Source organism: Paenibacillus sp. FSL E2-0201 (assembly GCF_037963325.1).
Taxonomy (GTDB): domain Bacteria; phylum Bacillota; class Bacilli; order Paenibacillales; family Paenibacillaceae; genus Paenibacillus_AQ.
On record NZ_CP150154.1, the window covers coordinates 2,940,856 to 3,056,198 of the forward strand.

A 115,343-nucleotide genomic window follows, 5' to 3' on the forward strand; every position below is an offset into this window, starting at 1 on the left:
TTTAAACGAATTAGTAAGCTAACCCTAAACCCATTGGAGTGATTAGAACATGCTGAAGATAGGTCTGCAATTGTACACACTTAGAGAAGAACTGGAACAGGATTTCGAAGGAACACTGCGCAAGGTAGCAGCCCTTGGATATAAAGGTGTAGAGTTTTTTCACTTTTTCGGTCGTACTGCAGCAGAAGTTAAACAATTGCTAAATGAGCTTGGATTGGTCGCGCTCGGCGCACATCGTCCTTATGACGCATTGTTGAATGATACAGAAGCAGAGATTTCTTACAATCTTGAGATTGGAAATCCTCATTTGATTGTTCCTTATCTGTCAGAAGAACAACGTAACTATGAAGAAGTTGCCGCGAACCTGAAGATTATTGGAGAAAAATGCAAAGCGGGCGGAGCGGTTCTTCTGTATCACAATCATGATTTCGAATTAACGGATAAATATGGGGATAGTGACCGAACTGCTTTTGATGGATTGTTTGAAGAGGTGCCGGCTGATCTGCTACAAGTGGAAATGGATACTTGCTGGGTACATCATGCGGGCTATGATGCGGTTGAATATATCAACAAGTACGCAGGTCGACTGCCGATCATCCATCTGAAGGATCTGAAGAAACACGAAGACGGTTCACCGGAAACGGTTGTACTAGGTGAAGGTGAAGTGAACCTTACTGCAATTTTAGATGCAGCTGTTCAGGCAAATGTGGAGTGGGCGGTAGTAGAACAGGATTTCTGCAGTCGTTCACCATTAGAAAGTGTAGAAGATAGTTTGAAATGGGTAAAAGCATACGCAAATCAAGGAGGAAAAGTTCATGTCTAATAAGTTGAGAATTGCTATTGTAGGTTGCGGTGGGATCGCAAATGGAAAACATATGCCAAGTTTGTCACGTCAAAAGGATGCTGAAATGGTAGCTTTCTGCGATATCGTTGAAGAACGTGCTCAGGAAGCAGCTAAGACCTATGGTGCTGAGGGTGCTGCTGTTTACACAGATTACACCGAGTTATTGAAAGTTGGCGGTTTTGATATTGTTCATGTTTGCACACCGAATGACAGTCACTCCGTGATTACTATTGCTGCATTGGAAGCAGGTAACCATGTAATGTGCGAGAAACCAATGGCTAAAACCACTGCCCAAGCACAAGAAATGTTGGACGCTGCGAAGCGTACGGGGATGAAGTTGTCTGTCGCTTACCAGAACCGTTATCGTTCGGATAGTGAATACCTTAAAGCACTCTGCGAAAACGGCGAACTAGGTGATATCTATTATGCAAAAGCAATTGCCCTTCGTCGTCGTGCGGTTCCTACTTGGGGCGTGTTCCTGGATGAAGAAAAGCAAGGCGGCGGCCCACTGATCGATATCGGTACGCATGCACTTGATCTTACTTTATGGATGATGGATAATTATAAACCACGCAGTGTTATGGGCTCGTCTTTCCATAAGCTGAGTAACCGAAAGAACGCTGGAAATGCCTTTGGTCCTTGGGATCCTGAGCAATTTAAGGTAGAAGATTCTGCTTTTGGATTTATTACCATGGAAAATGGTGCTACAATTGTACTTGAATCCAGCTGGGCACTAAATGTATCTGAGTATCGAGAAGCTCAAACGCTTCTTGCAGGTACAGAAGGTGGTGCAGATATGAAGGATGGTCTGCGCCTAAACGGTGACCGTGGTGGACGTCTGTATGAGACCAAAGTAGACTTGTCTGCTGGTGGAGTAGCGTTCTTTGATGGAGGACAGGAAAATGAATCTGATCGTGAAGCTCGCTTGTGGCTTGAGGCGGTTAGAGAAGACAAGGAACCTGTAGTTAAACCTGAGCAGGCCCTCGTTGTTACTCAAATCTTGGAAGCTATTTATGAATCTTCACGTACAGGTCGCGCTGTGTATTTTGACGGCACATCAGATAATTAATAGAGAATCAGGAGTGGAAGTCATGAGCTCAAACATACATTCCGTAGTCATCGTTGGCTTTGGAGGAATGGGGAAATATCACGCAGAATTAATTAAGGAGAATAATTCCTTAGAAGTGGTAGGAACATACGACTTGCTTGAAGCACGTCGTACGGACTCCATCAAAGCTGGCTACAAGGTATTTGAAAGTTATGAAGAAGTATTAGCAGATCCTTCAGTTGAGATCGTTCTTATTGCTACACCAAATGATGTGCACAAAGAAATTGCAGTACGTGCGCTCCAAGCCGGAAAACATGTTATTTGTGAGAAGCCGGTGGCTATGTCGAAGGAAGAGCTTCAAGAAATGCTGGCCGCTGCGGATGCAGCAGGACGTGTGTTCATGGTTCACCAGAATAGACGTTGGGATGAAGATTTCTTAACGATCAAGAAAATGTATGATCAAGAGACAATCGGCTCGTTGTTCCAGATTGAATCCCGTGTACATGGAGCGAATGGTATTCCTGGGGACTGGCGTCATGTCAAGGCACAAGGTGGAGGTATGCTGCTGGATTGGGGCGTTCATTTATTGGACCAGCTTTTATTTATGATCGACAGCAAAGTTACCAGTGTGAGCAGCAGCCTGAGCTTTATTCTAGGCAATGATGTAGATGATGGTTTTGAAGCCATCCTACAATTTGAAAATGGAATAAAAGCTATCGTTGAGGTTGGTACAACCAACTTCATCACATTGCCTAGATGGTATGTGAAGGGTATTGAAGGCACGGGCATTATCGAGGATTGGTCTTTAACAGGTCGTTTAGTCACTAGAAACACTGAAGGTGAAAAGATCGAACCTAAGCCTATTCGTGCAGGTGTTGGATTAACTAAAACGATGGCACCTCCTTCTGAAGGGGCTACCATTACAGAAGCTTTACCTCAACCAGCCGATATAGGTTCTAGCTTCTATGACAATTTCGCAGCCGTAATTGAGGGTACAGCCGAACCAATCGTTAAGAATGCCGAAGTAATGCGTGTTCAGAATTTGATTGAGGCTATTTTTGAATCTGCTGAGAAGAATCAAGTGCTGAAAGACTTCGATATGTATGGTGAAGGTAAGTAAACTATTTGCAAAAGAGGTGACTTACATTGAAACTTGGAGTATTTATGGTCTTGTTTGACGGTCGTAAGCTGGAGGATGCTCTTGATTATGTAGTGTCCAAAGGACTTAAGGCGGTAGAGATTGGTACAGGGGGTAATCCTGGTAACAGTCACTGCAATCCTAAGATGCTTCTCGAGAATGAGACAGCATTGAAAGAATTTAAACATGCTGTGGAATCCCGTGGATTGACGATCAGTGCACTGAGCTGTCACGGAAATCCGCTACACCCACAAAAAGAGCTTGCTCAGAAGGATCATGAGGACTTTGTGAACTCGGTCAAATTGGCGCAGAAACTAGGCATTCCAGTCGTTAATACGTTTTCTGGATGTCCAGGTGATCATGAGGGTGCCAAGTACCCGAACTGGCCGGTAGCTCCATGGCCAAATGATTATCAAGAGATTCTGGATTGGCAATGGGAGAATAAAGTGATTCCTTACTGGACCGAATGGGGAGCTTTTGCCGCAGAGCACGATGTGAAAGTCGGTCTTGAGCTCCATGGCGGATTCTCCGTCCACACACCGGGTACTCTTCTGCGCTTGAGAGAAGCTGCGGGTGAGGTTATCGGAGCTAACCTTGATCCGAGTCATATGTGGTGGCAAGGAATTGATCCGGTACAGGCGATTCATATTTTGGGCCGCCAAGGTGCGATCCATCATTTCCATGCTAAAGATACTGTTATTGATCCGGTTAATGTTAATATGCATGGCTTAACAGATATGCAATCCTATACCAAGATGCTTGACCGTGCATGGCAATTCCGTTCGGTCGGCTTTGGACATGATCTTAAGACTTGGGCTGACATTATAAGTGCTCTTCGTTTAGTCGGTTATGATTATGTAGTTAGTATTGAGCATGAAGATGGACTGATGTCTGTAGAAGAAGGCTTCTCCAAAGCTGTAAGTAATCTTCAACAAGTATTGATTGAGGAGCCACTAACAGAAATGTGGTGGGTTTAAAATCAATTGTATAGACATAAGAAATGACGTGCGCAAGCACGTCATTTTTCCTGTATTAATAATCTGAATTTTAAACCTAAAAATTGGAGGACGAGCATGCAGCCGATAAAAATACAGAGAGAACATAAACTTCAGATTACATCCAGTATTCAGGATTATTTTGATACCGAGCTATCTAGCGAAATTGGTCAATTAGCAAGTGAGAATCTTCTGGATTTTATGCTCAAAGAACTCTCACCTTATATTTACAACCAAGCACTGGCAGACGCCCGTAAAGTGATTGAGCAAAAGATGATTTCTGTAGAAGAAGAATTGTATGCACTTGAGCAACCATTAACACTTGGCAAAAGATAGTCCGAACAAGATGTTGTTTACCGCAGATTGGTAATCGTTACGTCTGGATCAGTCTCTGCTTCGTAATCTACACCTTCAGTCTCGAAACCAAATAACTGGAAGAACTCCTGTTTGTAGCTTTCTAGATCTGTTAATTCATAGATGTTGTCTGTACTGAGTTCATCCCAGATTTGACTCACTTGATGCTGTACAGCCGGAGACAGCTCCCAGTCGTCTATTCGGATACGGCCTTCTTCGTCCACAGGAGTTCCTTCGACTGCGTAGAGACGTTCTGTGAATAAGCGATAGGTTTGTTCAATACAACCTTCATGAAGCCCTTTTTCTTTCATGACTTTGTATAGCGCAGAAGTGTAGAGAGGGACGACAGGAATTGCCGAGCTAGACTGTGTGACAAGACCTTTCGTAACCGCTACATAGGCCCGACCGCCAATACTAGATAGTTCTTCGTTAAGCGTATGTGCTGTGGATTCGAGATGATCTTTTGCACGTCCAATCGTTCCTTTACGATAAACGGATTGGGTGATTTCTGGTCCGATATAAGAGAAAGCGATTGTGGTGGCATGATCGGCCAAAGCGCCGGCTTGCTGGAGTGCTTCAATCCAAAGCTGCCAATCGTCACCACCCATGACACGAATGGTATCATCGATTTCCTTCTCGGCTGCAGGCTCGATTGAAATTTGGCTGACCTCACCCGTATGAAAGTTTACGGTTTTATTCGTGTAGGTATCTCCTACAGGTTTAATTACGGAGTTATAAACATCACCTGTTACAGGATCTGTTCGGCGAGCTGAAGCAACGCTGTAGATGACGAGATCAACTTGTCCCAACTCACTGCGGATCAGTTGTATAGTTCTTTCCTTCGTCTCCTTGGAGAAGGCATCACCAGTTACACTGAAGGATTGAAGCCCGGCTTTCTCTGCAAGCTCTTCAAAAGCTGCTGAATTGTACCATCCAGCAGACGCTGTACGGGCTCCATTGCTGCTGCTCTGACGGTAGACGCCTATTGTGCTAGCTCCAGCCCCAAAGGCGGCTGTAATCCGTGAGGCGAGGCCGTATCCTGTAGAGGCACCAATGACAAGCACCTTGCGCGGCCCTTTAATCTCGGGATGTGTCTGAATATATTCGATTTGCCGCTCTACTTGACGAGCGCATCCTTGCGGATGTGCGGTAGTACAGATAAAGCCGCGTGTTCTAGGTTTGATAATCATGATAATGGTTTCCTCTCTTTCATGAAAAGCAGGCTAATGATACTCGGTAGTTCTAATTTTAACAATTTTCATTCAAATGGAGAAGGCTTGTTTATTGTGTGTAACTTATTTCTTAATGGTGGTGAGACCTTGGAAAGTTTTACTAAAACGAAAATATCAACAGAGCAACAGAATGATCTGGTCGGTGCCGCTTTTGGAAGTCATGTGAGCATTGATCGAAGTACCGAGCTGACGGGAGGTTATTTTAACGCAGCCTATGATCTTCTTTTATCAGACGGAAGAGCTATGATTCTTAAGATAGCGCCATCCGATGAAACAGACACCCTAAGTTATGAGCACGATATTATGGCTGTCGAGGTTGCGGCCATGCGATTGATGAAGTCAAAAGGAACAGTACCTGTGCCTGAGGTATACGCTTATGATAACAGCAAAAAATTGATTTCGAGTGAGTTTTTTTTCATGGAGAAAATAATTGGTCAGCCCTATAATGAGATTAAGGAAGAACTAAGTCCGCAGCAGAGAATAAGTATTGAGACAGAGTTAGGTCATTATTGTCAGTTAATTAATGAGATTCATGGTGAACGTTTCGGATTATATAGTGCGTCCACACCAGTAAAGGGAACTTCATGGCGGGAAACATTTCAGCTTTTGATAACGAACTTGCTTGAAGATGCACGTCGTTTAAAGGCAGAGATGCCCATTCCGATTGAAACCATTGAGGCAGAGATCATAAGCCGCTTACATGTTATGGATGTAGTCACTGAGCCTCGTCTTGTACACTGGGACTTATGGGATGGCAATGTATTCGTGCGAGAGGGCTGCATTGTTGCATTGATTGATTGGGAACGGGCACTTTGGGGCGATCCGCTTATGGAGTATTATTTTCGATATATAGAGAATTCAGAGCATTTTTGCAGAGGTTACGGAAATAGCTTCGACAACCCGAATGAATGTGCCCGCAAAAAACTCTACGATTTATATATCGACTTAATTTACTTTATCGAGTGTTATTCGCGTAACTACGATAGCCAAGGTCACTTTAAGTGGGCGCATGATAATTTGCTGGAGGGCTGGAAGAGATTCATGGCTTAACACAATTTTGACACATTTACAGCGTAGAAGAGAAGGAGGAAGAGCGGGAGGAGAGGGACGCTAGTGTTTGAATGGCTGAGTGTACATATTAATGAAGTGAGTTTGCTGTGGCTGCTGCCGATACTATTTATGTTTCACGATTTTGAAGAAATTTTAGTTATCGAAGCTTGGAGTGCCAAATATGGAACCAGAGTCGAAGCAGCTATACCACCATTTATGCGGAAAATGTATACCTCGATGATGCACATGACTACACGTAACTTTGCTTTGGATGTATTATTCGTGTATATTTTGATAGTGGCTGTAACCTGCATCGCAGTTTTCTTTTCATACTATTTATTGTATTTGGCTGTTCTTGCAGTGTTCTTCTTCCATGTATTTACTCATCTAGGACAGACTATTTATTTGAAAATGTATACACCTGGAGTTGTTACAGCAGTACTAGTAGTTCTTCCTTATTCTCTTTATGCGTATTATCGACTGTTGGATGACGGCGTGGTATCTATTGCAGATATCGGGCTGTCCTTGGTAGTTGTACTTCTTTTACTTCCACCTTTGATGTGGTTGCTTGTGAAGAATAGAACACGAAATAAACAGAACTAGTACTAAAGTCTGCTGCTAGACGTATTTTTTTCAGAAAAATCTTGACTAGAACCCTTAAAACTAGATAAAATAATACTTATTGCTTACAACATGCTGAGAATCATTATCATAATTGACGAGGAAATGAGAGGGTGACAAGATGGAGCGCCTTTTAGAGGTAAAAGACTTAGCGATATCATTCAAAACACACGGTGGAGAGGTACAAGCGATCCGTGGTGTTAGCTTCCATGTAGATAAAGGTGAAACTCTAGCGATTGTTGGGGAGTCAGGTTCCGGTAAAAGTGTAACCTCACAAGCGGTTATGAAGCTAGTTCCTACACCACCAGGAGAATATAAACGCGGACAGATTCTGTTTGATGGACAAGATTTGATTGGCAAGACTGAGAAGCAAATGCAGAAAATTCGTGGTAAAGAGATCGGTATGATTTTTCAGGATCCAATGACCTCATTGAATCCAATGATGAAGGTCGGCAGACAAATTACTGAAGTGCTTCTCAAACACGAGAACATCTCCAAGGCTGATGCGAATAAACGTGGGGTTGAGCTACTCAATCTTGTAGGTATTCCATCACCGGAACGCCGCTTTAATCAATATCCACATGAATTCAGTGGTGGTATGCGTCAACGTGTTGTTATTGCAATGGCACTTGCTGCGAACCCTAAGCTTCTGATTGCGGATGAGCCGACTACAGCGCTTGACGTAACGATTCAAGCACAAATCCTTGATTTGATGAAGGAATTGCAGAAGAAGATTGATACGGCTATTATTTTTATCACCCATGATCTTGGGGTTGTAGCAAGAATGGCAGATCGTGTAGCAGTAATGTATGCTGGACAAATTGTCGAAATGGGAACAGCGGAAGAGATCTTCTACGATCCAAGACACCCATACACTTGGGGCTTGCTGGCTTCCATGCCAAGTTTGGAGAGCAAAGGATCTTTGCTTACAGCAATTCCTGGTACTCCTCCAGATTTGATCAAACCGCCTAAGGGTGATGCTTTCGCACTACGTAGCACTTACGCTATGCAAATCGATATGGAGAAAGAGCCTCCAATGTATAAGGTTTCGGATACCCATATGGTGAAGTCTTGGCTAATGCATCCGATGGCTCCTAAGGTGGAACCGCCGGCAGTTGTTAAGAACAGACAACGTGTGCTTAAGAATGCTTATCCAGAGCCAGTTTTGGTACAAGAAGGCGCTAATTAAACAGATTATTTTACGAAAAATATAAAAGGAAACGTCAGGCCATTTCGATGGCTTGGCGTTTTTTTATGTCCAAAAGTTCACTATTATTTAAATAAATATGAATTAATACGTGTTTACTTAAATAAAAGGATTGACTATTGCACGTTTTCGTTTCAAAATGAAAAGGCATACATAGGGGGTATAACGATGAGAAAAGCCATTATGACTACAATGATTAGCGTTTCATTATTAGTAGTAACAGCGTGTAATGACAATTCAGCTAGTTCCAGCAATTCAAATCACTTAACTGACTCTGCCCAGCCTGTCTTTAAAAATGTATCTGTACATGATCCGTCGATCATTATGGCAGATAATAAATACTATGTGTTTGGTTCTCATTTAGCATCTGCTAAATCAAATGATCTGATGTCTTGGTCTCAGTTGTCCTCAGGAGTGGTAGCAGGAAATGTACTCATTCCTAATGTTAAAGAGGAGTTTGCTGAAGCATTAGAATGGGCACAGACGGATACCTTATGGGCACCGGATGTTATCCAATTGGCGGACGGTAAATATTATATGTATTACAATGCTTGTAAAGGGGATTCCCCGTTGTCTGCCCTCGGCATAGCCGTGTCGGATAATATTGAAGGACCCTATAAGAATAAGGGCGTCATTCTGAAGTCAGGTATGATGGGCATGGGTGATGATGGAGAAATATATGATGCCACTCAAAAGCCAAATGTAGTAGACCCGGATGTGTTCTTTGATAAAGAAGGGAAGCTGTGGATGGTCTACGGTTCTTATTCCGGTGGTATTTTCATTATGGAACTAGATGCTAATACAGGCTTCCCGCTGCCGGATCAAGGCTATGGCAAAAAGCTTCTGGGTGCGAATCATGCTCGGATAGAAGCCCCATATATGCTGTATAGTCCGGAAACGGATTACTACTATCTGTTCCTATCATATGGAGGGTTGGCAGCTGATGGTGGCTATAACATCCGTGTAGCTCGCTCAAAGGCGCCTGATGGACCATTCGAGGATTCTCAGGGTCAGGATATGATTCATGCACAAGGATCGCCTACGGTATTGTTCGATGATCCTGCATATGCGCCTTACGGAATGAAGCTAATGGGGAATTTCGAATTCCTGAATACGGATGATGAGCTGCCAGTGAGTGGAGAAGGATATGTATCACCAGGTCATAACTCTGCATTTTATGATGAAGAGAATGGCAAGTATTATCTGATCTTCCATACACGGTTACCAAATCGTGGTGAAAAGCATGAGGTGAGAGTTCATCAGATGTTTATGAATAGTGAGGGGTGGCCAGTTGTAGCCCCACACCGTTATGGAGGAGAGACCATTGAGAAATACACGAAAGAGCAAATTTCAGGTGAATACAAATATTTGAACCATAACAAAGAGATAACGGCTGATATCGTGCAGTCAGAACTGATTGAATTGACTAAGAGCGGAAAGATTAAAGGAGCGGTAAAAGGAAAGTGGAAGCTTATCGATGAGCATACGGCTGAACTTACCATTGACGGTGCTACTTATAATGGGGTGTTCCTGAGAGAGTGGAATGAAGCTACTGCCAGTAACGTTATGACGTTTACTGCAGTTTCCAAAGAGGGGATCTCTATTTGGGGGAGCCATGTATCAGCAATGGAATAATAGAATTTAATAAAAAATAGGAAGTGGAAACGGGGTTCCAACTAGTCCTAACGACTAAGCTGGAGCCCCGTTTTGTGGATGAATGGTCAGTCTTCAAACTTACGAATCACAATGACAGCATTATGCCCGCCGAAACCAAAGGAGTTAGACATGCCTATAGTAAGATCGGTTTTTCTAGCCATGTTCGGGACATAATCAAGATCACAAATGGAATCTTTGACCTCCTGATTAATGGTAGGGGGGATGATTCCTTCTTGAATGCTCTTAATTAGGGCTATGGCTTCTAGACCACCGGCCGCGCCTAAGGCATGTCCTGTCATGGACTTATTAGCGGTTACGGGGATCTGGTAGGCTTGATCGCCGAATAACTTCTTTATCGCAAAGGTCTCGGAGCGGTCACCTACTACTGTACTAGTGGCATGGGCGCTGATTACATCCACCTCCTCCGGCTGGAGATTTGCTTCATTCAGTGCCAATTTCATTGCTTGATAAGCACCGATTCCTTCTGGATGCGTGGCGACCATATGGTAAGCATCAGAGCTGGCTCCATAGCCGATAACTTCTCCGTGGATCTTGGCATTTCTACGCTTAGCGTGGGAGAGTGACTCTAGAATAACTATTCCACCGCCTTCACCGATAACAAATCCATCACGCTCCCCGTCAAAGGGGCGACTCGCCTTAACCGGCTCCTCATTTCGAGTGGATAAGGAGGTGGCATTGCCGAAACTGGCTAAGGATATTTCAGTAATGGCTGCTTCTGAACCACCAGCAATTACAATGTCGGCACCTCCGTAACGGATCAACCGGAAGGCTTCACCGATCGCCGTATTCCCAATAGAACACGCAGTTACTGGAGACATTGTAGGTCCCATGGCGCCTAATTTAATGCTGATCATCGCTGCAGCCATATTAGAGATCATCATGGGAATTAATGTGGGACTTACCCGATCCGGTCCACGACCTTTAAGCACGCTCCCTTGCTCCATCAAGGTCTGAATTCCACCAACGCCTGATCCTACGTAAACTCCGAGGCGCTCCTTGTCAATCTTATCAAGCTGTAGACCGGAATGTGTCCATGCATCTTCAGCGGCGGCGAGGGCGAACTGACTAAATCTATCCATTCTGCGTGCTTCTTTACGACCGAATCTGGCTTCTGCATCGAAGTCATGCACGATTCCCGCGATTTTGGTATTAAAGTTAGAAGTATCAAATGAAGTGATTGGGGATATACCCGACTCACCAGAAACTAGACGATCCCAGAATTGCTCTATTGTATTTCCAAGGGGCGAGATTAAGCCCATACCTGTAATAACTACGCGCTCCATAGTGAACCTCCTCAACTAGTGTATATAGGTATTTTTCCACTAATTTTATCCTATTACAAGTTATCGTTTATCCTAGTATAATTTGTACTATACTAATGATTGCAACAGAGAGGAGAGTAAGCGTATGGGTAATCAGACGAGATTACAGGCATTATCAGATTTCTTAAAAGCACGTCGTGCATCGATCTCACCCAGCTCTGCTGGATTGCCAGAAGGTACACGCAGGAGAACGCCTGGGCTTCGAAGGGAAGAAGTTGCACAGCTAGCGGGGGTAAGCAGTACCTGGTATACATGGCTAGAGCAGGGTAGGGATATTAAAGTATCTTCATCTGTTCTAGATTGTATCGCAACAGCTCTAAAGCTGACTCCTGATGAGCGGAAGTATCTTTTTGCACTGGCATTAGAGACTGGAACAGGAAACGTTCTATTTCAGCAAGAAGAATCCTCTGTAATCAGTCCTTCTCTACAGAAGATTTTACAGGAGCTTAAGACCTGTCCTACGATTATTTCAGACCGACGTTGCGGGATTGTAGGTTGGAATGAGGCGGCAGCACATGTGTTTCTTGATTTCTCCAAGCTGCCCATTGAGGAGAGAAACATGATTCGGTTGTTATTTGTTCGCAAGGAGTTCAGACGTTTAGCTGTAAATTGGGAACAGTTCGTAAGCGGTTATCTATCCATCTTCAGGGCTTATTACGGACAATATGTTGAGGATCGCTGGTACGATGAATTTATAGAGGAATTAAAGGGACTACACCCAGCGTTTAATGAAATGTGGGAACAAAGCCGTGTAAGCTCCGCTCCGGATGTCCTACTGGAGTTCAGACATGCCAAAGCTGGGAAAATGTTATTTCATTTAACCTCGCTACAGGTTCAAGGCAGCACAGATTTACGCTGTAGTATTTATACACCTGCCGCTGATTCGAATACTGAAATCAAGCTGAAGCAGCTTATGGAGCAGCATAAAGAATGACCAAGTTCCAGCCTGCAAGGTTTTCTTAAAGGCTAATACGCTTATTCATAGAAAACGAGAGTGTCCGCCAGCCATTTACGTGGCTATGGACACTCCCGTTTAAACATTGGAAGATTAATTAGTGGTTATATTCTTTTTATTGCCGGTTTTCTTTCCATAGATTCGGAACAATATTAATCCAAACAGCATGCCGATAAATGACATCACGGATATTGTTAAGTAAAGGGCCTTACCGCCGAAGGCTTCATATAAGGCTCCTCCAGCATAAGAAGCGAGAATGCCTGATACCCCGAAGAACAATAGCGCCAGTACTGTTTGACCCGTAGCCCGCCACTCCTCAGGCACAATACTATACAGATACTGAATAGCTGCGGAGTAGAATACTGGAAAGGTAAGGATTTGTAGTATCTGTAGATAAGCTAGCAAATGCGGATCAGTAATCCAAGCGGAAATAAAGAATCGAAGAAAATAAAAGGCTCCGGAAATCGAAATAATGATCAGCTCTTTTCCTTTGCGAAGCCACCAAAAGCTTAAAGCAAAGACAATAATCTCACTCATTGCGGCGATAAAGAACGATTGACCTACTAATTCAGGACTGCCACCAAGCTCACGGATATAAACACCAAGGAAGGTATCGTTCATTCGCGCAGGAACGGAGCTGATAAAGATAAGCACTAGAAACAACAGCGTTTCTTTGTTGCTTAGAAAATGCTTTAAGCTGTCAAGAGTAACCGGTTTACCCGTGACTGGAGCATCAGGCATGAACCAGCTGACGATGAAGCTTGTAAGGCTAATACCAACGAACAGCATGGCCATCCCATGAGAGCCGAAGTAACTCAGCACATAACCTGTGAGCAAGGCCATTACACCGTACCCTAAGGCACCGTATGTGCGTATCGACCCATAGCTAATTCCAGCTGCTTCGGAAACCCGGAAATTCAAGCTTTCAGCTAGCGGATCGATAGGCATCAAGAAGAAATATAGCAGCATAGCAAAAAGAATAAGTCCCACATAGCTATTGGAATCGAATAAAAAGTATCCCGTCACCGCAGAGCATAACAACAGAACTAAAAGTACCTTGCGGATCGTTCTTGTTTTGTCGCTGATCATCCCCCATAAGGGTTGAGCAATAATGGTAACAAAACCTCCAGTACCAATAATGAATCCAATTTGCGCCGGATTTAAACCTTGCTCTCCTAGATAGACTGGCAGAAAAGGAATGAACATCGCCAGCAATGCAAAATACAAAAAGTTAAATCCTCGTAATAGTGTTGGTGCCTTCATAAGTTTCTTTACCTCACGTATTAAATATTATTTAGATAGAGTCAATTTTGTTATTGTAACATGGATGGTGAATGATTAGGATATAAAACTATGATAAACTGAGAATAATTAAAGCAAAATGCAAGGAGAAAAGTCGATGATCAAGCTGGTATCATGGAATGTTAATGGCCTTCGGGCATGTGTCAAAAAAGGGTTTAATGACTATTTCAAAGAAGTAGATGCTGATATCTTTTGTGTTCAAGAGACAAAGCTTCAGGAAGGGCAAATTACACTGGAGCATGGTGAAGAATACGATCAATACTGGAATTACGCAGTGAAGAAGGGCTATTCCGGTACGGCTATATTTACTAAAATCAAGCCGATCTCTGCAAGATATGGAATGGAAGAAGATGAGGAAGCAGAAGGTCGTATCATAACATTAGAGTTTGAACATTTTTATCTGGTCAACGTCTATACGCCTAATGCCAAACGAGATCTGTCTCGATTGGATTACAGAATGGAATGGGAGGACCGTTTCCGAAAATATCTCTTAAATCTGGACAAGAGTAAACCGGTAGTTGTCTGTGGAGATCTAAACGTAGCCCATGAGGATATCGATATCAAGAATGCAAAGGCTAACCGTGGGAACTCTGGTTTTACAGATGAAGAGAGAGGCAAAATGAGTACGCTGCTAGAGTCGGGCTTCATTGATACTTTCAGATATCTCCACCCGGAGCTAGAGGGAGTATATTCATGGTGGTCTTATATGCCGAAGGTGAGAGAGCGGAATGTGGGTTGGCGGATTGATTATTTCTTAGCTTCTTCTAGACTTGCGCCTAATGTACTTGATGCTCAAATCGATTGTCAGATTATGGGCAGTGATCATTGTCCAGTCATTTTGAAGCTTGCAGATTTTTGAGACCAAAATAAAATGATTGAAGGCCGCTAAGTTCCTGTGTAAGGAAGAGCGGCCTTTATTTTACGGGTGTGAATACTAAATTCTGCCAATCATATCATCGAATTCAAGCGGACCCATGTTTACATTAATCTTCGATTTAAGCAATAACATGTTCTCTAATATTTTAATCTCAAGAGTGATATAGAAGGGCATTTCAACAAACAGCAAGGACAACTGAAGTTGATCTTCTGCTAACCAAGTAAAGCTGGACATAATCCGGTTCATGGAAGGCTCAAGGATTAGCGCAAAGCTTTCGAGCCATTGTCCTCGGCCTAATCGAATGACATTGCTCTCACCAAGCTTACTTATTAAAGTAACCTCAGCGTCTTCATTGTTGAAGGAGATCGAGAAGGTAGCTAGTGAGAATTGGTTGTTTTCGAGTGTATAGGTCATATCATTTATTTGATCTTCCAGAAAGGAGGACTGTTGCAATTGTGGAGGATTTATCGATAAATTCTTTAATTGGTCTACCAAGGCTGCAGATGAAGACTGATCTTCAGGAAGAGGTGCATCCTTCATATTGGGCAGTAGATGCTCCCACACTGCATTTAATATTCCTTCTGTGCTAGATGATGCGCTTGTAATAGCTATTACAGCGTCTTGGCCTGGTAGAACAATACAGAGTTGTCCGAATGCGCCATCTGCCCGGTAGGCTCCATGCTGGCATCTCCAAAATTGAAAACCATATCCGTGCGCCCAGTCATGATCGCCTTCGCCATTCGAGATGTGTTTGGAAGTGGCCTCATCTATCCACTCTTCAGGTAGAAGACGCTGATTATTCCAGATGCCTTTCTGTAAGAAGAGCTGGCCGAATTTAGCGATATCCTCTGTGGTTATGTTTAAACCGTATCCGCCAGTGTTAATTCCACGGGGACAGGATTCCCAAGTGGCACTACGGATACCAAGAGGCGTGAAGAGACGTGGTTCTAAGTATTCAAGCAGCGTTTGTCCGGTGACCTTTTGAATAATCGCAGATAGCATGTAAGTAGCGCCGGTATTATAGAGAAAATGCGTTCCAGGTTCTTTTTCTACAGGGACCGTGAAGAAGGCTTTCACCCAATTCCCGTCCGCACTTTGTTTAAGGGGATCCATCGTGTCCACGACTTGTCCTGTACCCATTATCAATAGATGCTTAATGCTCATTTTGGATAAATTTCTTGTAATCTCCTCAGGTGAATCCTCAGGAAAGAACGAAATAACCGAATCATCAAGAGTGATGAGTTTCTCTGTCACAGCAAAACCGATAGCAGTTGAAGTGAAGCTTTTGCTCAGGGAAAAAGGCATATGCGGAAGGTCGGGCTTATAAGGAGACCACCAGCCTTCCGAGATTACATATCCATGACGAAGGAGCATAAAGCTGTGCAGACCTAAGCTTTGCGCCTCTACTGCATCAATAAAGCTGGAAATTGCGGCTGATGAAATGCCCTGCTCTTCTGGAAGACTTCTAGACAACTGCAAGCTACTTGTAGTTTCCATTCATTCATCTCCTAAATTTTGAGAATCCGTACCTTCCTATTTTATAATAAATTCCATGGTATAAATACTAGATATAAGGGAGAATTTTTCAATTCTCTATAGAACTACTGATTGAGGCATCGGTATGCGGTCTTTTCTCTGGCCATGAAATCACATGCGAGGTTCGGCTTAATTTCTCATAGATTAGCTGGTCATCTTTTTTGAATACCTTAATGATTAAATGAATAAAGAAAGCTAAATCGACCAGTAGAACAAAGAGATAAGCTACCGTTCTCAATGGTGAAGATAGAAGCCCCGTCACATCAGAATCGATAACAATAGCGTGAAGTCCAAGGATTACCCAATATAACAGACCATATCGGATCATAAGCGCCCAGAAAGAAGCCCGATTACCTCTGTTCGTTACCCGAATCCGTACAATCCATTTGCCTAAGGTCCGCCCACCGGTGAAAGCTGGAATCAGGATGAAGTACATCCCTGTTACAATCCAGAAAGCACTTTTTATATCGAATCCATAAAGTACACCAAACCCAATGATCCACACCATACTATCGATGAAAAAAGCAATCCCTCTGCGGGTATAGGAGACTCTTTTGGCGGAACGATCGATATTCGTATCCAGTTGTTCTATGCGTGGCAGTAACCCGTTTATCCAGATAGCAATTCGGAATCCAAAGATCCCTCCCAGCGTGTTGGTAATAAGATCATCGACATCAAATAGACGGTAGGGATGATCAAAAAAGCCGTAGATGCCTGTAACCTGAGTGACCTCAAAAGATAACGAAAGCATGAAAGACAAGAGAATACACATTCCCCAGCGCGTTCGAAAATAGTAGCCCAGAAACAATCCAAACGGCACTGTCAGAGCGATGTTAAATATCACCTGTAAAAAAGCGGGCTCTCGTAGTAAAGACCAATACGTTGAAATCTGATCAGGTATGATCTTAGAGCCGTCTATAATATCTTGTATGAACTGAAGAGGGATGAGCTGCATGATACTCCCTGAAGGCGTCATATTATGTCTTGAGGAAGGCATCGGAAGCAATACGAGAAAATAAGCGTTCATCAGATAGAGCAAGAGTAAGTATAGGATTAAAGCTCTAAGCTTATGAATGTAGCCGTGTCTACGGTATTGAACGATTAGAAAAGGGAGCGTGAAGATCAATGCCGCTATAGGAAACATCATAAAGGCATAAGAAATTGGGAAAAAGTAAGAATGAAACATAAGTCACCTGCCGAATCATTGTTTTTGTGGAAGAAAGGAGTCTGCTGCAAACTAGCGTTCCCGGCTCATTATAAAATTTTATGATAGGGAACTCAACTTATTTATTTAGCGCTTCCGGCATACATATGTTTATAGAGGAGCGTGAAGTGATGGAGAAAAAGGTACAGCAGTATTATCGTCTGAAGCAAAAACAAAAGGAAATCGAAAAAGAACTGGGGGAGCTTCGCCAGGAAATTCTAAGCTATTGTAGTGAGCAGGGGGCAACTGAGACTGAAATTGGAAGCTACAAGGTGAAGCTAGTGATGCAGAACCGCAAAGAATATGATGATCTGAAGCTTTATGAAACCTTATCAGACCCTGAAGTGTGGCGTATGCTCTCTAAATCAGACCCAGCGAAGGTAGCAAGTTTGACCAAGCTTAACGTAATCTCTGAAGACAAGATTATGCATACCTATTCTTTAAAGACCGTAACTTTGCTGCAGGTGGATAAAAAATAAGGATTTTTACGTGAGCGGTTCCCTTCATGGGGGCCGCTTTCTTATAACGAATCGCAACTCTTAGCATTTTGCGTTAAAATAAGAAGTGAAGCTGACCGTCTGCTGTTAAGGAGCTCCGGTGCTTTGGTGCGACAGTAAAGCAACCATAGAGATGGAGGAAGAGAATTCATGAAAGATTTTGATGTCATGTTAGAGAAATATGCGAACCTGGTTGTAAAGGTTGGGGTAAATGTACAGCCTGGACAAGTCTTAATGGTGCATGCGCCTATTGAAACTGCTGAGCTTACTCGCTTGATTGTAGGTAAAGCCTATGAAGCAGGTGCTAAATATGTAATTGTTGAATGGGACGATGAAGCGACTACACGGATTCGTTATGAAAAAGCTCCGGAAGATTCCTTTGATTATTATCCACAGTGGCAAGCAGAAATGATGGAGAAGTTTGCGGAAGAGAACGGCGCCATCTTACATATTAAAGTACCTGATCCGGAATTGTTCAATGGTATTGATTCTTCCAAAGTATCAAGAGCAGTTAAAGCGGCAGCTGTTGCTCGCAAAAACTACTCCAAATATACCCGCAATAGCAAAATCAGCTGGTCTCTCGTTAAGGCTCCGACGCGTGCTTGGGCAAACAAAGTGTTTGCCGATCTCCCTGAGGAAGATCGAGTAGAAGCGATGTGGGAAGCCGTATTCCAGATGAATCGTGTAGGTAGCGAGGATCCTGTTGCCGCGTGGAGAGAACATATCGGTCATTTAAAAGAGAGTCAGGATAGAATGAACGCTAAGCGTTATAAAAGCCTGCATTACCGTGCACCGGGAACGGACCTGCATGTGGAGCTTCCGGAAGGTCATCTGTGGCGCGGAGGCGGTGGAGAGAATGATAAAGGTGTGTATTTCGTGGCAAATATGCCAACCGAAGAAATCTATTCGATGCCCCATCGTACAGGTGTGAATGGTACAGTTAGAAGTACACTCCCTTTGAATCTGAATGGACGTTTGGTAGAAGGTCTTTCATTCACCTTTAAAGATGGAAAAGTAGTAGCATATGAAGCTGAATCTGGACGTGAGCATCTGACTTCGCTGTTGGCAACGGATGAAGGTGCATCCTATTTAGGAGAAGTGGCTTTAGTGCAGCATGATTCTCCAATCTCTCGCTTGAACCGAATTTTCTACAATACAGGGATTGATGAGAATGCCTCCTGCCATTTCGCGTTGGGAAGTGCCTATCCTGTCAATATTGAAGGCGGCACAAAGCTTACGAATCAAGAGCTTGTCGCACGAGGTGCTAATGTCAGCTTAACACATGTCGATTTTATGATCGGTTCGGCAGAACTGGATATTGATGGAGAACTGGCGGATGGCACGATTGAACCGGTATTCCGTAAGGGAAATTGGGTGCTGTAAGTGGAAATAAGGCCGTAATGATCCCTTTGGAGGAGGGTTACGGCCTTTTCTTTTGAGAATATTTATAAATTTATTACAGCGTTTATTAAGCGCAAAGCGTCTTCCAGATCTTCGCCTCTTTCATTCATGCGGTTTGCTAGCTGCTTACAATCATCAAGTTGTTGCTTTGTTAGCGGTCCTGCAAAATGCAGCGCTTCAATATAGTAGTAAATGAAGTAATAATTCTCAATTTCAATGATCTCCAAATCAATTAAGGGATTTAAACGTTGGATGCATTCCTGAGCCAGTGCATTTCCAAGATGCTCCATTTGTATGAACACTTCTAGGTCAGACTTCCCGTAAATATATGGAATCGTGTCACTGTAGCTGCTAAGAACTGCGTCGGACCAATAATCTAAATATTCTGTGACTGAGAAATGTTGATTCTGCAACATCAGCTCTCGAAATTGTAAATCTTTTGCATGATCAAATGGGAAAATCTTTGCGAATAAAGCAGGTTCGATGGTTTTTGGCATCACAATACTGTAATCTAAGTCATTGTTCCCTGTGGAGGCAAAGGCAATAAAGCCTTCAGTTGTATTTAATGACTGAAGCTCACCCTCAGTGATCAAACGCTGCATTGCTTTTAGCGTCAGCAGATAATACCCCATTTTAATAATCCCTGCTTCAAAGGCGATGATAGGTTGATCCTCCGTGTTAAAGAGAAAATCTTCTTCTTGATAAGTTGTCAGATCTGCTAGTTGGGTAAAATAATTCACGATCTTATCATCTTCAAGCCATAAGTGGTACCGAAAATCCCCCTGATTATATTTCAACCAGTTTATTGAACGTTCATCTCGATCCTTTGGATTTCTCTCTAAAGCTCGCTGGAAACCTTCAAGGGTATTTAGATAAATGTTGATGTTATAAAACTCATCAGCTTGAAGATTAAAAACATAGACATCATTATTGTCAGGTCCACTCGCGAAAGAAGAAATGACTGCTTTACTGTTCTTAACGAGAGTATTTACAAAACTTTCAGCTGTAACAATTTCGATATGATTAGGTTTAGTGGGACTAAATTTTGCTCTGTTTCCATCATATAAAAGATAGTAACCATCTTGGTGGAACGGAGTTCTCTCTTCAAGCACACGTCCAAGCTGTGAATAAAATGTATTCATGTTCATTCTTCTTTCTACTATGATTTAAATGAATGATTCGACAATTTCTTCTTTTTTCCTCTAAGAGCCGCTGTCCAATGTGACGCTGGATCTAAAAAAACGCCGGAGCTCTCTCCAATAGAGAGTCCAGCGTTTTTTTATTGCCCATACGGATCAGATTTATTTTGAAAAATAATTAAGGCCCATGGCCTCGCGTACTTCGGACATCGTTTCTTGAGCAATGTTGCGGGCACGTTTAGTTCCGGATAATAAGATATCCTCAACAACCTTGGGTCTGGCTGCATAATAGGAGCGCCGCTCACGCATCGGTTCAATTAATTGGTCTAGAGCTGTCGTGATAAGCTGCTTACAGGCAGAACAACTTATACAGCCATTTTCGCAGCTCTCGTGAATTTCACTGGCGCCGTGGGAACGAAAAGCGCGATGATAAGCATAAATGGGACAAATATCTGGATGCCCAGGATCATTTTTATGAACACGGGCTGGATCAGTTGTGGCTTTGCGGATTTTGAAGGTGATCTCTTCCTTCGTGGAGTCCAGCTCGATGGCATTACCTAAGCTTTTGCTCATTTTTGCATTGCCGTCTGTTCCCACTAGTCTTGGGGTCTCGCTGATAAGCGCTCTCGGCTCCACAAGGATGGGGCTGTACAGCTCGTTGAATCTACGTACGATTTTGCGGGTCAACTCCAGATGGGGAAGCTGGTCTTCGCCTACAGGAATAATCGTCGCTTTACAAAAGGTTATATCGGCAGTCTGGCTTACTGGATACCCAAGAAAACCATAGTATAGTTCATCTAAGCTGGAATTTTTCGATTCGGCTTTAATGGTAGGATTGTGCCGCAACGAATTCACAGTGACGAACATGGAGAACAGAACAGTCAGTTCGGCAATCTCTGGAATCATAGATTGAATGAATATAGTGGCTTTATCTGGATCTATACCCGCTGATAAATAGTCGAGTGTGATTTCATTCAAGTTTTGACCCAGTAGTTGAGGCCGATCAAAGTGAGTCGTTAGGGCTTGAATATCTGCTAGAAACACAAAAGTATCATATTGCTCCTGTAGAGCCACTCGGTTCTGCAAGCTGCCCACGTAATGGCCAAGGTGCAGCTTTCCGGTCACTCGATCTCCAGTTAATACACGTTCTTTTATCATTTAAATTCCTCCTGTTTTGTCGCTTTTGATTAACATTGAATCGCCACCACCAGCCATCATCCATGGCCATCACCTCCTTAAATGACAAAAAACCTCATCCAATAAGGACGAAGTTGTCGTGGTACCACCTTAATTGATCGCGCCACCAAGTTTCGTTAGCATTACGATCTTCTCTTACCTGTACGGAGAGTGTTAAAACAATCTAGATACAGGTCCCTTGATAACGGCGGGAACCCCGGCTTCTCCTACAGCATCTAAGTAGATGGTTCGGAAGAGCAACTCTAAAGGCCATTCGATCAAACGCTGGACACCGGTTCGCAGCAACCACCGGCTCTCTGAAGTCCATGTTCATTTGTCTACTTACCCTTTTTCAACGTTGTTCATGATATTTGGGTAATTGTAATTCTGATAAGTGAGTTTGTCAATAGGTGGAAATTAGAGGATGATATTCGAAGTATCTAGGTTTTATAATCTAGTAAAAGTATAACTTAAATGTATATAATCATCAGGAATTAAGTCCAATCTATCATTGCGGATTCACAATATACTATTCTATAACCTTGAAATGGAGTGATTAAAAATGGCGACAATTATAAGTTATGGGTCACAGGCAAAAATCCCGTTAGACCCGTTTACTACTGCTATAACGGTTGCAGGGATTCCTGGAGCTGGGGCGGGTCTAGCCACAGCGCAAGTAAATATTAGTCCGGCTAATCCGGCCTCTTTCTCCAGCAGAGTCGAGTTAAATGGTAGTTTTAGTCTTACTGCACTTGCTAACAGCCAATTTCTTGTTTTAATCCGACGTGCTGGAGTCGATATTTATAGATCCTTTTTTCGTTTTACTACAACTACTGATATTCAATTAAATGTTCAGTGGGTTGATGGTCCTTATATTGGAATCCATAACTATGAATTGGTAATTCAAAATGATAGCAACTTGCCTATCAATCTATTTGGACCCATATCATTCACAGCAACTGCTATAGGAGGAGATGGCGTAATTTAAGTTACGGGACAGTTAAATCGATCTGATTTAGCTGTCCTTTTTTTCATGGGCGTATAATTAAAACCTCAACTTTTGCAGCATAAATATCAAGCAAACCCCAACCAATAAGGAAGGGGTTCTTAGAAGATTGAAGTTATGGTTTCTCTCGTTATTTATTTAAAATGTTATCCTCTAAAACAGCATATTTATCACCGTACTGCTTAATGATATGTTGTTCTCCCCAGTTACAGAGCGAAGTTAAAATGTCGCTTAGACTATTACCATATTCACTAAGTTCATATTCCACTTTTGGTGGAACCTGATTGTATACGATCCGGTTGATGATTCCATCGGCTTATCGTTTTTTTGGTTGCTCTATCTGCATCATTTTGGGTCACCAGCCTGACTGTTTTCTGTAGTCCGATGGAGTCATGTTTGTGATGCTTCGGAATGTTTTAACGAAATGCATATAGCTTTTGTAACCACACATCGTACAGACATCGGTCACTAGAAACTCTGGTTTTTTTAAGCATTCCTGCGCATATTCCATCCGAATTTCGGTTACAAATCGCATGTAGTTCTTATCAAGTTTTCGCTTAAATAATCGACTTAAATAAGACGGATTATAGAAGAATCGATCTGCTACCATCTGTAGAGTCACATCTTGATCAATATTCTCTTTTATGAAGGATTTAATATGCTCGAATATGATCACATCCTGTTGGTTGTTGTGGGTCAGCCCTTCGGAATAAACAGTTCCTAAATGAACCATCCATCTGCCAAGCCAGTCAAAAAGGTTCTCAATTGAATCAAATTCATCTACAAAGGTTAGATTCAGGAGCTTTTCGCTGTACACGCCTTCGATATGGATGTGGTTCTTATTAGCGAAGCGGAGAATGGTACTTATAATTTCCTGAAGAAATGCAAGCCAAAAATCTGGAGAAGAGACATCAGCTTTACTCAAAATATCTTGAGACAGCCGGTGCATCAGCTGGAGCGTCTCTATTTCGTTAGCACTTTCGATGCAGGAGATCATCCGTTTCTTATCATTTTCATCGAGTTGAATTAGGGATGGTTTAATAGAATTGGAGCCTTCTATCCATTGTGGCACGTAGATAAACCTACAATCTCTCTTGTAGAAGCGTTGATATAACATTCTATCGTTCTCATGCAGCAATGAATTTATTTGTGTAGGATTCTCCGTCGTCTTACCTATAACTAAATAGAGGCCTAGGTGATGTTCTAGCGTAAGCAGCTTCAGATATTGATCGATTCGTGTCTGAACTTTAGTCTGAAGAGGAAAATTATCAATAGAAGCTGGAGATCCCAATACAATAAGTCCAAAGAGCTTAGTTTTAGATGAATATGTAAAAACAGTGTGCGGTGTAGAGGCATGGAGATACTCGTCTACAGCATGATGAATGAACTTCTCCGCATATTCTCTCATCCAGAGCGTAGATTGAGCGCGCTTTCCTCTCATAGGAATTCCTGTCAAAACAAAGGGCAGATAAAGATAGTAGTTACTGTTGAAATTACATAGTTCACGGACAATAGAATCATCTATTACAGGTTGTTCTTCCTCCAGTAATAGCTTTACAAGCTGTGCCCCCTCCAAATTAGAACGTTTCAATCGATCTTGCCGCTTAAGATGAAGCTTGTTCATACATTCTTGTATCACAAGGAGACTTTCCTCGTATTCCAAAGGCTTGAGCAAAAACGCATGTACATTCCCTAGTTTTATAGCCTTCTGAGCATATTCGAAATCGTTGAATCCAGTCAAAATGATAAATAATGTATCAGGAAGCAGATTGCGAATCTGCTCAATCATTTGTAGACCATCCATTTGGGGCATCCGGATATCAGTGATCACCAAATCGGGCTTCTCACGCAGTGCAGTGGCCATTCCTTCTTTTCCATTCTCTGCTTCAATAATGTTGTGAACCCCAAGCTCTTCCCAAGCAAAGTAATGTTTTAAGCCCGTTCTTATTAATGGTTCATCCTCTACAATCATTAGTTTGTACATGAAATCCCTCCGGAAGACTAGAATTATAGTGGATCGTTCGTAAGGAAATACCATTAGATGTAAGATTAAAAGGGTTACATTAAGGCGGAAAAGTGAAGAAATATAAATTTAATTGTTAATAGGTGGAATATGTAATGTATTATAACATTGAAGAGGGGTGGATTGAAGGGATATGTCAGAAAAGAGCCCTAAAAGTAAAAGGAGTGGGATTCTCCTAAATTTACAATTGATTTATGATTAGCGCAAGGAATGAGAGCAGTACTTATTCCACAAAAAAATAATTGGGGGTAGCACATGAAAGCAATGAAAAAAGGGCTAATGAGTATTGTTGGTGTCGCACTTTTAGGTACACAGTTAGTTGCATGTGGAAATACGAACACGGCGAATTCAGCAGTTACACCAAGTAATAACGCTGACAAGACTGAGCCCGCAGCAACTGAGGCTGCTGCTAAGCCAGTAGAGATTACATGGTGGAATTTTCCGAGCTTTCAAGCTTTAGATGGTGAAGTTGGCAAATATGAAAAGGAAATCATTGCAGCTTTTAATGAGAAGAATCCTGAAATTAAAGTCAACCTTGAGATGATCACCTTTGAAGGCGGCCCTGAAAAACTGAATGTCGCAATAGCTTCTAATACTGCGCCTGATGTGATCTATGATGCACCTGGACGGATTATCGATTGGGGTAAAAAGGATTTGCTTGCACCGCTTAACGACATGGTGACTGATGAAGTGAAGAATGATATTTCAGAAGCTTTTTGGAAGCAGTCAAGTGTAGGCGACAACATCTTTATGTACCCGATCAATACAGCACCATTTATGATGGCGGTTAATAAGACTATTTTTGAAAAGATAGGCGCTCTAGATTTACTTCCTCTGGATAAGGAAGATAGAACTTGGACGTTTGAAGAATATAAAAAGGCATTGGAAGCTGTGAAAGAAAAGGCTCCGGATGTTATTCCAACAGGGTTCTTCGCGAAGAGCCAAGCCGGAGACCAAGGAACTCGCGCTTATCTTGCTAACTTAGGCGTATCCAGATTCCTAAATGAAGACAATTCCGCAGTCGCTATCAATACAGATAATGCAGCAAAAGCGCTGGATTGGATTGTCCAAGCTACGAAAGATAAACTCAGTGTCTCTGGTGCAGCATCGCTAGCTGCTGCTGATGTAAACGATTTGTTCTTGCAAGGAAAATTGGCCTTTACACTTAACTATTCCGCTGTGCTAAAAGCACAGAACGTATCCAAGAAGATGGTTCAATTCGAAGATATTCTTCTTCCATTCCCTACTTTAGATGGTTCGGAACCGAAGCTTGAACCTTATCTGGGCGGTATGGCTGTATTTAATAATGGTGATGAAGCTAAGATTGCAGCTTCCAAGAAGCTAATTGATTTCATTGCTAATGATCCAGTATGGGGTAAGAAAAACTTGATTCAAACAGGTGGTCTTTCGGTTCGTAATTCGATTACTGGACTATATGACGATCCAGAGTACAAATACGCCGAATATGCTCGTAAATTTACGACAGATGCACCAACAATTGCAGATGGATATGCAGATATTCGTACCTTCTGGTTCCCTGAATTACAACGTGCTTTAACTGGAGGCGCTACCGGCAAGGAAGCTTTGGATAGTTTTGCTACAAAGGCTAACGAAGCTATTACTAAAGCCAAAGCAGCTATGAAATAAAAAGTGAATGGCGTTCAAAAGAATAGAGTGCGGGAAGCACTCTATTCTTTTTAAAAAAATTCAAGCTACACACCTATAAATATCATAATTTTTCTCGCTTAAACGCTCACCGTCCTTATAAGGACGCCAAAGTCGTTTATGCTTGATCATCAGAGAAATGGGGAGAAGGTTGTGGGGACAACGGTACGCAAAATTAAAGGTTATGTGATACGTGACTGGATGATGAGTTATCTTTTCTTATTACCAGCGTTTGGATTCTTTCTTCTGTTTGTAGCCTACCCGATGGTAAAAGGAGTCTATATTAGTTTCTTTGATTACTCTTTGAGAGATTTTAGTTTTATTGGTCTCGATAATTATATTTCATTATTTAAAGACGATAATTTTATAAAGTCCATGGGAAATACTTTATTGCTTGTTGTGATCACCGTACCGATCGTGATTATCTTTTCACTGTTTGTTTCAATGAATATCTATAAGAAAAAAGAGTTTGCTAGATCATTTTTCCGCGGTGTGTTCTACTTGCCAGCCGTATCATCGGTTGTAAGTATCACGGTCGTGTGGGGCTGGATTTACCATCCCAACTACGGAATTCTGAATTATTTGACGGGTTTGTTTGGAATGGAGCCTGTTTCATGGCTAGGGGATACAAGAACAGCATTACTTGCAATTATCGTGGTTTTAATAACGACTTCTGTAGGTCAACCGATCATTTTATATGTGGCCTCCATTGGTAACATTCCTACCTCTTATATTGAAGCCGCAGAGATAGATCGAGCAACCCCTTGGCAAATTTTCCGGAAAATATTATGGCCGATGCTGATGCCAACGAACTTATATATTATCGTGATAACCACGATTAATACCTTTCAGTGTTTCGCACTGATTCAACTCCTTACCTCAGGCGGGCCTGTATATAGCACATCTACCGTTATGTATGGTGTTTATGAACAAGCCTTTATGTTAGGTCATTTCGGATATGCCTCAGCAATGGGCGTCATACTCGCAATAGTAATTGGGATTATTTCTATCATTCAATTCAAATACTTTGGCAGCGATGTTGAGTATTAAGGAGGGGACATCATGAATTCTACGAATCCATTACAACTGAAAGCACCTATAACCCAGTCTAAGAAAGTAAGCGCATGGAAAAAAGAATTAACGATTCCAAAAATAATAGCTACCATTCTATTGATCTTGGCTACATTATTTTTTATCTTTCCTTTTTATTGGGTAGTTTCGGGAGCCTTTAAGCTTCAAACTGTGGCAACGACCATCCCACCGGAGTGGTTTCCGCTAAAGCCGACGCTACAGAACTGGACAGAATTATTTAAGAATCCGGTAGAACGCTGGATGTTTAATAGCTTTATTATTGCTTTTGCAGAGATGGCAGCCATCTGTATTGTCTCCTCCTGTGCCGGTTATGTTCTTGCAAAGAAATCATTTCCCGGACGAGGAATTATCTTCACAATGTTTGTTGCCGCCATGGCATTGCCTAAGCAAGTTATTCTTGTACCGTTGTTTACGATGTTAGCTGACTTTGGTTGGGTCAATACGTATAAAGGGCTTATTTTACCGGCGATTGGCTGGCCTTTTGGAGTCTTTCTGATGAAACAGTTCGCGCAGACGATTCCGGGAGAGTTGATTGAAGCGGCGAAAATTGACGGTAGCTCAGAGATTCGATTGTTTGGAACGATCGTTTTACCGTTATTGAAACCAGCAGTGGGTGCACTGGCTATATTCACCTTCATAACTTCATGGAACGATTATTTCAGCCAGCTAATTATGACGCGATCCACTTCGATGATGACCTTGCCACTTGGGGTAGCGACACTACGCGGCGAATTCACAACCAACTATGGACTGCTTATGGCAGGTGCTGCGTTAGCTTCGATTCCTATGATTGCAATCTTCCTAATGTTTCAAAAGGCATTCACACAAGGGATCACTATGGGTGCTGTTAAAGGTTAAAAATTCATATAACAACGCAAATGAATATATTTGGCTTTAGCGATGGAGGCTATTATCTATGAAATCATATGATCTTGAAGCTTTTAAAGGCATTATTATCGCTTTGTACTCCAGTTATGATGCTGAGGGGAATATAGATAAAGAAGCGGCACAGAAATTAGCTCGTCATTATGCTTCTACTGGTGTGAAAGGTCTTTATGTTGGAGGAAGCTCAGGAGAAGGCATGCTGCAATCTGTAGAGGAACGCAAACAAATGCTCGAAGCCGTTATAGCGGAAGTAGGAGAGGAGCTAACGATCATTGCTCACGTTGGTGCTCCATCTACTCGGGATAGTGTTGAGCTTGCGGTACATGCTGAATTCGTAGGCGCACACGCGGTATCGGCTGTTCCAGCAATTTATTACCGTTTGTCTCCGGACAGTGTTGAAAGCCATTGGCAGGCGATCATTGATAGTACATCGCTTCCATTTATTATCTACCATATCCCGCAAACGACTGGTTTTCAATTATCAAAAAGCTTGTTAATTAAGATGGCTGCGCAGGATAAAGTGATTGGCGTGAAGATTTCAGCAGAAAGTACATTTGAGCTTCAGCAGTTTAAGGCAGCAGGTGGAAATGATTTTCTTGTATTGAATGGACCGGATGAGCAGTATTTGGCTGGCCGCAGTATCGGGGCTGATGGTGGGATTGGTGGAACCTATGGGGTTATGCCCGAGCTATTTTTAAAAGTAGAACAATGTTATGGGCAAGGTGATATGGCTGAGGCGCAGAAATGGCAGTTCATTATCAATGATCTCATTGTAGAATTATTATCCTTTCCATCATTATATGGTGCATGTAAAGCAATCCTGAGTCTGCGTGGATTTGAAACGGGTACACCAAGAATGCCACTTCTACCTATCAAAGACTCCGATCAGGATCGGGTGGAAGCTCTCAACAATAGAATATTAGATTATATTCTTGAAGCGAAGGGATAGGGTTAATGATGACTCGAATGAGCGATATCTTTCCGATGAAAGGTCTGATCGTATCATGTCAGGCACTTGAGCATGAGCCGCTTCATGGTGGGGATACAATGGCAAAAATGGCAAGAGCAGCGGTTCAATCAGGGGCAATAGGTATCCGGACGAATGGAGTTCCAGATATTGTAGCGATCAAAGAAGAGGTAAATGTACCGGTTATTGGACTAATTAAACGGGATATTCCCGGATCAGCCATATTTATTACGCCAACTCTTGAAGAAGTGAAAGCAATTATCTCCGCAAAAGCGGATATTGTTGCATTAGATGTTACGAATCGGGAAGGTCGCTTTGAGTCGGTTAAGCCTTTAATCGCATATGCCCACCAAATGGGTGTGCTTGTAATGGCAGATATATCGACTTTGGAGGAAGGATTGGCAGCGGAAGAACTAGGTGTAGATTTCATTGGCACAACACTTTCCGGCTATACACCTTACAGTACACAGCAAGAAGGACCAGATTTTATTTTACTTCAGCAATTATGCGAGTTCGTGAATATTCCCGTTGTTGCAGAAGGGCGGATATGGACACCGGAGGATGCGGCGAGAGCTAAGAAGGCTGGCGCAGCTTATGTTGTGGTAGGAAGTGCGATTACAAGGCCACAGTTAATCACTTCACGATATGTCAAAGCCGTGAGTGATTGCTGAGACTTAAGGAGGAGAGTCCGTGTCAGAAGGTTATGATCCTCATATGGAATATGTTGTTGGAGTAGATATCGGGGGAACGAAAATTAATGCTGGGCTCGTTACATCATATGGGTACGTAGTACATACTGTAAGTCTGAGCACAATGGCTGGGTTCACGAAGACCGTGGACCGAGCTATTCAGGCTATTCAAAAGTTAATGAATGAAGTTACAGCGATACATTCAGGGGTAAAGATTAAGGGGATTGGCGTAGGAACGGCAGGACAAGTCGCTTGGGAGGAAGGGAGTATTCGCTCGGCCTCAGAGCTTATTCCTGGGTATGCTGGGACAGCTTTGAAAGCGTTGCTTCAGACTCAGTTCCAGGTTCCAGTGATCGTTGATAACGACGTGAATGTACTAGCATTAAGCGAGAAATATTTAGGCGCTTGTATAGGTGTAGAAGACTTTATTTGTCTTGCACTTGGAACGGGTGTTGGTGGGGCAATTGTTGTAGAGGGTCACCTTGTCCATGGTTCTTGGGGTGGGGCCGGAGAGTTAGGCCATATGTCTGTAGATTTCAAAGGACCGGAATGCGTTTGTGGCGGGAGAGGTTGTTTAGAACATTATGCTTCGGGTACAAGCATTGCTCGTCGAATGCGGGAACAACTAACTTTAAACAATCTGCCACTGGATAACTTAGACTCGCGAGACGTGATCGCAAGATGGAGAGAAGGAGACCCTCTAGCTACAGAAGTAATGGAAGAAACAATCGCAGCACTTGGATCTGCTATCGCTTCTTTTATTCATATTTTTAACCCTAAAGTTATTGTTATTGGTGGTGGAGTGGCTGAAGCAGGGGAGATATTATTCGAAGGAATAAGAAGAGAAGTAGCAACGAGAACGATGCCCTCGATGTTGGAAGGTGTTCGAATTGAAGCAGCCTATCGTGGCAATTTCTGTGGAATGATCGGTGCGGCATTACAGATCTGGGAGTACGGGGGTCCACCCCTTCCTTCTGGAAATGAAGGCTTTATCTAAATCTCTTGATTAAATAGAATAATTTACCGATAATGTTAAAGGGGAAGAGAATGAAGGTCAAATCTTTCGGGAGTCCCTAATCCGTTTATAAGGAGTGATGATGTTTGAGTACGAACAACACCACAATGAAGTCCGAGAGAGGTCAGTATTCGTAAGGGAAGAACACCTCTCAATGACTACGGGAGGCACTATCGGAAATGATGACGTTAATGAACATGGTACGGGGAACAGAGAACGATCTACCTGCCAATGAAATGATCAAGTATTGGAATCATGAGCTTGGATCTATGAAGTTTGTAAGAGCTAGCAGCAATTTTATTTATACGTTTCAATCGAATAATAAGCATTATTATTTAAGGTTTACTAACGAAGAAGATAATACTGCTGAGAATATCCAGGCAGAACTAGATTTTATGATGTACTTATTGGACCAGGGCTATGATACTGTATCACCAGTACGCTCCAAGCAAGGGAATTGGATAGAGACTCTTTTAACTGAAAATGGTAGATATCACGGGGTTGTTTTTGAACAAGCCGCAGGGGATTATGTTCCGCTTGAAGAGATGTCGGAGCTGCAGTTCCAACATTGGGGTCAAACACTCGCGCGATTGCATCATTTATCCGAAACTTATGCTCCGAGCACGCCCTCGCGTAAAAGTTGGGTTGATTCACTTCAGTTTATTTTATCTGTATTAAAAAGACACCCTGAGGAGTTTAAAGCGCTTAAGGAATATGAGCGAATTGAAGCGTGGCTAAGTAAGCTCTCTTTTGGCGTAGGACATACGGGACTCATTCATTTTGACTTTGAGACAGACAATATTTTTTATATGAAAGAAAAATCACGTTTTAATGCGATTGACTTCGATGACTCTATGTATCACTGGTTTGCGATGGATATCTCATCAGCCTTGAGAGATTTATCCAAGCAGAATGATGAGGAGAGCAAGAGGAACATCGATTTTTTTGTTAGTGGTTATAGATCCGTAAAACATTTAGATGATGAATATGTCAAGTTATTACCAGAATTTCAAAAGTTCTCTGACTTATATGGATTCGCCAGGCTGCTTCGGAGTTTAGAGGCGTTTGACGTTTCTACTAGCCCTGAATGGGCACTACAGCTTAAATCTAAATTAGAAGCCGTCTGTGATCGTATTCGGGATGGTTTTCATCCTCATGTCGAGCTGAAGACAATCCATGAGACTAACTGGTATGCCTGTACTCAATTAGAGGTGTCCAATGAGCAAAAGACGGTTTTTCCTGTACCTGTTGTTTATTGGTTGGCAGAATCGGCTTATTGCGGAATGACTCCATTAGCTTTATATGCAGATGAAGAATTGATAGGTTTCTCTGTGTATAGTGTTGATCCTGAGGACGGAAGTTATTGGGTAATGGCTTTTATGATTGATCAGAAGTATCAGAATAGAGGATTCGGTAGAACGGGAATGGATGCCTTGATTCGATATATAAAAGCCGAACATCACTGCGATAAAATCGTTATTGGTCATCGAATTGAGAACGAACGTGCTTCGAATTTGTATGAATCTCTGGGGTTCGTTGAAGTAAGCAGAGATGAGGTTGAAGTTGTACGAGAGTTGGTAGTGTAAAGCAGAGAAGGCCGCTCCCAAGTAGTTTTTTAACTACTTGGGAGCGGCTCTCATCTTGTTATCTTGTAAATCAAGCCCCAATTGATGATCCAAGAGAAGCTTCAATTGAATAATTAGGGAATTTCTCCCTGGAATTATGAGATTATTGGTCAGTAGATTGATAATTAGGGAAAACCTCCCCTAAATTCGTCTGATTTGATGAAAATCAAAGGGATTAGCATGATTTATAGGGAGGAATTCCCTAATTTCATTCATAATCAGCGAATATGGACTATTTATAGGGAGTTTTTCCCTAATTAGTTTTTAACCATCAAATATTAGCCCACTCCTGCTCCAAAGAGGAATAGATAATCTCGTTGCACCATTGTTGATTACAGAATCTAGTCTCCCTAAGAACCCCGTCCTTAATCATTCCCGCTCTAATCATTACTTTCTCTGATTGAAGATTCTCTGCATTGGCATAAGCAACAATTCTATGTGCATTTAGGAATTTAAAGGCGTAATCTATCAGAGACTTCACGGCTTCAGTTGCATATCCCATCTTCCAATATTCCGGTAGTAGGACCCAGCCGATTTCCCATTCTCTGATATCTTCCCAGTTTAACTTTATACTGACATTACCGATGGGCTTCATATCCAGCTTTGTACATATTGCGAGATCATAATTTTCCCGTGGATCGCTGGTTACTTGAGACAAAATCGAAAGGAAGTCATCTTTAATTTGTTTTGCATCAGGTGCGGTGTTTTCATATTTGTAGGACAAAGGATTTTCTTCTAGTTCTTCGTAAAAGGAAGAATCATTGCTTGTATAATCTCTTAAGATTAATCTGTCGGATATTATTTCCACGAATATAACACTCCTAGTCTAAGTCTTTGATTTGTGGCTTATATACAATGATTATTAATGGTTATCTCAGATGATCACTCCCAATTTAAGTTTATAAATGGTAGACTCTGTAATGCTTGCTCTGTAACTTCTTGTAGATTCATCTGATTCCCTTTATTTTTCATAATATTTACACATTATAAAATATAAGCTTAACAACCTTCCATTTTTATCTACTAAAATAGTGAAATTGTGATAAAGTAATATTGGTTTATTTACTAGAGGGGGATTTTGGAAAATGAAAGCTATTAAATGGAGTATTGCAGCAGTGTTAGCAGTATCTATGTATGGTCCAATTCATACAGCGGAGGCAGCAAATGCGAATAGCACAAATGTAGTGAACGAACAGTCGATTTCCAGCACGGATGATTTGATTTTTCAAATGGATTATACGGATATGACCGTTGGAGATAAGGTTCCAGTGCAGATTTTTGCAAAAGGGCCAGATGGCTCATCCGAACGTGTTCCTTTGTCTCAAGCAGATATGGTGATCGAGAAGCCTTACTTATTGCAAAAGCTGCCAGATGGCTCTATGAAAGCATTAGCCGTTGGCGAAACAAATGTAACCGTGCGTTCAGGAGCTGCTTCCAAAACGTTAAAGGTCTCTATTAGTTCTAATAAGGACATCGATCAAGGTGTATTAATCAGTGGCACGATGTATTTGCCTGTACAATCAACGTTTAAGCTCTTGGGTGCTACTGTTCAGGCGAACACAGCCACTAAGACCTTTAGCATTCGTCTGGGAGATTTGCCTATCCAACTTCAGCTAGGCAGTGATATTGCTATGGTGAATGGGAATAAGGTGAAAATGAGTGGTAAAGTGCAAACCGTGGATGGAGGAGCTGTATTCCCTGCAACCCTCTTAAAAACTTCATTGGGAGCAGTGTTGGACTTTGGTGCTCATTATGAGTCTTTGAACATCAATTTCGGTAAAGCGGAGTTATTTGCGTATACGAAAAATACGTTAAAAATAGCTAAAAGAGAATCTCAAGGGGATCTCGCTAAGCTAATCGGAAAGACTTATTGGTTCAACCAGTTTGACTCCGACTATAAATTCCAAAAAGCAACGATTGTTGATATTCTAGTGAACGACGATAATGAGTTTGCGATTTCTTTTAAATTGGCATCAGGTAAAGTTGTGGAGACTTATGATATGGAATATGATCAGGTCACTCGCGTTCTAGCAAACAAAGAGTATTTCTTTACGTCTGATCCTACCAAAATCTATAAATGGTCTAATGCGATTTGGGCCAAAATCAAGGCGGGTACAATTTCGACAGGGATGACGAAGCAGCAAGTAGAATTAAGCTGGGGCACTCCAATTGATAAATCAAGTCTATCCGGCAGTGGAATTACAGTTGAGACTTGGCAATATAGAAATTATAATTACATAACCTTTACAAATGGTGTTGTCTCTATGATTTACACAAATTAAGTTATCTTTAATTATCCGATTCTAAACAAAATGACGTCTTCATTCTAGAAGGCGTCTTTTTTATATTCTACAGGAACTTTTGAATGTCATTAATCATACAACCTGTCCTTGCAGCATATCTTTTGGAAGAAGCACTTTCAGAATGAAGTGTTGACTATTGTTGACCGAAATGAGGGGTTCATTCATGGCAAAGTCAAAACGCGGACATGCACTATGGAGTTTACCATCCAGAGGAAGAGGCACTTGTCCGGTCTGTCAGAGCACACGGATTAAGCTGCTTTATCCAAAAAGAAAAACGGACGGAACAGTTGTTAAGGTTTGTAAGCGTTGTGACAAGGCGCCACAGATGAAAGTGGATGCAGTGTTGGTGTAAAAGAGTAACGCAAGGATGCCTAGTTGCAGCTATATGCAAATTGCATGTAGGTACAACTAGGCATCCTTATTTTAAAAATATATAAAAGTACCGGCCTTATAAGGACACCGAAGGCGTTTAGGCTTGTGATAAGATTATTTCAGCGTACGATGAATGACCTGATCACGTCTAGGTCCCACAGAAACAGTAGAAATACGTATTCCAATAGACGTTTCAATAAAGTCTACGTAACTTTTTGCTTGCTCCGGCAGCTCATCGAAGTTAGTGATATGTGAAATATCGCAGTTCCAGCCAGATAAATGCGTTACTATCGGTTTTGCTGTGTAAAGCTTATTTGTGGCTGGAAACTTGTCGGTGATTTCTCCATTTTCAAGCTCATAAGCAACGCAAACCGGAATCTCATCTAAATAACCAAGAACATCCAGATTGGTCAACACAACCTCTGTTGCACCTTGCATCAAGCAACCATAGCGCGTAGCTACGGCATCAAACCAGCCCATACGTCTAGGACGACCGGTCGTTGCTCCAAATTCCCCAGCATCGCCACCTCGTGTGCGAAGTTCATCCGCTACTGGACCCTCCAGTTCAGATACAAAAGGTCCGGCGCCTACACAGCTGGAATAAGCCTTCGTTACAGCAATGACATTCGTGATGGCAGCCGCAGGAAGACCTGCTCCGACAGGTGCGTAACCGGCAAGTGTCGATGAAGAGGTGGAGTAAGGATATATACCATGATCAGGATCACGCAGAGCGCCTAATTGCCCTTCAAGTAGAATTGTTTCTCCATTCGTATAAGCTTCTTGCAGTATTTCTGTTGTATTGGCAACGTATGGTGCCAATTGCGCAGCTTCCTTTTGCAACTGAGCGAGTAAGTCCGAGACTTGGATAGGGGCTTTCTTATATAAATGCTCCAGTAATACATTTTTTGAAGCAAGTAATTGTTTAAGACGTATCTCCAGTTGTGCTGGATTAAATAGATCCGCAACCTGTATGCCGAGCTTCGCATATTTATCCGCGTAGAATGGCGCTATTCCTCTCTTGGTTGAACCAAACCCTTGTGATCCCAGACGTTCCTCTTCCAGCTCATCAAATAAACGATGAACCGAGAGCACGATTTGAGCACGCTCAGATACGTATAACTTCGGCTTTGGAACTCCTCTTTCTGCTAATGCTTGTAATTCCTTTATTAATACTTCAGTATCAAGAGCTGTTCCTGGTCCAATAATGTTTATTACTGAAGGGTTAAATACACCAGAGGGCAGCATATGGAGTGAGAATTTTCCGTACTGGTTAATGATAGTATGACCAGCATTACTTCCACCTTGAAAACGAACTACATAGGAGGATTGAGCGGCTAGGACATCCGTCATTTTTCCTTTGCCTTCATCTCCCCAGTTAGCTCCTACAATTGCGATTACGGTCACGCGATTACCTCCCAAGCTTGTGATTGCCTACAGGTCTAAGTATAATGCTAGATAGAACATTAGAAAAATTGATATATGTTATATCTATTATAAGGTGAGGTAATGACTTGGGAATGGACATCAACTTGGAATGGTATCGCTCTTTTTATTGGGTAGCACAAACAGGCAGCTTAACTGCGGCAGCAGAACGGCTGAATATCACACAACCAGCGGTGAGTCACACGATTAAGCAATTGGAAGAAAAGATGGGTGGTTCCTTATTTTTTCGCACCTCAAGAGGGGTGGATCTAACGACAGAAGGCAAAGTACTGCTTCGGTTTATTGAACAAGCCTTTCAGAATGTGGAGATGGGTGAGCGAGCGATTGCTGAAATGAACAATTTAAATAGCGGTGAGATTCATATTGGAGCAAGTGATACACTTTGCAAATATTACTTATTGTCTTATCTGGAGCAATATCACGAACAATACCCCAATGTCCGTATTCATATTACGAATCGAACAACACCGGAGACCCTTGCGCTTCTAAAAGAAGGGAAGATTGATTTCGGCATCGTTAGTTTACCGGCATCTGACAAACAGATCGAATTTCGAAAAAGTAAACGGCTTCAAGATTGTCTTGTAGGTGGCAAAGGCTTTCGTCATTTGGCAGACAAGACGATGCCGCTTTCAGATATCAAGCAGTACCCATTGTTGTTCCTAGAGCCGGGAGGCAGCACAAGAAAGTATATAGATGGGTTTCTAGCCTCCAATCATGTGACAATAACACCAGAGTTTGAATTAGGCAGTGTTGATCTTCTTGTTCAATTCGCTTTGCGTGGCTTTGGTCTTGCTTTTGTTATTCGTGATTATGTTACGGAAGAATTAAAGAGTGGAGAACTTGTAGAAATCCCTTTAGACCCACCGTTTCCAGAGCGTAATATTGGAATTGCGACCCTTCGAGGCGTTCCACTCTCTGCTGCGTCAAAGTCTTTTCTAACCTTATTGGACTAAATTAAATCTGGTGCAGAATCTTTCACATGAGGAGGAGGATAGGTTATGAGCGGTATGCTTGGTCGGTTACGTAAAGGGTACGGGAAAAAACTGCGGGCACTTCACACCTGGAACGGCTGGATCGTCGTAATTTTAGCTTTGACGGGACTTGTGCTAGTAGGCGGTTTCTGGCGGGGGTTCCTTGGTGAAGGCAGGGTATGGATTAAAGGCTTGCACATCGTGGTAGGTATCGTCTCGATCCTACCTGTTATATATTATCTTCTGCTGGCAAGTAAACATTGGAAGCAGTTAAAGGAGAAACCTTGGCAGCGATTCAATGTACTTGTCGTACTCTTTCTGTTGCTTGGCTGGTTCGTTTCCGGCGTGTTATTATGGCAATTCCGTAGAGTTGGACCGCAAGTCTCTAATCTTGCTTTGGTCATTCATGATGTACTGACCTGGGTTGGACTGCCTTATATTATCTATCACTCGCTTACTCGTGTGAAATGGCTAAAGGAGCCGAATCGTCGGACCATCAAGAGTGAGAGTATAGGGAGTACCGATTCTACCTCTCAGGATACCCCCCAACCAGTCTATACGCGTAGGGCGTTCATTCGCGGGACGATCGGTGTAGGGCTTGCTCTTACAATCGGCCCCTCATTTGTAAAATGGCTAGGTAGTTCAATTGGGAACATCGGAGGCAGTGAAACGATCGATAAATTAATCGAGAATGATCGCAACCTGCTGTTACCAGCACCGCAGCCACTGGCGGCATCCTCACCACCTCTTGGGGGTGGGTCACAGGGTCAATTCCGTGTTTATACCGTAACCCCAATTCCGGAGTTCACGAACGATAATTGGTCCTTTAAGGTAGATGGCCTTGTAGAGCAGAGCTTTACGTGGAACTGGGAGCAATTCGTTCAATTACAGCGGACAGTTCAAGTAAGTGATTTTCACTGTGTAACAGGTTGGTCCGTCTACAAGAATACCTGGGAAGGCATTAAACTAAAGGATCTTCTACAACAGGCTGGGGTGAAGTCAACTGCAAAGACAGTGAAATTCTACTCCGGGGATGGGGTATATACAGATACCCTTACGCTGGATCAGGCGGAGATGGACGATGTTATGGTTGCGGTTATGCATGACGGAAAACCGATTCCAAGCGATCTCGGTGGACCGGTTCGGTTAATTGTCCCCAAAATGTTCGCTTACAAATCAGTGAAATGGCTGAACCGGATTGAACTGATCGAAGGAGAGCATACAGGCTATTGGGAGCAACGTGGATATTCGAATGACGCTTGGGTATAAATTGAGTTTAATAACCTTAATGGGCTTTAGGCCTGTTAAGGTTTTTTTGTGATTATGGACGTAATCACAGAAATATTTCCATATATATAGAAGTGAATCAACGAGGGTCCAGAGATAATCCGTGGATAATTAGTATTTTTGTAATAAAAAGGAGTTTGATCCGTTATTTTCTGATAAAATGAAGAAAGTAATGGAAAAAGTTACCGGATCAGTTAGGGAGGTGTCTTTGTTGAACGTTGCGAGATCCGCAAAGCTATTAGGGCTTATCGTTGGCGTGGTGTTCTTGAATATTTTTGTATTGTCTCCAGGACTTTTAGGGGTAGAAATCGGCGGAGTAAGTGTCTTTGAGACAGCCTCCGGTGTGACATTAGTAGTGATCAGTCTACTTGTTGTTCTTTATGGAAGTTATAGTTTGCTTTTTAAACCTTCGCTGGTTCCACCTGTCAAAGAGATACAGACGCATGAGGACTACATATCAGCGCTCACACAATACAGAAATGTAAAGGTGCTGAAGAAGGATATTACTCTGGCTTTGGATCAACTAACCCGATTAGAGAAGAAGAAAAATACGTTAGTGGATGTTCTTAGTCAACGTTTTGAGCAATCGGAGTTAAGCTTCAAGAAGTTTAATGCGGTTAGTTTTGAAGTAGAGAAGCTCTTCTATTTGAATATCCGAGGGATCCTTAATAAGTTGAGTGTATTTGACGCTTCGGAATTCTCTCTTTTTTCCGGTCAACAAAGACCAGCGCAGTTCTCAGATAAACTGGTGCAGAAAAAAACGGCTCTGTACAATGAGTATTTGGCTTATGTGACCGGGTATCTCGGAGCAAACGAAGAAATTTTGCTGAAATTAGATCAACTGCTACTCGAAATATCCCTACTAGACAGCACGAATTATAAAGATGTTGAAGATATGCCTTGTATGAAGGAGATCGATGAATTGATCAAACAGACGAAATTCTATAAGCAATGAAAGGAAGATGCGAATGGCTAGGAAAGGGAGAACTTTTGTAGTGCTCGGGGTTATAACAGTGGTCGTTTTTGCACTTGTATACTTTGGAATTACCTTAACAACTAATTTAGGTAAAACCACTAGTGAGGTCTCATCGGAAGATGCAGGCAAACAGCTGGATAAACTTTATAAAAAAATTAATGTGAATACCGCGGAGCAGGTCAAAGGACAAATCGATCTAGATCCTGTAGCTATTGGTGACTCCTTGCCGGATATTTCTAAATTTCCTATATCAGTGACCAATACAACGGATAGCTTTGTTGAAATTTTTTCATCGACAGAGAAATCAGGAACGGGTAATGATGGATGGCTTAATGAAGTGGCGACAGATTTTAATAATGCCAATGTAGAGCTGAATGGGATCCCTGTTTCAGTTAAGATTCGCAATATAGCTTCAGGCACAGCGACGGATTACATAAGGTCTGGAAAGTATATACCTGATGCGTTTACACCATCCAATGAATTATGGGGCGAGATGGTAAAAGCGAACGGGATTAATACGCAGCTTATAACCAATCGTCTGATTGGCAATGTAGCCGGTATTGTTACGAATAAAACGAAATATGATGAGTTAGTCGAGAAGTACGGTTCTTTAAATGTCAAGACGATTACAGATGCGATAGCGAATAATGAATTGTCTATGGGTTACACAGATCCATTTGCCAGTTCAACAGGGTTGAACTTTCTTGTGACTGCACTTGGGACGTTTGACAGCTCTGATTTGCTTGGAGAGCAAGCGGTTCAGGGCTTTGAGAAATTCCAAGCGAATGTTCCATTTATCGCATCAACTACTTTACAAATGCGTGATGCGGCTAAAACTGGGAAGCTGGATGCTTTTGTGTTAGAGTACCAAATTTACGCAAATGCTCCCGAACTAAAGGGCAGCTATGTATTTACTCCTTTTGGTGTAAGACATGATAGTCCGCTTTACGCATTAGGTGATCTACCACAAGAGAAGCTGGACATTATCAAGAAATTTGCAGAGTTTGTAGAACAGGATAAATATCAGCGTTTGGGTGAGAAAAAAGGTTTTAACGGACTGAATGACTATCATTCAGAGGTTAATCCAGTGGATGGCAGTCTTTTATCCTCGGCACAAAAGCTATGGAAGGAGAAGAAAAACGGCAATAAACCCATTGCGGCAGTATTTGTAGCTGATGTCTCAGGTAGTATGAACGGGGAGCCTTTAAATCGCTTAAAGCAATCATTATTAACGGGACAGAAGTACTTGGGCAAGGATAATAGTATTGGTTTTGTTTCCTACTCCGACAACGTTACGATAAATCTTCCAATTGGCAAATACGACACGAATCAGCAGTCGATGTTTGTTGGGGCGATAGATAGTCTTCAGGCGAATGGGGGTACAGCGACTTTTGACGGAATTGTAGTGGCACTCAAAATGCTTCAAGACGAAATGAAGATAAATCCGGAAATCAAACCTTTGATCTTTGTATTAAGTGATGGGGAGACCAATGAAGGTCATTCACTGAATGATATCAGGGGTTTAATTGAAACCTATAAAATTCCGATTTACACCATTGGCTACAACGCAAATATTAAAGCGCTGGAGAGCATTTCAAGTATTAATGAAGCGGCTAACATCAATGCGGATACAGACGACGTAGTCTATAAAATCGGTAATCTGCTCAATGTCCAAATGTAAGCTAAACTTGTTAGGAGGGGTTCTATGTCTTTTACGATGGAAGTGGTAAGTCCGGAGAAATTGAAATCAGCGATTGAAGAACAGGTTAAACCTGAGCCACAGGAAGTAACGCAATTGAAGGAAATGGCAATAACCAATGTCTCGACGATCTTGGAGCTGGATTTAGAATCCTTGGAGAAGCGAAAAGAAGTGCTGCAATCCATAGACAGCTTCGGGATGAGCACCATGAGATCGTCTTCAGATAAGAACTCTCTTTTGCAAGTATCTGTAGGGAATTTATCGAAAACAGGGGATGAAGGCGGGCAAGTAGCTAAAGGTTTAACGGAGCTGAACCTCCAGTTGAAAGATTTAGACCCAAGCGCAGTGGATTTTGCTAAAAGCGGTCTGTTAGGGAAGTTTTTTAACCCATTGCGGAGTTATTTTGCGAAGTATCAAAAAGCAGATGCTGTAATCTCAGATATTATCATTTCTTTAGATAAAGGCAAAACCGTATTGAAAAACGATAACACTACGTTAGAGTTCGAGCAGCAATCGCTTAGGGAGCTTACTAAGAAGCTACAAAAAGAGATTCAACTAGGAATGCTGATGGATCAGGAGATCGAATCTCAACTGGAAGCAGCTAAGCTACGTAATGAGTCCGAAGAAAGAGTAAAGTTCATAACGGAGGAGGTATTGTTTCCTCTACGGCAGCGTGTGATGGATTTGCAACAGATGCTGGTTGTGAATCAGCAGGGAATTATGGCGATTGAAGTGGTCATACGAAATAATAAAGAGCTGATCAGGGGGGTGGACAGAGCTAGAAATGTTACGGTTTCGGCCCTGAAAATCTCTGTTACGGTGGCAAGTGCACTCTACAATCAACGAATCGTATTGAAAAAGATTGAACTCCTAAATCAAACGACCAATACGCTAATAAGCGGTACCTCAAAAATGTTAAAAGATCAGGGGGCGGCGATCCATAAGCAATCCCTTGAATCAAGTATTTCTGTAGATACTTTAAAACAAGCCTTCACAGATGTGCTGTCTGCTTTAGATTCGATAAGTACGTATAAGCAGGAAGCTCTTCCTAAAATGCGTGAAACCATTAACCAGTTCAGAGAGCTGGCAGACAGCGGTGAACAGCAGATCGTGCGGCTGGAGAAGGGGAATAAGCTTGGTTTGTAGCTGTTGCAGTCTAAATCCATCCTAGCCTTTAGTCTGGTAAGACTCCGGTCCTAAGACTGTTTTTAGCCTTCTCTTTCTCACGTATAATGAGATTAATTGATAACGTGAGAGGAAGGACATAAGAAATGAACGATAAGTTGTACACAATGCCGATGGGAGCGTTAGATTCCATGCAGATTCCAGCAGAAGCGAAATCACAATCTAAACCCGGCAAACGTCGATCAAGTCCCAAGACCTATCGGAGTATTTTGTATTTTATAATCTCATTACCGATTACGATAGTATATTTCGTATTTATGGTGACAGGGTTAGCATTATCCATTGGATTAACCCCCATTTTCATCGGTATTCCTTTATTTTTTGCAGTAGCCAAAGGATTGGATTACATCGTACGATTTGAGCAAGAGTTAGTAAGATCATTGCTGGATATTCCTAGACCGAATGAAGAGCGTAGAACGGATATGAAGCAAGAAGGAGCAGGCTTCTTGCAACGAATGAAGTTAGGTTTTGATGGTGCAAAGTTCGCGCGTAACATCATGCTAATTATGGGACGGTTTGTATCCAGTATTATCTTCTTTTCATTAACCATAACCGTGGTAGCAGCTGCGCTTGGTCTAATTACACTACCTGTGCTTCATCAGATTTTTCTGCAAACGATGGATTTGAACATTTTGGAGAACAGTGTGTTTGCCTTATTTAATATCGACTGGACATTATCTCAGCAATACATTTCTTATGTTGTAGCGGGACTCGTTGTTGCCGTGATCGCAACATGGGTGATTAAGTCGTTGATGGATGTACAGCGTAGAATGTTGTTTGTATCTTACGAGGAAGAACGTCAGTATTAAACGGAAAGAAGCGTAGCTCTTCAAGAGCTACGCTTTTTATATTTACTATCTCTATCTTAATGAATTAGTTCATCGCTAAACAAGTTATTAAGCTTCTAAACAGTAGGCTTGTAGCTGCTTGCGCTTGTCTGCAGTCATGCCGAATTCCTGTTCGAGAAAAACCTCTACACTTTTATATCGCGCGTCGATGGCAGAGAAAATGGCTTCCATGAATTCTCTGCGTAATATAAGCGCAGCCATAACAGTATCTACTTCCTTCGGTGATAGATGTTGTGAGGCTTGCTTTTTTATTTGTTCATTCATAGGACCGAGTGTCTGATTGGAGAGCAAATAGTCTTCAATAATCGTCTCTCTCGGAACTCCGAGTGCTAGGAAGATGAATGCTGATCCAACGCCAGTACGATCTCTTCCACCGGCACAATGATGCAGGATACTAAATTCATCTGGAAGCATAATGGTTGCCATAAGTCGCTTAAAGGAAGGGTTATTAAAGGCCATGTCCAAATACATATTAACCAAGAAGTCTGTCGTAAAATGTTCAAGGAACCCAGAACGAACCACATCTCTCATGTCTCCAGGAACCTCTTGCTTTAGCGCTGGTACACAAATGTTATTAACTCCTGGAATGACTGGATCTGGCTTTAAACGAACCTCTTCTATCCCTCGATAATCAAATATGGTCTTAATTCCAAGTGATTTAAAGAGCTTTATATCTTGATCGGTCATTCCTGTTAATTCGGCTGATCGAAAAAACAAACCGTATTTGACCTTACGGCCATCCGAGGTGGTGTATCCGCCCATATCTCGGAAATTGAGAACGCCTTTAAAGGGGAGTACACGATGCTTAGAATCTGTTTTTTCTAGTTTCTGGTTCATTTTCGTACCACCTTTGGTTGGTTATTGAATAGGCTATTCTAAAATGTAGAAAGGGTGTCGCTTAATAATAAAAGTGTGCAATTATTACTATATATAGTACCATGTTAAGTGCCAACAATCCGAAAGGATAGTGTGACATTTTACAAACTAATGTTATTACGCTGCATACGGAAAATTTCTAGTAGGAGTGTGTAAAATGAATTTAAAAGAAAAGTTGATATTAATAAAAGAAAATGACTACCAAGCAACTCCCGATACATTCCAGTTGATACAAGAAATGATACATAACATCGGTTCAGTGGATGCCGAGCTACGTGATGAGCTAATTTATACAACCTTATCATACTGGATTCCTGGAAATTCTCTTACTGAAAACGAACTAGAACAACTACTGCCCGTTATTTTGGATAACAACCATTTGCTTTTTAAGCTTGGCGAACTAAATACAGACTCTGTCTTCACTCGTTCTTTCTCCATGCTAGTCATACCCCTCCTTTTTATGAGGCATAAAGAATCGCCATTTCTCTCAAGAGAGCAAATTCATCAGATAAAAGATAAGGTATTTTACAATATACAAAAAGAACGAGATTACCGTGGGTATGACGAAGAAAAAGGCTGGGCTCATGCCATAGCTCATGGAGCAGATGCTTTAGATGATTTGGCTCAATGTTCCGAACTGGATGAAAATGACCTCTTAACCATCCTCGATTTGGTTTACGATAAGGTGACCATAACAGATCGAATATACTCTGATGGGGAAGATGAGAGAATGGTAAGATCCATAATTAGTGTTTTAAATAGAAAAATACTTAGTCAGACTTATGTAGAGCGATGGATTCAAAGTTTTGGTGATGTGGAGAAAAATTCAGAATTTCTTCCTGCCTTTAGGCAAAAAAATAATATAAAGAACTTTTTGAAAAGCTTATACTTTCGAGTTAAGTTTTATAAAGTAGATGCCAATCTCTGCCCAACGATCGAGCAAACTTTATATAAAGTTGAGAAAGTATACTACTCCTAAGTGAACAATCCACTTGTGAAAAAATGTTCATAATCCCATATAAATCCTGTATAATGAGAAGTGTGAAAACGTTTGAACAATAATCAGGAGGGGTTCTATGCATTCAAGTGGATTATTTAAATGGAGCTTTTGGGGATTTGCTGTATTATTTTTGTTAGCGCTTTCGGGATGTTCCAGTAACGGAAATGTAAATGAAAAAGTTGCTACTTCACCAACCCCCACTCCAACGATAAGCAATACTTCTAATGCATCGGATAGCCCAACCAGTGTGGAGGTGGCAAAAGGTACCGTGCACATCGAAAATATAGGTGAGCGGAGAATATTTGTTTATTTGCCTGCAGGATATGAAACTGACAACGAGCGTTATCCCGTTGTGTATATGCACGATGGGCAGAATGTTTTTAATACAAATACCAGCTCTTTAGGCAAAGAATGGAGAGTTGAGGAGATCATTGATCAGCTTGTTGCTGATGGAACTATGGAGAAGGTTATCGTGATAGGAGTCGCTTCAAGTGATGGATCAGAACGGGGAATGGAGTATGTTCCATTTCCGGATGAGTCTATTCCTTCGGATGGAACGAGTGCAGAGAAATTTACCCAATATTTTATCAATACAGTTATTCCTTATGTCGACGATGCTTATCGGACCATTCCCGATCGGGATCACCGTATGATTATGGGATCGTCATTCGGTGCTATTCAGGCATTGTGGATGGGTTATCAACATCCGGAGACCTTCTCAGCGATAGGGGCTTTATCCCCTGCCACTTGGGTAAGCAATGGGCGTATATTGGATGAGCTGGCGAAAGAGACAGGGAAGCCTGCATTGAAGATTTGGCTCGACATGGGTGTAACTGAAGGAATGCCAATTGATCCGCTTGTGAATGTATTAAAGTCGAAGGGATTTGTATTAGGCAAGGACCTATTCTTTCAGATGGACCCTCTGGGTACACATGAAGAGAAGTCATGGAATAGACGTGTACATAGTCCATTGATTATGTTCGCCGGGAAAGAGGCTGTACAAAAGAGCAAGCTTGAAGTAAGCGACTATCTGACATTACTCTCACCGGAAGCACTCGATGTACGCCTTAATTTAATAGCCACTATGGATAATGGGATGGATTATACAATCCTTGACGGAGTTGGATATGAAGTGTTGAATCCTGAAGTGGGGCAAATAGATATGGCAGGTAAGGTGAGCTTCCTGAAACCGGAATCCTTGAAAGTTAATGTTTCATTTCAAGGTGCTACTGAAGAACATTTGGTTAACTATGAGCATTATGTAAAGGTATTTAAAGTTTATGTGAAATCTCTTGATGTTGACGAGAACAGGAATGAGTTCTCCATTAACCTTAAAGCCTCAGCTCGAAAAATTAATTCAACTCCTGAATATATTACAGCGCTAGTGAGGGCCGCTGAAAAAATCGGTATATATAAAATTAAGGAGATTCAGGAGGATGTAATTCGTATAATCTTTAATACGAAGTAGTCATAGAAATTCATATTTGAATTTCATATCATACTAACTAAGGGAAAAGGATTCCCCGGCTGATAATCAAGGAATTTCTCTCTAATTCTTTAAACTAAAAGGAGCTGATCCCATAAGTAGCATTTCCTACTTATGGGGTCAGCTATTTTTATCGTAAAATATACCCTCCATCCGGAAATAGGGTGCTTCCCGTAGTATAGTTATTAGTCATCAAATAAATGGTTGTATGTGCTGCTTCGTCGGCATGGCCAACCCTGCCAAGAATATTCATATTCGTATATTCATCGTAAGCTTTATCTCTAGTTTCCTGCTCTGCACCTTCCCAATTAAAGTTGGTATGAATGGTCCCTGGGGAAATGACATTTACCCGAATCGGAGCTAATTCTACAGCCAATGCTTTTCCCAGACTCTCAATCGCGCCGTTACAAGCTGCATAAGATGCACCGTCTGCAAGTGGTCGTTGACTGAATGCGCCAGACATCAGAACAATGGAGCCTTTAGGATTAATATATGGGATCGCGTATTTCACAGCATTATATTGAGGCCAGAACTTTGCATTAAAGCAGCTATGAGCAATCTCTAAGCTTGAAGTAATGGGACCTCTAACATAGGAGGCGCCCGGAGTAAACAAATGATCGAAGTTGCCGATTTTTTCGAAAAAAGACTTTAAGTCTTCTTCATTTTGATTATCAAGCGAATGAATTTCGGTAGAATCGAGCCCAAGAAATTGTTGAGCTTTAGCTAGTTTATCTTGAGAACGACCGGCGATAATGACCTTTGCACCTTGGTCAACAGCTTGTTTGGCGGTAGCTAGACCGATCCCCGAACTTCCACCGATGATGACTACGCGTTGATTTTTTAATGAAATAGTAGACATGTGTATCTTCTCCGTTCATAGTGAAATGGACTTATTAATTTCTGTTTTTTATTATTAGATATAAAAGAGAATCTGCACAGTACGCACTTTTTTCGTACTAGGTACGATTGTTCGTACTAGCTGATTAGAAAATACAGCATATGGCTATCGAAAGAGGGGATCACGTGGATTTACTGGAACCGAGATTGACCGGAGTGCTAACAACGCTTGAAAAGATCGGTGGAAAGTGGAAGCCGCTTATTTTGTTTATTTTATTGATAGATGGCACGAAACGATTTGGTGAACTGAGGAGAATCATCCCAGCTGTCTCACAGGGAACATTAACTAAGCAACTTAGGGAGCTTGAAGAGGATCAACTTATCGATCGAGTTAGTTTTCATGAGCTTCCACTGAGAGTGGAGTACAGTATTTCAGAACATGGCAAATCGCTGATTACTGTTTTGGATAGCATGTGCGGCTGGGGAAGGATGCATCAGGAGTATCTAAATAATACAAATAAGTAGGAGGGCGGACCTTATAATAAATACTATTTTGCAGGAACCAACGGGTCAGACCTACAAGACATTGATACAGATTGCTATGGAAGTGTGTGATGAATTTATTTTGGTTAAACGTGATCAGATGGAGTTAGAGCCAGAAGGATATGAACTACTGGAACTGCTTCAACCTTTTCTCAAAAAAATCATTAAAGATGATTATTGGCCGGGGACTCGGCTTATGGGGCATTATGCAGATATTTATTTTTTTCATTGTTCTCCTGAGGCGGTTGATTTTCTACTATCCTATTCCACCAGCTTATACTCATGGGTGCAGACCAGGCTGCCCGATGACCTTTGTTTTCTAAAACAGGGACAGCCTTGGTTAATCAATACAGCCCATGAGGGAGAAAGTCATGTTGTAACTGATGTAGAAGAGGAGCTTAACCGACTAGAAGAAAGCGGACTATTGTTCCGTGATTTATCTGTGTTTTACAATTAAAAAAAATCAAAGAGGCGATGTTTGCAAAGACATGGTCTTTTTGTTGTACTGAAAAATCTTTTATAGACAAAAAAATCTACAGGTTGTAAACTATTTCCAAACGGGAGGTCTAGAAATTGTAGACCGGCGGGAGGAGTATGGATGAAGGATCTCAGGCTGACCGAAATGGAAGGAAAATTTGCGGAATTAATTTGGAAGCATGAACCGATCCCGTCAGGGAATTTGGTGAAGTTATGTGAATCCGAGCTGAACTGGAAGAAATCAACGACATACACAATGTTAAAACGTCTTGAAGCAAAAGAGATATTTATTAATGATAATGGTGTTGTAGGTTCTCTTATCAAAAAGGATGACTTTTATGCGGAGCAGAGTAAGGAGTTCGTGCAGGAAACCTTTGGCGGTTCGTTACCCAAATTTTTGGCTGCTTTTACAAAGAGTCGGAAACTAAGCGACACCGAAATAGAGGATGTTCTAAGACTAATCCACGAGCATAAGGAGGAGTAACGGTGGATCAGCTGTTTGGACATATTTTAAACATGAGCATTACGGGAAGTTATGTGATTGTGTTTATCATCGTGGCACGGCTGTTCTTAAGAAAAGTTCCCAAGATTTTCTCCTATGCCTTATGGTCTGTAGTTTTGTTCCGACTTCTATGTCCGTTTTCTATTGAGAGTATATTTAGTTTTATCCCATCTGAAGTACAGAACACACCTCTGAATAAGCAATTTACACAAATGCCCCAAATCCAAGAAGTAATAAATACATCTGACCAAGCCGTAAATCATATATCAACCGTACTTGTACCCACTGAACCTGCTACCTCAGCTGTTATAACCCCTGCAAACTCAACAGACGCATGGATTAACATAGGCCACTTTATTTGGTTGATCGGAATTGCACTGCTGTTCATCTATAGCATTGTTGCAACTGTTCGGCTCTCACGAAACTTAAGAACGGCAACACTTCTTTTTGAAAATATATACGAGCATAGCGGCATTACCACACCATTTGTATTCGGCTTACTTAAGCCTAGAATTTATCTTCCGAGCGGACTCTCCGCTAATGAAAAAGCTTATATCATCAAACATGAGCAAGTGCATATTCAAAGGAACGATCATATTATAAAACCTGTCGCGTTCGCGGTTCTGTGTTTACATTGGTTTAATCCATTGGTATGGCTTTCTTTTTATCTGATGAGTGATGATATGGAGAAGTCCTGTGATGAAAGCGTCATAAGACAGATGGGCAGTGGTATCAAAAAGGAATATTCGATCTCACTTTTGAACTTATCTACCGGAAAACGATTTATTGGCGGTTCACCGCTCACCTTTGGCGATAGCAACACGAAAGGGCGTATTAAGAATATTTTAAATTACAAAAAGCCTGCTTTTTGGGTTGTTCTAGTCGCAATCATTGTCGTGGCAGCATTGTGTGTGGGATTATTAAGCAATCCGAAAAATGATTCATTAACCGTAAAGGACTATGCCGAGCAGTTTATGGAGAAGAACATTACGAGTTATGAGAACAATTCAAATATTAAAGTGATTGACAGTAAAATTACTAAGCTTGAAAAAATAGCGTCCTTCGACGATCTGCTTGCCACATCTTTGGAAATTTGGAGTTTAGAATATCGCTTGAAGCCGGATGATCCAAGTAAGCTGACGATGACAGAAAATATGGTTGATGGTTTTATAACCGAAGAAGGAAGCATGGGCAAGCCAATTCTTTTATTCTCCACTCTGAATTCGACACCGCATTACTTGGGCGTAATCAAGAGCGGAGAGAATGATATGTCAACACCAGCCGGTCAGGAAATGGCAGTGCGTGTATTTCTTGAAGCAAACAATCAGCTTCCACATGAAACCTACATAGGGAATCACATGCTAGTGAAATTCCCTTTAACGACAGGTGAAACAAGCCAATTGTTGTTATCCCAGCCTGTTGTTCAAGGAGATTCAGGGATTTGGTGCGTGGAACGCTGGAAGGATACGAATGGGAATGAATATTACCATACCCCCCAAACCGATGGTACGATCGCTGAATATTATGCCCGTCTGCAGGCGTTGGCTGATCAAGGGGAGGAGTCAGCTCTTCTTGATCCTTTACAGGTCGCTATGAATTATATAAGCAATGATATTGGAATGGGTCAGCATATAAAGCTGGATCAGCTAGTAGTGGATAATGAGGCTACTGCTGATGATTTTGCGATCACCCCCGAGAGTACGTTAAATGGATATGTTTTAAATCTTAGTTTGGAGAATAATTCTTTCGATTTTGATAACATTGAATGGCTGACGATGAAGGATTCTGCTCGTTTTAAAGGGCTGAATATTAATCCAGACGACGATATGCCTAATGGATTTTATATTCTCAACAAATATACGTTTACCGATCCATTAAAGGTTACAGATGAGACGAAATACTCCATAGTGGATGCTAATGTAGGTGCTCACAAAGAGGTTAGCAAGCAGGAGTTTATTGAATATTTCAAGCGGTATACTGATTTTGTACCACCGTGTGTGATAACTACAAGAGACGGATATGTCACCAGTATCACTGAGAGATATGTACCGTGAAATAGCTATGTATGAAAAAAGTTGAACTTATATTTATAGCGTAGAAGAACCCGCATTTGTTGCGGGTTCTTTTGCATGTTCTTCAGCATGTATAGGCGCTGGCTCGTTTACGTTTCCTTCGGCACATTGTATTCGGTATTTCGCATACATTTGGCTCGTTTACGTTACCTTCGGCACATTGTATTGGGTTTTTCGCATACATTTGGCTCGTTTACGTTGCCTTCGGCACAATGTATTCGGTTTTTCACATACATTTGGCTCGTTTACGTTGCCTTCGGCACAATGTATTCGGTTTTTCGCATACAATTGGCTCGTTTACGTTACCGTCGTCACAATGTATTCGGTTTTTCACATACATCTGGCATATTTACGTTAGCGTCGTCACAATGTATTCGGTTTTTCGCATACATTTGGCTCATTTAACGTTACTGCCGGCACATTGTATTCGATTTTCCACATACAATTGGCTCGTTTACGTTCCCGTCGTCACAATGTATTCGATTTTCCACATACAATTGGCTTATTTACGTTACCGTCGTCACAATGTATTCGGTTTTTCACATACATCTGGCATATTTACGTTAGCGTCGTCACAATGTATTCGGTTTATCACATACAATTTGGCTTATTACGTTAGCGTGGTCACAATGTATTCGGTTTTTCACATACAATTGGCTTATTACGTTAGCGTGGTCACAATGTATTCGGTTTATCGCATACATTTGGCTTATTTATGTTAGCGTTGGCACAATGTATTCGGTTTATCGCATACATTTGGCTACTTTACGTTATCGTCGTCACATTGTATTCGGTTTATCACATACAATTGGCTTATTACGTTAGCGTCGTCACATTGTATTCGGTTTTTCGCATACAATTGGCTCCTTTACGTTAGCGTCGGCACAATGTATTCGATTTTTCGTATACATTTGGCTTATTACGTTAGCGTCGTCACATTGTATTCGGTTATTCGCATACATTTGTCGTAAGCTCGACTAAAACATGTATTCAAAGGATTTAAGGTCCGCTCGGTCCGTCATCCCAAATAGGCGTGTACTAATTTAAGAACAGGGCTCCCCATTGCCACAGTTGAATATAGGCCCATCCCTCGAGTTCATTTCACATTTCTCCGCAATCTAAAAATTCAAAAAAATCTATTCTAGCAAGCATAAACGACTTTGGTGTTCTTAATAGAATGGATTGTAATTGGTAAATTTTTAAGTAGTATTGCCTCAGCAGTAGCGATGTTTTTTCAAGTCTCACAAAATGTTAGCATTTGGTATAGCTCGAAAATACATACCGTAAATCCAGATATGCTAAAGTTATCAATTCCTTTTATTATCGTTGGATTGCTCTTGGCGGTTAGTATTTCTAAATCCGTAACGGTTGCCTCTCTAGGGGATGAAACGGCGGTTAGCTTAGGTCAACGGACAAAATGGGTGAAAATCATCAGTATTCTATCTGTTGTATGTCTAACAGGAACAGCAGTGGCTGTAGTAGGTAAGATTGCCTTTGTAGGTCTAATCATTCCTCATATTACACGATTTATCGTTGGGACCGACTATCGTTTTATCATTCCATGTTCAGCAGTCATTGGGGCTGTTTTTTTAGCATTTTGTGATGTCTTAAGCCGGTATATTAACTTTCCGTTTGAGACGCCAATTGGCGTTGTGACAGCCTTTATTGGAATCCCGTTCTTCCTTTATTTAATTCGGGTTAAAGGGGGAGAGCAACGTGGATAGAGGAAGGATACAGTTTAGTCGCTATCTATTGACGCTATTGGCTTTTATCCTGCTAACACTTGTGGCGGGGTATTTTCATCTTACGAATGGTGCTTTTGATATGTCTGTCATGGATGTGATAAAAACGCTGCTGCGAATAGATCCCAATCCTAAATTTGACCTCGTTATTTTTCAATTTCGACTACCACGGATCATTATTGCCTCATTAGTAGGTATAGGTCTGGGGATAGCTGGAACGGTCATTCAAGGCATTACCCGAAACGGGCTGGCTGATCCAGGTATCCTCGGAATTAATGCAGGTGCGGGAGCTGCCATCGTTGCGTTTATGTTTTTCTTTCAAATGTCGGGGGCAACTTTTTTTAAAGAAAGCTGGTTCTCGATATTAGCCATGCCGCTCTTTGGTTTTGTGGGGGGGCTTGCTGCAGTTGCTGTGATCTTTATTTTCTCATGGAGAAATGGTGCACTTGATATGCAACGTTTGATATTGACGGGGATTGCGATTAGCAGTGGTTTTGGTGCGTTGTCGTTGTATCTTTCTCTAAAAATGAATGCAAGTGATTATGAAATGGCCGCGGTTTGGAGTGTTGGAAGTATTTACAGCGCGAACTGGACTTATATCATTATGATCGCACCTTGGGTGCTTATTTTAGGATTTGTGATGTATCGAAAAAGCTATTTGCTCAATTATTTTCAATTGGAAGACTCCAGTACAAAAAGCTTGGGAATTTCCGTAGAAAAAGAAAAGCTGATCTTTCTGTTATGCAGTGTGGGGATCGTAAGTGTCTGTGTATCTGTATCCGGTTCTATAGGTTTTATAGGATTGATGGCTCCTCATATCGCCAGAAGATTAGTAGGGAATAATCACCGTTATATTATGTTATCCAGTGCAGTGGTTGGAATGTTTTTGCTGGTGATTTCGGATTATTTTGCCAAAACGTTATTTCAGCCAGCAGAGTTACCTGTGGGGATAGTCGTTTCGATTATTGGTATTCCTTATTTCTTATATTTATTAGCAAAGTCAAGAGTGTAGGGGAGAGTGAGCAGAACAAATGTCAACACAAGTGGAGCTCGAACGCACAGAATCATGGAAACTAGAATCTCAGTATATGGGATACACATATGATATAAAGGTCTCACTTCCGAGGGAAGAAGCTCCCGATAATGGATTTCCCGTCTATTACATGCTCGATGGTAATTCATATTTTCAATTGGGCCGGGATGTCGTGAAATTGCAATCCAGAAATGCTCCAAAAACTTTGATAGCACCGGCAATCGTGATTGGCATTGGACATTATGGTTCAGATGAAGAAGTCTCTAAAAGAAGATTTTATGATTTCACGCCGCCTGCAAAGCAGTATGTATATCCAGATCGATTAAAAAATGCTGATATAGGGCCACATGGGGGTGCTGAAAAGTTCCTATCTTTTTTAGAGTTAGAATTAATGCCACGTGTCTATGAAAAATATAATGTCGATCAACAGAAGCAAGCCTTGTTTGGTCACTCACTAAGCGGGTTATTTGTTCTCTGGACGCTATTTACTCGAGCGGAGCTATTTCAGTATTTTTTGGCTTCCAGCCCTTCGATTTGGTGGAATGATCATGAAATTCTGGCGTATGCGGACCAGTTCTATAACAAGGCTCAATCGATATGGACCGTGAACCGAAAGCTACTGATCACAGTAGGCAGTGAAGAGGCGTTTATGGTCGATGACGCTAAGATATTATTTTCAAAAATGAGTGAGTTTGCTTTGCCTAATTTACAGGTTGAGCATTACGTAGCGCCAGATGAAAACCACGCGTCAGTTGTGCCGACCATCATGAGTAGAGCGTTCCGTATGTTGAACCGTTAAGGAGGGGGATATGACGAAAATGATGTTAGGAGAACTTACTACTTTCGAACATATGGGGCGACAAATTACTATGTTTCTCCCTAAAGCATATCATTTGTTTCCTGAACGAAACTTCCCGGCGGTTTTCTTACAGGATGGCGATTTCTTGTTCAAAGAGTCGATTGCTGATATAGAAAGGGATGTGGAGGAGGGGATTACAGAACCGGTTATTTTTATCGGGATTGATTCTCAGCTTCGTAATAATGAATATACGCCTTGGGAAATGCCCGCTCTTTTTAAGGATTGGTCCTTTGGGGGGAAGGGTGATGATTATCTGAATTACGTCTATCAGGATCTAGTACCCTATATAAAAAGTTTATTTCGCATCTCCAATGAGCCGAAGAAATTAGCTTTAGGCGGTGTCTCACTAGGTGGATTAATAAGTCTGTACGCGATGTATAAAAATGAGGATGTTTTTAATAATTTTATACTCATATCTGCATCTGTGTGGTTTAAAGATTTTATACATTACATGGAGAATACAAGGCTAGATAGGGAGTACTGCGTCTATATGTATGTTGGTGAACAGGAAGGTATCCTCAAGACGAATGCGCAGAAGGACATGGTGCCTAATAGCAAACGTGCTTATGATATTATAAAAGGGAAGATAGATGGAGCAGATCAACGGGTGAAGTTTGAGACAGATCCGTTGGGGACACATCATGATACGTTTTTCCTGCAATATTTTCCGAATAGCATCAGGTACTTGTTTCCCGCAAAATGAATAAAGGGAAGAGCATAGGGAGTAACCTTGCGTTCACCTATTTATCGTTTTTAATTTACAAAATATATTTTTAATGGCAATATAATCAAGAGAGCGTGTGTGAACGATCCTGTTTCACTATTTCATGAGTACTTAGCGATCTTACTGATATGTTTCGAAAAATGGAGGATGAGCCATGCAGAAGTATAGGTATTGGGTCGCTGGTATTCTGATAATATTGGTAGGTGTGTTTATTATTTATTTTAGTAAAGAAAATGAGATTAAAACAGTAACTGTGAATGAAAATGCTGCTCAGACAACGGAGATAACAGAAGCTTCTACAAATGAACCTAGCATGATTCCTGATGATGACAAGGTAGCTATAACAGATTTATCTGCCAAGTATAAAGAACTGGGTTTAATTGATGCGCATAATCATGATGCCAGTGGTCTGAAATATTTGGGCATGTTGAGGACGTGGAAAGATATAGGGGTGCAGCAGGTTGTTATGTTTGGAGATGTATCGGAGCCTAGCGCCATCCTTACAGATAAATTTGCATGGAAGGCTTATCAGAAATATCCCAATATAATTATTCCGTATTTTTCGGGGTTTGATTTGCATGATCCGGAAAGTCTTAAAGTCGTGAGGAATAATTTAGAAATGGGTTTTTTTGGTCTGGGTGAAGTGGTAGGCGCTTCTACGATGTCTCCAGTGGTATCCAAGGTGGCATGGAAAGCTAATGATCCTATGGATGGTTATCTTCCGCAAATCTATGATATTATCGCTGAATATAAAGCACCGATCTTATTGCATATTGATCCGCCAAACGGTGTTGCTGTCGCCAAACTTGAGCAAGCGTTGGAGGAACATCCGAAGACTATCATTATTTTTGGACATATCAATGCCTATAATACTCCTGAAGAGATTGACCGGTTGTTGTCAAAGCATCCCAATCTTTACGCTGATTTTTTTGCTGGTTTTTCCGTTTACAACGTTGAGGGTGGAAATAATCCCGAGCAATTTATTCCAGTTATGAAGAAGTTTCCGGATCGATTTATGCTCAGCACAGATTCCGGTTATGGGATTGGCAGTGAGAAAATTGCAATTGATGCGATGTACCAAATGCTTGATCTGCTCGATGATCCTGGGCTTGCCCGAAAAATAGCTCATGACAATTTGGATGGGATCATCAAAGCTCAAACGGCTACGGATACTCAGCTTGAGTTAATCCGGAAGCTAGAACAAGAAACTGGAACGATCTATCATGTAGAGAATTTGTCAAAGGCTGAAGCTGGACAAATTTTAGCAGAAACCAATTAGATGTGAGTATACACAGGGATAAAATAGCAATAGGACGAAGCAGCAATAAGCACTCTGCATCGTCCTATTTTTCACATATATATTAGATAACCAACTTATTTAAGCTGCTGATGCTCCGTTCATGTCTTCTTAGTTGCTCTTTTGTAAATTCTCAAGATGTACGTCCAGATTATCAAAGGTTTGTGAAATACCCGGTAGCATACCCATATCGATCACTTGTTGTAGCGCTTCTGGAGAGGCATATTTCCCGGTGTTAACCAACTTCGTTTGACCATCCAGTTCGATAAAATCTAGTTGGACTAGTGTTTCAGGCAGATCTTCTGAAATATTACCTTCTGCATCTGAGAACCAGTCTGTGTAAATAATTTGCTTCGGGATCGTAATTTCCCGATAAAGCGCCTTGCCCCAAGACTCCATACCGTAGAAATCACCTTGATTCTTATCCTCACATTTCATGCAATAATGCCAAGTGCCTCCTGGACGAAAATCGACATGGCATACAGGAAGCGTCCAACCTTTTGGTCCCCACCAATGCTTCAAATGCTCAGCCTCAGAAAAAGCCTTAAAAACTAGCTCACGCGGAGCTTTAAAAATACGCTCTAATATTAAAGTGCTGCCTTCAACTTTGGATACTAGTTGGTTAGTTGGGTTAGAATTTGTCATTGGATAAATCCTCCTCGATTATATTTCCTTATCTAATTCCTTGCTTTGTAGCTTTTGCAAGTAATCATCCAGTCGATCATAGCGTTCCTCCCACATATGGCGGTAGGATTCTAACCAAGCGTCTAATTCCTTAAAAGGGTCTGGGCGGAGCTTGCAAATGCGCCGATTAGCAACAGCTTGAACTTCAATAAGTCCCGCTTCGCTGAGAACTCGCAAATGCTTGGATGCTTGAGGCTGCCGTAGCTGTAGACTATCCGCGATTTCTCCAACGGTTAAGGGATTGTCGCGTAATAGATCAACGATCTGCATACGATTAGGCTCAGCTAAAGCACTCATTACGTTAGTATTCATAAACAAGTATCACTTCGATTCATTGAATTCATCCGCAAGTTTAATATACCATATAGGGAATATTCCCGTAAATGAATATTTAAAAAATCTATATTTCTATAAGGGATTACGAAGTTTATGTTGTTAGAAATTTGAAATAATGCAGTGAATGAGAACTTCAATAGAAGGGCATAGTACAAGCATTACGAAGAAATAAGTTCCATGACAACCATCAAACTTTACAATAAACATAGGAATAGATATAATTAAGTATAACTTATCAGGTTTTGAATTACGTAAGGGGCCTAACGCCAGTAGGCTCCTTTTGTTTTTCTTAGCCTTGTAACAGGAGGGTGAAGGTCATACACAATGAAAAAATCATGGTTTGTGTTCATTATGGTCCGCATGGGGAACGTTTAATCCGGCGTGGTGTCCAATTGTCTGAAATAATAGGGGCGCCATTGTTTGTATTAAATGTCGATAGTTCGGACATTGATGAATATAATCAGAGCAAAGAAATGTATATGACGGTCTGGAAACGTCTTGCCGATGAAGCTGGCGCAGAATTTATCATTCGGAAACGTGAAGGCCGGAAAACAACAGATATTATTGTAGAAGTTGCTGAAATGAATGAGGTTACACAGATCGTCATCGGACAATCTGCTCAGACTCGATGGCAGGAGCTTACCAAACGCAATTTCGTCAATGAACTCATTGGTAAAATGAAAATGATGGATCTGCACGTCGTGGCCGTACAGCGGATGCGCGCCGGTCTGGAAGAAACCCATGAGGAAGGCGTTATCGCCTACCTGGTCAAAAATGGGGATGAGTATCAGCTCAGTGATGAACCCAAGGGAGAGTATTCGCTTAAAGGGAAGTTCTTTCACGAACTACACACCGAATTTGAGAACGGTTTATTCAGAATTGAGCAAGAAGATGGAAAGGCTAGATATTTGCATATTTGTGATGGCACATTAACCGATACTTTATAATCGGGAGTGCTCTTATCACATGAGGGCCTTTACTTTAGGCCCTTCCAATCATATGATCTTTGGCTTTTGGTAAAAAAGTAAGTACTAAAGTTCACAACTTGATAAGCTCAAGTGGAAAAGGAGGACTGCCTTTGCTGCATGTAATCATACTTGTTCCGTTTCTAATGGCCTTAGTAATCGCACTTTTGACCAAGAGGGCATCCAACCTTCATAGAGGATGGTTTGTTTTCCCCGGTTCGCTCGCATTGTTTATTTATTTTTTAACCCGGATTCCCGTTATTAAGGGTGGGGAATTGGGTTATGAAACGATTTCTTGGATTCCTTCACTAGGAATTGATTTGGTTTTCCATCTGGATGGATTAAGTTTACTGTTTGCTTTGTTAATCACTGGAATGGGTAGCCTTGTAATTATCTATTCAATTTTTTATCTGGACCGACGAAAAGAAGCGTTGACACCTTTTTATATTTATCTAATGTTGTTTACGGGTGCGATGCTTGGCGTTGTACTTTCGGATAACTTGATGGTGTTATACGGTTTTTGGGAATTAACAAGTGTTTCGTCATTTCTGTTAATTGCTTTTTGGCATCGGAGGCAAAAATCGCGGTATGGTGCTCTGAAATCAATGCTGATTACCGTATTCGGTGGTTTAGCGATGTTTGCCGGTTTTTTGATGCTGTATGTAATGACAGGCACCTTTAGTATTCGGGAAATTTGGAGTGAGGTTGGCGATATCAGTGGGCATGCGTTGTTTATTCCAGCGATGCTACTAATTCTGTTAGGCGCATTCACTAAATCAGCTCAGTTCCCGTTCCATATCTGGCTGCCGGATGCCATGGAGGCACCGACACCCGTTAGCGCGTATCTTCACTCGGCAACGATGGTTAAAGCCGGATTGTATCTTGTCGCCCGTTTCAGCCCTATTTTTGCGGGGCAATATGAGTGGTTCTGGATTGTGTCAGGCGTCGGTTTGATCACCTTGATTTATGGTTCTATCCAGGCGATGAAGCAGACGGACCTGAAGGCTCTATTAGCCTATTCAACAATTAGTCAACTTGGACTGATTATGGGATTGCTGGGAATGGGATCGGCAGCGGCATTTTATATAGGAGAAGAAGCTGTCTTTTATACTGCTGCAACAACAGCGGCTATCTTTCATCTTATTAACCATGCCATCTTTAAAGGCTCGTTGTTTATGATGGTCGGTATAGTTGACCATGAGACAGGTACCCGGGACCTGCGAAAGCTAGGCGGACTGATTTCCATTATGCCGGTTACCTTTACGGTAGCGATGATCGGCAGTTTCTCCATGGCTGGTTTGCCGCCATTTTCAGGATTTTTAAGTAAAGAGATGTTTTTTACAGCTGTCCTGAATATCCGAAACTTGGATATATTCTCTATTCCCTCGTTGTTTACGCTCTTCCCGGTTTTGGCCTGGATTGCCAGCGTGTTTACTTTTGCATACAGTATGATTTTGGTATTCCACACCTTTTTCGGAAAATATCAGCCTGAGAAGCTGGACAAAAAACCGCATGAAGCCCCATTTGGACTTCTGCTTGCCCCGTGCCTGCTAGCAGTGCTGTCTATATTTATTGGTTTTTTCCCGAATATATTATCTAATACACTTATTATCCCTGCAATGAATGCTATTCACCCTATCTTGCAGACCGGGGAACCTTTTGTTGTGAATATCCATTTCTGGCATGGCTGGACACCAGAAGTATGGATGACACTTGGTGTTGTGATTCTTGGTATTACTGTATACCGAATCTATGGCCGTTTAAGTCTGGTCGATAAAGAATGGGGCAGTGGCTACACTTTAAATCAAGTCTATGACGGAGTAATCCGGCTGGTTGAGATATTGTCTAGATGGGTGACTGGTTCTTATATGACTGGTTCCATGAGACATTATTTAATGTATATTTTTTCCTTCCTGATCGTAACGATTTGCGGTGTCGTCTGGTATTCAGATGGAATTACACTTGGTACGACTGAGTATACTCCTTTTTCTTTGTTTGAGGTTATTGCTGTAATGGTTTTGCTTCTAGGTGCTTTAGCTATTCCGTTTGTGCGTTCCAGAATAACAGCCATTTTGTTAACAGGAATGGTTGGTTATATGGTTACTTTGCTCTTTGTTCTGTTCAGAGCTCCTGATCTGGCGCTTACGCAAATGATTGTTGAAGTGGTATCTGTTACATTATTCCTATTATGTTTCAGGCATTTGCCTAGGCTGGAAAAAGAGAAGCTCAAACCTCGTGCGCATTTCCTGAAACTAATTATTTCCATCGGGATGGGCGTAACGATGACATTGGTTGCACTTGCTGCTTTAGGTAGTAGTCCGTTCGAATCCATCTCGAAATATTATGTGGAGAATAGCTATACTTTGGGTGGCGGTAAAAATATTGTCAATGTTCTGCTCGTTGATTTCCGCGGCTTTGATACCATGTTTGAAATAACAGTACTAGGCCTCGCCTCGCTTGCTATTTATTCCATGATCAAGCTGCAGTTGGATGGAGAGGGTACAGCAGCCCAACTGAAGAGGGTTGTTCCCTATAATAAGCCTCGTTATTCCCGAAGTGATGATGTGTTACTGCAAGCGGTAGCTAAAGTAGCATTCGTTATCATTCTGATATTTTCGTTGTTTTTGTTTTTTGCCGGTCATAATAATCCGGGAGGCGGATTTATTGGGGCTTTGATGGCTTCTGCAGGTTTGGTGCTACTTGCTATTACTTTTGGGATGGATATGGTTGAGAAGGTGTTGCCTATTAATTATCGTAAGTTAATTGCGATCGGGATTTCGATTGCTTTTCTTACCGGGGGTGGCTCATTTATATTCGACGTACCCTTCCTGAGCCAAACGTTTGGATATTTCCAATTGCCGCTTATGGGCAAAACAGAATTAACCACTGCAATGTTCTTTGATCTTGGTGTTTATCTAGCGGTTATTGGTGTCACTATGAATATCATACTTACGATCGGGAGGGATAGCTAATGGAGCTTGTTGTTGCCTTGGCGATCGGCGTATTGTTTTCTGTAGGTGTTTATCTAGTCCTTTCCAAAAGCTTGCTACGCATCCTGCTGGGTACTAATTTAATTACCCATGGTGTTCATTTACTGCTACTGACAATGTCGGGTCTGAAGACAGGTGCTCCACCTTTGCTAGGTGAAAAAGCGGAGGCGTATGTAGATCCGTTACCGCAGGCGCTCATTTTGACCTCTATTGTAATTAGTTTTGGAGTAACAGCATTCTTCATTGTTTTGGCATACCGGACTTACCGTTCGACGGGCACGGATGATGTGGAAGGAACCAAGGAGGAGAGACAACAATGAACAACTTGCTAGTGCTGCCTCTGCTGATTCCGGCCTTTACGGCAGTTATACTGATTTTTCTAAAAGAACGAGTGGATCTGCAACGTATGATCAGTGCCGTCAGTGTGTTTTTAAATATCTTGGTTGCTGGAATCATTGTGTACCAGGTAAGTACAAAGGGCATCCAGACCCTATATATGGGGGGATGGCTTCCACCTTATGGCATTGTGTTTGTTGCTGATATGTTTGCGGCCTTACTTGTGCTAATCGGTGCTATTGTTGGTGCGGCTTGCTTATTTTTTTCCTTCGCCAGCATTGGGGAAGAAAGAGAACGGTTTTATTACTATCCCTTTTTCCATTTTCTATTAACTGGGGTGTTTGGCTCCTTTCTCACAGGAGATCTGTTTAACTTGTTCGTCTGCTTTGAGGTCCTGTTAGTTGCCTCGTACGCTTTAATTGTACTTGGTGGCTCTAAAGGTCAACTGAGAGAGACGTTAAAATATGTACTAGTTAACGTGATTTCCTCTTCCTTGTTTGTAGCAACGCTTGCTTATTTATATGCCGCGACAGGAACGCTGAATATGGCACATCTATCTATGCGTGTAGCAGAGGCGGGACAAGGCGGTGTAATGAACGTCATTGCGGTCCTGCTGCTGATCGTATTTTCGATAAAGGCAGGTTTGCTGCTCTTTTTCTGGCTCCCGGATTCTTACAGCGCACCACCTGTGGCTGTTAGAGCACTGTTTGGGGCATTGTTAACGAAAGTGGGATTGTATGCAATTACGCGTACCTTTACATTGATTTTTATTCAAGAACCGGGACTCACCCATTCACTGATTGCCTGGATGGCGGGAGCGACGATGATACTTGGTGCAATCGGTGCATTGGCTTACAATGATCTGGGCCGAATATTTAATTATAATATCATTATCAGTGTTGGATTTATCGCTTTTGGGATTTCTGTTGCGACTCAGGATTCGTTAAATGGTGTAGTGTTTTATTTAATGCATGACATGGTTGCTAAAGCATTATTATTTTTCCTGGGCGGGATGATTATCTCAGCCTCGGGCACCGACCGCTTAAAAGAAATGGGTGGCTTAATCCGACGCTATCCGTGGACCGGCTGGATGTTCTTCGTACTGACTTTGGCGTTGGTTGGTGTTCCACCACTTAGTGGTTTCGCTGGAAAAGTGATGATGGTGCGTAGCGGATTTGGACAGAATCATGTGGCTCTGGCACTAATTGCACTTGCATCAAGCTTCATAGTGTTATATTCCTTGATCAAGGTATTCCAGCAGGTATTCTGGGGTGGCGAGAAAAGGGAAGAACAAGTCAAACCGCTTCATTATAAAGCTATGATGGCACCGGCAGCTGTTTTGTTCGCGCTTGTAATTCTGATGGGTGTAGGTGCTGAGACGGTAAACGGATATGTCAGCCAAGCCGGAGCCGTACTGGCTGATCCAGCACTATACATTAACGCTGTCATGAAGGAGTAGATACTATGGCTTTTCAACTATTATTGAATTTCATGATAGCATTCCTGTGGATGTTTCTGCACAATGACTGGACTGGGCCGCGTTTCGTCATTGGTTTCCTGCTCGGTATACTCATTCTGCTCGGAATGCGACGCTTTTGGCCCAGGTTATATCTTGGAAAAGTGTGGGCGATCATTAAGCTAATTCTATTGTTGCTGCGTGAACTGGTCGTTTCAAGTTATGTAGTAGTAAAAGCCGTTCTGAGACCGGAGCTTAATGTACGTCCAGCTATACTGAAATATACTACAGAGCTGAATTCGGATTGGGAAGTGGCTACGTTGATCACGATGCTCTGTCTCACTCCTGGATCTGTGGTACTTGAAGTTTCGGATGATAATCGGACATTGTATATTCATGCCATGGATGTTGATGACCCTGCACAGTTCAGAGCGAATATCCGAGACACCTTTGAGCGTGCGATACTGGAGGTGACCCGCTAATGATTCATTTTATTCTTATGCTGTCCATTACGATCATGACTCTAGCTATAGGCGTATGTGCCTGGCGTTTGGTGAAAGGACCCTCTTTACCTGACCGGGTGGCTGCGCTGGATACGATTGGAATTAATCTGTTAGCAATGGTAGCCGTTCTGTCAGTCTTACTCCAAACGCGGGCTTTTATTGAAATTATTTTGTTAATAGGAATTCTTTCTTTTATCGGAACAACGGCTTTTGCCAGATATATAGAGAGGGGAGTGGTGCTCGAACATGGAAATGATCAAGACAGTCGGTGAATTGCTGTTTGCTTTGTTAATTCTGATGGGGGCATTGCTTAGTGCCGTAAGTGCTATTGGTTTGATTAGGCTACCTGATGTTTATCTAAGATCACATGCTGCTGCCAAAAGTGCTACTCTCGGTGTTTTATGTGTCTTGGTTGGGGCTTTTCTATATTTTGCATTTTTTCAGGATCATATTAGTGCAAAGCTATTACTAGGGATTGTCTTCGTATTTATAACTGCACCTTTATCAGCCCACCTGACAGGTAGAGCGGCGTATCGCTCTGGCGTTCCTCATTGGGATCGAAGAATTCAGGATGATTTAAAAGAGGTGCTGGAGAAAGAGCAAGTTATACCAGTATCCCCTGAACGAGATGTACCTCAAGAACAAAGATAGAAGCGTTAGGAATTAATCTTGATATTCAATAACAGCAGCAAAAATTTAACAAACCCGCGTCTACACGCGGGTTTGTTTTTTTTATTAAACGGATCACTATTCTGATTTTGATCGTTCAACGAACCAATATTTTACCTTCTCCAGCGAGCCTGCGGAGCACCCTCGGAAGACACTCAATATCTGCTTCAGGAATGTCTAATTGAATACCGTAATGGAAACAGTCCTGCTGTTCTCTATTCCATTTCAGGATTCCTTCTAAGTAAATAGATTCATCCGTAAGATTCATTTCCATACCAATCCGTACTAGGTTATTTTCTGGATTAATGTTGAGGGGTAACGATAAGTGGCAGCCGGTCCGGCTGATGTTGAACAATACAGCTCTTACAGGCTTAGAAGGCACCTGGATTCCGTTAATGCTAAGAATATGAAGATCAAAGGTTACAGGTTCTTTAAGGGTATATCGAAAAGGTTCAGTTCTGCGATTAGTGTTCATATGCTCCTCCATACTTTTCCATCTACTATAAATTATCGACAGAAAAACAGGATTAGTGAAGAGCTGTTAAACATAATAACGTTTCGTAGTTACAAAATCACTACCTGATTTTTTGATTTTATCGCAACAATGTAAGTATTTCTTTTACAGAATTATCTACAAATGATCTTTCAGGACGGGATTTCATGATCACGGTAAGTCCAATTAATGATATGACTAATGCCTGCGCTAAACTCTTTGCGTTAATAGCGGGATCAAGCTCACCTGAGCGCAAACCTCGATCAATCGTTTCTTGAAATATTACCGAGAGATACATCTGGTGTTCTCTTGTTAGGACCTCGAATTTCTCATCATGGGGTGAAAGTTCAACCATCGAATTAATGCAAAAGCATCCCCAGTTCGGATTTTGCCCATATTCTTTTTCTACCATATTTTCAAAGAAGGCACGGAAAGCTTCTTTAACAGAAGAACTGTTTTGAAGTTTGTTCCGAATATAGGCTGCATGAGAACTTGTATATTTCCGCAACGCAGCTTCAAATAGTCCTTTTTTGTCTCCAAAGGTTGAGTAGATGCTAGGCCGCTGGATACCCATTCTTGATGTCAGGTCGCTTAAAGAGGTAGCTTCAAACCCTTTTTCCCAAAATACTTGCATAGCTGCATCCAATGCTTTTTCCTCATCAAATTCGCGTGGTCGAGCCATAGTAACTCCCTCTTTTCATATCGAACGGTATGATATGATTTTATGGTTTGAATATTATTATGTCAATAAGAAATGAACGTATAAATAGTCGGTTTCTAATTTTCGATTGTTCATAAGCTAATCTCTTGACAGTTATCTTTTTTTTGAGTTATATTTGTCAAACGTATTTACGTACTGATCGGTATGTAATGTATGAATTTGATAAAAGTTAATCAGGAGGCGTTATTTTTGGGGGAATCTGTTGAGGAATCGAAAGCTATTATAGCGGATCAAACAGTCAAAAAAGCTGAAAAAGTACAAGGAGGGTTTAGAGCGTCGGAACAAGTGCCTGTATCAATAATATCTCGTAATGTGGCACTTTTATTTTCCATCGCCTGCGGAATAGTTGTTGCTAACATATATTATGCGCAACCTTTACTGGACGCTATTTCGAACGAGTTTGGTATTTCTCATTCATTCGTTGGACTTGTTATTACAATCACTCAAATTTTTTATGCACTTGGACTGTTATTACTAGTGCCTCTGGGTGATCTATTAAATCGGCGTTGGCTGATCGCTGGACAGATGCTCCTATCCGTATTGGCTTTAATTGTCGTTGGTACTGCCACCAGCAGTATTGTGTTATTCATAGGTATAGCAGCGGTTGGGTTTCTTGCCGTAGTGACACAGACGCTCGTTGCATTCGCGGCAACTTTGGCTGCTCCAGCTGAACGTGGGCGTGTCGTTGGTGTTGTGACAAGTGGAATCGTAATTGGTATTCTACTGGCGCGAACTTTCGCTGGCATATTAATGGATTTAGCAGGTTGGCGTTCTGTCTACCTTGTTTCCGCTGTATTAACACTAATCATGGCATGTGTATTGTTTCGGGTGCTGCCACATTATGAGCACAAAAGAGAATCATTATCTTACCTACAGTTGATTCGTTCAATGTTCACGTTGTTTGCTCAGGAACGAACTTTTAGAATCCGTGCTGCACTAGGCATGATGATTTTTACCGCTTTCAGTATATTATGGACGTCTCTAGTATTACCTCTCAGCGCCCCACCGTTTTCCCTTTCACATACAGCGATTGGAGCGTTTGGTCTCGCAGGTGTTGCAGGCGCTTTAGCAGCAGCGCGAGCAGGTCGTCTCGCCGATCGAGGTTTAGGGCAGAAGACCACCGGTGTAGCCTTGATTCTTTTGCTCATATCATGGTTGCCCATAAGTTATGTTCAACATTCACTTCTTGCATTAATCGTTGGTATTATCCTTCTTGATCTTGCAGTACAAGCCGTACATGTCACCAATCAGAGCATGATTCTTACTCTGCGGCCTGAGGCACGCAGTAGGCTTACTGCCGGCTATATGATTTTCTATTCCATTGGCAGCGCCACTGGGTCGATTGCATCAACCAGTATCTATGTTTACTTTGGCTGGAACGGAGTGAGTTTATTAGGTGCAATTGTGAGTGCTTTGGCTCTTCTATTTTGGTCATTAACAAAGGAGTAACCCGTAGGGATGAATAGTAACGCTGATCTCGCGAGGGTAGTTGGGAAGACTTGATTTATTAATAGGTACAATTTCTAAGCTTAACGCTCCAGCCAAGGCTATAGTGGTTCATATCGCCTGGCTGTGGAGCATTCGAAAAGGGCAATTCAACATGAAGAATAAACACAAGCTCAATTAGATCTATTGATGAATGAATTCGTGAATAATCTGACGGAAGTATTCGTGATTATCATAGCTGTTGTACATACGCCAGGCCATTGTTTCTGAATTTCCGAAAAATAACCGTTCAAACTGGGTTTGACGACCGCCGAATGCACCCGCTCCTAGTTCCCATGCGAGCCGGAATAAGGCATTTCGATACCATGCATCCGAGACATTACCCTTCAAATACTGATGGAGATACGAACCGGCATTTGAAGTGAAGTCGGATTCTGAGGTGATCATGATGAGACCGCTTGAACTGAGATTTTGAACCATCTCAATCATCTTTGGATAAAGCTCTGAAAAGTGAATGGTTGAAGCCAGTAGTGGGCCTTTATCAGGTACGAGATATCCAAAACGATCATGGGATGCCCCTAATTCAGAAGCAAGTCTTAATGCTTTGAATGTTTCTAGAAATGTTATTATTCTGGAAATCGGCAGGAGAGTGTAGGGCTCGAGGACAGCATTTTGTTCTTCTGCCAAAGATTCTAGCACACCGAGAAAGAACTCAGTTTTAGCAATATAGCGGGTAACGATTTGGTGGGCCATATGCGTATGAAAGTGACTCTCGCTAAACAATCGGGCGCAGTAAACCTCATCGCCGTAATAAAATATTCGATCATGAGGGATAAGCACGCGGTCAAATATAACAAGCGTATCCATTTCTTCATATCTTGAACTTAACGGATGGTCGTAGGTAGATGTGGCTGCGTAACTTTCACGGCAAACAAAAGTCATCCCAGGTAAATCATTAGGCACTGCAAAGGCAAACGCAAAGGGATTATCATCATCCACAAGAGATGGTGAAGGAGTGGGGAATACAAGCATTTCATCGCATGTAGCCCCTTGTGTTGCCATCATAAAAGCACCGGTTACAACCATCCCTTCATCATTGATTTCTACAACTTTAGCTGCAATAGAATCCTCAGTAGCATCAATTTGACCGGATATTTTACTCGCTTGAGGCTGGATGAAGGCATGGGATAATGTAATGTCATGATCTCGGCAGTAGGCATAGTATTTCCTGAGGTTCTCAGCGTATTTCGGATTAAGATCCTCAAGGATATCGGCAGCAGTGAACAGAGACATGATCGCCGTGTTCATATAATCTGGGGAACGTCCTAAAAAACCGTGATGTCTGCTCGACCAGAGTTCAATCATTTTTCTTCGACGTTCTAAATCTTCAACACTTTTGGGCGGGAGGAAAGATAGACCAACAAGCTCTCCAGTATCAGGCGAAGGGTAGGTCATCTGTGCTAAATAACGTTCGTCACACTGCATGTTGTACATTTCGGCTTGTGTTTGTATGAGGCCTTGAAATGCAGGATGTTTGGATAAGGGCCCTTCTATACGCGTTCCTTTGTACCAGATATTGATATTTTGCCGATCGATTCGTTCGATGTATTGATTACCATTTTTAATAGGCACACGTTCCACCTCTTTGGAGAGCTGTATTAATATTTTTAATGTACGTAATCATAATTCTTCTTGTACATTGTCCATACACCGAGTCAGTGAAGGGGCCAACCTTAATTTAAACTATACAAAAAGGATATTCACAATTATTTCCCCTAATATTATGCTCTGCACTATGGATCGAGCGAATCACAGCTGTTCGAACGGGAAGTGTCCCTCTCGTGACTTTTTAAGGTTGACATAAACGAGACTTACTTGTATATTTTTGACATTGGATTACAAGTGTAGTCATACGGTAGAAAGAAAGGCGGATAGGATGATGTCTACGGAAATTCCAAAAATCTCGGATGCCGAGTGGGAAGTAATGAAGGTGCTGTGGACTGGAGCCCCGCACACAGCAGGAGAGATTGTTGAAGCTTTGGAGGGCAGCCGGGACTGGAACCCAAAAACGGTGCGGACGTTGATAAAGCGTCTGACGGAGAAAGGGGCTATCGGTTACAACCAGACAGGAAGGGTGTATTCGTATTATCCTCTGGTGCGGGAAGAGGAATGTGTCCAATCGGAAACACAATCTTTTCTGAAGCGGATTTACGGTGGAACGCTGCGTCCGATGCTAGTCAACTTTTTACAGGATGAGAAGCTGTCCCGAGAAGATATTGAAGAATTGAAGAGAATTTTGGATGAGCGAAAGGACTGAGTCGCTTGCTGGAAGCTGCATACAATCTGTTCGTTAAGATATTGTCACTATCCGCTATGGCGAGCGTCCTGGTGTTGCTGATCCTGGTAACCCGTTTCTTGTTCAAGAATCGATTGAAACCGACCTGGACGTATCTTCTGTGGATACCGCTGATCGTGAGGTTAGCCGTCCCTTGGACACCGGAAAGTGCATTCAGCATTTTTAATTTGTTGCCGCTGGAGACAGAATCAGCCCAGACTTTCTATATTCCTTCTGTGCAGACGAATGTAGGTGATTTACCTGTGTCCGGGATGAATACTCAAGAGGTGGACTCAACCACGGTCGCTGAAAAAACAGGAACAGGAACTTCAAAGCAAGCTGAGAAATCGGAGAGTATGACACTGGTGACTACGGAAATCTACGCTCCTTCTGAGACATCAAATGCAGGCTGGACGTCGATACATTTACTGGTTCTGATATGGCTTAGCGGAGCCGTGGTAATGATAAGTCTGTCGGTTCGTGAACAGCTGCGATTCACGGCACGGGTTCGAGGGGAACCGGAGATCCGTTCCGCAGATATCCTGCGGTTATTCGAAATGTGCAAACGAGAGATGAAGGTAAGGCGCTCAGTGAAACTGGTCGAGACGAAGCAGATTGCTGTGCCCACACTACTTGGTGTTATGCGCCCCAAGCTGCTGCTGCCGACAGCCATGTTGTACACGCTGGAGGCAAACGAGCTGCGTCATATATTTCTGCATGAGCTGGCGCATGTGAAACGTCGTGATATTTCGCTGAATCTGCCGACAGGACTGCTGCTGGCCCTGCATTGGTTCAATCCGTTGCTTTGGTATGCGGTTAGCCAAATGAAACGGGATCAAGAGGTCGCTTGTGATGCGCTGGCTTTAAAGCATCTTGCATCGGAGCACCACAAAGACTACGCACGGACTCTTCTTAAACTATTGGAAACATTGACCGATCCCATCCGAGTGGCTGGTGCAGCCGGCATTTCAAGCAGCAAAAAGGAAATGAAAAGAAGGATAACCATGATCACCAGGCATAAAAAGATCACAGCACAAAACACGGTGTTAGGGTTAGCAGTAATTATGGTCTTAAGTGGCTGTACCTTGACTGGGGCAAAGCTGAGTTCTACATCAGCCCCGGAGAAGAGTGTTGTTATCCCGTCAGCTTCTCAGGCTAAAGATACAACTGTAATCGATCCCAAAGGAACGCTATTAGCGGAGAAGAACGGAATTACTGTAACTGCAAAGCCCACGGCTGAGCATGCACTTTTGCATGAAGTCACGGTAGATGTACGCGGTGAAGTTAACCGAACGTTTTTGTGGAATGCCGGTGAAGATGAATCACGGCCTCCTTCCATTGAAGAAGCCGATCTTAACGGGGATGGTACTAAAGAAATCTTTATTCGTATTACTACCGGCACTGGAACAGGGCTCTCAATGAGTGAGATTCATGTGCTCCAGCCTGTCACTCTGGAAGAGCTTGTGGTAGAGGACCCGGTCGAGACGCTAAATCAGAGGCTGAAATCTTCCATTACACACCGGAATAACCACACCTACGTATCCGCTGAACTAGACGGAAAGCATTTGACTAAAGTGTATGATTACACTGAGGGGGCTTGGGGCGAGAAGATTGGATTTGGTGCCGTAGTTTCGTATGAGCTGGAAGGGGACCGTATTGTAGCCCGTTTGGCAGGTGCAGCATCCATCTCTGAGTTTCCGCTTGAAGTTATTGTCGTTTACGGCAAGGAACTGACCATTGAGAGTGTACAGATGTACTATGGCTCGTTTATTTCTCCTCCGCTCAGTGAACAGGATATTAAGTCCTTGCTGGAAAAAAAGCTTCCAGCTAGCGGTTGGACCTTTGGTAAAAAAGGCGATCAATACACGATTAATTTTATGGATCCACCGAATGGCGTAGGGGAAGGCCTTAGCTATAAAATTAATCCGCTTACCGGTACGGTTCATGATACAACTTCTGGCAGTCCAGTGAGAAGCCTTGTGAATCGAGAAGCGATAGATCTGTGGGACATATCTAACGGTACGGAATACAAGAAGGAGCTGTATAAGTTACTTCAGCCAATCTTTGATACAGAAGGCTTCGAGCCAATAGATGACGATTGGATTTCCGGCTTTATTGGAGATGGTTATTTGTTCAGTAATGTTAGGCAAAGCGGCAGGGAGTTCACGATAAAAGTGGATGTTTTCACCGGTCAATGGGAAGAAATTGCTGACCCGTATAAATAGTTATGTCGATGTCGAAGAACCTTGTAACAATAAAGAAAGCCCGTGCCCAGCACGGGCTTTCTTTATTGTTACTGACTTAAAGCGAATGCTTTCCACTCACACCAAATCCAGTCCCTGCTACTGTCGTATTTATTTTCAGCAATCCGCTTTTCCTCCTATTTACAATTCAGCTACTCGGTGATACTATATAGTGGTACTAAGCAATACAGAGTAGCATTGGAGGATTTAAATGGATAACCTAACAGAAATGCTGAAAGGAGTTTTGGAAGGCTGCGTACTTGAAATCATCAGCCGGAAAGAAACCTATGGATACGAAATCGTAAAAACGCTTAATGCACTCGGTTTCGAAGATGTTGTTGAAGGAACGGTATACACCATCTTGATACGGCTAGAAAAAAATAAACTCGTTGATACCGAGAAAAAACCGTCCGAAATAGGACCGCCAAGGAAATTTTATAGTCTGAATGAAGCTGGATTGCGTGAACTGTCCATGTTCTGGGAGAAATGGGGATATGTAACGACAAGACTTACACAACTTAAGGAGGATAGCCGTGTATAAGACCATATTAACTAAGTATAAAGATTTGCGTGATCAAAAAAGAGCGTATAAAGAGTGCGTAAAACGTTCAAAAGCGCTTCCTAACGACTACCGTGAAGTTTACAATATCGCATCGCAATACATGCTGAACTTTTCAACTTCCGATTCCAGCGTTATCAATCTGTTCCCCGAAATACTTGACATGTTTGAGTTGGGAGCTGCCGAAGGCAGAGATGTTCTAGAGATCGTAGGAAATGATGTTATGGCGTTTTGCGATGGTTTGCTCGAAGGCGTTGCTGCTCAGACTTGGACAGGGAAAATGCGAGCTAAAATGAATGAGTCCATTCATAAAAAACTAGGCAGATAGGAGGGAAATAGGATGACATCGAATAATTTGGCAATTGAAGTAATAGGCCTGAAGAAATCCTATAAGAAGGTGGAAGTGCTCCGAGGGGTGGACTTCACTGTGCAGAAAGGTTCAACCTTTGCACTTCTCGGGTCCAACGGTGCGGGTAAAACCACTATGATCAAAATTCTTTCCACTCTGCTCCAGCCAGACAACGGAATTGCGAAGATTAATGGAGACGACGTAACCAAGCAACCAGAGCAAGTACGTAAGGAAATTAGCCTGACAGGACAAAGCGTCACCGCAGATTATATCCTGACTGGCCGCGAGAACTTGCGAATGATGGCTAAACTCCGCCATTTGCCCGACCCTGATAAACAAGCCGAGGAGTTGTTGCGTCGCTTTGACTTGCTTGATGCTGCGGATCGCCGAATCTCCACTTATTCTGGAGGGATGTGTCGGCGCTTGGATTTGGCCATGAGCTTATTGGGTAACCCTTCGGTCATTTTTCTCGATGAACCAACCACCGGACTTGACCCGCAAGCCCGTCTTGCTATGTGGGATATGATCAAGGATCTAGCGAGATCGGGTGTTACTGTTTTTTTAACGACGCAGTATTTAGAGGAAGCCGACCATCTAGCCGATCAAATCGCGATCCTACACGAAGGTCATATCGTGGCAAGCGGCAGTCCGGCGGAACTTAAAAATAGATTGCCTAAGGGTCATATCGAGCTTCGATTTGACAATGAAACAACACTAAATCAAGCACAAGATCTGTTAAAGGAATTTAACGCGACCTCAGATTCGAACAATCTCACGCTCTCCGTCATTACAGACGGAAGTACGAGACAGATGATGCGACTGCTAACGAAAGCGGCGGAAGCTGACATAGAAATTGCTGAGTTTGCCCAGAAGCTGCCCTCGCTTGAGGATGTCTTTCTCGCGATCGTCACTAGCAAAAAGGAGGACTCCCGATGAAATTCATTCATTTTCTAAGCGATACTGCTGTCATGAGTGGGCGTGTCATTCGCCATTCCACACGTAGCATCGACACGATTATTACCGTCATCGCCATGCCGATCATGATCATGCTGCTCTTTGTTTACATCTTTGGCGGAGCGATGAACACTGGTGATGTAAGCTATATCAATTATATTGTGCCCGGAATATTGCTCTTTTGCATTGCCAGTGGCGTGGCTTATTCTTCACTTCGTATCAATAACGATCTCACGAAAGGCATTTTCGAGCGTTTCCACTCCATGCCGATTGCAAAAGCTTCTATTCTAGGCGGACATGTGGTTGCTTCATTAGTTTTTAACGTCATTTCATTGCTTGCCATTTTCCTTGTTGCCTTCGGAATGGGATTTCGGCCAAAAGCGGATGTGCTCGGTTGGGCATTAGCCATTGGTATTTTATTGCTTAGCGTACTTGCGTTTACTTGGATTGCCGTCACCTTCGGCTTGCTTGCTAAATCATTCGAAGGAGCAGGCGTATTTTCTTACATTTTGATGTTGCTTTTATTCGTTAGCTCTGCCTTTGCGCCGACCGACAGCATGCCTTCGGCTATCCGCTTATTCGCGGAATATCAGCCCATGACACCGCTTATCGAGAGCATTCGTTCTCTTTTACTTGGAGGAACGGCAGATAAAACTACGCTTGTGGCGGTATTATGGAGTTTAGCAATACTTGCGTTTTTCTGGGCTACGGCTATGCGAGTGTATAAACGGAGAATGAAATAGACGTAAAAAAGAGCCGGTGGCTTCTCGAAAGAGGGGGATACCGGCTCTTTGTGTGCACAGGCTATTTTTAAAGTGCTGGCTGAATGGTGGGGTGAATATTTCTGTGCTATTCTAGAAATGTGATTTATATAAAATTTTTGTACATAGAATTAGAAGTGCCGGATTTGGTAATTAATTTTAATAGGCGAATGGGGAATGAATGATATTTTTTTAAAATGGGGGAGTAAGTTATAGTGATACCAACCGAAGCACAAAACAAAAAACATTGGAAACGGGATATAATTATCTTTTTAAGTAGTCAGACATTTTCGTTATTCGGTTCTGCTTTAGTTCAATATGCTATTATGTGGTACGTTACGCTTACAACAAAATCAGGTATGATGATGACATTATTTATTATTTGTGGATTCATTCCTACCTTTTTATTATCACCGTTTGCAGGTGTATGGGCGGACCGTTTCAACCGGAAATATCTTATTATGATAGCAGATGCCATGATTGCCTTTGTTACACTGGTTTTAGCCATTACATTTTTGCTTGGTTATGATGAGATATGGTTGTTGTTCGCCATTGCTGCAGTTCGTGCGCTCGGAGCTGGGGTTCAATCGCCTGCGGTTGGGGCAATATTACCTCAAATTGTACCAGAGGATAAGCTGACGAAAGTAAATGGGATTAACGGAAGTCTTCAAGCACTAATGATGTTTGTTGCACCTATCGTTAGCGCGTCATTGCTTTCATTGGCAACCATTGAGGTCATTTTCTTTATCGATGTTATCACAGCAGCGATAGCGATCTTTACATTATTTTTCTTTTTGAAAATACCGTTGCATAAAAAAGCGACGGATAAACAAACGACAAGCTATTTGGACGATTTTAAACAGGGTTTAAGCTATATTAAAAACCATAGCTTTCTCAAAACCTTTTTCATTTTTTTCGCCTTTTTCTTTGTATTGATGGCACCGGCTGCATTTTTAACACCGCTACAAGTGACACGCAGCTTCGGAGATGATTATTGGCGATTAACAGCCATTGAAATTGCTTTTTCTATCGGTATGATGGCTGGCGGAGCAATTATTGCTTCATGGGGCGGATTTCGAAACAAAGTATATACGATGACTTTTGCTAGCTTAATTATGGGTGTATGCACGTTAGCTTTAGGTATTGTACCTGTTTTTTGGATCTACTTGGTTATGATGGCTATTTTCGGCGTAGCTATGCCCGTCTTTAATACACCGACAACCGTAATGCTACAAGAGAAGGTAGATCCGGATTACATGGGACGCATATTCGGAGTCTTTGGTATGATATCGACTTCCATGATGCCCATCGGAATGCTGATATTTGGTCCTCTTGCGGATGTAATTGAGATTGAGTGGCTTCTTGTTGGAACAGGATTGTTTATTGTGATATTGTCCGTTTTCTTCATTCGTAACAAGCGTTTGGTAGAAGCAGGGATGCCGATAATAAAGGAAACATCACAATAGCAGGATTTTGCTTAGAATTGTGAACTTGGGACCCATGTGTAGAGAAAAAAGAAGCTCTCCTGAAGTTCAAATGAACTTTGTGGAAGCTTCTCTTAATTTGAAAAAGGAGGTTGGTTATGACTTATTCACAGATCTGGAACAACTCAGGAAATGAAGCTGAAATCGTCTTTTTGGAACAGCAGATTGAGGCTGTCAAAAAAGAAATAAAACGAGCAAAAGCCGCAGAACAACAGGAGATATTGGATCAAGCGAATCGCAGGCTGGCTGAATTGGAAGCAAAGCTGGATGAGCTAGAGGAGTAGCGGCTAACTACCTCTTCGTTGCATCAATATTTTGACAGCTTGAATATCGGCCTCGCAACCGTGCGAAGCCAATAAGCAAATACGGTAGTTCCGGTCCATGAGGTTCGCTTATTCTGCAGGTATTGATCGTTGATAATATAAGTCCGGGTGGAAGCAGGGCTTTTCAGGCCGAACTTTTCCCACTCTGCCGGATCATTCGAACCTCCGAGCTTTTCAAGCATATTTTCCGACGCGATATCTATTTTAGAAGTAATTTGCTCGTAGGCTTCAGTGATTTGCGCATGAAATTCGTCGATTGGATTGCGGCTGGCAAGGCTCTCCAAGTGAATGCCTTCGCGAAGATAAGAAACGTATGCAAGATGGTCAGCCCAGAATTCGTCGATATAAAAAAGCCGTACCCTCTGCTCCGCTGGGCTCAACGGCTGCTCGCCTTTCAAAATTCGGAGCCGCTCCGCGTATAGAATTCGCCTCTGATCCTCCACCATATCCGAATAACAGTTCAGTTCCTTGTGGATATCGAAGTTTTGGCCCATAACAATACGCTGAGTACTTGTGATCTTGCTGCTGAGCCCCGTCTCTTCAAGAGCCTCATCCTGCCTGGGAGCGCGAACTGCTTTATGGATGCCGAAGCGAAGCAGTAACTCGTCCTCCAAGCTTACATAAAAAACGGAAGCTCCCGGGTCGCCTTGGCGACCGGAACGCCCGCGCAACTGGTCGTCGATCCGCACGCTTTCGTTCACATGGGTGGCAATTACGTACAACCCGCCCAGCTTGGCGATTACCTCTGCTTGCGCAGGGTCGCCGCCGCCGAGCCGGATGTCGACCCCGCGTCCCGCCATATTCGTAGACACAGTCACTGCACCGATTTCTCCCGCTTTGGCGATGATGTCGGCTTCTTCTGCGTCGTTTTTCGCATTTAGAACATGGCAAGATACGCCTGCAACCGCTAGCGCCTCGGCCAGCATGGCAGACTCCTCGACACTTGACGTACCAATGAGAATTGGACGTCCCGTCCTATGGACGGATGAGATTTCTTGTACAAGTGCCTTAAGCTTGGCATCTTTATGGGTGTAAATCCGGTGCAGATGGTCGATTCGAATGTTTGGCCGGTTCGGTGGAATTTGCAGCACCTGGAGCGCATAAATATCTTCGAAGTCCATTGCGGAAGCATGAGCGGTAGCCGTCATTCCGCAAATCTGCGGATACAGGCTAATGAAGTGTTGAATGGTGATCGTCCCGAGAATTTTCCCGCCGGCTATGGAGTACAGCCCTTCTTTTGCCGTAAGCGCGGCTTGCAGCCCGTCCGGCAAATACCGGTTCTCCGCCACCCGGCCGGTATACTCTTCGATCAGCTCGATTTTTCCGTCCCGGACGATGTAATCTATGTCTTTCTTTAATAACGATTCCGCATGCAGCGCGCAATTTAAAGAAGTCAGCAAATGACTGTTATGGCTATCGTATAAATTGCCGCATCCCAGCATCAATTCCGCATGCGCAGCGCCTGTTTCATTTAAGTAAACGTTCCGCTGGAACTCGTCGAAGTCGTAATGTTCATCTCTATTAAGCTGCCGAGCCACTTCTGCGAAACGAAAGCCGTCGCTCCTGGAAGAGGGCATATCTCCGCTGATGACCAGCGGCACCCGTGCTTCGTCGAGAAGCAGCGAATCCGCTTCGTCCACGATGACGTAGTGGAAAGGACGATGCACGGTATCGGCTTCGTTTAGTGCAATTGTATCGCGTAAGTAATCGAATCCCGCTTCTTTTGCCGTAACATAGGTTATATCCTTGGCGTATGCTTCCTGTTTCTCGGACAGGCTCATACCCGCTTGAACCGAGTTTACCGTTAATCCGAGGAAACGATAGATCGGGCCCATCCATTCCGCATCGCGCTTGGCTAAATAATCGTTAAAAGTCAGCACATGAATACCTTTGCCAGTCAGTGCATTTAGATATGCAGGCATAACAGCAGAAAGTGTTTTTCCTTCACCGGTATGCTGCTCGATCAAGAATCTCTCGTGCAGAGCGATGGCAGCCATGATCTGGACATCGTAAGGATTTAATCCAAGCTTTCTCTTCGCTGCCTCACATACTAACGCATAAGCAGCGATAAGCAGCTCATCCAAAGGTGTACCTGATTTTGCTTCTTTTTGTAGCCGGAGGGATTCCGCTTGAAGCTTCCCATCGTCCCATGCTTCCAAATTCCGTTTTCTGATGAGCTCCACTTTGTCCTGATAAACTTTCAGCTTATTCTGGGTATCGCGGTCTTTGAATTTTTGCATCAATTTGACGGCTATATTCATAGAAATCTGATCTCCCCTCGATAGCAATACGCTTAGTTTTGCACAATATTTGCGCTGATCAGTCGCTTAACAAGTTCCTGGATTCAATCTACCAAAATGTTCTATTAAAAGCAATTTTGGCAAATGAAAGAGACTATCAAAACGTAAATCGGTTGCTATCGGGTGGATACCTCTAGGTACTCTGTGATCTATTTTTTGCAAGTTTTTGAGGTATCTTACTCATCAACCAGTCCCGTATACTACTTCACATTCTTATATATGGCTTTTCCTAGCGCTAGCACATTAACATTATGGCAAGTACTTACACCTGAACCACAATATACGATAATCTCAACCTCCGGAATATGCTCTAGTCTGTAGGCATAACGCCAGCCTCAGGTTTACCAAGCGTAAACCGGTAACTCCACTATGCTCTGCTCCGGTTCATATAACCTTGCCGGCAGCCAGCGTTTGGAGCCGGTAGCTCCTATTCAATCCCATCCGTTGCACTGAGATTGAATAGCATCATTATAGAGGTAAAGTACAAGAGGTACATGCAGGCTCCTGAATCCGAGTTAGGGGATTTGACACACGCATAAGCTGCTTTTACAATTGCCTATGAGTTGATAGACAGATGAGAGGAGGCATACGATATGGAAGCTATAGTAAGTCAAGCCTGGCCGGAATGGAGCGGAACGCTGCGGAAGCGGAGCGGGGGGTGGAACAACACCACTTTTTTTGTGGAAAATAGCGGTAAATGTGCAGTCCTTCGCATATATGATACACATAAGGACAGAAACAAGATTGAATTCGAGCATGCTGTGCTTCAGCAACTTGGAACACGAGCTTTACCTTTCAAAGTACCTGTTCCTATTCTAACAACTACCGGTGAAACTATGATTCAGTTAGGGGAGAATGGTAAATTCGCTTGCTTGTTCCGATATATTGATGGAGAATCACCTGTGGAGGAAGAGGTTTCTTACCTAGAATCCTTTGGAGAGGTAACGGGTGTTTTATCTGAAGTGCTGTCAGCTATTGATCCCGGCCTTACTCCGGTGTACCGGCCATATTATGAATTGCGGTCGTCCTATCCGTTATGCAGTACAGAGGTCATCCGGGAACTGTGCCTGAGTCCGCCGGAACCTTTTAAGGATCTGGGGGCTGAGCTAGTGATGCTCTACAGAGCTTATAGAAATATTACAGGTTCGCTGACTGAACTGGAGGGACTGCCTCACCAACTGGTACATGGTGACTTGAATGCCTCTAATCTTTTGGTAAATATAAAAGACCCGGGGCAGGTATCCTCGCTGCTTGATTTTGAGTTCTGTACATATGATTTGCGGGTCATGGAGTTAGCGGTTATTCTATCCGGACTGCTTGGGCATGCGGAGGAGAAGAAGATGATTCGTGATTTCTGCCGGGGCTTCAGCCGTAGTATCCGCCTCACCCCAGCCGAAATTAACGCGATTCCAGTGTTGATGCTGCTGAGAAAAATCGATGTCTTTCTTCATTTTGTCACCCGTTATCTGGAGGGTACCGATGAATCCCGGGTACTTCATGAACAGACAAAACTGCTGTCCGTAGATTTAGTCCAGCTGTCTGCAGGAACAGCAGAAATTCTAGTAATATTGCAAGAAGAGCAGGGAAGCGCATGCAGGCTATAGCTCATTTCCGTGATTAGGATGAACCGCCGCTCCCTTGCTGTTCAGGATTTCTTTATACACCTCAATCGCCAGCGCCCGTGACTGCTTAAGATCAACGATGGCATATGGTCTAGGCAGATGGATAGCTTTATCGGACAAAACTGCCAGCTCCGGCAGCCAGGTGCGTATATAATCTCCGCTCGGGTCATGAGTCTGGGACTGGGTTACCGGATTCATGATCCTGAAGTAAGGGGAGGCATCGAATCCGAGCGAGGAGCTCCACAGCCAGCCGCCACGGTTCAGCGCATTATCATAATCGCCCAGCTTCAGCCTGAAGTAACGCTCTCCGTAAATAAATGGACAGCCCAGATTTTTGGTGAGAAACATTGCGGTAATCATTCGCAGCCGGTTCGGCATCCATCCGGTTGTGTTCAGTTGGGTCATGGCGGCATCGATTACAGGAATGCCAGTTCTGCCCGAAGACCAAGCCTCAAAGTATTTCGTACCTAGCATGCTCAAATCATACACCTTCTCATAGCTGAAGAAATTAGCATCGAGCCGGGCTTGATACAGATAGAAATCCCGCCAGGCCAGCTGTCGCAGCCATTCTTCCCCGCCGGTTTCTTCTTCCGCCAGCCGAGTATACACAGTACGTGCTGAAATGGTACCCGTATTGAGGTACCGGCTGATCTGGCTGGTGCCCTCCTGTGCATACCTGTCACGGTTCACGTGATAATCCCGTAAATGCAAGTCTATAAATTGCTCAAGAGTATCGTTTACATCCATCTTCTTTCTTGAAGGCACTAGCTTTTCAAACTGAAGTTTAATCTCCTCAGGAATCTTGAAATCTTCGGCAATCTTGTCGTCCAGTGTAGCCGTTGACAGATCAGCCAAGGTCGAAGAATAAGGCGGATGAAAGCGCTCTGCCAAGTAGCTGCGCCAGCGGCGGTAGAACGGTGTGAATACCTTGAAGGGCTCTCGACGCCCGCACCAATCCATGAAATCTTCCAGATCACAGAGCATGCTGTCGTGAAAAATTTTGAAACGGATGCCGAGTGCAGCCGATGTATCACGCAGGCTCATGTCTCTTTTTAATGCATAAGGGGTGTAATCGGCATGGACCATCAATTCCTGTATTGGGTAGGTTTCGCTCAGCCTCTTGACAATAATATCAGGCTCGCCATAAAGAATATGTAGCTGCTTGCCCTCAGTGGCGTATTCCTGCTGAAGTCTTGAGACCTGCGTCAGAAAGTTTACCCCGCTATGCTCAAGATAGCGTTGTTTTCGCAGTAGAAAAGGCTCCAAAATCAACAGATGAAGGCTGCGAGAGCCAGAAGAACGTATAGCCTCAAAGACCGGAAGATCGCTAGTCCGCAGATCCTTGCGGTGAATGTAGAGAATCATCAGAAGTATTTCCTTTCTGTAATCTGAGGGAATAACCGCCTGTCCATAATACGATAGATTTGAAGTTTTGGCGATGAGCTGTCTATAGTGAACCAATTGGAGTCAGGAGATTCGGTTCATGGGCAATGCATCCACCATGGAAATTGTAGCAGGAGCTGTTCGAGCAGGGACGGACCAGCAGGATATAACCCAAAATGCGCATATACACCATAACTTAAACACAAAAAGCCTGCGCCAAGCGCAGACTCTTCATGTTTATTCTTAACCAATGGCTATCGGATTCCTGATATACGAAATCCAATCACTCCAGCTTCCTGCGTACAGTCGAACTTTTTTGTACCCGGTCTTCTTGTCGGGGGTCTCATTCTGACCGTGACACATGTCGAGCCTTATAATCGGCTTCGAATCATTTGGGATTTTGCTGCAACTAATGGATGCTTCGGTACTAACGATGTTCAACCGCAGGCGGGGGAAGAAAGTTGTAAAAATCTGATCTAGTAAACTTCGTGCATAGTGAGCATGCAAGGCAAATGAAGCTTCGTTTTGGCAGGCACAATCTCTGATACCCGGCGTTTCGATGCATTTATATGAGCTAAGCAGACTGAACAATAAAGAGTACATGTTCGGGAAGGACTTGCTGCAAGCCAAGTTGAAGAGAAACCATTTATTTTCTAAAAAGATTAAGTGTATACTGATTTATCCTTTTAATGTAGATAAAATGAATTTTTTTATTGTTTAATTTTTTTCCTCTTTATTTAAACTTTTTTCTGGTATATTATGCAATTATGAATTAAGAGTCTAATAAGTCCAAAAAAGGGAGTGGTAGAAGAAATGAAGAAAATTGTAAGTACTGCGATCGCTTTAATCCTATGTTTAAACAGTTCTATTAGCCTTGCGCAAACGGCGGTGAAGACCTCTGCCGATTTTACTGACCTAAAGGATCTGGATGCTGCGACGAAAGCCAAATTCGATGCCATGATTTCGGCAGGTATATTTGACGGCGTAACCGATACGACATTCGGGATAAAAGATGAAATGAACCGTGCACAGTTTGCCAAGGTTGCCGCGTTGATCACGGGTCTTAAAGTCGAGACTTCGTTGAAGACGTCCAGTTTCTCAGATGTTAAAGCTGATGACGCCGCCAATGGATATGCACTACCTTACATAGAAGCACTTAAAAAATCCGGAATTACAGATGGCTATGGAGAAGGTATATTCGATCCGGCCGGCAAGGTGACAAAAGAACAATTAGCTACATTCTTGGTTAGAATGTTAGGAAAAGATACAGAGGCAAAAGCCCTAACAGGAACCGATGTAACGGTATCCAATTGGGCGCAAGGTTATGTCGCAGAGGCATTATTATTGAAATTGTTACCTGCAGGTACTAATGGAACTTTCGGTGGAAAAACGAATGCAACGCGCGATCTGCTCCTTACAGGAGCGTATGAAGCCAAACAACAGTATGTAGCGCTGACAACACCAACACCAACACCAACACCAACAGCAACACCAACACCAACACCAACACCAACACCAACACCAACACCAACACCAACACCAACACCAACACCAACACCAACACCAACACCAACACCAACACCAACACCAACACCAACACCAACACCAACACCAACACCAACACCAACACCAACACCAACACCAGAACCAACACCAACACCAGAACCAACACAAGAACCAACAGCAACACCGACGACTGAACCAACACAAGGACCAACACAAGAGCCAACACAAGGACCAACACAAGAGCCAACAGAAGAACCAACACAAGAGCCAACACAAGAACCAACACAAGAACCAACAGAAGAACCAACACAAGAGCCAACACAAGAACCAACACAAGAACCAACACAAGAACCAATACTAGCGCCTGAACCGACGTTTAACATCGATGCCGTTGTGTTCGGACAATGAGCTATTACCGAATTGTCCTATCTCTTGATCGGGATACACCGAAAGGTCTAAACGAAGCAATGATGCCCTAAATAAATTTATCTATATCTTGTCCGTTTGGATTTTTAGATTTTAAAATCTTATTTTATGTATAGGTTTGTTGCCGCCATCCTTTGGCGGCTTTTTTGTACCCATTTTGAGAGGGGTGATTCATAAGCCAAAGACAATAACAACAGACAAACGTCTGACTTTCGCTGCGATCACCATGCAAATTATTAAGAATGATAACCGACATAAATTGAAGTTAGCTCTTTGTTGATTGAGTGAATTTATTAAAAAATCATGGATTTTGTAATGGGTTCAAACATTTAGGGGCACCTTTAAATCTCATAATACAAAAAGGGGACTTTGCTAAGAATCTGAAAGTTTTGTACCTCTTACCTCAGATCTGAATTAGAAGTCGAAGTGCATGAATACCCATCGAAAGGGGAGAAAGAGCCTCGCCTTTTCAGCTTACATCGACATGCGGTAACAAGCCGTACGACTCCTACTCGTCCGTCTTAGGGATCGGCAAAGTCTAAGTCACTCGTACATCTGGCCGAGTAACAGTAGCTATACTTTCGACGATGTAGAATCCTGAGCTATTGGAAATATTCCCATTACACTGTACTAATCCAACAAAGGTACAATCCCAGCACGAAGAGCCCGTGCAGGACGCGGGCTCTTCGTATTTAGTCTTTCCCAGTAGCCACTGGGTTCTCCTCATACGAAATCCAGTCACTCCAACTACCCGCGTACAACTTCACATTCCTAAACCCAGCTTTTCCGAGCGCGAGCACATTCGGGCAGGCACTTACACCTGAACCATGGTACCCCCCCCTTACGAGATGAACTGCTAGAATAATCCTATTTGGCAGCTTCTGCTTCTTCATAGATGAGGCACCGAAGAGTCTGATCTGGGTAGCGTAACTCTGCAGTATAACTGCTGCCGTCTTCGAGCAACATTTTGACCGCTACCATGCCGCGCTTATTATTTACGTCAGTGTCTGTCAGGGAAGCCATGGCGATTTTTCGGGTTTCACCTTGTCTGTCTGTAATTATTTTTGTAGCCTCGTTAATCCAGGTGGCATCCTTTTGGACAGCGATGGCAGCTTCATCACTAATCGGGGTTCTTTTCAGAGTGAAATTAGCGGCAGTCGTATCCACTACCGTCCGGGTAGGATAATCAACGATTACGGTATATTGCCAGAATTCCTTACCCTGTGCTCTTAAGGTGTCAGCTTTATAAGGAGCGAATGTAATCATCCAGGATTTTCTACTAAACAATAATATTTCGTTTAAATTGGCGTATACTTCCAGTTTGGAGACGTCAGCACCAAATAGCTTCTTTACACTTGTAGTGGCAAGGGCGACGGCATCGGTCTGACTCAAATCTTTGGAATCCAGCGGAGTTACAATGTTCCGTTTGGACATGGCATAGTCCATCCGGTAGTACCAGTCAGTAGTTTCTAAGAGTTCCTCGTCAGTCAATGTTCGATTTGGATAAACGATCCTGTTTTTGTCCAAGTCCCAATAATGCTCTGCTTGTCCCGGCTTTAGCGGAAGTGGCTGTTTGGGACGGAGACCGTCATACAAATACTGGTCTTGCAATATCAGCCTCCGGTTCATTTCATCCTCGGTCATCGGCCTGCTCTCGGTGATCTCATTATCAGTCTTGTCCGCAAAATCATAAATTTGCTGCAATTCTTCTTGAGTCATCAACTGCTGCAGCTCTTTGTTCAGGTCGGATAACGTAGTTTTTGCTTTTTCTGCTTCCACTTTTAGTACGGATGCCTTGCTGCTAGTCAAGGTTGGATTGCCCGGGGCTTGTACTGCAGAAATGCTCTTGGCGACTGTGGTATTCACAAATCCTGGGACAATCATTGCGCTTACCGCCAGCACGCTTCCTGAGACCAAGAGTACAGCGAGTGTAGCGGAAATCTTGTTGTTCTTCATTTAACTTAACCTCCATTGGGATCGGATGATGATGAATCTTCCTAACCTTAATCCAAGGATGTTATGGAGTAGGAGGGCAGTTGTTATAGAGTTGTAAAAAGAGTCTGATGCTAGTTCCCTCGCCGAGGACAGAGTTTAAGGACAGTCTAGCATTATGCGCTTCAGCAATTTGCCGACATAGGGATAATCCTAGGCCTGCGCCGCCATATTCACGTGAACGAGCCTGATCTCCCCGGTAGAACGGTTCAAACACACGTTTAGCCATCTCTGTTGTGATTCCGGTTCCCGTATCACGGATTTCTAGCACAGCTTCTCCATCCAGCTCATAGGCCAGCATGTGGATTTCGCTGCCTTGCTTGGAGGCGTGAATCGCATTCTCAACCAGATTTACCAATAATGAAGCAAGTAAATCGGGATCTCCCCAGACATTTGAAATCGTATGTTGGATATGAAATCTTATGCCAGCATCCGTCAATTTTGGGTGCTCCGTCTGTTGGATAGCTTGAAATAGTTCTGAAATATCCACCTGCTGAAGTGCCAACGGTTGATGTCGGAGGACAGATAAATCCAGCAACTTGAAGGCCAGATTTTTGAGACGAAGGGTTTCACTAAGAATATAGCCACCCGCAGTTTGCTGTTCTTCCTGTCCAATATTGGCCGTGGTCAGAAACTCGGCGAACCCCTGCATGCTGGTCAGAGGCGTACGCAACTCGTGAGCCAAATTATCCACCATCCTTTGTTTCTCTTCAGCCATGTCCGAGAGTTCGGTAACCCTCTGCTCCACGGCCTCCGCCATCCGGTTGAAGTTCAGGGCCAGCTCACCAAATTCATCTTTGCTGCGAAGCTGCACCCGTTTCGTATAGTCGCCTTCGGCGATCGTTTTACTGGTCTCTGACAGGAGCTTTAGCGGTTTGCTTAGATGCCGGATTAGAAGATAAAGAAGCAGCAGCAGAACGGGGCCTACGATCCAATTAATCATTATAAAAAAGCGGTTCAGTTCCTGTTGCTTGTTGAAGAGCTCGCTGATATCACGCTGATAGACAAGCAGCAAATGCTGGTAAGGAGCAGGAAGCTGAGTGGAGAGCTGAATAGAGCGTTCGTCTGAGGATTCAGGCTGAGCGCCTTTTCCAAAAATAGATTTCCCGAACTGTCCTTTTTGGGGAGGGTAAATGATTCGGTCATTCTCCCATAGCTGCAAATAGATTCCCTGCTTACGGTAGTAATCGCCATAGGACTCAGAGACGCTGACTAGTAGAATAGGGGTCAATGCTGTTCCCCGCGCTTGGATAGAATTAAGGTTCTCATAAATATTGTTGGCGATTAACAATTGTTCACTGGATGCTCTCTGCATTTCACTGTCCATGTTTAGCTGCCAGCTTTTTTTCATCACCATAATGACACTTACATCCAGAGCGGCAATAAAGAGAGCGAGTACCGACAGCAGAATCTTATGCCAGAATCTCATGATCAGCTCTGAACTTCCAGGCGGTAGCCTAGCTTGAAAATGGTTTTGATCCGTTCTTCCCAACCCAACTTTTTACGTAGCTGACGGATGTGGACATCCACGGTGCGGGTGTCGCCTTCAAAATCATAGCCCCATGCCAATTCCAGCAGCTTTTCTCTCGACAATGCAATATTCCGGTTACGAATTAATACCTCAAGCAGCTCGAATTCCCTAACGGTCAAATCAACCGGTGTCTGATCTACTAAAACTTGCCGTTCCAGGTAACGCACCTCAACATTATCGCAAATGAAGCTGGATGTGCCTTTTTCACCCCTGCGCAGGACTACATTGATTCTTGCCAGCAATTCAAGGATTTCAAAAGGTTTAATGATATAATCATCCGCGCCCAGCTCGAAGCCTTTAATGCGGTCAGCCAAAGAATTCTTGGCGGTGATCAAAATCACTGGAACCTGCATATGTGCAATCCGTTGCATCACCTCAAAACCATCCAGCTCCGGAAGCATAACATCCAGCAGAATCAAATCTGTCTTTTCACGTTCCAGAATTTCGAAAACCTCCGCTCCACGGTAAGCCTTGCTATATGTATGACCAACCAGCTTGAGATTCATTGTAATTAAATCATTGATCGCTCGTTCATCTTCTACTACCAATATATTTGCCATTTCGTATTTCTCCTCCTAGTACCTTGCTAACTAAGTGCCACTTCCGTTATACACTATATACAACTAGAGGAAGGATTGTCCAGAAGGCTGGTAGTTTCATCAGGCGATAATACCTACTAGAATAGATAAGTATGTGCTGAACTGTAACCTTAACAGTACAAACTACTGTTGATTTCGAACCCATCTGAGAAACTCCAGTGTAAGGTATAGGGCCAACTCCAGTGCCGGCAGCACATTCGGGCAGTCGTGACGCACAGGAGCTGGCTCTGTACTCCAATGGTTTACTTGGCACAGACAATGTTAGCGTCATAGAGCGATATCCTCAGGTTGCTGGATTATACGAACATTTGGATTTTAGAGCGTTTGCTTCGGAGGCCGGCGGCGAACGGATTGTACGTAAAAAGCTGCCCAAAATTCCCGGGCAGCCTCTCATATTCTTACGCGTACGTCCTCTGAGATCAAGCCGTTTGCGCCGCATGTTTGCGAGCTGTTACAGCGTCTTCTTTTTCCGTGGATCCGTTGTCCTGACGCTTAACTGCTTCCTCATCTCGTACCCCATTCAATTCATGTTCGTTCTGATGAAATTCCTTGAGTATGTTCTGGTAAATATGAGCCTCTTGAAGGTTCAGTCCGTCGCGATTTTCTTTCAAAACCCAGTTCTCGACCGTTTTCTTCAAGATTTCGCTCTTCCGTTCCAGCAGTTCTGTATAACTCAATTTACTTCATCCTTTCCGATTCATGGTTTCAAACGCCAGATGGACTTTGTTTACTTGGCATTTCGTGCATTTAACATCACATCCGACGTAACGTTTACCATTATACAGAAAACCCTGGTCGAACCCAACGCGGACCAACCGTCCTCAGATAGGGTGAGCACTACTCAGAATGGAACGGGAGTCCTCAGCGGTCCATTTCGCAGAAGTGCGGCCGGATACTCCAGTATGCTGACAGTTGCTTCTCTTACATATAATCGTTTAATCAGATATCATGCACGTGCTTTTAACTCTAATCTTCCTCGAGAGCAACCGTAATCCCCATTCGAAACCCGAAACCCAATCACTTAACTTACTGCATACCGTTGTATATCCGTATATCCGGCCTTCTCCAGTCTCCTCCAGCGATAATACCCTCGGGCGGCCAGCTGATGAAAATGAAAAGTAAACCCGAAGGTGGATAAGATGAAATATGCGATATGAAAATGTATGAATAGTGAAATTATTAATTGTTTTGAATGATCCTGCCGAATTCTTATTGTGCATTCTATGGATAATGTGGCACACTATGTATATATAAAACCAAACGAGGCAAAGAATGCCCCGTCTCCTTTCCTTTTGGAATAGAGGCGGGGTTTTGTATGATTAGAAACATATTTCGTTGCAGAGCGAGGGATAAGTAATGGGTTTCGAGAGGGAGCATAATGAATGGTTATGTAATCATCTTAGACAAAGGAAGGGAGAGCGGCTCGATGCACTTAAACGCGGTCATGGTTACGGAAACCGCTTGTTTGTCGAGAGGGTGTGGTGGCCTCTAGCCGGACATTTTCAAGGATTGCACCCAGAATATGAAGTTAAGGACTGGCGCGGCAGATCTTATTTTGTGGATATTTTGTGGGAGATCGGAGCCTCGCGTATTGCATTTGAGATCATGGACTATGGCTCACATGGAACGGATCGTAGCAAATACCGGATGGACTTGAACCGCGGGCTTTTTCTACAGTCTCAAGACTGCACGGTGCTCTATATTTCGCTGGATGAGCTAAAAGAAAATCCATCCTTTATTCTCTCCGCGCTGCGGAACATTCTCTTTTCTTATTTGTTAGCAGACAAGTCTGCGAAGACAACGACTGAAAGAGCCTATTCCAGAATCGAGCGCGATCTGATGCGGGCAGCCATTCGGCACCATCGTGTCCTTCGCCCGGCTGATGCCGCAAGAGAGCTGGAATTGCACACGATGACGATCATTAAATACTGCCGTCAGCTGGTGGATAAAGGTAAATTTCGCCCGGTGGCAAGAGGTTCATCTCAGCGGATCATTTACTATGAATATATTGGTACGCTACAAAGTCCGGAATTGGTTTGAAGATGAAGGCCATCGTGAGAATGTGAATGGAAAACCGAACACAATGTCCAGCCTGCAGGTAAACGAGCCAAATGTATGCGAATAACCGAACACAAAGTGCCGACGGTAGGTAAACGAACCAAATGTATGCGAAAAACCGAACACAATGTGCAGCTGGCAAGCTGAACGAGCCAAATGTATGCGAAAAATCGAATACAATGTGCCGCCGGCAAGCTGAACGAGCCAAATGTATGCGAAAAACCGAACACAAAGTGCCGAAGGTAGGTAAACGAGCCAAATGTATGCGAAAAACCGAACACACAGTGCCGACGGTAGGTAAACGAGCCAAATGTATGCGAAAAACCGAATACAATGTGCTAGCGGTACCATAAACGAGCCAAAGGTATGCGAAAAACGGAATACAATGTGTCGGTGGCAGGTAAACGAGCCAAATGTATGCGAAAAACCGAACACAATGTGCCGCCGGTAACATACATGAGCCACATGTATGCGAAAAACCGAATACAATGTGCCGACGGTAGGTAAACGAGCCAAATGTATGCGAAAAACCGAACACAAAGTGCCGACGGTAGGTAAACGAACCAAATGTATGCGAAAAACCGAACACAATGTGCCGCCAGTAGGTAAACGAACCAAATGTATGCGAAAAACCGAACACAAAGTGCCGGCGGTAGGTAAATGAGCCAAATGTATGCGAAAAACCGAACACAATGTGCCGCCGGCAAGCTGAACGAGCCAAATGTATGCGAAAAATCGAATACAATGTGCCACCAGTACCATAAACGAGCCAAATATTCGTGAAAAACCGAACACAATATATTTCCAGAGTATGGTAAATCAGGCCTCTACTCTCCAGGGAATCACAAGAATCTGCGCCGCAGATTCTTTATTCTATTCTTCTCCAGTAGCCACTGGGTTCTCCTCATACGAAATCCAGTCGCTCCAACTTCCTGCATACAATTTCACATTCCTATACCCAGCTTTTCCGAGCGCGAGCACATTCGGGCAGGCACTTACACCTGAACCGCAGTACACGATAATCTCTTGCTCAGGATCAATACCCTCATAATGCTTTTTCAGCACCTCGGTTGATTTCCAGCGTCCTTGCTCATCAAGAACATCTTTCCAGAACTTATTGATCGCCCCAGGAATATGACCTGCCTTCGGATCAATAGGTTCTTCAAGCCCTTGATAACGACGAGCTTCACGGGAGTCGATTAACATTGCGCCACCGTCACCGTGTTTAACCACATTCTGCACATCTTCCATACTAACAAGCATGTCCTTCTGAACATCTGCTTCATACTGGCTCGGAATACGAACCGCTTGATGATCACTGACGGGGAAGGATGCTTTTTTCCAAGCAGAGTAGCCTTCATCCATTACAAACACACGTTCATGCCCCAAATATTTAAGCATCCACCACAGACGGGAAGCGTAGGCACCGCCTTGATCATCATAAGCTACAACAATACTTTCTCTGTTAATGCCAACCTTGCTAAGAACGGTGGTTAGCTTCGAGATTTCTGGTAGGGGGTGGCGTCCACCGTGTGCGCCTACTGGAGCGGAGAGTTGTTCTTCTAGATGCAAATAGATTGCGCCGGGAATATGATCTTCCGTATAGGCTTTACGCCCAGCTTCCGGATCCGTAAGTAAAAAACGACAATCGACTATAACCAGTTCAGGTTCGTATAACCGAGCAAGCAGCCATCGGGTAGAAACAATTGGTTCCATAAAGTTACCTTCTTTCTATTAATATGTATGGAGTCATTATAGCGGAAAATAATTGAGGACGCATCTTAAGCTTATAGCTTAAACTGCATCCTCAAGTGATTAGATCAAACGATATCCTGAAGGCAAGCTACCAGTTCGTTGTATGGCGCGAACCTGCGCCGGAGTCAGCCGCTGATTGCTTGAAATGAGCGATTCGACATCTCCTCTACGGAGAAAGTCATCCAGTTCGCGAATGCTGCGGTTACCACGCAGAATTACGAAATTGTCACGGAAGCGAGAACGATCGAACAGCACAAGCGTAGCGTTCGGATTCGTGGAGAAAAAGCGTAAGCTTTCTATTCCAGTAAGGACTGCATCAATATCTGCAATGCCCAGGTTTCCGCGATAGGTTCTGCGGAGCCCACGAAAGTTCTCCTCACTATATACTCTTAATCTGGGATAGACTATAGACGCTGCTTTTATGGTTACCATTTTTTATCTCTCTTTGTTGGATTGACTTAGCAGGTAAATCCACTAACTATATGACCTCAGAAGATAACTTGGGAAAAAGGAGTAACCTGGGCTCTAGCTCCAGATTGCTCCTTTCTTGTTGAATGGAAATGTTAGATCAAGCGATATCCCGAAGGCAAGTTACCGCTGCTGCGGATATTGCGGATTTGCTCGAGTGTTAATCTTTGATTGCTTGAAATAATGGATTCCACATCATTGCCGGAAATGAAGTCGTCCAAATCACGAATACTGCGGTTTCCACGGAGCACGCGGAAGTTTCCTCTAAACCGAGTTCTAGTGAACAATACCAACGTTGCATTGCTGCTAGTAGAGAAGAATCGAAGACTCTCGATACCATCTAAAATGTTGTCCGTATTACGAATGCCAAGGTTCCCGGTAAAAATAGTGCTGCTCCCTCTAAAGTTTTCTTCATCGTACACGGTCAAGCGCGGGAAAGTCTGAGATACATGAACTTCTTTTTTCATTTGTCATTCCTCCTTTGCTATCTAATCTATGTTCATTTCAATTTTTGGTTTGGCAGATAGTCTAATAGAAAGCCCTTCTTTTTGGAAATTCATAATTTTGGGCTTTACATCAACATTGCATTAGTGTACTATTCAACTATAACACCGACACAATAAAATGAAATCATCATAATAAAAAGATGGCAGGGAGGATTATTATGAATCCAGGGAGTAACGAACAGATGCAAGATTCAATCGTGCTGCAAATGAACGGGGTAAGCAAGATCATAAAAGGGAAATCCATTGTGGATAAGCTGACATTTGATATCCGTAAGGGAGAAATAGTCGGGCTACTGGGTCCAAATGGTGCGGGTAAAACAACGACGATTCGGATGATGACGGGATTAATACGGATGAGTGAAGGTGATGTGATCGTTCAAGGTCACAGTGTAAAGAGTGATTTTAACAAAGCCATTGGCCACATTGGAGCGATTATTGAAAATCCAGAGTTCTATCCGTATATGACAGGGCTTGATAATCTAAAGCAATACCAGAGAATGACAGATAATATTGACACTGGTAGAATCGTAGAGGTTGTGGAATTGGTAGGGCTACAGGAAGCAATGAATAAGAAAGTGAAGGCCTATTCGCTGGGTATGCGTCAACGTCTTGGGATTGCTCAGGCGTTACTGAACCGACCAAAGTTATTGATTCTAGATGAACCTACGAACGGTCTTGATCCAGCAGGCATACGAGAAATGCGTGATTATATGCGTAGGATTGCTGAGGTTGAAGGGATTTCGATTCTAATATCCAGCCACTTACTGACTGAAATTGAACAAATTTGTCACCGAGCCATCGTGATTCAGAACGGCAAGCTGGTGACCGTTACAGCGATTGGTGGGGAGCAGGAAGCTACAGCAGAAGTGAAGCTAACGATTCGCGTAGCCTCTGTTGAATCAGCAATAATTCTCTTGGGAAGGTTAGAATACGCAGATCTATTAACTATGGATAGTGTTCGTTCTGAGGTGACGATAAGTCTGCATGACAGTAGAGTACCGGAGCTAGTGTCTGCTTTTAGTGATAAAGGGGTAGGCATTTTCCGAATTACAGAGAATAAACAAAGCTTAGAGGAAGATTTCTTGAAATGGACTGGAGGGAACCGAATTGCGTAGTTTTAATCATTTGGTGGTTAATGAATGGCTCAAGCTCTCGAAGAAACGTACGTTTTTCGTACCCTTTTTAATATTAATCTTATTGTCCCTACTTTTAGGTTACATTGTACATTCCGTGTCACCCGACATGTTCGGATCAGCGTATGAGTTCTCATCCGCAATGTTGCTTTCTCAAGGGATTGGGCAAGTTATAACCATTCTCGCAATCATCGGAACAGCGGGTGTTGTCTCAAAAGAATATAGTCAGGGCACTATCAAATTTCTTCTAATCCGTGCGAGAAGCCGTACAGCAATACTTGCATCCAAATATGTTGTTGTGCTGATTTACGCGTTCTCAGTGGCACTTGTCGGTATGCTGGCGGTTTTTGCAGCAGGTGCTTTATGGTTTGGCTTTAGTGGTGGTGAGGCTGGTATTCGTGAGATGCTAACCAGTTTAATGTATAACTCTGTAAGTACAGTTGTATATTCAACCCTTGCTTTTATGATTGGAATATTGACGACTTCAACGGGCGTAACCATCGGGGTTACAATGTTTATGCTGATGATAGATAAATTGATCATTTTCCGTGAGTTCTATAAATATGTATTATTCCCGAACCTGAATTTAGCTGCTTATGAAGGTGGAGGAGCACCTATGCCTGGAATGACGCTGACCTTTTCCATTGTAATGCTAGTCTTATACTCAGTTGTCTTTCTACTTATAGGCTTTTCCGTCTTTAGACGAAGGGATGTTGCTTAAATATGACAATCGAATTCGATAACAACCTGCCGATTTATATCCAGATCATGAATTACATCAAAGGTGAAATCGTCACAGGCAAGCTGAAGCCAGGAGATAAAATTCTCTCGGTCCGTGAACTTGCCAGTGAGTTACAAATTAATCCGAATACGGTACAAAGAACCTTTCAGGAACTGGAGCGTGAAGAAATCGTGGAGACCCGGCGTGGAATGGGAAGATACGTCACTAGTAATGAAGGAACTATTTTGACCATCAAAAAAGAAATGGCAAAAGATGTGCTGGATCGTTTCATTCGTGGTATGCAGGATCTTGGTTTTCAAGGTGAAGATATTTTAGCGGCAGTAGCGGAGAGTATCCGAGACAAGGATGAAGAATAGGGGGATAAGCAAGTTGGAAAATATACTTGAGGTTCATGACGTTACTAAAAAATATAGATCAAAGCATGCTCTCCGTGGTGTATCCTTTAATCTGAGTGCGGGTAAGATCACAGGACTGCTAGGCAGTAACGGCAGCGGCAAAAGCACACTAATGAAAATCATCGCAGGACTTACACAGCCTACCTCTGGTCGTGTATCCATTATCGGGGGTTCTGTAGGCGTAGACAGTAAAGCAGTAGTGTCATTTATGCCGGATAAGCCGCTAACAGAATCCTGGATGAGTGTTACAGATGCTCTGAAGTTCCAAAGTGATTTCTATCCGGATTTTGATCAGACGAAGGCTTCACGAATGTTGGAGTTTATGAAGCTAAGAAGTAAAGATAAGGTAAAGGATCTATCCAAAGGAATGAATGAACGTTTACAGCTTACACTTGCCTTATCACGCCGAGCTAGCCTTTATTTACTGGATGAGCCAATCGGTGGAGTAGATCCAGTAGCTAGAACTAAAATTCTTAACGCGTTAGTAGAGTTTTATGAGGAGGACAGCACCATACTCTTATCAACTCATTTAGTATCCGATATTGAGCGGATCTTTGATGATGTGATTTTTATTAAAGAGGGAGAAATTGTGATGCATACGGCGGTAGAGGATATCCGGCTTCGCCATGGCAAAAGCATAGACGAAATGTTCAGAGAGGTGTACGCAGAATGCTAAAGCTAGTGAAGTATGATTTTAGACGGGATAGGGATAAGTTTCTTGCTGTTTTTGTTATCACCATTCTTGTGCAGCTTGTGATAGGATTTACTGTTCGTTCAGATCAAGAGATGTTCATGATGAACGTCACTTCCTATGCTGTAGCAGGTGTAGTGCTTCTCTTTTTTAGTCTGCGCACCTTCGGTCAGAACCTGAGATTATTCAATCGTAGGCTTGTGCCAGTACCAGTCCTGTACACCGTTCTCTCACCGATAATGCTGTTCTTAGGTTCGTTACTCTGTTTATTTCTAGTTGCTTATATTCATTTAGCAGTTGATATTATGATGTTTTCAACTTCGTTTTTGCCGGAAAAATTTTGGTTGATTTCCGCCTATACAGTGCTGATAGTCTTTTGGGCTTCCGCCTACTCTATGTTACTCGTGATGTTCTCCATGACCGTTGCAATGAGTGTGAGAGTGAAAGGAAGAGTATGGATTGGGATAGCTGTTTTTTTTGTAATACAGTATATAATTTCTTTATTAGAAACATCGATGTTCGATCATAAAAATATCACTTTGGAAAGAGCCTTTCGATTTGAAGTGACGGATGAGGCTGCTAAATTAAATAATATTGAGACCTCTCAGTATGTTCTTGGTTTACTTCCTACCCTGTTCGAAGCGATGATTATTGTGATTCTAGTATTTGCTATTGTTAAACTCGTTAAGAAAAGAGTGGAGTTATAGAAGTCTAACTCGTATAGATTTTTAGAACGAAGGCAGAGCGCTTCAGCTTTGTCTTCGTTTTTGTGCAAAAAAAAGACGCCTTTCCATGAGAAGGGCATCTGTTATGTAAAATTCTACAGACCCTCTACATCATTTAGAGAGGCTGTCCATATTTCAAGTTCTTTTAGCAACCGTTCTTCTTCGTCTTCTCTCAATCTAAGCTTAACTCCGTATTGGTACTGGCCGAGTCCAAACATCCAGCCCCAACGAACGCTGCCCACGAGTTGAAGCTTTTCTTCGTTTAATTGAAGATGAATCACTAGCTTTGTATCGCCTGCTGTAAATCGAAGATTTAGAGGGGTACGCACTTTGCAGCCAGATCGGCTAAGATCAAGCAACACGGCTTCTGTTAACTTTCCGGCACCCGGACCAATACTACTTGTTGGAACTTCAATCCAGCATTCAAGCGGCTGGTTCATTACATAGCGGAATGGTTCTTTCCTGCTGGACACATCCATAATTTCCCTCCATATCGTTTATTTGCAATTATATCGAAAGAGATTGTTGAGAACAATCTACTAAAGTGCTATTTTTAATAAGAATAAATTTATTTAATCCTAATGAAGGTGATGAGACTCAACATGTACCAATACCTTAATGAAACGTTCCAAAAACACAATTTTGACCAAGGAAGTCTGCAGGACGGGGAACTAAATAACTGTACATTTGAGCAGTGTTCCTTCAAGGGAAGCTCTATGGAAGAAATGACTTCCATCGGTTGCCGATTTATAGATTGCGATTTTACTGGAGCCATGCTCAATGCATCACACCATAAAGGTTCAGCTTTTACTAACTGTAAGTTCACTGGTGCGAATCTGTTCGTATCGAAATTTGAAGATTGTAAAATGGTAGGATCTGATTTCTCAAATGCTTATATGGACGGGATCACACTTATCGGCGGGGACTGGTCTTACACGAACCTTAGACATACTAATCTTAGCAGACAGGATCTGCGCGGAATTCGATTTACTGAAGCTGATCTAATGGGCTGTAATTTGCAAAAAAGTGATCTTCGAGGGGCTGATTTGAGCCGTGTACAGTTATCTCAATGCAAGCTTAAAGGGGCTGACCTACGGGACGCTATTGTTGAGGGGATTGATTTAAAAAGTTTGGATCTACAAGGAGTTCGTATGGATATAGATCAGGCCGTACTGTTAGCACGTTCTTTTGGAGCTAAGGTAGGAAACTAGGAATAGGGGCATCAGCTGCTAATGTTGTAGCGGTTGATGCCCCTTTAGTTTGTTATCAAGAAATACATATGCACATTGTATGAAACTTCTTATGTATATTTACTTTCTTAACAGTTAACGCAGTCGTTTTCTGGGCTTAGCCCACCATTTAATCCAAAGAAAACCTTCGTCATCACGGAAAAACTTAATGCCCACCCAGCGCAAGGGTGTCCATAGTTCTCTAAAATAATATGAAGGCATAGTCTATTAGACCCTCCTATATAGTCAATTAATACTATATGTTACGCTAGTTTTAATGAAACTTCAAGATAATTTTACTTATAATTACATATTATGAATCTACGAGAAATAAATTTCTCCTGTGAGCAGGACTAATAGCCCTATGCGAGTTGCATGCTTCATTTATTTCTTTTCAGCTACTTATGTCATATTCGAATTATCAAATACGCACGCGCTCTTTGAGCGCGTGTTTTGACGTTTATTTTGAATGGAATCTAGCAATGACGCTCTATTAGTAGGGATATGCACAAGCATTTCATTATGCTCAGCATTTAATAAAAGGAGAGGAAGTGATGAAATGACGGAGACAGAGTTTATTGCGAAGATCGCAAATTTTGCTGAAAAGGACATGCAGATTAGTAAGGTTCCAGCATCGCTAACGATAGCTCAAGCTGCGCTAGAATCAGGCTGGGGCAGCAGCGGGTTGACTGTTAAGGCCAACAATTTGTTTGGAATCAAAGGCAGCGGACCAGCTGGTAGTATTACTGTGCAAACTACTGAATATGTTAATGGTAAGGCTGTTAAAGTAGAAGCTCCTTTTCGGGCCTATAACAACTGGGGAGAATCTGTCGCGGATCATTCCGCGTTGATTGTGAATGGTGTTTCGTGGAATCGTAACCTTTACAGCAAAGTGCTTGGTGCAAGTGGCAAGGTTGCCGCACAAGAGATTGCTGCCGCTGGCTATGCTACCGACCCAAACTATGCAGCAAAGCTAATCCAAATCATGAATACTTACAATCTGTATAAATATGATGAAGAAGCCAAGGAAGGTGATGACGAAATGTCGGCAGAGGATAAACAAAAGCTGGTTAGTCTGGAAACAGAAATAAAAGAATTGCGTGCGCTTATAGTGAGTCTTACGGATAGCAAGGATACGCTAAAAACAGGTGTGCAGGAGCAAGGTCAATCGATTACTAAGCTTTCGGATCGAGTGACTCTAATTGAAGGTCGAGCAGTGATGAATGTACCCCCATGGGCTGAAGCGGCAGTAAAGGCAGCGAGTGCTGCAGAGCTGCTAGATACACCGTCAGGTGGGAGTTATGACTTCTATCGCATAATAACAGTGTTGAACCGTGCAGGCTTACTTGTTCCTGGTAGTGGAAAATGAAATAAGGAGGGTTAAAAACCATGTATAATGATGCTCTCAACAGTGTGCTTGCCTTTGCTTCCGTGCTGGCTGTTTTCGTAATGGCACTTGTACAACTTGTGAAGAATAGCGTGAAACTTCCGCGCAATATTGTACCGGTTGTTGGATTAGCTATTGGCTTGCTGGTTGGAGCAGTTGCTTATCCGTTCACTGATATGAACCTTATTCTGCGACTATGGGCTGGGGGGCTAGCAGGGCTTTCGGCGACGGGGTTATTTGAGCTTGCTTTTAACAAAAGGGATGGTACGAAAACAGATGATAAATGATTTAGTCGTATTCATTTTTTTGAAAATCAATCCTTTCTCACTGGTAAAATGACTACGCATTCTATCAAGATGACTAATATATTATAGTATGAAAAAAAAAGGAGGTGTAAATATGGGAACTTATCTTGACGCTAGAACATCACAAAATGCCAGTCTCGCCAATTCGATAGCTATTCCGATTACGGTAATAAACACGCCACAGTTGTTTGGACAAATTGGTTTGTTAACCGCAGGAGTGACTACGAACCCACGTGTGCTGCTTAAAGGGACAATTTCCGTTACTCTTCCACTGGCATTGGTAGGTATCACAATTACGATTGTAAGAGGAACTTTACCAACGGATCCTAAAGTATATTCTGCTACTTCAACTTTTGGTCTTAGTATACTGGCCCCGCAAGTAATAACCTTCTCGGCAGCGGACTTCTTACCAGCAATCACACCTCAACTCACTTATACAGCATTTGTTTCTTCTAATCTTCTCGGCACAGTCCGTGTGGGTCCAGAAAGCTTTGACGGTATTTTAGTATCTGATTAGAAATTTTTACACTAACCTCGCGCAGTTGGCGGGGTTATATTTTTTGCCGTTCGCCCAATCTTCCAAGGGGGTTAACACATATCCTGTGGTGTATTCTACAATACGGAGGAGGTCTTCACATGGGAGCTGAATTTGGTCATGTCGGTGGTGCTTTTACTAGTACTGGCGCAATCTTAGTATTATTTATCTTGTTAGTAATTATTACGAGCGCATGCATATTCTAGAGATATAAAAAGTCTGCTTCTGGCATTCATGCTGGAAGCAGACTTTTTAATGGTGTTATACCGATTTATCTAGATGAATTAACAATTAAAAGTGGATTGAAGTACATAGGTTTACAAAACTAGGATTTTGAAGATTCAAATATACATGTTATCTTAGTTTGATAACATAAATGAATACTGTTAAATATTATTTAGGAGAGATAGTTTTGAAGAATAAAATGCTGATCGGGATTTCTTCCATTATTGTAGTGTTAATCATTATCGTAACGGTTGGAAGCTTTTATTTCTATCATGTCGCCATTGCACGTGCCTCAAAGGACTTTTTAGATGAGAGTCCAGATCTGCAATCAAGTCCGGAAGTGGAACAATCTAAAGATACTTCACAAGCAGATAAAGAGTGGTGGAACAACCAGCACTTCGACAGGTGGGAGATGGATTCTGATGACGGGATTCATCTTAAGGGGTACTACTTAGCAGCTCCTGTGCAATCTGATAAGACGGTAATCATTGCGCATGGTTATGCTGGAAATGCGACTCAGATGAGTGGATATGCCAGAATGTACTATGAAAGACTGGGATATAATATTTTACTGCCAGATGCTAGAGGACATGGAGACAGCGGTGGTAATTACATCGGGTTCGGCTGGCCTGAGCGCAAGGATTATTTAAAGTGGATTCAGCGAGTCTTGGAAGCGAATGGTGAGAAGACACAAGTGGTGCTTCATGGTGTTTCCATGGGGGGAGCTACGGTCATGATGACAAGTGGGGAAGAGCTGCCACCTAATGTGAAGGCAATTGTAGAGGATTGTGGTTATACATCTGTGAAAGACGAGCTTACGTTCCAGCTGAAGAGAATGTACCATTTACCGGCGTTCCCGATTGTGGACACGACCAGTATGCTGACAAAAATTCGCGCAGGCTATTCCTTTAATGAAGCCTCAGCATTAGAACAGGTGAAGAAATCCGTAACCCCGACACTGTTTATTCATGGTGATAGTGATACCTTCGTTCCTACGGAGATGGTACATACTTTGTATGAGAATAGTCCGGTGGAGAAGGAGCTATATATCGTTCCTAAAGCGGGTCACGGTGAAGCTTTCCGTATGGACCCGGTTAAATATGAGAGCGTAGTTACAGGGTTCGTTGGGAAATTTATAGAGTAAGTGTCTGTCAAAGGACTGCCGAAAGGCGGTCCTTTTGTGTTATATCTCCATTAGCAAACTTATTTGTGTATGTTTGGTTTTTATTCACATTTAAATGCAATATATAAATTGCATTATGTAATAAATATATTATAATTCGGAGTATAAGGAGGGATAATAATGAAAACCAGCAAAGTTAATGATGAACGAATTGTATCTCAAAGAAGGAAAATTCAAAGTGATGCTTATCAAATACTAATTTATTGTTTGCTTATTTCAATTCTGATTCAACAATTCATAATGAATGCTCCGTTTGCGCAATTTGCAGTCGAGTTTTTCTGTTTGATTGGTATTGGAATATATATAACTATACGGCACTTATCTGTTGGGGTTGATATTTGGGATTCCCGAAGTCACACCAATAAAAAGCTGCTTATAAACAGCATTATTTCAGGCGGGATTTGTGTTTCATTGCTTATAGTGTTGGCGGGAGAAAGAAATGTATGGAGTATTATTTTAACCTTTGTTACTTTTACAATGGTTTATTTTCTTGTACACCTAGTGTTACGGAATATAAATAAGAAAAGACAAAGGCAAATTGATGATGAATTAAGCACGGATGAAGATATAGAATGCTGAGAAGATTTTTTAGATTTATCCACAACGGAAGCGTAACTATATAAGGAATGGTTTATGATTTCAACCTCATAATATCTATTATAGATAAGGAAGAGGTGAACAAATTGAAATTCAAAATAAAATCAATAATGATTCTGTCGACATTTTTACTTGCTGTCAGTGCGGGCCAAATTTGTTCAGCTGTACCAGGAGATCATGTTGAAGATTCAGAAAAAGACATACGAACTTACACATTATCCATCCTGTTTGAAGAAATCAATGGCAGAAATCTTACTGTTGAAGGGAATCTTATTAAAGATAATCAAACGAAAAAAATTAGAGTTGATTTGGAGAAGGATAAGTCAAGGTATAAGGTTACTCGAGTATAGGAAATTTAGTGAAATATATAATTGATTGCTACGTAGTACAGCGAAATTTCCATAGTTAGGGATTATGAAAAAGCCTCGTCAACCTTAAATGGCAACGGGGCTTCTTTGAGTTGTTACTTAGTCGAAGGAGGCGTTGTGCCAATAAGCATCTGCAATAGCGGGGATGTCATCCGACACAAAATTTTCCCAAACGAGCCACTGTGAGTACTTCTTTCTTGTTATACGAAACTAGTGATTTTGTATTGTTTTATATACAATAATAACTTTTAAATGTATTTAAACATAAATTCGGGGCCCTATCTCTAGGGCCCCTTTCATGGGAGAGGAGAAACCGGACGAAGAGCTTATGGGGAAACGTAAGCCTGCTCCGCGGTTGTCTACGACATTTGTGGTGTCGATAATTACATGATGTCCCTGTAAGACCAGTCTTATACATAATGACGACTTATTTATCGGAATCGTCTCTGATTGTTCCATTTTTCATAACTAGACAAACTTTTTATTTCAGTGCGCAAATGTGTTACGATAGGCGTGGACTTATGCCCTTTTGGGTATAACAAACAGAGACATAGAGCGGGTGATTGACGGTGAGAGTGGTATCGGGAAGTGCAAAAGGAAGACCACTAAAAAGTGTGCCAGGAAGTGGAACAAGACCTACAACCGACAAGGTGAAGGAAGCTGTGTTCAGTATGATCGGTCCATATTTCGAAGGTGGAGCGGTGCTGGATTTATTCGCAGGTACAGGTGGTCTGGGTATCGAAGCTTTAAGCAGAGGAATGGAAAGTGCCGTATTTGTAGATATGGAGCCTAAAAGTATTGACACCATTCGTGCCAATTTGAAAGCGACTAATCTTGAGGCAAAGGCGCAAGTGTACCGAAATGAAGCAGGAAGAGCGCTCAGTGCGTTGGAGAAGCGGGGACGTGTTTTTGATTTAGTCTTTTTAGACCCTCCTTACCGATTGAAGCACGGAGATGAGCTGATGCTGTCTATGGTAGAAAAAGGAATGCTGCAAGAGGACGCAATCATAGTACTGGAGCATGAATCAAATTATGCCTATCCTGAGGATATCCCAGGATTTTATAGGCTGCGCCAAGCCGTATACGGAGAAACGACAATTTCTATTTATCAGTATGAAGCTAATCCTTCAGTGGACGGCGAGACTGGTGAGGAGGTAGAGAATGAGTCTGCAAATTAGAAAAGAGCGTGTTGCCATCTATCCAGGCACCTTTGATCCCGTGACTATGGGACATATGGATATTATCCGGCGCGCATCCAAGCAGTTCGACCGTTTAATTGTAACGGTGCTTAATAATTTGAGTAAGAACCCGTTATTTACTGTAGAAGAGCGAACAGCGCTTTTAAGACAGGCGACAGCTGACATTCCTAATGTGGAAATCGACAGCTTTAGGGATCTGTTAGTCAATTATGTTCGTCAAAAAGATGCTCAAGTCATTGTTCGTGGTATTCGTACCGTAACTGACTTTGAATATGAACTGCAAAATGCATCCATCAACCATAGTCTGGATCCGGATGCGGAAACGATTTTTATGATGACTAATCCGAAATATTCCTACTTAAGTTCCAGTGTTGTAAAAGAAATTGCCCATTTCGGCGGGAATGTATCTGACTTTGTGACCCCTGAAGTGGAACAAGCTATGAAGCTTAAATTTAATCGGGTCGATGGCGAAAAGAACTAACAAGATATATCGCTGCGGATAATGCTAGCAGGATGAGGAGTAAAAGTGATTGCAGACTAAGCAGTTGTGGAAAAGAGCTCCATATGGCTGTTACATTAATGGTTCTGTTTGGTGTGGATTGTGAATCTGCAAGAGCAGGCAAAACAGCAGTTCCTACAGTCAATAGTGGTTTCCATAGTAGTAGTGTCAATAAAAAAGCATAAGCTCCATGCATCAAGCGAACCGCAGCATAGGGGAGAAATCGGACACCTGCCTCTTTAAGCAGTGTCAGTACTTGCAGCTGTGCGCAGAGTCCGCTCCAGCCAAGTGCAGCGGAAAGTAAGGCCAAGCCTAATACTCCTGTTGATCCGGCGCCGATGCTCGTGAGCCCTTTGCTTATGGCGTCGGCTCCTAAATGAACCTCCAGCAAGCCTGCTGGTAGAGCAGCTGGTAATGCAGGAAGTACAGTAGTAATGATATTGATGACTACGGCGAACATAATCATATAACCGCCCACAACCATCAAATTTTGCACCGCAGTAGCTACCGACTCCCCAAGAAGTTTGCCGAAGCTTCGGCCATCTCTTGATCTGGCTTCAGTGGCTGCAAGCTGGATACGACTATATAAAGAAGGTCGTTTAGTATTCGTACTTTCTTTTACAGAAGGTTGCGGATTGTCTGTCCGGCCGTTTAACAGTGCATCTGTATAACTGGCTAGAAGTCCTGAAATCCAGTGGATCGCAAGTAGAAAGTAGCCTGCGGTAGGACTATGTAGGAAAGCTACACCAATCACAATGAGCAGGGTTACTGGACTGGCGAAATGTGTAAGGGAAGCAAGACGAGCGGCTTCCTTGTCCGAAATGCTGCCCTGCTTATGAAGCTGCATTACACCTCCGGCCCCGCCGGGGAATCCAGTTGTGATTCCAAGCGCCAAAGTCCAGCCGCTCGCGCCGGGAAGTCGGAAGACCTTTTTCATCAATGGTTCCAGGAGCACTCCGAAGCCATGCACGAAGCCCGAAGCAGTCAGCATCTCAGACAACATAAGGAAGGGTAGAAGTGCAGGAAATACGAGTGTCCACCAGAGCTTTAATCCTTGAAGAGAAGCCTCGAAAGAGCTTTCTGGTGAGATGATGATTGCAATGGCTAACAGGATTGCAATCGCCCCGGATAGAAAAGGTGTGGAGCGACTAGCTAGCCGGCGTATTTTAATATTGTTCATTTCTAGAATCACCTCTTCATAACTTAAGGCATAGCAGATGTGTTATCACTTTATGCAGAGTAGACAACCATCATGCCAAACCAATAGTCGAAGCGGTAATGAAGTTCAAACATTCATATCCTAAATGTGCCGTGGGAAAGAAGGGAAGAGCAGTGAAGCAGTTGAAGCATCGGCCGGGATTCCGCGCCACAGCTTACCTCTTTACGTTTGTAGTTATCGTGTATGTATTTGTATTTTTGAACACCCCGTACATTGTCTATCAGCCGGGTAGTGCATCTGAGGTTGCCCCTATGATTAAAGTGGAGAATGCGGATCCGGCTGAAGAAGGAACCTTTATGATGACTACGGTATCTGCTAGTTACGCTAATGTGGCGTTACTGGTCGCCTCTGTTTTTAACTCCAATTCAGAGGTTGTTCGAAAAGAGACCCGGCTGGGAGATAAGTCTGAAGACGAATATGCTGCGGAGCAGGTTTTTTATATGAACAGCTCCCAATCTTACTCCGTTCAGGCGGCTTATCATGCTGCAGGAATTCCGTATGAGGATGTAGTAGATTATTTGTATGTTTTTTCGGTTCCGGTTGAAAGTAATAAGGGTCAATTCCATCCAGGTGACAGAATCATAAGTGTAGAAGGACAGAAGGTACCGGATCCGGAAACACTTTCTGCTTTACTTTCAGCCAAGAAAATCGGTGATCAGGTCGCTGTTGTTTTACAGAGGAATGGTAAAGAAGTAAAGGAGCAAGTGACACTGGTCGAGATCAAAGATAAAGAAGGTACTGCAGTTCGACCTGGTTTTGGAGTCACAATAGCCGCAGTTCAGAAAGTGAAACCTAAAGAACAAGGAAAAGCGGTCAGCTTTGTAGATACGAATGTTGGCGGACCTTCAGCAGGACTGATGTTCACTATGGAGATTTACAACCGTCTTACACCTGGTGATCTAACCAAAGGTCATAGGGTTGCAGGAACGGGCACGATTAACGCTGAGGGTGTGGTAGGTGCTATCGGTGGAGTGAAACATAAGATCGTGGCTGCGGATCGAGAAGGGGCGGAGATTTTTTTCGTACCTGTTAAGAATTACGACGAAGCCAAAGCAAAAGCTGATAAAATCGGCACATCTATGAAGCTGGTACCCGTATCGACACTGGATGAAGCGCTGAAATATATGGAGGAACTACCGGTCAAACCATGACCGGAGGTTCCAAATAATCGCGATACATATCGATTCTGTGAGGTTCTCGAAAAGCTCCTGCGAAAGCGGACGCGGCTTGAAGGTCTCGCTCAAGTTGTGGATGGGAGTGTAGTGAGGGTCGCGTCACGATGGGTAAAGTTGCTTTTTGTTTCATCTCTTTAAGCAGTGCTCGTCCACTTTCTCTAAATCCGAGGATTCGAATATATCCAGGCCCCTCTGCTAATACAGAAGGGGTCATTTCTTCCTTGGTGTGATTTAGTAGAATGTGCAGTAGCAGACGTTGCAGTCGTGTATGTGTGTAACGCTTACTCTTAAGGGCTTGAAGCAAACCCAAAATAGTGAATTGCTCCAGCTCGGGCATAAGACGAAGGATTCTATTCTCCAAGCCTTCATTCATGTCTTGGATTGTTCTTAGCTCTGTAGCGGTACGCGTAGAGAGCAGATGGCGGAGGGGGGCTCGGAAATGCTCTAATTCCAAAGGACCTCTACCGGCTGCATGCTCTCTTTCCAATATGGACACGCTATATTCCGGCATGTAAGCTGCTGGTGATCCACCTTCTTGCAATAGCTTGCGAATAGCAGTGGCGCTTGCGATCGATGAGTCGACTTGCAAAGGGTCATGGAATCCGGCTGCCGTTCGCGGAACGGTTAGCGGCTCGATCTTGCTATTCAGCCGCTGCAAGGCAATGAGATAATGCAAGCCAAGGCTGTTATTCGGCTGGCGAAGCAGCTCGCCAGCATCGAAGGGACTCTCCTCTTCATGGAGAGTCCCTTCAAAGGCCACCGCCGCCGCTGCGCTGTACGCGGCGGGGAAGCTCGCTCCGAGCGCCATGCGGCGGCGGATCTCGCTCTGAAGTTCGCTGCTTTCCTCTGCCAGATACTTGGCCAGAGGAAGCAGCGAACCCAAAGTGCCGGCTTCGGAGCCGAAGCACAAGCTGTCCACGACCCCGGTCGCTTCCAGCAGTGCAACTGCTCCGAAGGCGAACCATTCTGCCGGCTGTACAGCATAAGCCACCGGCAGCTCAATGACGAGGTCGGCGCCCATTCGTAGCGCCATCTCTGTCCGGGCTTGCTTGCTCACCGCCGCCGGCTCGCCGCGCTGAGTAAAGGGTCCGCTCATGACCACGATGGCGCGCTCAGCACCTGATAGTCTTTTGGCTTCGGTGAAGTGGTGTACATGACCGTTATGTAATGGGTTGTATTCTGCTACTATTCCAACCGTTGTCACTGCTGCTTCCCTCCATAAGTAACCATTATTTAAAATATAAGAAGGTATAAATTATGCACCTATCCTTTATCTCTTATATTTCACGATTAAACGCTTTTCGTCCTTATAGAACGCCAAAGGTGTTTATGCATGTAGAGATTACTAGGATAAATATCCTGAAACTCTATTCGCACAAGCTGTCATTTTGATTTACACTAATAGTTATATCATAATTCTCCCCAATTCCTGAAACAATATAAAGGGAAAATGGTTGACAAAGGTATATAATACTAGGTATAATAAATTTTGTTTGTTTGGGAGTGATAAGTATGCAGATTCACTTTCGCAAATTAGCGAATGCCGACGAACCGTTACATATTCACGATGTTGTGGATGTCAGCGAGGTAGTCAAAGGGCGCAAGGATATTCTAGCTGTTGCTCCGCTCTCAGTGGACCTTAAAGCGCTGCCCGCGGGAACCGATTGTGTGAACGTGGTGGGGAAACTGAGTGGAGATGTGGACATGTTATGTTCACGTTGTCTCACGGAGGTCAAAAGTGATTTGAACATTCCTTTTGCTGAGACTTTCAAGTGGCTTAAGCAGCCAGTTCTTCCAGATGATGACGAAGATGAGGAACTCATTTACGTCAAGGATGAGGTTGTGGATCTTATCCCATATGTGGAAGAAAATTTCGTACTGCACTTACCGGATTCGGTATTGTGCAAGGCAGACTGTCTTGGTCTTTGTCAGAAATGCGGACAGAACTTGAACGAAGGCACCTGCAGTTGCGACAACACAGTGATCGATCCTCGACTCGCTGCGTTGAAAGACTTTTTCAAATGAAACATTACAACAAAACACATCCTGCTCTGAGGAGCAGGCTGACAGAAATATCACGAGGAGGTGGAACACATGGCAGTACCACAACGTAGAACGTCTAAGACACGCCGTGACAAACGTCGCACCCACTTTAAGTTGGTTGTGCCGGGCATGGTGAAATGCGAACAATGCGGAGAGTTGAAATTGGCTCACCACGTATGTAAAGTTTGCGGAACTTACAAAGCAAGAGAAATCATCAAACAATAGTTTTAGAATAAATAGTACTTCACTCTTGGTGAAGTACTATTTTTTTTGAAATATAAGACTATATAAGTTTCACTCCTCTATAAATTCCTTGTATTTTTCGCACAAACGCTTACCGTCTATTAGGGACGCTGAAGCGTTTAGACTTGTCCAAACATAAGCCGCCCAGAAGTCAATGCTTTATTTTTGGTGCGGCATGCTTTATACTACATATTAGTACCTGGTTCTAAATAGTGAATATGGTTATTTGACCTAATATAACAGCGGCCATCAAGCGGCCGAATGCTTTCTTTAAAATATAAGAAAGTATAAGTTATACACCTATACTTTTTTGTCTTATATTTCTCGCTTAAACGTTTATCGTCCTTTTAAGGATACCGAAGGCGTTTATGCTTGGCACGTGCCAGGAGGTGAGCCGCAATCGAGCGGATGTCCAAGAAAGAACGTCAGCAACAGCTGCTACATATAATCGCAGGCAATCCTTTTGTAACAGATCGGGAGCTGACTCGTCAGCTGAAAGTTAGCATTCAGACGATTCGGTTAGACCGGATGGAGCTGGGAATACCGGAACTGCGTGAACGAATGAAACAAATGGCAGAGCACTCCTATGATCAGGTGCGCTCTTTGCCTGCGGATGAAGTCATCGGAGACATTGTGGATCTACAGCTGGACAAGAGTGGGATTTCGATATTTGAGATTCGCGAAGATCATGTTTTCTCTAGAAATGGGATCGCTCGAGGTCACTATGTGTTTGCTCAAGCGAACTCACTTGCGGTTGCCGTAATCAACGATGAAATCGCTCTGACCGCTTCAGCCGATATCCGTTTTGTACGCACAGTTCAGCTAGGTGAGAAGTGTATTGCCAAAGCACAGGTGCGGTCACTCGCTGGTAGGGGTGGCAAAGCGGAGGTGGATGTATTCACTTATGTCGGAGAAGAATTAGTGTTTCAGGGCCATTTTATAGTGTATCGGTCCGCAAATGATGAACACAGTGAAGGGGGTAACCATAGTGCTGATCGCCATTGATGCCATGGGCGGGGACAACGCTCCTGAATGTAATGTCGAGGGGGCGTTGTCCGCGGCCGCGGAATGGAAAGATACGCAGATTGTGCTCGTTGGTGACGAAGCCAGATTAGAGCCACTGCTGAGGGACAAACCGTCCAATCTGACAATACGTCATGCAGGAGATGTCATTGGTTCTGATGAAGAGCCAGTTAAGGCGGTTCGTCGTAAAAAAGATTCATCCATGGTTGTAGCTGGAAGAATGGTCCGCGAAGGTGAAGCAGATGCTATGATTTCGTCAGGCAACACGGGTGCGTTAATGACTACAGGACTCCTCGTAGTTGGCCGGATGCAGGGGATTGAACGTCCTGCTCTGGCGCCTATGATTCCGACGCTGGACGATGTTGGCGTATTGGCGCTTGATCTTGGTGCCAACATGGATGCGAAGCCTGAACATCTGGTGCAATATGCACTGATGGGAACCATTTATCGAAACAAAGTGCATGGTATTGCTAAGCCGAGAGTCGGACTTCTGAATGTAGGAACAGAGCCTGGAAAGGGCAATGAACTGACAAAAGTAGCCTATCCACTGCTTGAGAACTTGCCAGGCATTCATTTTATCGGTAATGTTGAGGCACGTGACGTGCTTACAGGGAACTGTGATGTGCTTGTCTGCGATGGATTTGCCGGTAACATTTTACTGAAGTCACTAGAGGGTACGGCGGGTGCATTGTTCTCTTTGCTGAAGGAGCAATTTAGTCGTTCTCTGAAAACTAAGCTTGGCGCGGCTATGCTGATGCCAGAGCTTAGAGCTCTAAAAGGTAAAATGGACTACAAAGAGCACGGTGGTGCACCTCTGCTCGGTCTTAGCGGATTGGTAGTGAAAGGGCACGGATCTTCAGATGGAAATGCGGTTAAAAATGCGGTAAGACAAGCGCGGATTGCTCTGCAAGCTGAGCTTGTGCCAAGTATATCCAAGGAAATTAGCGGGAAGTGAGTGACGAGATGAGACAGTTGCGACCGGTTGGGATTATAGGAACTGGGAAATATGTACCTGAGAAAATATTGACAAATAGTGATCTGGAAAAAATAGTGGAGACTAACGATGAATGGATCGTCAGTCGGACAGGCATCCGTGAAAGACATATTGCTGCGCCTCATGAGGCAACTTCTGATCTAGCGTATGAAGCAGCCCTAAAGGCACTTGATTCCGCGGGAATGAAAGCCGAAGATTTGGATCTTATCATTATTGCAACAGTAACACCTGACAGTGCCTTTCCTTCTACAGCCTGCATTTTGCAGGATAAACTGGGTGCTAAAGGTGCTGCAGCGTTTGACTTGTCGGCTGCCTGCTCTGGTTTTGTATACAGCTTAGCGACAGCGGTTGGATTTATTCAGAATGGAATGTACAATAATGCACTTATTATAGGTGCGGATACTTTGTCCCGCATCACAGATTATACGGATCGTAATACTTGTGTCTTGTTCGGTGATGGAGCAGGTGCAGTTATCATTGGTGAGGTTCCAGAAGGTCGTGGTTTCCAATCCTTTGATCTAGGTGCTGAAGGCTCTGGAGGGAACTTGCTTAAGTTAGAAGCCGGCGGTTCACGCTTGCCTGCATCTCAGCAAACCGTTGAAGATAAGAAACATTTCATTTATATGAATGGCCGTGAAGTCTTTAAGTTTGCAGTTCGTGTGATGGGCTCAGCTACAGAACGTGTGCTTACTAAAGCTGGTCTGGGTAAAGAAGATATTGATTTGTTCGTACCGCATCAAGCGAATATTCGTATCATTCAATCCGCTATGCAGCGTCTTGATTTGCCACCAGAGAAATGTGTGATCAATGTTGATAAGTATGCCAATACTTCGGCTGCCTCTATTCCGTTAGCTCTTGTTGAAGCTGCGGAAGAAGGACGTATGAAAGAAGGCGACACCGTCCTGATGGTTGGTTTCGGCGGTGGCTTAACTTGGGGCGCATCTGTATTGATTTGGTAATAAGCTAAGACCGTTATACGGGAAGGAGTTCATACTTATGGGTAAAATTGCATTTGTCTTTCCCGGTCAGGGAGCGCAAGCAGTTGGAATGGGTAAGGATGTTTATGATGCTCTTCCAAACAGCCGAGCAGTGTTCGAGAAAGGGGATGAAGTTCTCGGATTTCCGCTGAGCAAGCTGATTTTTGAAGGACCGGACAGTGAGCTGAAACAGACTGTGAACACGCAGCCAGCGCTTCTTACAGCTAGCGTTGCTTATCTTGAAGCTCTACGTGAACAAGATTTGAAGCCTGATTATGTTGCCGGTCATAGCCTTGGTGAATACAGCGCGCTAGTAGCAGCGGGTGTATTGTCATATGAAGATGCTGTAACACTTGTACGCTTAAGAGGCCGTTTCATGGAAGAAGCTGTTCCAGGGGGCCAAGGTGCAATGGCGGCAGTGCTTGGTGCGGAACGTGAAGCACTGGCTGTATTATGCCAAAATGTATCTGATGAAAGTGGTGTTGTAGAGCTGGCTAACGTCAACTGTCCGGGTCAGATCGTTGTTTCCGGATCTCAGGAAGGCGTTAATGGTGTTGTGCAGCGTGTTAAAGAAGCAGGTGGTAAGCGTGCGATTCCGCTAGAAGTAAGTGGACCTTTTCACTCTTCTATGATGAGAGCTGCTGCGGATCGTTTGGCAGAAGAGTTGAAGAAAGTAACCTTCAATACTCCAAATGTGCCTGTCATCGTTAATGTCACTGCGTCACCGGTAACAGATCCCGAAGAAATTCGCGAACTGCTTGTTCGTCAGGTGTATTCTCCTGTGCTTTGGCAGGACAGTATTGAATGGTTGATTGCAGATGGTGTAGATACTTTTGTTGAGATTGGTTCTGGCAGTGTTCTGGCTGGTCTAATCCGCAAAATAGACAAAACAGTCAAAGTAATCAACATTAATACACTTGAAAGTGTCCAAACTGTTTTGTAAGAAATGGTTTAACATTTAGCCAACAGCATCATGATTGAAAGGGGATTAAACTATGTTCTCAGCATTGCGGGGCCAGACAGCCCTTGTAACTGGCGGTTCACGTGGTATTGGTCGCAGCATCGCACTTGCTCTTGCAGAACACGGCGTAAAGGTTGCCGTGAACTATGCAGGGAGTGAAGCTGCGGCACACGAGACTGTGGCTCGTATTGCCGAGCTTGGCTCGGAGGGGATTGCGCTCCGTGGAGATGTCGGCAATAGTGAACAGGCCGAGAGCCTTGTGAAAGAGGTTCTTAATACCTGGGGACGTATTGACATTGTTGTCAATAATGCCGGCATTACTAGGGATAACTTGATTATGCGCATGAAAGAGGAAGAGTTCGATCAAGTGATTGAGACGAATCTGAAAGGTGTGTTTAACTGTCTTAAGGCAGCTACACGTCCGATGATGAAACAGCGCTACGGTCGAATCATTAATATTTCCTCGGTTGTGGGTGTAACAGGTAACCCTGGTCAGGCTAATTACTCTGCAGCAAAGGCCGGTGTCATCGGTCTAACCAAAGCTGCCGCTCGTGAGCTCTCTTCACGGGGCATCACTGTTAACTGTATCGCTCCTGGGTTTATTGATACAGATATGACGCGTGAGCTCTCTGATGAGGTTCGCAGTGAGCTAGAGAAGGGCATTCCACTAGCTCGCCTTGGGCGTCCGGAAGAGATAGCTATGGCAGTTGTTTTCCTGGCTTCTGAAGGCGCCGCTTATATGACCGGCCAGACACTACACGTGGATGGCGGGATGTATATGTAACTCTCCGTCAAAAATATAAGAAAGTATAAGTTTCACACTATACTTTATCCTTATATATCTCGCATAAACACTTACAGTCCTTATTAGGACGCCGATGGTGTTTATGCTTGGGAGAAATTACACTGTTTTAAAGATGAAATGTGAGGGATCAGGAAAGCGTTTTTTGCGGTCTATGGTATTTTGACCTCATATCTCGTATAATACCAAAAGAGGAGGTGAACCGGATGTCCGATGTATTAGAGCGTGTAAAACGCATTGTCATCGACCGCTTAGGTGCCGATGAAGCTGAGGTAACATTAGAAGCGTCTTTCAAAGATGATTTAGGTGCTGATTCTCTTGATGTAGTAGAATTGGTTATGGAATTGGAAGATGAATTCGACATGGAAATCTCTGATGAAGATGCAGAGACCATTACGACCGTGGGTGAAGTTGTGAAGTACATACAATCTCATACCTAGAGTCATATGATTGAGAGTCCCGTTCCTACTTGGGCGGGACTTCTCCTCATTTATACAGCATTAAAATGTATTAAGGGTTGCCATGTGCAGCTTTATAGGGATTATAACAGAGCCGCAGAAGCGTTAATGCATGCGGTGACCGCTGTTCATATAGTAATAATTCGCAGTATATAAGTTCTGAATATAATGTATACAGCCTATAGATGGGGTGATTGTGTTTGAGTCATAGAGTGGTTGTAACCGGGATGGGCGTAATTACGTCACTGGGGAAAGACTTGGAGACGTTCTGGGATAATCTGATGAGCGGTAAATCAGGTGTATCGATGGTTGAAGCCTTTGATGTCAGTGAATATACTACGCAAATTGCTTCGTCAGTTAAAGACTTTGATCCTGAGGCGCTTTTTGGCCGCAAGGAAGCCCGCAAAATGGACCGTTTTGTACAATTTGCAGTGGCTGCCGGTGAAGATGCGTTGAGAGATAGCGGACTTAAGATCGGTGAAGATATCGATGCTGAACGGATCGGTGTATCTGTAGGTTCGGGTATCGGAGGTCTTGGTACTTGGGAAGACAATCATAATCTGTTGCTTGAAAAAGGGCCGAAACGGGTAAGCCCGTTCTTTATCCCGATGATGATCGCTAACATGGGTTCTGGACAGCTGTCCATCAACCTCGGTGCAAAGGGACCAAATACGACTACAGTGACAGCCTGTGCTACAGGAAGTCATTCCATTGGGGAATCATTCCGTCTGATTCAACGTGGAGACGCAGATGCTATGATCTGCGGTGGTTCGGAAGCGACCATTCGTCCAACAGGAATGGCAGGTTTCTGTGCAATGAGAGCGATGTCCACTCGTAATGACGAGCCTGAGAAGGCTAGCCGGCCATTTGATGTAGATCGCGATGGCTTTGTTATGGGCGAGGGCGCTGGAATCTTGATTCTGGAATCCCTTGAACATGCTGAGAAGCGTGGAGCGAAGATTTATGCTGAGGTTATCGGCTATGGTCTGAGCGCTGATGCTCACCATATGACTGAACCAGATCCAGACGGTGCAGCTCGCTGCATGAAGATGGCAATCCGAGATGCTGGTATCTCTCCTGAAGATATTGATTACATCAATGCACATGGTACTTCAACGCCTGTAGGAGATAGATCAGAAACGGCTGCTGTTAAAAAAGCATTGGGTGAACATGCCTATAAAGTAGCTATTAGTTCAACGAAATCCATGACGGGTCATCTTTTAGGTGCAGCCGGTGGTGTGGAAGCTATTATCTGTGGTCTTTCTTTGAAAAAAGGAATGATTGCGCCAACCATTAATTTGGACAATCCAGACCCAGAATGTGATCTGGATTATGTGCCGAATGTGCCACGTAAAGCAGATCTGGATATCGTAATGTCGAATTCCTTTGGATTTGGTGGACATAACGC

113 protein-coding genes, 5 pseudogenes and 1 other annotated feature (1 of these 119 running past the window's edge) are annotated in these 115,343 nt (G+C 43.0%); of the genes and pseudogenes, 85 read left to right on the forward strand and 33 right to left on the reverse strand.

The window, feature by feature from the left end; translation table 11 throughout:
• Positions 1–49: 49 nt before the first annotated feature.
• The 5 genes from NSU15_RS12970 (at position 50) to NSU15_RS12990 (ending at position 4,361) form a co-directional block, all read left to right on the forward strand.
• Positions 50–823: a sugar phosphate isomerase/epimerase gene (locus tag NSU15_RS12970; protein WP_042127031.1), complete on the forward strand. Its 774-nt coding sequence runs from the start codon at positions 50–52 to the stop codon at positions 821–823.
• A complete protein-coding gene (locus NSU15_RS12975) occupies positions 816–1,913 on the forward strand; it encodes a Gfo/Idh/MocA family oxidoreductase (RefSeq protein ID WP_076117538.1) in 1,098 nt (365 codons plus the stop codon). Before NSU15_RS12970 ends, NSU15_RS12975 begins: the two co-directional genes overlap by 8 nt.
• Before the next feature lie 22 nt (positions 1,914–1,935).
• A complete protein-coding gene (locus NSU15_RS12980; protein WP_042127034.1) occupies positions 1,936–3,012 on the forward strand; it encodes a Gfo/Idh/MocA family oxidoreductase in 1,077 nt (358 codons plus the stop codon).
• Positions 3,013–3,038: 26 nt separating this feature from the next.
• A complete protein-coding gene (locus NSU15_RS12985; RefSeq protein WP_339290734.1) occupies positions 3,039–4,007 on the forward strand; it encodes a sugar phosphate isomerase/epimerase in 969 nt (322 codons plus the stop codon).
• A 96-nt stretch (positions 4,008–4,103) separates the two neighbouring features.
• Positions 4,104–4,361, forward strand: coding sequence for a DUF2164 domain-containing protein (locus tag NSU15_RS12990; protein ID WP_042127038.1), 258 nt, complete (start codon positions 4,104–4,106; stop codon positions 4,359–4,361).
• A gap of 17 nt (positions 4,362–4,378) precedes the next feature.
• Here NSU15_RS12990 and fabV read toward each other — a convergent pair whose 3' ends face one another.
• Positions 4,379–5,569: an enoyl-ACP reductase FabV gene (gene fabV / locus NSU15_RS12995; RefSeq protein ID WP_339290736.1), complete on the reverse strand. Its 1,191-nt coding sequence runs from the start codon at positions 5,567–5,569 to the stop codon at positions 4,379–4,381.
• Between the two features lie 129 nt (positions 5,570–5,698).
• Between fabV and NSU15_RS13000 the strand changes: the two genes are divergently transcribed.
• The 4 genes from NSU15_RS13000 (at position 5,699) to NSU15_RS13015 (ending at position 10,124) form a co-directional block, all read left to right on the forward strand.
• A complete protein-coding gene (locus NSU15_RS13000; RefSeq protein ID WP_339290738.1) occupies positions 5,699–6,661 on the forward strand; it encodes an aminoglycoside phosphotransferase family protein in 963 nt (320 codons plus the stop codon).
• 63 nt (positions 6,662–6,724) lie between these two features.
• The gene (locus tag NSU15_RS13005; protein ID WP_339290740.1) at positions 6,725–7,264 is read left to right on the forward strand and encodes an HXXEE domain-containing protein; all 540 of its coding nucleotides are present in this window, start codon (positions 6,725–6,727) and stop codon (positions 7,262–7,264) included.
• Positions 7,265–7,403: 139 nt separating this feature from the next.
• The gene (locus NSU15_RS13010; RefSeq protein WP_339290742.1) at positions 7,404–8,471 is read left to right on the forward strand and encodes an ABC transporter ATP-binding protein; all 1,068 of its coding nucleotides are present in this window, start codon (positions 7,404–7,406) and stop codon (positions 8,469–8,471) included.
• A 186-nt stretch (positions 8,472–8,657) separates the two neighbouring features.
• Entirely contained in the window at positions 8,658–10,124 is a 1,467-nt protein-coding gene (locus NSU15_RS13015; protein WP_081389735.1) for a glycoside hydrolase family 43 protein, read from the forward strand.
• A gap of 86 nt (positions 10,125–10,210) precedes the next feature.
• Here the strand turns inward: NSU15_RS13015 and fabF (NSU15_RS13020) are convergent, their stop codons facing one another.
• Positions 10,211–11,449 (reverse strand): beta-ketoacyl-ACP synthase II, encoded by a 1,239-nt coding sequence (gene fabF / locus NSU15_RS13020; protein WP_076117534.1) that lies wholly within the window; start codon positions 11,447–11,449, stop codon positions 10,211–10,213.
• Positions 11,450–11,573: 124 nt separating this feature from the next.
• On the opposite strand from fabF (NSU15_RS13020), the gene NSU15_RS13025 reads away from it, so the two are divergent.
• A complete protein-coding gene (locus tag NSU15_RS13025) occupies positions 11,574–12,422 on the forward strand; it encodes a helix-turn-helix transcriptional regulator (RefSeq protein ID WP_076117532.1) in 849 nt (282 codons plus the stop codon).
• Positions 12,423–12,536: 114 nt separating this feature from the next.
• On the opposite strand, the gene NSU15_RS13030 is transcribed toward NSU15_RS13025, so the two are convergent.
• The gene (locus NSU15_RS13030; RefSeq protein ID WP_042127049.1) at positions 12,537–13,706 is read right to left on the reverse strand and encodes an MFS transporter; all 1,170 of its coding nucleotides are present in this window, start codon (positions 13,704–13,706) and stop codon (positions 12,537–12,539) included.
• A gap of 139 nt (positions 13,707–13,845) precedes the next feature.
• On the opposite strand from NSU15_RS13030, the gene NSU15_RS13035 reads away from it, so the two are divergent.
• Entirely contained in the window at positions 13,846–14,604 is a 759-nt protein-coding gene (locus tag NSU15_RS13035) for an exodeoxyribonuclease III (protein WP_339291336.1), read from the forward strand.
• A gap of 75 nt (positions 14,605–14,679) precedes the next feature.
• Here the strand turns inward: NSU15_RS13035 and NSU15_RS13040 are convergent, their stop codons facing one another.
• Positions 14,680–16,119: a serine hydrolase gene (locus NSU15_RS13040; RefSeq protein WP_339290745.1), complete on the reverse strand. Its 1,440-nt coding sequence runs from the start codon at positions 16,117–16,119 to the stop codon at positions 14,680–14,682.
• A gap of 88 nt (positions 16,120–16,207) precedes the next feature.
• Positions 16,208–17,344 (reverse strand): VanZ family protein, encoded by a 1,137-nt coding sequence (locus NSU15_RS13045; RefSeq protein WP_076121932.1) that lies wholly within the window; start codon positions 17,342–17,344, stop codon positions 16,208–16,210.
• 149 nt (positions 17,345–17,493) lie between these two features.
• Between NSU15_RS13045 and NSU15_RS13050 the strand changes: the two genes are divergently transcribed.
• Together NSU15_RS13050 and NSU15_RS13055 are read left to right on the forward strand one after the other, a co-directional pair.
• Entirely contained in the window at positions 17,494–17,841 is a 348-nt protein-coding gene (locus NSU15_RS13050; RefSeq protein WP_042127055.1) for a hypothetical protein, read from the forward strand.
• 168 nt (positions 17,842–18,009) lie between these two features.
• Complete coding sequence (locus NSU15_RS13055; protein WP_076121930.1) at positions 18,010–19,242, forward strand: aminopeptidase; 1,233 nt, start codon at positions 18,010–18,012, stop codon at positions 19,240–19,242.
• 62 nt (positions 19,243–19,304) lie between these two features.
• On the opposite strand, the gene NSU15_RS13060 is transcribed toward NSU15_RS13055, so the two are convergent.
• Positions 19,305–20,402: a DUF4303 domain-containing protein gene (locus tag NSU15_RS13060; protein ID WP_339290748.1), complete on the reverse strand. Its 1,098-nt coding sequence runs from the start codon at positions 20,400–20,402 to the stop codon at positions 19,305–19,307.
• A 159-nt stretch (positions 20,403–20,561) separates the two neighbouring features.
• The gene (trpS, locus tag NSU15_RS13065) at positions 20,562–21,557 is read right to left on the reverse strand and encodes a tryptophan--tRNA ligase (RefSeq protein ID WP_076121370.1); all 996 of its coding nucleotides are present in this window, start codon (positions 21,555–21,557) and stop codon (positions 20,562–20,564) included.
• 100 nt (positions 21,558–21,657) lie between these two features.
• Positions 21,658–21,940 (reverse strand) — a binding site (T-box leader).
• Between the two features lie 197 nt (positions 21,941–22,137).
• On the opposite strand from trpS, the gene NSU15_RS13070 reads away from it, so the two are divergent.
• Positions 22,138–22,563 (forward strand): hypothetical protein, encoded by a 426-nt coding sequence (locus NSU15_RS13070; protein ID WP_042127063.1) that lies wholly within the window; start codon positions 22,138–22,140, stop codon positions 22,561–22,563.
• 148 nt (positions 22,564–22,711) lie between these two features.
• Here the strand turns inward: NSU15_RS13070 and NSU15_RS13075 are convergent.
• Both NSU15_RS13075 and NSU15_RS13080 read right to left on the reverse strand, forming a co-directional pair.
• Positions 22,712–22,894: pseudogene (locus NSU15_RS13075) on the reverse strand (winged helix-turn-helix transcriptional regulator); the annotation flags it as partial.
• Positions 22,895–22,936: 42 nt separating this feature from the next.
• Positions 22,937–24,565: a response regulator gene (locus NSU15_RS13080; RefSeq protein WP_339290750.1), complete on the reverse strand. Its 1,629-nt coding sequence runs from the start codon at positions 24,563–24,565 to the stop codon at positions 22,937–22,939.
• A 294-nt stretch (positions 24,566–24,859) separates the two neighbouring features.
• Between NSU15_RS13080 and NSU15_RS13085 the strand changes: the two genes are divergently transcribed.
• The 7 genes from NSU15_RS13085 (at position 24,860) to NSU15_RS13115 (ending at position 32,503) form a co-directional block, all read left to right on the forward strand.
• Positions 24,860–26,251 (forward strand): extracellular solute-binding protein, encoded by a 1,392-nt coding sequence (locus NSU15_RS13085; protein ID WP_042127077.1) that lies wholly within the window; start codon positions 24,860–24,862, stop codon positions 26,249–26,251.
• A 219-nt stretch (positions 26,252–26,470) separates the two neighbouring features.
• Entirely contained in the window at positions 26,471–27,319 is an 849-nt protein-coding gene (locus NSU15_RS13090) for a sugar ABC transporter permease (RefSeq protein WP_042132124.1), read from the forward strand.
• A gap of 12 nt (positions 27,320–27,331) precedes the next feature.
• Positions 27,332–28,219 (forward strand): carbohydrate ABC transporter permease, encoded by an 888-nt coding sequence (locus tag NSU15_RS13095; RefSeq protein WP_081390057.1) that lies wholly within the window; start codon positions 27,332–27,334, stop codon positions 28,217–28,219.
• 58 nt (positions 28,220–28,277) lie between these two features.
• Complete coding sequence (locus NSU15_RS13100; RefSeq protein ID WP_042127079.1) at positions 28,278–29,195, forward strand: dihydrodipicolinate synthase family protein; 918 nt, start codon at positions 28,278–28,280, stop codon at positions 29,193–29,195.
• Between the two features lie 8 nt (positions 29,196–29,203).
• Positions 29,204–29,884, forward strand: a complete 681-nt coding sequence (locus NSU15_RS13105; protein ID WP_197069804.1) for an N-acetylmannosamine-6-phosphate 2-epimerase — start codon at positions 29,204–29,206, stop codon at positions 29,882–29,884.
• Positions 29,885–29,903: 19 nt separating this feature from the next.
• Positions 29,904–30,899: an ROK family protein gene (locus NSU15_RS13110; protein WP_052414582.1), complete on the forward strand. Its 996-nt coding sequence runs from the start codon at positions 29,904–29,906 to the stop codon at positions 30,897–30,899.
• A 197-nt stretch (positions 30,900–31,096) separates the two neighbouring features.
• Positions 31,097–32,503, forward strand: a complete 1,407-nt coding sequence (locus NSU15_RS13115) for a GNAT family N-acetyltransferase (RefSeq protein WP_339290753.1) — start codon at positions 31,097–31,099, stop codon at positions 32,501–32,503.
• A gap of 310 nt (positions 32,504–32,813) precedes the next feature.
• Here the strand turns inward: NSU15_RS13115 and NSU15_RS13120 are convergent, their stop codons facing one another.
• Complete coding sequence (locus tag NSU15_RS13120; protein ID WP_052414583.1) at positions 32,814–33,350, reverse strand: GNAT family protein; 537 nt, start codon at positions 33,348–33,350, stop codon at positions 32,814–32,816.
• Positions 33,351–33,627: 277 nt separating this feature from the next.
• Here NSU15_RS13120 and NSU15_RS13125 point away from each other — a divergent pair, with 277 nt between their 5' ends.
• A complete protein-coding gene (locus NSU15_RS13125; protein WP_339290754.1) occupies positions 33,628–34,824 on the forward strand; it encodes a copper amine oxidase N-terminal domain-containing protein in 1,197 nt (398 codons plus the stop codon).
• 184 nt (positions 34,825–35,008) lie between these two features.
• Positions 35,009–35,197 carry a hypothetical protein gene (locus NSU15_RS13130; protein WP_081954073.1) on the forward strand — a complete coding sequence of 63 codons (189 nt, stop codon included), beginning with the start codon at positions 35,009–35,011 and terminating at the stop codon, positions 35,195–35,197.
• Between the two features lie 134 nt (positions 35,198–35,331).
• Here the strand turns inward: NSU15_RS13130 and NSU15_RS13135 are convergent, their stop codons facing one another.
• The gene (locus tag NSU15_RS13135) at positions 35,332–36,621 is read right to left on the reverse strand and encodes an adenylosuccinate synthase (RefSeq protein ID WP_339290756.1); all 1,290 of its coding nucleotides are present in this window, start codon (positions 36,619–36,621) and stop codon (positions 35,332–35,334) included.
• A 113-nt stretch (positions 36,622–36,734) separates the two neighbouring features.
• Between NSU15_RS13135 and NSU15_RS13140 the strand changes: the two genes are divergently transcribed.
• The 6 genes from NSU15_RS13140 (at position 36,735) to NSU15_RS13165 (ending at position 43,587) form a co-directional block, all read left to right on the forward strand.
• Positions 36,735–37,613: a LysR family transcriptional regulator gene (locus NSU15_RS13140; protein WP_042132132.1), complete on the forward strand. Its 879-nt coding sequence runs from the start codon at positions 36,735–36,737 to the stop codon at positions 37,611–37,613.
• Between the two features lie 45 nt (positions 37,614–37,658).
• Positions 37,659–38,900, forward strand: a complete 1,242-nt coding sequence (locus NSU15_RS13145; protein WP_076121394.1) for a molybdopterin-dependent oxidoreductase — start codon at positions 37,659–37,661, stop codon at positions 38,898–38,900.
• A gap of 220 nt (positions 38,901–39,120) precedes the next feature.
• Positions 39,121–39,873 (forward strand): hypothetical protein, encoded by a 753-nt coding sequence (locus NSU15_RS13150; protein WP_339291340.1) that lies wholly within the window; start codon positions 39,121–39,123, stop codon positions 39,871–39,873.
• A gap of 13 nt (positions 39,874–39,886) precedes the next feature.
• A complete protein-coding gene (locus NSU15_RS13155; RefSeq protein WP_076121396.1) occupies positions 39,887–41,575 on the forward strand; it encodes a VWA domain-containing protein in 1,689 nt (562 codons plus the stop codon).
• A gap of 24 nt (positions 41,576–41,599) precedes the next feature.
• Positions 41,600–42,739 (forward strand): toxic anion resistance protein, encoded by a 1,140-nt coding sequence (locus NSU15_RS13160; RefSeq protein WP_042127090.1) that lies wholly within the window; start codon positions 41,600–41,602, stop codon positions 42,737–42,739.
• Positions 42,740–42,864: 125 nt separating this feature from the next.
• The gene (locus NSU15_RS13165; RefSeq protein ID WP_052414584.1) at positions 42,865–43,587 is read left to right on the forward strand and encodes a sensor domain-containing protein; all 723 of its coding nucleotides are present in this window, start codon (positions 42,865–42,867) and stop codon (positions 43,585–43,587) included.
• A gap of 87 nt (positions 43,588–43,674) precedes the next feature.
• On the opposite strand, the gene NSU15_RS13170 is transcribed toward NSU15_RS13165, so the two are convergent.
• Positions 43,675–44,463: a tyrosine-protein phosphatase gene (locus tag NSU15_RS13170; protein WP_042127092.1), complete on the reverse strand. Its 789-nt coding sequence runs from the start codon at positions 44,461–44,463 to the stop codon at positions 43,675–43,677.
• A gap of 196 nt (positions 44,464–44,659) precedes the next feature.
• Here NSU15_RS13170 and NSU15_RS13175 point away from each other — a divergent pair, with 196 nt between their 5' ends.
• Positions 44,660–45,481 (forward strand): DUF2785 domain-containing protein, encoded by an 822-nt coding sequence (locus tag NSU15_RS13175; protein ID WP_042127095.1) that lies wholly within the window; start codon positions 44,660–44,662, stop codon positions 45,479–45,481.
• Positions 45,482–45,578: 97 nt separating this feature from the next.
• On the forward strand, positions 45,579–46,970 hold the full coding sequence (locus NSU15_RS13180) for an alpha/beta hydrolase-fold protein (RefSeq protein WP_042127096.1): 1,392 nt from the start codon (positions 45,579–45,581) through the stop codon (positions 46,968–46,970).
• 148 nt (positions 46,971–47,118) lie between these two features.
• Here the strand turns inward: NSU15_RS13180 and NSU15_RS13185 are convergent, their stop codons facing one another.
• Positions 47,119–47,847, reverse strand: a complete 729-nt coding sequence (locus tag NSU15_RS13185) for an SDR family oxidoreductase (protein WP_339290760.1) — start codon at positions 47,845–47,847, stop codon at positions 47,119–47,121.
• A 164-nt stretch (positions 47,848–48,011) separates the two neighbouring features.
• Between NSU15_RS13185 and NSU15_RS13190 the strand changes: the two genes are divergently transcribed.
• The 9 genes and pseudogenes from NSU15_RS13190 (at position 48,012) to NSU15_RS13230 (ending at position 57,056) form a co-directional block, all read left to right on the forward strand.
• Positions 48,012–48,350 carry a helix-turn-helix domain-containing protein gene (locus NSU15_RS13190; protein WP_042127099.1) on the forward strand — a complete coding sequence of 113 codons (339 nt, stop codon included), beginning with the start codon at positions 48,012–48,014 and terminating at the stop codon, positions 48,348–48,350.
• Between the two features lie 28 nt (positions 48,351–48,378).
• Positions 48,379–48,825: a hypothetical protein gene (locus NSU15_RS13195; protein ID WP_081390061.1), complete on the forward strand. Its 447-nt coding sequence runs from the start codon at positions 48,379–48,381 to the stop codon at positions 48,823–48,825.
• A gap of 141 nt (positions 48,826–48,966) precedes the next feature.
• On the forward strand, positions 48,967–49,329 hold the full coding sequence (locus tag NSU15_RS13200) for a BlaI/MecI/CopY family transcriptional regulator (RefSeq protein WP_076121403.1): 363 nt from the start codon (positions 48,967–48,969) through the stop codon (positions 49,327–49,329).
• Positions 49,330–49,331: 2 nt separating this feature from the next.
• Positions 49,332–51,401 (forward strand): M56 family metallopeptidase, encoded by a 2,070-nt coding sequence (locus tag NSU15_RS13205; protein ID WP_339290765.1) that lies wholly within the window; start codon positions 49,332–49,334, stop codon positions 51,399–51,401.
• Positions 51,402–52,603: 1,202 nt separating this feature from the next.
• Positions 52,604–53,143 (forward strand): annotated as a pseudogene (locus tag NSU15_RS13210) (iron ABC transporter permease); the annotation flags it as partial.
• Entirely contained in the window at positions 53,136–54,173 is a 1,038-nt protein-coding gene (locus tag NSU15_RS13215) for an iron ABC transporter permease (protein ID WP_339290767.1), read from the forward strand. The pseudogene NSU15_RS13210 and the gene NSU15_RS13215, both read left to right, overlap by 8 nt.
• Before the next feature lie 19 nt (positions 54,174–54,192).
• Positions 54,193–54,993: an alpha/beta hydrolase-fold protein gene (locus NSU15_RS13220; RefSeq protein WP_339290768.1), complete on the forward strand. Its 801-nt coding sequence runs from the start codon at positions 54,193–54,195 to the stop codon at positions 54,991–54,993.
• A gap of 10 nt (positions 54,994–55,003) precedes the next feature.
• Positions 55,004–55,756, forward strand: a complete 753-nt coding sequence (locus NSU15_RS13225; RefSeq protein ID WP_339290770.1) for an alpha/beta hydrolase-fold protein — start codon at positions 55,004–55,006, stop codon at positions 55,754–55,756.
• 175 nt (positions 55,757–55,931) lie between these two features.
• A complete protein-coding gene (locus tag NSU15_RS13230; RefSeq protein WP_339290772.1) occupies positions 55,932–57,056 on the forward strand; it encodes a metal-dependent hydrolase in 1,125 nt (374 codons plus the stop codon).
• 129 nt (positions 57,057–57,185) lie between these two features.
• On the opposite strand, the gene NSU15_RS13235 is transcribed toward NSU15_RS13230, so the two are convergent.
• Together NSU15_RS13235 and NSU15_RS13240 are read right to left on the reverse strand one after the other, a co-directional pair.
• Positions 57,186–57,719, reverse strand: a complete 534-nt coding sequence (locus tag NSU15_RS13235) for an SRPBCC domain-containing protein (protein ID WP_339290774.1) — start codon at positions 57,717–57,719, stop codon at positions 57,186–57,188.
• An 18-nt stretch (positions 57,720–57,737) separates the two neighbouring features.
• Positions 57,738–58,070: a metalloregulator ArsR/SmtB family transcription factor gene (locus NSU15_RS13240; protein WP_339290776.1), complete on the reverse strand. Its 333-nt coding sequence runs from the start codon at positions 58,068–58,070 to the stop codon at positions 57,738–57,740.
• Between the two features lie 332 nt (positions 58,071–58,402).
• On the opposite strand from NSU15_RS13240, the gene NSU15_RS13245 reads away from it, so the two are divergent.
• The 7 genes from NSU15_RS13245 (at position 58,403) to mnhG (ending at position 64,995) form a co-directional block, all read left to right on the forward strand.
• A complete protein-coding gene (locus NSU15_RS13245; RefSeq protein ID WP_231574176.1) occupies positions 58,403–59,041 on the forward strand; it encodes a hypothetical protein in 639 nt (212 codons plus the stop codon).
• Positions 59,042–59,166: 125 nt separating this feature from the next.
• A complete protein-coding gene (locus NSU15_RS13250; protein ID WP_339291342.1) occupies positions 59,167–62,031 on the forward strand; it encodes a Na+/H+ antiporter subunit A in 2,865 nt (954 codons plus the stop codon).
• Positions 62,031–62,369 (forward strand): Na(+)/H(+) antiporter subunit C, encoded by a 339-nt coding sequence (locus NSU15_RS13255; protein ID WP_042187622.1) that lies wholly within the window; start codon positions 62,031–62,033, stop codon positions 62,367–62,369. The genes NSU15_RS13250 and NSU15_RS13255 overlap by 1 nt, the downstream gene beginning before the upstream one ends.
• On the forward strand, positions 62,366–63,844 hold the full coding sequence (locus NSU15_RS13260) for a Na+/H+ antiporter subunit D (RefSeq protein WP_339290778.1): 1,479 nt from the start codon (positions 62,366–62,368) through the stop codon (positions 63,842–63,844). The genes NSU15_RS13255 and NSU15_RS13260 overlap by 4 nt, the downstream gene beginning before the upstream one ends.
• 5 nt (positions 63,845–63,849) lie before the next feature.
• Entirely contained in the window at positions 63,850–64,323 is a 474-nt protein-coding gene (locus NSU15_RS13265) for a Na+/H+ antiporter subunit E (RefSeq protein WP_339290779.1), read from the forward strand.
• Positions 64,323–64,616, forward strand: a complete 294-nt coding sequence (locus tag NSU15_RS13270; RefSeq protein WP_339290781.1) for a Na(+)/H(+) antiporter subunit F1 — start codon at positions 64,323–64,325, stop codon at positions 64,614–64,616. The genes NSU15_RS13265 and NSU15_RS13270 overlap by 1 nt, the downstream gene beginning before the upstream one ends.
• Complete coding sequence (gene mnhG / locus NSU15_RS13275; protein WP_339290782.1) at positions 64,591–64,995, forward strand: monovalent cation/H(+) antiporter subunit G; 405 nt, start codon at positions 64,591–64,593, stop codon at positions 64,993–64,995. Before NSU15_RS13270 ends, mnhG begins: the two co-directional genes overlap by 26 nt.
• 115 nt (positions 64,996–65,110) lie before the next feature.
• On the opposite strand, the gene NSU15_RS13280 is transcribed toward mnhG, so the two are convergent.
• Complete coding sequence (locus NSU15_RS13280; RefSeq protein WP_339290783.1) at positions 65,111–65,488, reverse strand: PilZ domain-containing protein; 378 nt, start codon at positions 65,486–65,488, stop codon at positions 65,111–65,113.
• A 118-nt stretch (positions 65,489–65,606) separates the two neighbouring features.
• Entirely contained in the window at positions 65,607–66,188 is a 582-nt protein-coding gene (locus NSU15_RS13285; protein WP_076121573.1) for a TetR/AcrR family transcriptional regulator, read from the reverse strand.
• Between the two features lie 228 nt (positions 66,189–66,416).
• Here NSU15_RS13285 and NSU15_RS13290 point away from each other — a divergent pair, with 228 nt between their 5' ends.
• Positions 66,417–67,676 carry an MFS transporter gene (locus tag NSU15_RS13290; RefSeq protein WP_081954074.1) on the forward strand — a complete coding sequence of 420 codons (1,260 nt, stop codon included), beginning with the start codon at positions 66,417–66,419 and terminating at the stop codon, positions 67,674–67,676.
• 180 nt (positions 67,677–67,856) lie between these two features.
• Here the strand turns inward: NSU15_RS13290 and NSU15_RS13295 are convergent, their stop codons facing one another.
• The gene (locus NSU15_RS13295; RefSeq protein ID WP_339290786.1) at positions 67,857–69,305 is read right to left on the reverse strand and encodes a 4-hydroxyphenylacetate 3-hydroxylase N-terminal domain-containing protein; all 1,449 of its coding nucleotides are present in this window, start codon (positions 69,303–69,305) and stop codon (positions 67,857–67,859) included.
• Between the two features lie 304 nt (positions 69,306–69,609).
• Here NSU15_RS13295 and NSU15_RS13300 point away from each other — a divergent pair, with 304 nt between their 5' ends.
• From NSU15_RS13300 to NSU15_RS13335, 8 genes are all read left to right on the forward strand, one after another.
• Entirely contained in the window at positions 69,610–69,990 is a 381-nt protein-coding gene (locus tag NSU15_RS13300; protein WP_339290787.1) for a BlaI/MecI/CopY family transcriptional regulator, read from the forward strand.
• A 5-nt stretch (positions 69,991–69,995) separates the two neighbouring features.
• On the forward strand, positions 69,996–72,233 hold the full coding sequence (locus NSU15_RS13305; protein WP_339290789.1) for a M56 family metallopeptidase: 2,238 nt from the start codon (positions 69,996–69,998) through the stop codon (positions 72,231–72,233).
• A gap of 229 nt (positions 72,234–72,462) precedes the next feature.
• Entirely contained in the window at positions 72,463–72,792 is a 330-nt protein-coding gene (locus NSU15_RS13310; protein WP_042127142.1) for a PadR family transcriptional regulator, read from the forward strand.
• Entirely contained in the window at positions 72,785–73,138 is a 354-nt protein-coding gene (locus NSU15_RS13315) for a DUF1048 domain-containing protein (RefSeq protein WP_170880381.1), read from the forward strand. The genes NSU15_RS13310 and NSU15_RS13315 overlap by 8 nt, the downstream gene beginning before the upstream one ends.
• Positions 73,139–73,150: 12 nt before the next feature.
• The gene (locus NSU15_RS13320; protein WP_042127144.1) at positions 73,151–74,095 is read left to right on the forward strand and encodes a daunorubicin resistance protein DrrA family ABC transporter ATP-binding protein; all 945 of its coding nucleotides are present in this window, start codon (positions 73,151–73,153) and stop codon (positions 74,093–74,095) included.
• Positions 74,092–74,856, forward strand: a complete 765-nt coding sequence (locus NSU15_RS13325; protein ID WP_042127146.1) for an ABC transporter permease — start codon at positions 74,092–74,094, stop codon at positions 74,854–74,856. The genes NSU15_RS13320 and NSU15_RS13325 overlap by 4 nt, the downstream gene beginning before the upstream one ends.
• A gap of 236 nt (positions 74,857–75,092) precedes the next feature.
• The gene (locus NSU15_RS13330; RefSeq protein WP_339291344.1) at positions 75,093–76,340 is read left to right on the forward strand and encodes an MFS transporter; all 1,248 of its coding nucleotides are present in this window, start codon (positions 75,093–75,095) and stop codon (positions 76,338–76,340) included.
• A gap of 116 nt (positions 76,341–76,456) precedes the next feature.
• Positions 76,457–76,642, forward strand: coding sequence for a hypothetical protein (locus tag NSU15_RS13335; RefSeq protein ID WP_042127148.1), 186 nt, complete (start codon positions 76,457–76,459; stop codon positions 76,640–76,642).
• A 23-nt stretch (positions 76,643–76,665) separates the two neighbouring features.
• On the opposite strand, the gene NSU15_RS13340 is transcribed toward NSU15_RS13335, so the two are convergent.
• Entirely contained in the window at positions 76,666–78,942 is a 2,277-nt protein-coding gene (locus NSU15_RS13340) for a DEAD/DEAH box helicase (protein ID WP_042127149.1), read from the reverse strand.
• A gap of 242 nt (positions 78,943–79,184) precedes the next feature.
• A pseudogene (locus tag NSU15_RS13345) lies at positions 79,185–79,280 on the reverse strand (sulfurtransferase); the annotation flags it as partial.
• 294 nt (positions 79,281–79,574) lie between these two features.
• On the opposite strand from NSU15_RS13345, the gene NSU15_RS13350 reads away from it, so the two are divergent.
• Positions 79,575–80,585: a phosphotransferase gene (locus NSU15_RS13350; RefSeq protein ID WP_339290791.1), complete on the forward strand. Its 1,011-nt coding sequence runs from the start codon at positions 79,575–79,577 to the stop codon at positions 80,583–80,585.
• Here NSU15_RS13350 and NSU15_RS13355 read toward each other — a convergent pair.
• Entirely contained in the window at positions 80,580–81,968 is a 1,389-nt protein-coding gene (locus NSU15_RS13355) for a deoxyribodipyrimidine photo-lyase (protein ID WP_339290793.1), read from the reverse strand. The genes NSU15_RS13350 and NSU15_RS13355 overlap by 6 nt on opposite strands.
• Before the next feature lie 118 nt (positions 81,969–82,086).
• On the opposite strand from NSU15_RS13355, the gene NSU15_RS13360 reads away from it, so the two are divergent.
• Positions 82,087–82,233 carry a hypothetical protein gene (locus NSU15_RS13360; RefSeq protein ID WP_156114792.1) on the forward strand — a complete coding sequence of 49 codons (147 nt, stop codon included), beginning with the start codon at positions 82,087–82,089 and terminating at the stop codon, positions 82,231–82,233.
• On the opposite strand, the pseudogene NSU15_RS13365 reads toward NSU15_RS13360, so the two are convergent.
• Positions 82,230–82,319: pseudogene (locus NSU15_RS13365) on the reverse strand (sulfurtransferase); the annotation flags it as partial. The gene NSU15_RS13360 and the pseudogene NSU15_RS13365 sit on opposite strands and share 4 nt — an antisense overlap.
• Before the next feature lie 480 nt (positions 82,320–82,799).
• Between NSU15_RS13365 and NSU15_RS13370 the strand changes: the two are divergent.
• Positions 82,800–83,900, forward strand: coding sequence for an S-layer homology domain-containing protein (locus NSU15_RS13370; protein WP_339290796.1), 1,101 nt, complete (start codon positions 82,800–82,802; stop codon positions 83,898–83,900).
• A 710-nt stretch (positions 83,901–84,610) separates the two neighbouring features.
• Here the strand turns inward: NSU15_RS13370 and NSU15_RS13375 are convergent.
• From NSU15_RS13375 to NSU15_RS13395, 5 genes and pseudogenes are all read right to left on the reverse strand, one after another.
• Positions 84,611–84,751 (reverse strand): annotated as a pseudogene (locus NSU15_RS13375) (sulfurtransferase); the annotation flags it as partial.
• Between the two features lie 34 nt (positions 84,752–84,785).
• Positions 84,786–85,874 (reverse strand): hypothetical protein, encoded by a 1,089-nt coding sequence (locus NSU15_RS13380; protein ID WP_042127156.1) that lies wholly within the window; start codon positions 85,872–85,874, stop codon positions 84,786–84,788.
• A gap of 61 nt (positions 85,875–85,935) precedes the next feature.
• Positions 85,936–87,339 (reverse strand): HAMP domain-containing sensor histidine kinase, encoded by a 1,404-nt coding sequence (locus NSU15_RS13385; protein WP_339290798.1) that lies wholly within the window; start codon positions 87,337–87,339, stop codon positions 85,936–85,938.
• A 2-nt stretch (positions 87,340–87,341) separates the two neighbouring features.
• Complete coding sequence (locus NSU15_RS13390) at positions 87,342–88,001, reverse strand: response regulator transcription factor (protein WP_042127161.1); 660 nt, start codon at positions 87,999–88,001, stop codon at positions 87,342–87,344.
• Between the two features lie 458 nt (positions 88,002–88,459).
• A complete protein-coding gene (locus tag NSU15_RS13395; protein ID WP_076118249.1) occupies positions 88,460–88,717 on the reverse strand; it encodes a hypothetical protein in 258 nt (85 codons plus the stop codon).
• Positions 88,718–89,396: 679 nt separating this feature from the next.
• Here NSU15_RS13395 and NSU15_RS13400 point away from each other — a divergent pair.
• Positions 89,397–90,080: a hypothetical protein gene (locus NSU15_RS13400; RefSeq protein ID WP_339290801.1), complete on the forward strand. Its 684-nt coding sequence runs from the start codon at positions 89,397–89,399 to the stop codon at positions 90,078–90,080.
• Positions 90,081–90,971: 891 nt separating this feature from the next.
• Here NSU15_RS13400 and NSU15_RS13405 read toward each other — a convergent pair.
• The 3 genes from NSU15_RS13405 to NSU15_RS13415 all read right to left on the reverse strand — a co-directional run bounded on the left by NSU15_RS13405 (position 90,972) and on the right by NSU15_RS13415 (position 92,788).
• Entirely contained in the window at positions 90,972–91,814 is an 843-nt protein-coding gene (locus tag NSU15_RS13405) for a sulfurtransferase (protein ID WP_339290803.1), read from the reverse strand.
• A 99-nt stretch (positions 91,815–91,913) separates the two neighbouring features.
• Positions 91,914–92,285, reverse strand: coding sequence for a hypothetical protein (locus tag NSU15_RS13410; RefSeq protein WP_042127171.1), 372 nt, complete (start codon positions 92,283–92,285; stop codon positions 91,914–91,916).
• A 131-nt stretch (positions 92,286–92,416) separates the two neighbouring features.
• Positions 92,417–92,788 (reverse strand): hypothetical protein, encoded by a 372-nt coding sequence (locus NSU15_RS13415; RefSeq protein ID WP_042127173.1) that lies wholly within the window; start codon positions 92,786–92,788, stop codon positions 92,417–92,419.
• Positions 92,789–92,985: 197 nt separating this feature from the next.
• Between NSU15_RS13415 and NSU15_RS13420 the strand changes: the two genes are divergently transcribed.
• The 5 genes from NSU15_RS13420 to NSU15_RS13440 are packed head-to-tail and all read left to right on the forward strand — an operon-like array spanning position 92,986 to position 96,495.
• On the forward strand, positions 92,986–93,942 hold the full coding sequence (locus NSU15_RS13420; RefSeq protein ID WP_339290807.1) for an ABC transporter ATP-binding protein: 957 nt from the start codon (positions 92,986–92,988) through the stop codon (positions 93,940–93,942).
• The gene (locus NSU15_RS13425; protein WP_076118260.1) at positions 93,935–94,681 is read left to right on the forward strand and encodes an ABC transporter permease; all 747 of its coding nucleotides are present in this window, start codon (positions 93,935–93,937) and stop codon (positions 94,679–94,681) included. The genes NSU15_RS13420 and NSU15_RS13425 overlap by 8 nt, the downstream gene beginning before the upstream one ends.
• A 2-nt stretch (positions 94,682–94,683) precedes the next feature.
• Positions 94,684–95,058, forward strand: coding sequence for a GntR family transcriptional regulator (locus NSU15_RS13430; protein WP_339290809.1), 375 nt, complete (start codon positions 94,684–94,686; stop codon positions 95,056–95,058).
• 13 nt (positions 95,059–95,071) lie between these two features.
• Positions 95,072–95,773: an ABC transporter ATP-binding protein gene (locus NSU15_RS13435; protein ID WP_170880260.1), complete on the forward strand. Its 702-nt coding sequence runs from the start codon at positions 95,072–95,074 to the stop codon at positions 95,771–95,773.
• The gene (locus NSU15_RS13440; protein WP_339290811.1) at positions 95,767–96,495 is read left to right on the forward strand and encodes a hypothetical protein; all 729 of its coding nucleotides are present in this window, start codon (positions 95,767–95,769) and stop codon (positions 96,493–96,495) included. Before NSU15_RS13435 ends, NSU15_RS13440 begins: the two co-directional genes overlap by 7 nt.
• A 113-nt stretch (positions 96,496–96,608) precedes the next feature.
• On the opposite strand, the gene NSU15_RS13445 is transcribed toward NSU15_RS13440, so the two are convergent.
• Positions 96,609–96,992 (reverse strand): PilZ domain-containing protein, encoded by a 384-nt coding sequence (locus NSU15_RS13445; RefSeq protein WP_076118264.1) that lies wholly within the window; start codon positions 96,990–96,992, stop codon positions 96,609–96,611.
• Positions 96,993–97,115: 123 nt separating this feature from the next.
• Between NSU15_RS13445 and NSU15_RS13450 the strand changes: the two genes are divergently transcribed.
• The 10 genes from NSU15_RS13450 to coaD all read left to right on the forward strand — a co-directional run bounded on the left by NSU15_RS13450 (position 97,116) and on the right by coaD (position 104,022).
• Entirely contained in the window at positions 97,116–97,724 is a 609-nt protein-coding gene (locus NSU15_RS13450) for a pentapeptide repeat-containing protein (RefSeq protein WP_042127185.1), read from the forward strand.
• Positions 97,725–98,301: 577 nt separating this feature from the next.
• Positions 98,302–99,111, forward strand: coding sequence for a glycoside hydrolase family 73 protein (locus NSU15_RS13455; RefSeq protein ID WP_042127186.1), 810 nt, complete (start codon positions 98,302–98,304; stop codon positions 99,109–99,111).
• Positions 99,112–99,131: 20 nt separating this feature from the next.
• On the forward strand, positions 99,132–99,416 hold the full coding sequence (locus tag NSU15_RS13460) for a holin (protein WP_042127188.1): 285 nt from the start codon (positions 99,132–99,134) through the stop codon (positions 99,414–99,416).
• Between the two features lie 112 nt (positions 99,417–99,528).
• Positions 99,529–99,951, forward strand: coding sequence for a hypothetical protein (locus tag NSU15_RS13465; RefSeq protein ID WP_042127190.1), 423 nt, complete (start codon positions 99,529–99,531; stop codon positions 99,949–99,951).
• Between the two features lie 119 nt (positions 99,952–100,070).
• Positions 100,071–100,175 (forward strand): sporulation protein YjcZ, encoded by a 105-nt coding sequence (locus NSU15_RS13470; protein WP_081389784.1) that lies wholly within the window; start codon positions 100,071–100,073, stop codon positions 100,173–100,175.
• 206 nt (positions 100,176–100,381) lie between these two features.
• Positions 100,382–101,338, forward strand: a complete 957-nt coding sequence (locus NSU15_RS13475) for an alpha/beta hydrolase (protein ID WP_231574178.1) — start codon at positions 100,382–100,384, stop codon at positions 101,336–101,338.
• A 159-nt stretch (positions 101,339–101,497) separates the two neighbouring features.
• Complete coding sequence (locus tag NSU15_RS13480) at positions 101,498–101,956, forward strand: DUF6773 family protein (protein ID WP_042127192.1); 459 nt, start codon at positions 101,498–101,500, stop codon at positions 101,954–101,956.
• 128 nt (positions 101,957–102,084) lie between these two features.
• Entirely contained in the window at positions 102,085–102,324 is a 240-nt protein-coding gene (locus NSU15_RS13485) for a hypothetical protein (RefSeq protein WP_339290816.1), read from the forward strand.
• A gap of 587 nt (positions 102,325–102,911) precedes the next feature.
• Complete coding sequence (rsmD, locus tag NSU15_RS13490; RefSeq protein WP_042127196.1) at positions 102,912–103,520, forward strand: 16S rRNA (guanine(966)-N(2))-methyltransferase RsmD; 609 nt, start codon at positions 102,912–102,914, stop codon at positions 103,518–103,520.
• Positions 103,504–104,022, forward strand: coding sequence for a pantetheine-phosphate adenylyltransferase (gene coaD, locus NSU15_RS13495; protein ID WP_339290818.1), 519 nt, complete (start codon positions 103,504–103,506; stop codon positions 104,020–104,022). The genes rsmD and coaD overlap by 17 nt, the downstream gene beginning before the upstream one ends.
• On the opposite strand, the gene NSU15_RS13500 is transcribed toward coaD, so the two are convergent.
• Positions 103,994–105,220 (reverse strand): nucleoside recognition domain-containing protein, encoded by a 1,227-nt coding sequence (locus NSU15_RS13500; RefSeq protein ID WP_339290820.1) that lies wholly within the window; start codon positions 105,218–105,220, stop codon positions 103,994–103,996. The two genes, coaD and NSU15_RS13500, sit on opposite strands and share 29 nt — an antisense overlap.
• A gap of 131 nt (positions 105,221–105,351) precedes the next feature.
• Here NSU15_RS13500 and NSU15_RS13505 point away from each other — a divergent pair, with 131 nt between their 5' ends.
• Entirely contained in the window at positions 105,352–106,410 is a 1,059-nt protein-coding gene (locus tag NSU15_RS13505; RefSeq protein ID WP_339290822.1) for a SepM family pheromone-processing serine protease, read from the forward strand.
• Here NSU15_RS13505 and NSU15_RS13510 read toward each other — a convergent pair.
• Positions 106,400–107,638 carry a nucleotidyltransferase gene (locus NSU15_RS13510; protein WP_339290824.1) on the reverse strand — a complete coding sequence of 413 codons (1,239 nt, stop codon included), beginning with the start codon at positions 107,636–107,638 and terminating at the stop codon, positions 106,400–106,402. The genes NSU15_RS13505 and NSU15_RS13510 overlap by 11 nt on opposite strands.
• A gap of 308 nt (positions 107,639–107,946) precedes the next feature.
• Between NSU15_RS13510 and NSU15_RS13515 the strand changes: the two genes are divergently transcribed.
• The 9 genes from NSU15_RS13515 to fabF (NSU15_RS13555) all read left to right on the forward strand — a co-directional run.
• Complete coding sequence (locus NSU15_RS13515; protein ID WP_042127204.1) at positions 107,947–108,459, forward strand: DUF177 domain-containing protein; 513 nt, start codon at positions 107,947–107,949, stop codon at positions 108,457–108,459.
• Between the two features lie 69 nt (positions 108,460–108,528).
• Positions 108,529–108,702: a 50S ribosomal protein L32 gene (gene rpmF / locus NSU15_RS13520; protein WP_019911234.1), complete on the forward strand. Its 174-nt coding sequence runs from the start codon at positions 108,529–108,531 to the stop codon at positions 108,700–108,702.
• Positions 108,703–109,128: 426 nt separating this feature from the next.
• A complete protein-coding gene (gene fapR, locus NSU15_RS13525) occupies positions 109,129–109,725 on the forward strand; it encodes a transcription factor FapR (protein WP_042127208.1) in 597 nt (198 codons plus the stop codon).
• Positions 109,709–110,698: a phosphate acyltransferase PlsX gene (plsX, locus tag NSU15_RS13530; RefSeq protein WP_042127211.1), complete on the forward strand. Its 990-nt coding sequence runs from the start codon at positions 109,709–109,711 to the stop codon at positions 110,696–110,698. Before fapR ends, plsX begins: the two co-directional genes overlap by 17 nt.
• Before the next feature lie 8 nt (positions 110,699–110,706).
• Positions 110,707–111,696 carry a beta-ketoacyl-ACP synthase III gene (locus NSU15_RS13535; RefSeq protein ID WP_139328492.1) on the forward strand — a complete coding sequence of 330 codons (990 nt, stop codon included), beginning with the start codon at positions 110,707–110,709 and terminating at the stop codon, positions 111,694–111,696.
• A 37-nt stretch (positions 111,697–111,733) separates the two neighbouring features.
• The gene (fabD, locus tag NSU15_RS13540; RefSeq protein ID WP_042127215.1) at positions 111,734–112,657 is read left to right on the forward strand and encodes an ACP S-malonyltransferase; all 924 of its coding nucleotides are present in this window, start codon (positions 111,734–111,736) and stop codon (positions 112,655–112,657) included.
• A gap of 52 nt (positions 112,658–112,709) precedes the next feature.
• Positions 112,710–113,459, forward strand: coding sequence for a 3-oxoacyl-[acyl-carrier-protein] reductase (fabG, locus tag NSU15_RS13545; RefSeq protein ID WP_042127217.1), 750 nt, complete (start codon positions 112,710–112,712; stop codon positions 113,457–113,459).
• 224 nt (positions 113,460–113,683) lie between these two features.
• Positions 113,684–113,917: an acyl carrier protein gene (locus NSU15_RS13550; protein WP_036686493.1), complete on the forward strand. Its 234-nt coding sequence runs from the start codon at positions 113,684–113,686 to the stop codon at positions 113,915–113,917.
• Between the two features lie 218 nt (positions 113,918–114,135).
• Positions 114,136–115,343, forward strand: partial view of a beta-ketoacyl-ACP synthase II gene (gene fabF / locus NSU15_RS13555; protein ID WP_339290827.1) — the 5' portion only. 31 nt of this gene lie beyond the right edge of the window; 1,208 of the gene's 1,239 nt are visible here — the first part of the coding sequence; the start codon lies at positions 114,136–114,138; the stop codon falls past the right edge of the window.

Coding starts and splice junctions, on each gene's coding strand:
- NSU15_RS13085 (WP_042127077.1), top strand. CDS start 24,860: ATGAAAGCAATGAAAAAAGGGCTAATGAGTATTGTTGGTGTCGCACTT.
- NSU15_RS13360 (WP_156114792.1), top strand. CDS start 82,087: ATGGGCAATGCATCCACCATGGAAATTGTAGCAGGAGCTGTTCGAGCA.
- NSU15_RS13300 (WP_339290787.1), top strand. CDS start 69,610: ATGATGTCTACGGAAATTCCAAAAATCTCGGATGCCGAGTGGGAAGTA.
- NSU15_RS13450 (WP_042127185.1), top strand. CDS start 97,116: ATGTACCAATACCTTAATGAAACGTTCCAAAAACACAATTTTGACCAA.
- trpS (WP_076121370.1), bottom strand. CDS start 21,557: ATGATAAAAGAACGTGTATTAACTGGAGATCGAGTGACCGGAAAGCTG.
- NSU15_RS13470 (WP_081389784.1), top strand. CDS start 100,071: ATGGGAGCTGAATTTGGTCATGTCGGTGGTGCTTTTACTAGTACTGGC.
- NSU15_RS13070 (WP_042127063.1), top strand. CDS start 22,138: ATGGCGACAATTATAAGTTATGGGTCACAGGCAAAAATCCCGTTAGAC.
- NSU15_RS13140 (WP_042132132.1), top strand. CDS start 36,735: ATGGACATCAACTTGGAATGGTATCGCTCTTTTTATTGGGTAGCACAA.
- NSU15_RS13200 (WP_076121403.1), top strand. CDS start 48,967: ATGAAGGATCTCAGGCTGACCGAAATGGAAGGAAAATTTGCGGAATTA.
- NSU15_RS13240 (WP_339290776.1), bottom strand. CDS start 58,070: ATGAATACTAACGTAATGAGTGCTTTAGCTGAGCCTAATCGTATGCAG.
- NSU15_RS13445 (WP_076118264.1), bottom strand. CDS start 96,992: ATGGATGTGTCCAGCAGGAAAGAACCATTCCGCTATGTAATGAACCAG.
- NSU15_RS13485 (WP_339290816.1), top strand. CDS start 102,085: ATGATTCTGTCGACATTTTTACTTGCTGTCAGTGCGGGCCAAATTTGT.
- NSU15_RS13185 (WP_339290760.1), bottom strand. CDS start 47,847: ATGTCTACTATTTCATTAAAAAATCAACGCGTAGTCATCATCGGTGGA.
- NSU15_RS13430 (WP_339290809.1), top strand. CDS start 94,684: ATGACAATCGAATTCGATAACAACCTGCCGATTTATATCCAGATCATG.
- NSU15_RS13350 (WP_339290791.1), top strand. CDS start 79,575: ATGGAAGCTATAGTAAGTCAAGCCTGGCCGGAATGGAGCGGAACGCTG.
- NSU15_RS13130 (WP_081954073.1), top strand. CDS start 35,009: ATGGCAAAGTCAAAACGCGGACATGCACTATGGAGTTTACCATCCAGA.
- NSU15_RS13405 (WP_339290803.1), bottom strand. CDS start 91,814: ATGGAACCAATTGTTTCTACCCGATGGCTGCTTGCTCGGTTATACGAA.
- NSU15_RS13385 (WP_339290798.1), bottom strand. CDS start 87,339: ATGAGATTCTGGCATAAGATTCTGCTGTCGGTACTCGCTCTCTTTATT.
- NSU15_RS13055 (WP_076121930.1), top strand. CDS start 18,010: ATGAAAGATTTTGATGTCATGTTAGAGAAATATGCGAACCTGGTTGTA.
- NSU15_RS13420 (WP_339290807.1), top strand. CDS start 92,986: ATGAATCCAGGGAGTAACGAACAGATGCAAGATTCAATCGTGCTGCAA.
- NSU15_RS13125 (WP_339290754.1), top strand. CDS start 33,628: ATGAAAGCTATTAAATGGAGTATTGCAGCAGTGTTAGCAGTATCTATG.
- NSU15_RS13045 (WP_076121932.1), bottom strand. CDS start 17,344: ATGTTTCATTCTTACTTTTTCCCAATTTCTTATGCCTTTATGATGTTT.
- fabF (WP_076117534.1), bottom strand. CDS start 11,449: ATGGAGCGCGTAGTTATTACAGGTATGGGCTTAATCTCGCCCCTTGGA.
- NSU15_RS13050 (WP_042127055.1), top strand. CDS start 17,494: ATGGAGAAAAAGGTACAGCAGTATTATCGTCTGAAGCAAAAACAAAAG.
- coaD (WP_339290818.1), top strand. CDS start 103,504: ATGAGTCTGCAAATTAGAAAAGAGCGTGTTGCCATCTATCCAGGCACC.
- NSU15_RS13500 (WP_339290820.1), bottom strand. CDS start 105,220: ATGAACAATATTAAAATACGCCGGCTAGCTAGTCGCTCCACACCTTTT.
- NSU15_RS13170 (WP_042127092.1), bottom strand. CDS start 44,463: ATGAACCAGAAACTAGAAAAAACAGATTCTAAGCATCGTGTACTCCCC.
- NSU15_RS13155 (WP_076121396.1), top strand. CDS start 39,887: ATGGCTAGGAAAGGGAGAACTTTTGTAGTGCTCGGGGTTATAACAGTG.
- NSU15_RS13090 (WP_042132124.1), top strand. CDS start 26,471: ATGATGAGTTATCTTTTCTTATTACCAGCGTTTGGATTCTTTCTTCTG.
- NSU15_RS13340 (WP_042127149.1), bottom strand. CDS start 78,942: ATGAATATAGCCGTCAAATTGATGCAAAAATTCAAAGACCGCGATACC.
- NSU15_RS12980 (WP_042127034.1), top strand. CDS start 1,936: ATGAGCTCAAACATACATTCCGTAGTCATCGTTGGCTTTGGAGGAATG.
- NSU15_RS13265 (WP_339290779.1), top strand. CDS start 63,850: ATGGCTTTTCAACTATTATTGAATTTCATGATAGCATTCCTGTGGATG.
- fabD (WP_042127215.1), top strand. CDS start 111,734: ATGGGTAAAATTGCATTTGTCTTTCCCGGTCAGGGAGCGCAAGCAGTT.
- NSU15_RS13465 (WP_042127190.1), top strand. CDS start 99,529: ATGGGAACTTATCTTGACGCTAGAACATCACAAAATGCCAGTCTCGCC.
- NSU15_RS13040 (WP_339290745.1), bottom strand. CDS start 16,119: ATGGAAACTACAAGTAGCTTGCAGTTGTCTAGAAGTCTTCCAGAAGAG.
- NSU15_RS13400 (WP_339290801.1), top strand. CDS start 89,397: ATGGGTTTCGAGAGGGAGCATAATGAATGGTTATGTAATCATCTTAGA.
- NSU15_RS13460 (WP_042127188.1), top strand. CDS start 99,132: ATGTATAATGATGCTCTCAACAGTGTGCTTGCCTTTGCTTCCGTGCTG.
- NSU15_RS13225 (WP_339290770.1), top strand. CDS start 55,004: ATGACGAAAATGATGTTAGGAGAACTTACTACTTTCGAACATATGGGG.
- NSU15_RS12975 (WP_076117538.1), top strand. CDS start 816: ATGTCTAATAAGTTGAGAATTGCTATTGTAGGTTGCGGTGGGATCGCA.
- NSU15_RS13550 (WP_036686493.1), top strand. CDS start 113,684: ATGTCCGATGTATTAGAGCGTGTAAAACGCATTGTCATCGACCGCTTA.
- NSU15_RS13025 (WP_076117532.1), top strand. CDS start 11,574: ATGGGTAATCAGACGAGATTACAGGCATTATCAGATTTCTTAAAAGCA.
- NSU15_RS13235 (WP_339290774.1), bottom strand. CDS start 57,719: ATGACAAATTCTAACCCAACTAACCAACTAGTATCCAAAGTTGAAGGC.
- NSU15_RS13280 (WP_339290783.1), bottom strand. CDS start 65,488: ATGAACACTAATCGCAGAACTGAACCTTTTCGATATACCCTTAAAGAA.
- NSU15_RS13105 (WP_197069804.1), top strand. CDS start 29,204: ATGACTCGAATGAGCGATATCTTTCCGATGAAAGGTCTGATCGTATCA.
- NSU15_RS13015 (WP_081389735.1), top strand. CDS start 8,658: ATGAGAAAAGCCATTATGACTACAATGATTAGCGTTTCATTATTAGTA.
- NSU15_RS13060 (WP_339290748.1), bottom strand. CDS start 20,402: ATGAATACATTTTATTCACAGCTTGGACGTGTGCTTGAAGAGAGAACT.
- NSU15_RS13390 (WP_042127161.1), bottom strand. CDS start 88,001: ATGGCAAATATATTGGTAGTAGAAGATGAACGAGCGATCAATGATTTA.
- NSU15_RS13355 (WP_339290793.1), bottom strand. CDS start 81,968: ATGATTCTCTACATTCACCGCAAGGATCTGCGGACTAGCGATCTTCCG.
- fapR (WP_042127208.1), top strand. CDS start 109,129: ATGTCCAAGAAAGAACGTCAGCAACAGCTGCTACATATAATCGCAGGC.
- NSU15_RS13410 (WP_042127171.1), bottom strand. CDS start 92,285: ATGGTAACCATAAAAGCAGCGTCTATAGTCTATCCCAGATTAAGAGTA.
- NSU15_RS13175 (WP_042127095.1), top strand. CDS start 44,660: ATGAATTTAAAAGAAAAGTTGATATTAATAAAAGAAAATGACTACCAA.
- NSU15_RS13095 (WP_081390057.1), top strand. CDS start 27,332: ATGAATTCTACGAATCCATTACAACTGAAAGCACCTATAACCCAGTCT.
- fabV (WP_339290736.1), bottom strand. CDS start 5,569: ATGATTATCAAACCTAGAACACGCGGCTTTATCTGTACTACCGCACAT.
- NSU15_RS12970 (WP_042127031.1), top strand. CDS start 50: ATGCTGAAGATAGGTCTGCAATTGTACACACTTAGAGAAGAACTGGAA.
- NSU15_RS13030 (WP_042127049.1), bottom strand. CDS start 13,706: ATGAAGGCACCAACACTATTACGAGGATTTAACTTTTTGTATTTTGCA.
- NSU15_RS13220 (WP_339290768.1), top strand. CDS start 54,193: ATGTCAACACAAGTGGAGCTCGAACGCACAGAATCATGGAAACTAGAA.
- NSU15_RS13440 (WP_339290811.1), top strand. CDS start 95,767: ATGCTAAAGCTAGTGAAGTATGATTTTAGACGGGATAGGGATAAGTTT.
- mnhG (WP_339290782.1), top strand. CDS start 64,591: ATGGAAATGATCAAGACAGTCGGTGAATTGCTGTTTGCTTTGTTAATT.
- NSU15_RS13320 (WP_042127144.1), top strand. CDS start 73,151: ATGACATCGAATAATTTGGCAATTGAAGTAATAGGCCTGAAGAAATCC.
- NSU15_RS13260 (WP_339290778.1), top strand. CDS start 62,366: ATGAACAACTTGCTAGTGCTGCCTCTGCTGATTCCGGCCTTTACGGCA.
- rpmF (WP_019911234.1), top strand. CDS start 108,529: ATGGCAGTACCACAACGTAGAACGTCTAAGACACGCCGTGACAAACGT.
- NSU15_RS13515 (WP_042127204.1), top strand. CDS start 107,947: ATGCAGATTCACTTTCGCAAATTAGCGAATGCCGACGAACCGTTACAT.
- NSU15_RS13310 (WP_042127142.1), top strand. CDS start 72,463: ATGGATAACCTAACAGAAATGCTGAAAGGAGTTTTGGAAGGCTGCGTA.
- NSU15_RS13415 (WP_042127173.1), bottom strand. CDS start 92,788: ATGAAAAAAGAAGTTCATGTATCTCAGACTTTCCCGCGCTTGACCGTG.
- NSU15_RS13160 (WP_042127090.1), top strand. CDS start 41,600: ATGTCTTTTACGATGGAAGTGGTAAGTCCGGAGAAATTGAAATCAGCG.
- NSU15_RS13455 (WP_042127186.1), top strand. CDS start 98,302: ATGACGGAGACAGAGTTTATTGCGAAGATCGCAAATTTTGCTGAAAAG.
- fabG (WP_042127217.1), top strand. CDS start 112,710: ATGTTCTCAGCATTGCGGGGCCAGACAGCCCTTGTAACTGGCGGTTCA.
- NSU15_RS13100 (WP_042127079.1), top strand. CDS start 28,278: ATGAAATCATATGATCTTGAAGCTTTTAAAGGCATTATTATCGCTTTG.
- NSU15_RS13535 (WP_139328492.1), top strand. CDS start 110,707: ATGAGACAGTTGCGACCGGTTGGGATTATAGGAACTGGGAAATATGTA.
- NSU15_RS13480 (WP_042127192.1), top strand. CDS start 101,498: ATGAAAACCAGCAAAGTTAATGATGAACGAATTGTATCTCAAAGAAGG.
- NSU15_RS13010 (WP_339290742.1), top strand. CDS start 7,404: ATGGAGCGCCTTTTAGAGGTAAAAGACTTAGCGATATCATTCAAAACA.
- NSU15_RS12990 (WP_042127038.1), top strand. CDS start 4,104: ATGCAGCCGATAAAAATACAGAGAGAACATAAACTTCAGATTACATCC.
- NSU15_RS13115 (WP_339290753.1), top strand. CDS start 31,097: ATGATGACGTTAATGAACATGGTACGGGGAACAGAGAACGATCTACCT.
- NSU15_RS13230 (WP_339290772.1), top strand. CDS start 55,932: ATGCAGAAGTATAGGTATTGGGTCGCTGGTATTCTGATAATATTGGTA.
- NSU15_RS13145 (WP_076121394.1), top strand. CDS start 37,659: ATGAGCGGTATGCTTGGTCGGTTACGTAAAGGGTACGGGAAAAAACTG.
- NSU15_RS13370 (WP_339290796.1), top strand. CDS start 82,800: ATGAAGAAAATTGTAAGTACTGCGATCGCTTTAATCCTATGTTTAAAC.
- NSU15_RS13325 (WP_042127146.1), top strand. CDS start 74,092: ATGAAATTCATTCATTTTCTAAGCGATACTGCTGTCATGAGTGGGCGT.
- NSU15_RS13165 (WP_052414584.1), top strand. CDS start 42,865: ATGAACGATAAGTTGTACACAATGCCGATGGGAGCGTTAGATTCCATG.
- NSU15_RS13080 (WP_339290750.1), bottom strand. CDS start 24,565: ATGTACAAACTAATGATTGTAGAGGATGAACCATTAATAAGAACGGGC.
- NSU15_RS13335 (WP_042127148.1), top strand. CDS start 76,457: ATGACTTATTCACAGATCTGGAACAACTCAGGAAATGAAGCTGAAATC.
- NSU15_RS13180 (WP_042127096.1), top strand. CDS start 45,579: ATGCATTCAAGTGGATTATTTAAATGGAGCTTTTGGGGATTTGCTGTA.
- NSU15_RS13270 (WP_339290781.1), top strand. CDS start 64,323: ATGATTCATTTTATTCTTATGCTGTCCATTACGATCATGACTCTAGCT.
- NSU15_RS13255 (WP_042187622.1), top strand. CDS start 62,031: ATGGAGCTTGTTGTTGCCTTGGCGATCGGCGTATTGTTTTCTGTAGGT.
- NSU15_RS13380 (WP_042127156.1), bottom strand. CDS start 85,874: ATGAAGAACAACAAGATTTCCGCTACACTCGCTGTACTCTTGGTCTCA.
- NSU15_RS13285 (WP_076121573.1), bottom strand. CDS start 66,188: ATGGCTCGACCACGCGAATTTGATGAGGAAAAAGCATTGGATGCAGCT.